The sequence below is a fragment of the Corallococcus exiguus genome, from assembly GCF_009909105.1.
Taxonomy (GTDB): domain Bacteria; phylum Myxococcota; class Myxococcia; order Myxococcales; family Myxococcaceae; genus Corallococcus; species Corallococcus exiguus.
Map to the genome: position 1 here is coordinate 286395 of NZ_JAAAPK010000005.1, position 114584 is coordinate 400978.

96 protein-coding genes and 1 tRNA gene (1 of these 97 only partly in view) are annotated in these 114584 nt (G+C 69.5%); 52 read left to right on the forward strand and 45 right to left on the reverse strand.

Features of this window, described 5'->3' with window-relative positions:
• Positions 1-31: 31 nt before the first annotated feature.
• Entirely contained in the window at positions 32-1021 is a 990-nt protein-coding gene (locus GTZ93_RS21320; protein WP_139919422.1) for a HEAT repeat domain-containing protein, read from the reverse strand.
• Positions 1022-1032: 11 nt separating this feature from the next.
• Complete coding sequence (locus GTZ93_RS21325; protein WP_139919421.1) at positions 1033-2247, reverse strand: hypothetical protein; 1215 nt, start codon at positions 2245-2247, stop codon at positions 1033-1035.
• Between the two features lie 436 nt (positions 2248-2683).
• On the opposite strand from GTZ93_RS21325, the gene GTZ93_RS21330 reads away from it, so the two are divergent.
• From GTZ93_RS21330 to GTZ93_RS21360, 7 genes are all read left to right on the forward strand, one after another.
• Positions 2684-5713 carry an nSTAND1 domain-containing NTPase gene (locus tag GTZ93_RS21330; RefSeq protein ID WP_257979262.1) on the forward strand — a complete coding sequence of 1010 codons (3030 nt, stop codon included), beginning with the start codon at positions 2684-2686 and terminating at the stop codon, positions 5711-5713.
• Between the two features lie 20 nt (positions 5714-5733).
• Positions 5734-7020 carry a peptidase associated/transthyretin-like domain-containing protein gene (locus tag GTZ93_RS21335; protein WP_161662955.1) on the forward strand — a complete coding sequence of 429 codons (1287 nt, stop codon included), beginning with the start codon at positions 5734-5736 and terminating at the stop codon, positions 7018-7020.
• Positions 7021-7030: 10 nt separating this feature from the next.
• Entirely contained in the window at positions 7031-9964 is a 2934-nt protein-coding gene (locus GTZ93_RS21340) for a DUF4215 domain-containing protein (RefSeq protein WP_139923805.1), read from the forward strand.
• Between the two features lie 229 nt (positions 9965-10193).
• Complete coding sequence (locus tag GTZ93_RS21345) at positions 10194-12632, forward strand: isoamylase (RefSeq protein ID WP_139923000.1); 2439 nt, start codon at positions 10194-10196, stop codon at positions 12630-12632.
• A 133-nt stretch (positions 12633-12765) separates the two neighbouring features.
• Complete coding sequence (locus tag GTZ93_RS21350) at positions 12766-13974, forward strand: alpha/beta hydrolase family protein (RefSeq protein ID WP_139923002.1); 1209 nt, start codon at positions 12766-12768, stop codon at positions 13972-13974.
• Positions 13975-13997: 23 nt separating this feature from the next.
• Complete coding sequence (locus tag GTZ93_RS21355) at positions 13998-14660, forward strand: pentapeptide repeat-containing protein (protein WP_121752859.1); 663 nt, start codon at positions 13998-14000, stop codon at positions 14658-14660.
• Complete coding sequence (locus tag GTZ93_RS21360) at positions 14657-15175, forward strand: hypothetical protein (RefSeq protein ID WP_139923004.1); 519 nt, start codon at positions 14657-14659, stop codon at positions 15173-15175. The genes GTZ93_RS21355 and GTZ93_RS21360 overlap by 4 nt, the downstream gene beginning before the upstream one ends.
• Here GTZ93_RS21360 and modC read toward each other — a convergent pair.
• The 3 genes from modC to modA all read right to left on the reverse strand — a co-directional run bounded on the left by modC (position 15172) and on the right by modA (position 17850).
• Positions 15172-16242 (reverse strand): molybdenum ABC transporter ATP-binding protein, encoded by a 1071-nt coding sequence (gene modC / locus GTZ93_RS21365; protein WP_139923006.1) that lies wholly within the window; start codon positions 16240-16242, stop codon positions 15172-15174. The two genes, GTZ93_RS21360 and modC, sit on opposite strands and share 4 nt — an antisense overlap.
• Positions 16243-16333: 91 nt before the next feature.
• A complete protein-coding gene (gene modB / locus GTZ93_RS21370) occupies positions 16334-17011 on the reverse strand; it encodes a molybdate ABC transporter permease subunit (RefSeq protein ID WP_139923008.1) in 678 nt (225 codons plus the stop codon).
• Positions 17011-17850, reverse strand: coding sequence for a molybdate ABC transporter substrate-binding protein (modA, locus tag GTZ93_RS21375; RefSeq protein WP_261778713.1), 840 nt, complete (start codon positions 17848-17850; stop codon positions 17011-17013). Before modA ends, modB begins: the two co-directional genes overlap by 1 nt.
• A gap of 145 nt (positions 17851-17995) precedes the next feature.
• Here modA and GTZ93_RS21380 point away from each other — a divergent pair, with 145 nt between their 5' ends.
• Positions 17996-18439: a MarR family winged helix-turn-helix transcriptional regulator gene (locus GTZ93_RS21380; RefSeq protein WP_167548304.1), complete on the forward strand. Its 444-nt coding sequence runs from the start codon at positions 17996-17998 to the stop codon at positions 18437-18439.
• Positions 18440-18444: 5 nt separating this feature from the next.
• Here GTZ93_RS21380 and GTZ93_RS21385 read toward each other — a convergent pair whose 3' ends face one another.
• Complete coding sequence (locus tag GTZ93_RS21385) at positions 18445-19029, reverse strand: YdcF family protein (protein ID WP_257979575.1); 585 nt, start codon at positions 19027-19029, stop codon at positions 18445-18447.
• A 268-nt stretch (positions 19030-19297) separates the two neighbouring features.
• Between GTZ93_RS21385 and GTZ93_RS21390 the strand changes: the two genes are divergently transcribed.
• Positions 19298-19861 (forward strand): hypothetical protein, encoded by a 564-nt coding sequence (locus GTZ93_RS21390; protein ID WP_120581650.1) that lies wholly within the window; start codon positions 19298-19300, stop codon positions 19859-19861.
• Positions 19862-19864: 3 nt separating this feature from the next.
• Here the strand turns inward: GTZ93_RS21390 and GTZ93_RS21395 are convergent, their stop codons facing one another.
• From GTZ93_RS21395 to GTZ93_RS21405, 3 genes are all read right to left on the reverse strand, one after another.
• Complete coding sequence (locus GTZ93_RS21395) at positions 19865-20764, reverse strand: endonuclease/exonuclease/phosphatase family protein (RefSeq protein WP_161662956.1); 900 nt, start codon at positions 20762-20764, stop codon at positions 19865-19867.
• An 89-nt stretch (positions 20765-20853) separates the two neighbouring features.
• Entirely contained in the window at positions 20854-21486 is a 633-nt protein-coding gene (locus GTZ93_RS21400) for an MXAN_6652 family MXYO-CTERM-anchored protein (protein ID WP_120579530.1), read from the reverse strand.
• Positions 21487-21603: 117 nt separating this feature from the next.
• Positions 21604-22299 (reverse strand): DUF4336 domain-containing protein, encoded by a 696-nt coding sequence (locus GTZ93_RS21405; RefSeq protein ID WP_139919750.1) that lies wholly within the window; start codon positions 22297-22299, stop codon positions 21604-21606.
• A gap of 127 nt (positions 22300-22426) precedes the next feature.
• Between GTZ93_RS21405 and proS the strand changes: the two genes are divergently transcribed.
• Positions 22427-23860 (forward strand): proline--tRNA ligase, encoded by a 1434-nt coding sequence (proS, locus tag GTZ93_RS21410; protein WP_126936293.1) that lies wholly within the window; start codon positions 22427-22429, stop codon positions 23858-23860.
• Between the two features lie 70 nt (positions 23861-23930).
• Here proS and GTZ93_RS21415 read toward each other — a convergent pair whose 3' ends face one another.
• A complete protein-coding gene (locus GTZ93_RS21415; RefSeq protein ID WP_139919749.1) occupies positions 23931-25172 on the reverse strand; it encodes an adenylate/guanylate cyclase domain-containing protein in 1242 nt (413 codons plus the stop codon).
• 69 nt (positions 25173-25241) lie between these two features.
• Between GTZ93_RS21415 and GTZ93_RS21420 the strand changes: the two genes are divergently transcribed.
• Both GTZ93_RS21420 and thpR read left to right on the forward strand, forming a co-directional pair.
• On the forward strand, positions 25242-25787 hold the full coding sequence (locus GTZ93_RS21420) for a metal-dependent hydrolase (protein ID WP_139919748.1): 546 nt from the start codon (positions 25242-25244) through the stop codon (positions 25785-25787).
• A 15-nt stretch (positions 25788-25802) separates the two neighbouring features.
• Positions 25803-26354 carry an RNA 2',3'-cyclic phosphodiesterase gene (thpR, locus tag GTZ93_RS21425; RefSeq protein ID WP_139919747.1) on the forward strand — a complete coding sequence of 184 codons (552 nt, stop codon included), beginning with the start codon at positions 25803-25805 and terminating at the stop codon, positions 26352-26354.
• On the opposite strand, the gene GTZ93_RS21430 is transcribed toward thpR, so the two are convergent.
• Entirely contained in the window at positions 26351-28546 is a 2196-nt protein-coding gene (locus GTZ93_RS21430; RefSeq protein WP_139919746.1) for a PhnD/SsuA/transferrin family substrate-binding protein, read from the reverse strand. The two genes, thpR and GTZ93_RS21430, sit on opposite strands and share 4 nt — an antisense overlap.
• A gap of 262 nt (positions 28547-28808) precedes the next feature.
• Between GTZ93_RS21430 and GTZ93_RS21435 the strand changes: the two genes are divergently transcribed.
• Positions 28809-29462: a YiiX/YebB-like N1pC/P60 family cysteine hydrolase gene (locus tag GTZ93_RS21435; protein WP_257979295.1), complete on the forward strand. Its 654-nt coding sequence runs from the start codon at positions 28809-28811 to the stop codon at positions 29460-29462.
• On the opposite strand, the gene GTZ93_RS21440 is transcribed toward GTZ93_RS21435, so the two are convergent.
• The 8 genes from GTZ93_RS21440 to GTZ93_RS21475 all read right to left on the reverse strand — a co-directional run bounded on the left by GTZ93_RS21440 (position 29459) and on the right by GTZ93_RS21475 (position 38307).
• Positions 29459-31855 carry a WD40/YVTN/BNR-like repeat-containing protein gene (locus GTZ93_RS21440; protein WP_139919745.1) on the reverse strand — a complete coding sequence of 799 codons (2397 nt, stop codon included), beginning with the start codon at positions 31853-31855 and terminating at the stop codon, positions 29459-29461. The two genes, GTZ93_RS21435 and GTZ93_RS21440, sit on opposite strands and share 4 nt — an antisense overlap.
• Before the next feature lie 173 nt (positions 31856-32028).
• Entirely contained in the window at positions 32029-32796 is a 768-nt protein-coding gene (locus GTZ93_RS21445) for a hypothetical protein (RefSeq protein WP_167548263.1), read from the reverse strand.
• A 179-nt stretch (positions 32797-32975) separates the two neighbouring features.
• Complete coding sequence (locus tag GTZ93_RS21450) at positions 32976-33728, reverse strand: ABC transporter ATP-binding protein (RefSeq protein ID WP_139919743.1); 753 nt, start codon at positions 33726-33728, stop codon at positions 32976-32978.
• Positions 33725-34612 carry an ABC transporter ATP-binding protein gene (locus GTZ93_RS21455; protein WP_139919742.1) on the reverse strand — a complete coding sequence of 296 codons (888 nt, stop codon included), beginning with the start codon at positions 34610-34612 and terminating at the stop codon, positions 33725-33727. Before GTZ93_RS21455 ends, GTZ93_RS21450 begins: the two co-directional genes overlap by 4 nt.
• Positions 34609-35676 carry a branched-chain amino acid ABC transporter permease gene (locus GTZ93_RS21460; protein WP_139919741.1) on the reverse strand — a complete coding sequence of 356 codons (1068 nt, stop codon included), beginning with the start codon at positions 35674-35676 and terminating at the stop codon, positions 34609-34611. The genes GTZ93_RS21455 and GTZ93_RS21460 overlap by 4 nt, the downstream gene beginning before the upstream one ends.
• Entirely contained in the window at positions 35676-36596 is a 921-nt protein-coding gene (locus GTZ93_RS21465; protein WP_120579542.1) for a branched-chain amino acid ABC transporter permease, read from the reverse strand. The genes GTZ93_RS21460 and GTZ93_RS21465 overlap by 1 nt, the downstream gene beginning before the upstream one ends.
• Before the next feature lie 20 nt (positions 36597-36616).
• Positions 36617-37825 (reverse strand): ABC transporter substrate-binding protein, encoded by a 1209-nt coding sequence (locus GTZ93_RS21470; RefSeq protein ID WP_139919740.1) that lies wholly within the window; start codon positions 37823-37825, stop codon positions 36617-36619.
• 161 nt (positions 37826-37986) lie between these two features.
• Complete coding sequence (locus tag GTZ93_RS21475; RefSeq protein WP_126933376.1) at positions 37987-38307, reverse strand: hypothetical protein; 321 nt, start codon at positions 38305-38307, stop codon at positions 37987-37989.
• 359 nt (positions 38308-38666) lie between these two features.
• On the opposite strand from GTZ93_RS21475, the gene GTZ93_RS21480 reads away from it, so the two are divergent.
• Complete coding sequence (locus GTZ93_RS21480) at positions 38667-39524, forward strand: YsnF/AvaK domain-containing protein (RefSeq protein WP_139919739.1); 858 nt, start codon at positions 38667-38669, stop codon at positions 39522-39524.
• A 98-nt stretch (positions 39525-39622) separates the two neighbouring features.
• Here GTZ93_RS21480 and GTZ93_RS21485 read toward each other — a convergent pair whose 3' ends face one another.
• The 5 genes from GTZ93_RS21485 to GTZ93_RS21505 all read right to left on the reverse strand — a co-directional run bounded on the left by GTZ93_RS21485 (position 39623) and on the right by GTZ93_RS21505 (position 44888).
• Entirely contained in the window at positions 39623-41056 is a 1434-nt protein-coding gene (locus GTZ93_RS21485; RefSeq protein WP_167548309.1) for a serine/threonine-protein kinase, read from the reverse strand.
• A gap of 103 nt (positions 41057-41159) precedes the next feature.
• On the reverse strand, positions 41160-41462 hold the full coding sequence (locus GTZ93_RS21490) for a hypothetical protein (protein ID WP_121778421.1): 303 nt from the start codon (positions 41460-41462) through the stop codon (positions 41160-41162).
• Between the two features lie 95 nt (positions 41463-41557).
• On the reverse strand, positions 41558-43387 hold the full coding sequence (gene dnaK, locus GTZ93_RS21495) for a molecular chaperone DnaK (RefSeq protein WP_139919752.1): 1830 nt from the start codon (positions 43385-43387) through the stop codon (positions 41558-41560).
• 2 nt (positions 43388-43389) lie between these two features.
• Complete coding sequence (gene grpE / locus GTZ93_RS21500) at positions 43390-44280, reverse strand: nucleotide exchange factor GrpE (RefSeq protein WP_390624886.1); 891 nt, start codon at positions 44278-44280, stop codon at positions 43390-43392.
• Between the two features lie 92 nt (positions 44281-44372).
• Entirely contained in the window at positions 44373-44888 is a 516-nt protein-coding gene (locus tag GTZ93_RS21505) for a transcriptional regulator (RefSeq protein ID WP_139919754.1), read from the reverse strand.
• A gap of 245 nt (positions 44889-45133) precedes the next feature.
• Here GTZ93_RS21505 and GTZ93_RS42335 point away from each other — a divergent pair, with 245 nt between their 5' ends.
• From GTZ93_RS42335 to GTZ93_RS21520, 3 genes are all read left to right on the forward strand, one after another.
• Entirely contained in the window at positions 45134-47473 is a 2340-nt protein-coding gene (locus GTZ93_RS42335; RefSeq protein ID WP_180946103.1) for a lamin tail domain-containing protein, read from the forward strand.
• 256 nt (positions 47474-47729) lie between these two features.
• Positions 47730-48155 (forward strand): hypothetical protein, encoded by a 426-nt coding sequence (locus GTZ93_RS42880; RefSeq protein ID WP_257979296.1) that lies wholly within the window; start codon positions 47730-47732, stop codon positions 48153-48155.
• The gene (locus tag GTZ93_RS21520; protein ID WP_139919755.1) at positions 48152-48718 is read left to right on the forward strand and encodes a head protein; all 567 of its coding nucleotides are present in this window, start codon (positions 48152-48154) and stop codon (positions 48716-48718) included. The genes GTZ93_RS42880 and GTZ93_RS21520 overlap by 4 nt, the downstream gene beginning before the upstream one ends.
• 17 nt (positions 48719-48735) lie before the next feature.
• Here GTZ93_RS21520 and GTZ93_RS21525 read toward each other — a convergent pair whose 3' ends face one another.
• Positions 48736-48924: a hypothetical protein gene (locus tag GTZ93_RS21525; protein WP_139919756.1), complete on the reverse strand. Its 189-nt coding sequence runs from the start codon at positions 48922-48924 to the stop codon at positions 48736-48738.
• A gap of 187 nt (positions 48925-49111) precedes the next feature.
• Between GTZ93_RS21525 and GTZ93_RS42885 the strand changes: the two genes are divergently transcribed.
• Both GTZ93_RS42885 and GTZ93_RS21535 read left to right on the forward strand, forming a co-directional pair.
• Entirely contained in the window at positions 49112-49615 is a 504-nt protein-coding gene (locus GTZ93_RS42885) for a hypothetical protein (protein ID WP_257979297.1), read from the forward strand.
• On the forward strand, positions 49612-50181 hold the full coding sequence (locus GTZ93_RS21535) for a head protein (RefSeq protein ID WP_139919757.1): 570 nt from the start codon (positions 49612-49614) through the stop codon (positions 50179-50181). Before GTZ93_RS42885 ends, GTZ93_RS21535 begins: the two co-directional genes overlap by 4 nt.
• A 17-nt stretch (positions 50182-50198) precedes the next feature.
• Here GTZ93_RS21535 and GTZ93_RS21540 read toward each other — a convergent pair whose 3' ends face one another.
• On the reverse strand, positions 50199-50855 hold the full coding sequence (locus tag GTZ93_RS21540) for an outer membrane beta-barrel protein (RefSeq protein ID WP_161662957.1): 657 nt from the start codon (positions 50853-50855) through the stop codon (positions 50199-50201).
• 213 nt (positions 50856-51068) lie between these two features.
• Here GTZ93_RS21540 and GTZ93_RS21545 point away from each other — a divergent pair, with 213 nt between their 5' ends.
• From GTZ93_RS21545 to GTZ93_RS21565, 5 genes are all read left to right on the forward strand, one after another.
• The gene (locus tag GTZ93_RS21545; protein ID WP_139919759.1) at positions 51069-51758 is read left to right on the forward strand and encodes a hypothetical protein; all 690 of its coding nucleotides are present in this window, start codon (positions 51069-51071) and stop codon (positions 51756-51758) included.
• Positions 51759-51868: 110 nt separating this feature from the next.
• Positions 51869-52399, forward strand: coding sequence for a hypothetical protein (locus GTZ93_RS21550; RefSeq protein WP_257979298.1), 531 nt, complete (start codon positions 51869-51871; stop codon positions 52397-52399).
• Positions 52400-52534: 135 nt separating this feature from the next.
• Positions 52535-53458: a DUF2381 family protein gene (locus GTZ93_RS21555; RefSeq protein ID WP_139919760.1), complete on the forward strand. Its 924-nt coding sequence runs from the start codon at positions 52535-52537 to the stop codon at positions 53456-53458.
• Between the two features lie 161 nt (positions 53459-53619).
• Entirely contained in the window at positions 53620-55380 is a 1761-nt protein-coding gene (locus tag GTZ93_RS21560) for a serine/threonine protein kinase (protein WP_161662958.1), read from the forward strand.
• Positions 55381-55419: 39 nt separating this feature from the next.
• Complete coding sequence (locus tag GTZ93_RS21565; RefSeq protein ID WP_139919762.1) at positions 55420-55686, forward strand: hypothetical protein; 267 nt, start codon at positions 55420-55422, stop codon at positions 55684-55686.
• A 9-nt stretch (positions 55687-55695) separates the two neighbouring features.
• On the opposite strand, the gene GTZ93_RS21570 is transcribed toward GTZ93_RS21565, so the two are convergent.
• Positions 55696-57264 (reverse strand): hypothetical protein, encoded by a 1569-nt coding sequence (locus GTZ93_RS21570; protein WP_139919763.1) that lies wholly within the window; start codon positions 57262-57264, stop codon positions 55696-55698.
• Positions 57265-57424: 160 nt separating this feature from the next.
• A tRNA-Arg gene (locus tag GTZ93_RS21575) sits at positions 57425-57495 on the reverse strand.
• 116 nt (positions 57496-57611) lie between these two features.
• Between GTZ93_RS21575 and GTZ93_RS21580 the strand changes: the two genes are divergently transcribed.
• The 6 genes from GTZ93_RS21580 to GTZ93_RS21605 all read left to right on the forward strand — a co-directional run bounded on the left by GTZ93_RS21580 (position 57612) and on the right by GTZ93_RS21605 (position 64837).
• Positions 57612-58310, forward strand: coding sequence for an RNA polymerase sigma factor (locus GTZ93_RS21580; protein ID WP_139919764.1), 699 nt, complete (start codon positions 57612-57614; stop codon positions 58308-58310).
• Entirely contained in the window at positions 58307-59107 is an 801-nt protein-coding gene (locus tag GTZ93_RS21585) for a hypothetical protein (RefSeq protein WP_120578204.1), read from the forward strand. The genes GTZ93_RS21580 and GTZ93_RS21585 overlap by 4 nt, the downstream gene beginning before the upstream one ends.
• On the forward strand, positions 59104-60834 hold the full coding sequence (locus GTZ93_RS21590) for a caspase family protein (protein WP_161662959.1): 1731 nt from the start codon (positions 59104-59106) through the stop codon (positions 60832-60834). The genes GTZ93_RS21585 and GTZ93_RS21590 overlap by 4 nt, the downstream gene beginning before the upstream one ends.
• Before the next feature lie 91 nt (positions 60835-60925).
• Positions 60926-62200 carry a hypothetical protein gene (locus GTZ93_RS21595; protein ID WP_139924214.1) on the forward strand — a complete coding sequence of 425 codons (1275 nt, stop codon included), beginning with the start codon at positions 60926-60928 and terminating at the stop codon, positions 62198-62200.
• A 61-nt stretch (positions 62201-62261) separates the two neighbouring features.
• On the forward strand, positions 62262-63962 hold the full coding sequence (locus tag GTZ93_RS21600) for a DUF6311 domain-containing protein (protein WP_261778718.1): 1701 nt from the start codon (positions 62262-62264) through the stop codon (positions 63960-63962).
• Between the two features lie 107 nt (positions 63963-64069).
• A complete protein-coding gene (locus GTZ93_RS21605) occupies positions 64070-64837 on the forward strand; it encodes a VOC family protein (protein ID WP_257979509.1) in 768 nt (255 codons plus the stop codon).
• Between the two features lie 15 nt (positions 64838-64852).
• Here GTZ93_RS21605 and larC read toward each other — a convergent pair whose 3' ends face one another.
• The 8 genes from larC to thiL form a co-directional block, all read right to left on the reverse strand.
• Entirely contained in the window at positions 64853-66019 is a 1167-nt protein-coding gene (gene larC / locus GTZ93_RS21610) for a nickel pincer cofactor biosynthesis protein LarC (protein ID WP_139923210.1), read from the reverse strand.
• A 6-nt stretch (positions 66020-66025) separates the two neighbouring features.
• The gene (gene larB, locus GTZ93_RS21615; protein ID WP_139923213.1) at positions 66026-66778 is read right to left on the reverse strand and encodes a nickel pincer cofactor biosynthesis protein LarB; all 753 of its coding nucleotides are present in this window, start codon (positions 66776-66778) and stop codon (positions 66026-66028) included.
• 44 nt (positions 66779-66822) lie between these two features.
• Entirely contained in the window at positions 66823-67413 is a 591-nt protein-coding gene (locus GTZ93_RS21620) for a chemotaxis protein CheC (protein WP_120599424.1), read from the reverse strand.
• On the reverse strand, positions 67410-69812 hold the full coding sequence (locus GTZ93_RS42170; protein WP_167548265.1) for a chemotaxis protein CheA: 2403 nt from the start codon (positions 69810-69812) through the stop codon (positions 67410-67412). Before GTZ93_RS42170 ends, GTZ93_RS21620 begins: the two co-directional genes overlap by 4 nt.
• 68 nt (positions 69813-69880) lie before the next feature.
• Complete coding sequence (locus GTZ93_RS21635; RefSeq protein ID WP_014400067.1) at positions 69881-70249, reverse strand: response regulator; 369 nt, start codon at positions 70247-70249, stop codon at positions 69881-69883.
• A gap of 71 nt (positions 70250-70320) precedes the next feature.
• Positions 70321-70743 (reverse strand): chemotaxis protein CheW, encoded by a 423-nt coding sequence (locus tag GTZ93_RS21640; protein WP_120578197.1) that lies wholly within the window; start codon positions 70741-70743, stop codon positions 70321-70323.
• A 49-nt stretch (positions 70744-70792) separates the two neighbouring features.
• Entirely contained in the window at positions 70793-72166 is a 1374-nt protein-coding gene (locus GTZ93_RS21645; RefSeq protein ID WP_161662960.1) for a methyl-accepting chemotaxis protein, read from the reverse strand.
• 64 nt (positions 72167-72230) lie between these two features.
• Positions 72231-73193, reverse strand: a complete 963-nt coding sequence (gene thiL, locus GTZ93_RS21650; RefSeq protein WP_139922446.1) for a thiamine-phosphate kinase — start codon at positions 73191-73193, stop codon at positions 72231-72233.
• 116 nt (positions 73194-73309) lie between these two features.
• Between thiL and GTZ93_RS21655 the strand changes: the two genes are divergently transcribed.
• Positions 73310-74446, forward strand: coding sequence for an aquaporin (locus GTZ93_RS21655; protein ID WP_306464230.1), 1137 nt, complete (start codon positions 73310-73312; stop codon positions 74444-74446).
• An 81-nt stretch (positions 74447-74527) separates the two neighbouring features.
• Positions 74528-75871, forward strand: a complete 1344-nt coding sequence (locus GTZ93_RS21660) for an MgtC/SapB family protein (protein WP_120579083.1) — start codon at positions 74528-74530, stop codon at positions 75869-75871.
• A gap of 10 nt (positions 75872-75881) precedes the next feature.
• On the opposite strand, the gene GTZ93_RS21665 is transcribed toward GTZ93_RS21660, so the two are convergent.
• The 3 genes from GTZ93_RS21665 to GTZ93_RS21675 all read right to left on the reverse strand — a co-directional run bounded on the left by GTZ93_RS21665 (position 75882) and on the right by GTZ93_RS21675 (position 78614).
• Positions 75882-76235: an SH3 domain-containing protein gene (locus GTZ93_RS21665; protein WP_120579084.1), complete on the reverse strand. Its 354-nt coding sequence runs from the start codon at positions 76233-76235 to the stop codon at positions 75882-75884.
• Positions 76236-76395: 160 nt separating this feature from the next.
• On the reverse strand, positions 76396-77892 hold the full coding sequence (locus GTZ93_RS21670) for a sensor histidine kinase (protein WP_139922443.1): 1497 nt from the start codon (positions 77890-77892) through the stop codon (positions 76396-76398).
• Positions 77889-78614, reverse strand: a complete 726-nt coding sequence (locus GTZ93_RS21675) for a GTP-binding protein (protein WP_120561098.1) — start codon at positions 78612-78614, stop codon at positions 77889-77891. Before GTZ93_RS21675 ends, GTZ93_RS21670 begins: the two co-directional genes overlap by 4 nt.
• A gap of 271 nt (positions 78615-78885) precedes the next feature.
• Here GTZ93_RS21675 and GTZ93_RS21680 point away from each other — a divergent pair, with 271 nt between their 5' ends.
• The 5 genes from GTZ93_RS21680 to GTZ93_RS21700 all read left to right on the forward strand — a co-directional run bounded on the left by GTZ93_RS21680 (position 78886) and on the right by GTZ93_RS21700 (position 85447).
• Complete coding sequence (locus tag GTZ93_RS21680) at positions 78886-79425, forward strand: GNAT family N-acetyltransferase (protein WP_139922442.1); 540 nt, start codon at positions 78886-78888, stop codon at positions 79423-79425.
• A 175-nt stretch (positions 79426-79600) separates the two neighbouring features.
• Positions 79601-81484, forward strand: coding sequence for a type IV pilus twitching motility protein PilT (locus tag GTZ93_RS21685; RefSeq protein ID WP_261778722.1), 1884 nt, complete (start codon positions 79601-79603; stop codon positions 81482-81484).
• Position 81485: 1 nt separating this feature from the next.
• Complete coding sequence (locus GTZ93_RS21690; RefSeq protein WP_120579089.1) at positions 81486-82592, forward strand: type IV pilus twitching motility protein PilT; 1107 nt, start codon at positions 81486-81488, stop codon at positions 82590-82592.
• Between the two features lie 116 nt (positions 82593-82708).
• Positions 82709-83128, forward strand: coding sequence for a DUF5684 domain-containing protein (locus GTZ93_RS21695; protein WP_139923448.1), 420 nt, complete (start codon positions 82709-82711; stop codon positions 83126-83128).
• A gap of 126 nt (positions 83129-83254) precedes the next feature.
• On the forward strand, positions 83255-85447 hold the full coding sequence (locus GTZ93_RS21700) for a TonB-dependent receptor (RefSeq protein ID WP_139923450.1): 2193 nt from the start codon (positions 83255-83257) through the stop codon (positions 85445-85447).
• On the opposite strand, the gene GTZ93_RS21705 is transcribed toward GTZ93_RS21700, so the two are convergent.
• From GTZ93_RS21705 to GTZ93_RS21715, 3 genes are all read right to left on the reverse strand, one after another.
• Complete coding sequence (locus GTZ93_RS21705) at positions 85401-87398, reverse strand: ATP-dependent DNA helicase (RefSeq protein ID WP_120597378.1); 1998 nt, start codon at positions 87396-87398, stop codon at positions 85401-85403. The genes GTZ93_RS21700 and GTZ93_RS21705 overlap by 47 nt on opposite strands.
• 148 nt (positions 87399-87546) lie before the next feature.
• Positions 87547-88305 carry a hypothetical protein gene (locus GTZ93_RS21710; protein WP_139923141.1) on the reverse strand — a complete coding sequence of 253 codons (759 nt, stop codon included), beginning with the start codon at positions 88303-88305 and terminating at the stop codon, positions 87547-87549.
• The gene (locus GTZ93_RS21715; RefSeq protein ID WP_139923144.1) at positions 88302-89303 is read right to left on the reverse strand and encodes a site-2 protease family protein; all 1002 of its coding nucleotides are present in this window, start codon (positions 89301-89303) and stop codon (positions 88302-88304) included. Before GTZ93_RS21715 ends, GTZ93_RS21710 begins: the two co-directional genes overlap by 4 nt.
• 215 nt (positions 89304-89518) lie before the next feature.
• Here GTZ93_RS21715 and GTZ93_RS21720 point away from each other — a divergent pair, with 215 nt between their 5' ends.
• The 3 genes from GTZ93_RS21720 (at position 89519) to GTZ93_RS21730 (ending at position 91533) form a co-directional block, all read left to right on the forward strand.
• Complete coding sequence (locus GTZ93_RS21720) at positions 89519-89866, forward strand: hypothetical protein (protein ID WP_120579094.1); 348 nt, start codon at positions 89519-89521, stop codon at positions 89864-89866.
• A gap of 85 nt (positions 89867-89951) precedes the next feature.
• The gene (locus GTZ93_RS21725; protein WP_126933395.1) at positions 89952-90773 is read left to right on the forward strand and encodes a LolA family protein; all 822 of its coding nucleotides are present in this window, start codon (positions 89952-89954) and stop codon (positions 90771-90773) included.
• Between the two features lie 46 nt (positions 90774-90819).
• Positions 90820-91533: an HAD family hydrolase gene (locus tag GTZ93_RS21730; RefSeq protein WP_139923146.1), complete on the forward strand. Its 714-nt coding sequence runs from the start codon at positions 90820-90822 to the stop codon at positions 91531-91533.
• A 71-nt stretch (positions 91534-91604) separates the two neighbouring features.
• On the opposite strand, the gene GTZ93_RS21735 is transcribed toward GTZ93_RS21730, so the two are convergent.
• Positions 91605-92060 carry a transcriptional regulator gene (locus GTZ93_RS21735; protein WP_120579097.1) on the reverse strand — a complete coding sequence of 152 codons (456 nt, stop codon included), beginning with the start codon at positions 92058-92060 and terminating at the stop codon, positions 91605-91607.
• Between the two features lie 202 nt (positions 92061-92262).
• Between GTZ93_RS21735 and GTZ93_RS21740 the strand changes: the two genes are divergently transcribed.
• Positions 92263-93276: a lipid kinase gene (locus tag GTZ93_RS21740; protein ID WP_257979506.1), complete on the forward strand. Its 1014-nt coding sequence runs from the start codon at positions 92263-92265 to the stop codon at positions 93274-93276.
• Positions 93277-93286: 10 nt separating this feature from the next.
• Here the strand turns inward: GTZ93_RS21740 and hrcA are convergent, their stop codons facing one another.
• Complete coding sequence (hrcA, locus tag GTZ93_RS21745; protein ID WP_120579098.1) at positions 93287-94318, reverse strand: heat-inducible transcriptional repressor HrcA; 1032 nt, start codon at positions 94316-94318, stop codon at positions 93287-93289.
• A gap of 202 nt (positions 94319-94520) precedes the next feature.
• On the opposite strand from hrcA, the gene yedA reads away from it, so the two are divergent.
• The gene (gene yedA / locus GTZ93_RS21750; protein ID WP_161662961.1) at positions 94521-95420 is read left to right on the forward strand and encodes a drug/metabolite exporter YedA; all 900 of its coding nucleotides are present in this window, start codon (positions 94521-94523) and stop codon (positions 95418-95420) included.
• A 6-nt stretch (positions 95421-95426) separates the two neighbouring features.
• Here yedA and GTZ93_RS21755 read toward each other — a convergent pair whose 3' ends face one another.
• The gene (locus GTZ93_RS21755; protein WP_161662962.1) at positions 95427-97136 is read right to left on the reverse strand and encodes an eCIS core domain-containing protein; all 1710 of its coding nucleotides are present in this window, start codon (positions 97134-97136) and stop codon (positions 95427-95429) included.
• Between the two features lie 193 nt (positions 97137-97329).
• On the opposite strand from GTZ93_RS21755, the gene GTZ93_RS21760 reads away from it, so the two are divergent.
• The 10 genes from GTZ93_RS21760 to GTZ93_RS21805 all read left to right on the forward strand — a co-directional run.
• On the forward strand, positions 97330-98136 hold the full coding sequence (locus GTZ93_RS21760) for a hypothetical protein (protein ID WP_180946084.1): 807 nt from the start codon (positions 97330-97332) through the stop codon (positions 98134-98136).
• Positions 98133-99050, forward strand: a complete 918-nt coding sequence (locus GTZ93_RS21765; RefSeq protein WP_139919239.1) for a DUF3396 domain-containing protein — start codon at positions 98133-98135, stop codon at positions 99048-99050. The genes GTZ93_RS21760 and GTZ93_RS21765 overlap by 4 nt, the downstream gene beginning before the upstream one ends.
• Before the next feature lie 122 nt (positions 99051-99172).
• Positions 99173-99889 (forward strand): hypothetical protein, encoded by a 717-nt coding sequence (locus GTZ93_RS21770; protein ID WP_139919240.1) that lies wholly within the window; start codon positions 99173-99175, stop codon positions 99887-99889.
• A gap of 68 nt (positions 99890-99957) precedes the next feature.
• Positions 99958-100797 carry a DUF3396 domain-containing protein gene (locus tag GTZ93_RS21775; protein ID WP_257979247.1) on the forward strand — a complete coding sequence of 280 codons (840 nt, stop codon included), beginning with the start codon at positions 99958-99960 and terminating at the stop codon, positions 100795-100797.
• Positions 100798-100915: 118 nt separating this feature from the next.
• On the forward strand, positions 100916-104095 hold the full coding sequence (drmD, locus tag GTZ93_RS21780; protein ID WP_257979251.1) for a DISARM system SNF2-like helicase DrmD: 3180 nt from the start codon (positions 100916-100918) through the stop codon (positions 104093-104095).
• Positions 104095-108012, forward strand: a complete 3918-nt coding sequence (locus tag GTZ93_RS21785) for a type IIL restriction-modification enzyme MmeI (protein ID WP_167548266.1) — start codon at positions 104095-104097, stop codon at positions 108010-108012. Before drmD ends, GTZ93_RS21785 begins: the two co-directional genes overlap by 1 nt.
• Positions 108013-108020: 8 nt before the next feature.
• A complete protein-coding gene (drmA, locus tag GTZ93_RS21790; protein WP_139919243.1) occupies positions 108021-111359 on the forward strand; it encodes a DISARM system helicase DrmA in 3339 nt (1112 codons plus the stop codon).
• Positions 111346-113193, forward strand: coding sequence for a DUF1998 domain-containing protein (drmB, locus tag GTZ93_RS21795; RefSeq protein ID WP_139919244.1), 1848 nt, complete (start codon positions 111346-111348; stop codon positions 113191-113193). The genes drmA and drmB overlap by 14 nt, the downstream gene beginning before the upstream one ends.
• Positions 113194-113569: 376 nt before the next feature.
• Positions 113570-113869 (forward strand): phospholipase D-like domain-containing protein, encoded by a 300-nt coding sequence (locus GTZ93_RS43285; RefSeq protein ID WP_139919245.1) that lies wholly within the window; start codon positions 113570-113572, stop codon positions 113867-113869.
• Positions 113870-113899: 30 nt separating this feature from the next.
• On the forward strand, positions 113900-114584 hold the 5' portion of the coding sequence (locus GTZ93_RS21805) for a hypothetical protein (protein WP_257979249.1). The gene runs 116 nt beyond the window's last position; the window shows 685 of its 801 coding nt (coding positions 1-685); its start codon is at positions 113900-113902; its stop codon lies off the right edge, out of view.

Below are 114584 nucleotides of genomic sequence, written 5' to 3' on the forward strand. Positions count from 1 at the left end.
GGCCGGCGGGTCCGGCCCCATGAGGTGCCGCTCAACGGACCTGTTGCTGCCACTGCTTCTCTCTCAGGAGCAGGCCCCACTCCTGAACGCCTGATTCCAGGGCGCGGATCCACGCGTCGATCTCCGGCGCCATGCTGGGGTCCACGCTCCGCAGCTTGCGCAGCTCCGGCACGGCGTCCGCGAAGCCCAGCTCCGCGATGCCCTGCACCAGCGCCTTGCGCACTCCCGCGTCCCGCTCGCCCCGGTACATACCCACCAGCGCCTCGCGCGCGGGCGCCATCTGCGCCGCCGGCACGCTGCCCAGCGCGAGCGCCGCCGAGCGCCGCACGTCCGCGCTCTCGTGGCCCAGCATCCCGAGCAGCTTCTGCCCCGCCTCCGGCCCCATCTTGCGCGTGTCCAGGGACTCCAAAATCTTCGCCGTCACCTTCGGATCCGTGGACGCCGTCGCCGCGTTCACCGCCATGTCCGTGGCCGGGCCGTGATGGGCGGAATAGACGTGCTCGTTGTCCTCGATGAGGTTCTTCGCCGCCTCCATGCGGACCTCTGGCGAGCCGTCGCGCATGAGCCGCTCGTACATGTCCCCCGTCTTCTCCAGCGCGCCGGTGCGACGCATGGCGCGGACGGTGGCGGCGCGGACGGACGGGTCACGGTCCTCCAGCGCGCGGCGGGCCACGGTCTGGATGGCGTCCTTCTCCGCCTCGCGCTCACTGCGCGCCACCAACGCCGCGGCCAGCTGCTCCACCATCACGGGGTCGGTCTCCCGGTCGAACGCCGCGTGCAGTTCGCCTGAAGGCAACGACACGGCGGCCTCGCGCAGCACGGCCTGGAGGTAGTCGCGGTAGGCCTTGGAGCTGGAGCCCATCCCCTGGCGGAGCTGATCCATCAACCCACGGACCGAACAGCTCTCTCCCTGCAACGCCGGCTTCGCGGCGGAGGGCGTGGACTGAGCGGTGACGACCGGGGACGCGAGCATCAGCGTCAGGCCCCCGAGCGCGCGAAGACCTTGGAGGTAGCGGGGCATGCCGGGGGCTCCTAGTTGTGGCGGTCCATGCAGCCGAAGGGGTTCTGGTCCGGCAGCTCGTTCCAGACGCGGATGAAGTCGACGTTGCCCTGGGCGTAGAGCGTCTCGAAGATGCCGTAGAGCGGCTGGAAGCGCGGATCCACGGTCGCCATGTTCGCCATCACCGGCAGGGCGTCCCGGCCCGCGACGCGCGCGGAGAAGCGGAACAGCGCCCAGCGCACGCACACGGATTGCTCGCGCTGGAAGGCGTCCGTGAACGTCTTCAGCACGTTCTCCTTGTCGGAGGACATGGCCAGCACCTGCGCCGCCGCGTCCCGGCCGTCCTCGTTGCCCTCGCTGCGCAGGATGCGCTCGAAGCGGGCCGTGGCCTTCGCGTCCAGCACGGGCGAGTTGTGCAGCGGCGCCGTCTGCGCCAGGTGGCGAATCTGCTCGTCCGGCGCGTCCGTGGCGATGGTGATGAGCCGGTCGAGGTACGGCGACGCGTCGCCCAGGTTCTCCGACTCGCGCGCCATCACGCGGCCCAGCGTGCGCGTGGCGGCCCAGCCCGCCTCGGTGGACGCCGGGTCGCGCGCGAAGTCCGCCATCCGGTCCATCGCGTCCGGCGTCAGGTGCTTCTGCGTGTCGAGCGCGGAGAGCATGCCCGCGCGCCGCTCGATGGGCAGCCCCTTGTCCAACCCCGCCTCCAGCAGCCGCGCGGCGACCTGCGGCTTCTGCACCGCGTCCGACTCACGCAGCCCGGACAGCAGCACCTGGAACGCCGCGCCCTGCGCGTCCCGGGCCCAGTCCACCACCTGCCCCGCCTTCTTCGCGTCGTCGCCAATCAGCTCCGCGAGCTTCGACTTCAGGTAGTCGCGGACGAGCGGATCCTTCGACGCGAGCAGCGGCGCGGCCCAGTCGCGGAACGTCTCCAGCGTCACGCCGTCGTTGAAGCGCGCCAGCTCCGGGAAGCACGTCTGGTCCGAGAAGCGGCGCTCCGCGGCCTCCGCCTCCTCCACGCCAGCCGCCGCCGCTCCCCCGCCCGCACTCCCGCCGTGCGAGCCTCGGGACTGTGTGGCTTTGACGGGGGCCGCCACCGCCGCCGGCGCTCGTGCGTCGTCACCGCCACGCCACATCAACCCCACGGCCGCCAACACGGCCACCAGGCCCGCACCCGCCCATCCCCAGGGGACACCCCGTGCTCGCGAAGGACCGGATGCGGGCGTCTGGGTCGGAGTGGAAGGGACCATGGGAATCCAAATAACCATGGATTCCTTGTTTCAATCAAGGAAAACAGATTTATTGGATTTTTACTGAAACTCGCTTCCTTCACTCTCACGAATCCATCCGATGACCGCTCGCGTCACGAGAACAGTGCCTGCGTTATGGAACTGCTCACGCGGCTGACGCACTTCGTGTCGCGGCGACGCAATGACTCTCCGCGCGCGTGTGCGAGTGGATGTCACATGGCGTTGAAACCTGCGCCCGTCTGCCTTCCTGCCCCCCAAGGTCAAAACAGACACGCCTCTGACGGAGGGGCGTGAAGTGTCCGCGATTCAGTGTCCGTGTATGATTTCGGCCCGTGGTGGCAGGGCCGGGGGGCTGTAGCCAGCGCATGGATGCACCGGGCGGAGGTGTCCGGGTCGCGCCATGGCTGTGAATGCGTCGCGGGAAAAGTGGCCGGACATGATGAAGAACGAAGCAGGTGCCGTGCGGCGGGAGCCTCCCGCGGTGGGCGTAACGGGTGTGTCCTCGGACCTCGCGGACCGGACACAGGCCGCGGACGTGGAGTCGCTCTTTGGAGCCGCTCCGGCGCCCGTGGAGCCGCCGTCACGTTCCAACACCGGGTCCTCGTCCACCTGGGACGGGCCGTCGCGTCCGGGCACCGGTGACACCGGTGACACCGGCAACAACACCAGTCCGTCCATCCAGGGACACGCGCTGCGCCCGGGCATGCGCCTGCAGCACTACGAGCTCATCCGCGAGCTGGGCTCCGGCGGCATGGGCACGGTGTTCCTCGCGCGCGACGTGCGGCTGGGACGCCGGGTGGCCATCAAGTTCCTGCACAGCGAGGACGCCGACATCACCCGGCGCTTCATCCTGGAGGCGCGGGCCACGGCGCGGTGCAGCCACGAGAACATCGTCATCATCTACGAGGTCGGCGAGTTCCCCGGCGGCCCGTTCATGGTGCTGGAGTACCTGCAGGGCAAGCCGCTGACGAAGGTGCTGGGCAACCAGCGCCTGCCGCCTGCGCGCGCGGTGGAGCTTATGGTGCCGGTGGTGCGGGCGCTGGAGTGCGCCCACGAGCAGGGCATCGTCCACCGCGACCTCAAGCCGGAGAACATCGTGGTGACGGACTCGGGCGCCATCAAGGTGCTCGACTTCGGCATCGCCAAGGTGCTCCAGGGCGACGAGCCCGTGGAGGCGCCCGCGGGCGGCCCCCAGGCCCAGCCGCGGCTGCACTCGGTGGAGGGCATGGGCGAGGACGTGTCCAACCTCACCCGCAAGGGCGCCATCATGGGCACCATGGCCTTCATGTCCCCGGAGCAGTGGGGCATCGGAGTCGCCGTGGACAACCGCACGGACATCTGGGCCGTGGGGTTGATGCTGTTCCGCATGCTCGCCGGCAAGCACCCGTTGGATCCGCTGCGCGGTCCGCAGCTGATGGTCACGGGCATGCTGGATGAGCCCATGCCCCTGCTCAGGACCATGGCGCCGGATGTGCCGCAGGAGCTGGCGGCCGTCGTGGACCGCTGCCTGCTCAAGCGCAAGGAGGACCGCTACCCGGACGCGTCCTCGCTGCTGCGCGCGCTGGAGCCCTTCCTCCCCGGCCGCATGAGCCGCGAGCTGCGCGTGGACGAGAGCCCGTACGCGGGCCTCAGCTCCTTCCAGGAGGCGGACGCGGACCGCTTCTTCGGCCGCACCCGTGAAATCGCCGCGCTGGTGAACCGCATCAACGACCGGCCGCTCCTCGCCGTGGTGGGCCCGTCCGGCACGGGCAAGTCGTCGTTCGTGCGCGCGGGTCTGGTGCCCGTGCTCAAGCGGTCCGGAACGCCGTGGGAGGCGTTGGTCATCCGCCCCGGCCGCAGTCCGCTGTCGGCGCTGGCCAGCATCGTCGCGCCACTGATGAGTTCGTCCACCACCATCGAGGACGACCTCCAGGAGCAGCAGCGCGTGGTGGAGCGGCTGCGCGCGGAGCCCGGCTACGTGGGCAACGTGCTGCGCAGCCGCGCTCGCCGGGAGAAGCGGCGCATCCTGCTCTTCATCGACCAGTTCGAGGAGCTCTACACGTTGGTGCCAGACGTCCAGGACCGGATGGCCTTCACCGCGTGCCTGTCCGGCATCGCGGACGACGCGACCACGCCCATCCGCGTCATCCTCTCCATCCGTTCAGATTTCCTGGACCGCGTGCCGGAGGACGAGCGCTTCATGGCGGAGCTCAGCCAGGGGCTCTTCTTCCTCACCGCGCCCGCCCGCGAAGGCCTGAAGGACGCGTTGGTGCAGCCCGCGGAGCGCGCGGGCTACCAGTTCGAAAGCCCCGCCATGGTGTCCAGCATGCTGGAGCACCTGGACGCATCCCAGGGCGCGCTGCCCCTGTTGCAGTTCGCGGCCACCCAATTGTGGGAGGCGCGCGACGTCACCAACCGCCTGCTCACGGAGAGCGCCTATCAGGCCATGGGTGGCATCGCCGGCGCGCTGGCCAGCCACGCGGACAGCGTGCTGGAGAGCCTGTCCACGCAGGAGCGCACGCTGGTGCGCGCGCTCTTCCTGCGGCTCGTTACTCCGGAGCGCACGCGCGCCATCGTGTCCCTGGACGAGCTGCGCGAGCTGACGAAGGACACGGGGGAGATGCAGCGCCTCATCGACCACCTGGTGCAGGCGCGCCTGCTGGTGGTGCAGACCGGTGGCGGCGCCACGGGCGCCACGGTCGAAATCGTCCACGAGTCGCTCCTGCACAGCTGGCCCACCCTGCGGCGCTGGCTGGACGAGGGCCAGGAGGACTCCGCGTTCCTGGAGCAGCTGCGCAACGCGGCCCGGCAGTGGCAGGGCAAGAACTTCGACGCGCACCTGCTGTGGCGCGGCGAGCTGGTGGAGGAGGCCCAGCGCTTCCAGCGGCGCTACCGGGGAGAGCTTCCCCAGTTGCAGCAGGACTTCCTCACGGCGGTGTTCGCGCAGGCCAAGAAGGGGCGCCGGCTGAAGCAGGTGCTGCTCATCGGCAGCGTGACGTTCCTGGGGCTCCTGGTCATCGCCGCGGTGGTGGCGCTCGTCGTCATCCGCAACGCGCAGCAGGAGGCCGAGAAGCAGGCCCAGGGGGCCCAGGCGGCGGAGATCATCGCGCGCGCCGCCGAGTCCACGGCCCGCAGCGCGGAAGTCGAGGCCAAGCAGCGGCTGGCCGAAGTGCAGGCCAAGGAACTGGAGCGCCAGAAGGCGCAGCAGGCTGCGGAGTCGGCCAACGAGCAGGTGGCGCTGGCCAACCAGGAGCTGCTCAGCAAGAACGACGAACTGGTGTCCGCGCTGAAGCGGGCCCAGGAAGCGCAGCTGCGCGCCCGGTTCGCCAAGAAGCGCGCCGAGGAGAGCGCCGACTCCGCGCGCGACGCCCGCGAGGACGCCCTCCGCGCGGCGGAAGAACTCTCCACGTTGCTCAAGCGGGAGAAGGAGCGCGTCTCCCGTCTGCAATCCCAGCTCGGCAGTCCGGTCATCGAGGTCCTGAAGTGAGAAGCATCTTGAACAGGGTGATGAGCAGGTCCGCGTTCGTGTTGTCGGTGCTGCTGGCGCTGGAGTCGGTGCCCGCGCTGGCGCAGGAGCCGGCGCCACGGACAGGCACCACGAAGACGTCCCGGGGCACGAAGAAGGCGGGCGCGCCGAAGACGGCGGGCACCCAGAAGAAGGCCACCGCTTCGAAGGCCACGGGCAAGTCCTCCGGCACGACGAAGGTGTCCGGCACGGGTTCCTCGAAGCGGCGGCGCAAGCCCACCGCCTCCGAGGCCACGCCGGCCCCCTCGGACGCGCCCCTCTCCGAGTCCCTTCCCATGCCCCCGCCGCCCACGCCAAAGGCCGTGGAGTCCCAGCAGGAGCAGGCCAGCAGCACGCTGGAGGGCTCACAGCCCGGCGCGGACGAGCGCCCCTGGGCGAAGGGCATCTCCAAGACGGATCAGGACGCGTCGCTCGCGCTGTTCGGCGAAGGCAACGCGCTCTTGAAGGAATCCATCTTCGTGCAGGCGGTGGAGAAGTACCGCCAGGCGCTGGCGCGCTGGGACCATCCGGCCATCCACTACAACCTCGCGCTGGCGCTGATGAACCTGGACCAGCCGGTGGAGGTGCACGAACACCTGGTGGCGGCGCTGCGCTTCGGACCGGCGCCGCTGGAGAAGGAGAAGTACGAGTACGCCCGCAACTACAAGACGCTGGTGGAGAAGCAGCTCGCGCGGGTGGACATCACCTGCGCCACGCCCGGCGCCACGGTGACGATGGACGGCCAGACGCTGTTCGTGGCCCCCGGCCGCTACGAGGGACTGGTGCGCCCCGGCGCGCACAGCATCTCCGCGACGATGGCGGGCTTCGTGCCCAGCGACCAGAGCCGCACGCTGCTGCCCGGTGAGACGACGGCGCTGGATTTGAAGCTCTTCACGTCCGACGACCTCATCCGCTACAAGCGCCGCTGGTCCGCCGCGATGCCCTGGCTGGTGATGGGCGCGGGCGTGGCCGTGGCGGGAGGCAGCACCTTCCTGCACCTCCAGTCCCGCGACCACTTCCGAGCCTTCGAGTCCGGCATCACCGAATGCGGAGGCTGCGTACCGCCCGCCGCCGTCGCCGACGAGCGCTCGCAGGGCAACCTGATGCAGACCGGCGCCATCGCCGGGTACGCCGTGGGCGGAGCCGTCATCGTCACCGGCGCGGTGCTCGCCGTCCTCAACCAACCCAAGCCGTACCGCATCGAACCGGGCCAGGAGGCGGTGACCGTGCAGGTCACTCCGCTCCTCGGCGCGGGTTCGGGCGGTGCCGTGGCCACGTTCCGTTTCTAGAGGTCCTCGCATGACACGCGTCTCCCCCTCTTCCATGGCGCGCGCCCTGCTGCTCCTGGCCGCGCCGCTCCTGCTGCTCTCCTCCTGCTTCCAGGCCACCACGGTGGACTGCCCCGCCGGGCTGGTGTGTCCGGACGGCCTGAAGTGCGCCGCGAACCAGGCCACCTGCATCTCCACGGAATGTGGCGACGGCGTCGTCCAGGACCACGAGCAGTGTGACGACGGCAACATCGTGGATGGCGACGGCTGTAGCCGCGACTGCAAATCCACCGAGACCTGCGGCAACGGCGTCGTGGACCAGGTCACGAAGGAGAAGTGCGACGACGGCAACACCCGGGACGGCGACGGCTGCAGCGCGGACTGCAAGTCCAACGAACTGTGCGGCAACGGCGTCACGGACACGGCCGTGGGCGAGAAGTGCGACGACGGCAACAACGCCAGCGGCGACGGCTGCAGCGCGGACTGCCTGTCCAACGAGACGTGCGGCAACGGCTACACCGACCCCACGAAGGGTGAGAAGTGCGACGACGGCAACACCGTCAGCGGCGACGGGTGCAGCGAGGACTGCCGTTCCCAGGAGAGCTGCGGCAACGGCTACGTGGACGTCGCCAAGGGTGAGAAGTGCGACGACGGCAACAACATCAACGGCGACGGGTGCAGCTCCGACTGCAAGTCCAACGAGACGTGCGGCAACGGCGTCCTCGACGTCATCAAGGGTGAAATCTGCGACGACGGCAACAACGTCAGCGAAGACGGCTGCAGCGCGGACTGCCGGTCCGCGGAAGGCTGCGGCAACGGCGTCCGCGACGGCGAGGAGCAGTGCGACGACAAGGGCGAATCCGCCACCTGCAACCTCAACTGCACCGTGCGCGTCTGCGGTGATGGCATCGTCAACCGGACCGCGGGCGAGGCGTGCGACGACAAGGGCGAGTCCGCCTACTGCAACGCCAACTGCACGCTGCGCGCCTGCGGCGACGGCGTGGTGAACACGTCCTCCGGCGAGCAGTGCGACAACCCCGGCCCCGTCAACAGCCCCGCCTGTGACGCGGACTGCACCATCGCCTTCTGCGGCGACGGCTTCACCAACATCACGCGCGGCGAACTGTGCGACACGGCGGGCAACTCCCGCACGTGCAACGCGGACTGCACGCCCGCGGCCTGCGGCGACCGGTACCTCAACACCGCCGCGGGTGAGCAGTGCGACGACGGGCCCAACTCCGCCATCTGCGACGTGGACTGCACCCCCGTGGCCTGCGGCGACGGCGTCACCAACACGGCGGCGAAGGAGCAGTGCGACGACGGCAACACGCGCGACGACGACGACTGCCTGGGCACCTGCAAGCCGAACATCTGCGGCGACAGCGTGATCAACGTCAACGGGCCGGACCGCCCGGAGTCCTGCGACGACGGCAACACCCGCACGGAGACCGCGTGCGACTACGGCACCGCCACCTGCCAGGCGTGCAGCGGCGACTGCAAGACGGCGCTCAATCTCCAGGGCAACGTCTGCGGCGACAACGTGAAGGACGCCACGAACGAGGCCTGTGACGACGGCAACACCGAGACCGAGGACGCCTGCCCCTACGGCACCGCCAACTGCAAGGTGTGCCGCTTCGACTGCAAGGAGAGCCTGTCGCGCACGGGCAACATCTGCGGCGACAACGCGAAGGACCCGGACCACGAGGCCTGCGACGACGGCAACACCAAGACGGAAGTCGCGTGCGACTATGGCCAGGCGAGCTGCCAGAAGTGCAGCGGCGACTGCCAGACGGCGCTCAATCTCCAGGGCAACGTCTGCGGCGACAACCAGCGGGACATGACCCACGAGGCCTGCGACGACGGCAACACCACCACGGAGACCTCCTGTCCCTATGGCGTGGCCAACTGCCAGACGTGCAGCGGCGACTGCAAGCAACTGCTGGCGGTGAAGGGCAACGTCTGCGGCGACGGCGTGGCGGACCTGGCCCACGAGACGTGCGATGACGGCAACACCACCACGGAGACCGCCTGCCCCTACGGCGTGGCCAGCTGCCAGCGGTGCAGCAGCGACTGCCAGACGCTCCTGACGCTCCAGGGCAACATCTGCGGCGACGGCAAGCAGGACCCCAGCTCCACGAACGAGGTGTGCGACGACGGCAACACGCAGACGGAGTCCTCCTGCCCCTACGGTCAGGCGAGCTGCAAGGTGTGCCGCGGCGACTGCAAGGAGCTGGTCTCCGTCACGGGCAACGTCTGCGGCGACGGCGTGCTGGACTCGGCGAACGAGGCCTGCGACGACGGCAACACCACCACGGAGACCGCCTGCGCCTACGGCACGGCGAGCTGCAAGCGGTGCAGCAACGACTGCCAGACGGTCCTCTCGCTCGAGGGCAACGTCTGCGGCGACGGGGTGGTGGACGCCAACGCCTCGAATGAACTCTGCGACGACGGCAACACCCTCGCCTGCGGCTCATGCAGCGCCAACTGCAAGGTGCAGACGCTCCAGGCTGCGACGGGCACCATCACGGCCACGGCGAGCTCGAACCTGGTCGACGAGGAGACGTTCACCATCAGCGATGGCATCAACACGCCGGTCACCTTCGAGCTGGACCGCGACAACAAGCTCAAGAACGCCGCCAACCAGCGGGTGGTCGTGGCGAACGGCACGCCCGCGACGCAGATCGCCCTCGTCATCCGGGACGCCATCAACGCGGTGGAGGAGCCGTTCGAAATCGGAGCGACGGTCGTCACCGGCTCCATCACCGTGAACGTCGCCCACAAGCTGAAGGGCTCCATCGGCAACCAGGCGATGACGGAGAAGGTCGGCAACAACAACTTCAAGGTGAGCGGGATGAACGGCGGCAGCGGCTACGACTGCCCCCAGGGCACGAAGTGCGTGGGCAACGAGGACTGCGCACTCGACCTGGTGTGTGGGGCCAGCAAGACCTGCGTCGCCGCCCCCTGAGCGGCTTCCCAGACGTGTGACGTCCCTCTTGAAACAGGGATGTCACACGCCTTGACGCGCCGGGCCATGTCTTGCGTCACACGCGGGCGGGCCCGGGGGCGCGAGTGGGGGAACGTGCGGTTGACTTCACCGTCGTGGGGGTGGTGAACCGGGCGGGCCCCGGGTAGTCGCGGGCCCGGTGGCCTTGCAGCGGTCGTGACCCTCGCTTGCCGCGTCTGGAGCCACATCCATGATGACCCCTCCCCGTCGTCACCGCCGGAGCCCCTGGCTCACGCGGTGGCATCCCCTTGTCGCCGTGGGCTTCGCCTCGGCGCTGGTCTCCTGCGCCTCCCCGGAAACACCCGCCGAAGTCCCCGCTCCCGCCGCGCCCGCAGTGGAGGACACCGCGCAGCGTGAGCAGGAGCTGCTCTCCTGGACGCTGGGCGCGAAGTACGACGCCACGCAGGCCAACATCAACTTCAACGTGTACTCGTCGCGCGCCACGCGCATCGAGGTGTGGATCTACAAGACGGCCCAGGGCGCGGGGCCCGCCGTGACGTACGAGATGACGAAGAACGGAACGACCAACGTCTGGTCGAAGAGCGTCTCCGTCGCCACGCTGAAGGCCTCTCCCCACCTCATCACCGGCACCGTCTATTACGGCTACCGCGCCTGGGGTCCCAACTGGACGTACGTCTCCACCTGGAACACGACGACCAACAGCGCGCATGGCTTCGGCGCGGACGTGGACTCCGCGGGCAACCGCTTCAACCCGAACAAGCTCCTGTGGGACCCGTACGCGCTGGAGCTGTCGCACGACCCCGTGAACCCCAGCAACGCGGACGGCACGGTGTTCGCGTCCGGTCCGTTGCACCGCTACAAGGACAGCGGCCCGTTCGCGCCCAAGGGCATCGTGCTCGCGCCGAACACCACGTCCACCGGCACCAAGCCCACGCGCGCCTTCAAGGACGACATCGTCTATGAGGTGCACCTGCGCGGCCTGACGAAGCAGGACACCGGCTCCGGGCTGGATGCCGCCTGCCTGGGCACCTACAAGACCGCGGGCCAGAAGGCCGCGCAGCTGGCGTCGCTGGGCGTGACGGCGGTGGAGTTCCTGCCGCTGCATGAGACGGACAACGGCAACAACGACACGGTCGCGAGCACCGCGGGCGACAACTACTGGGGTTACATGAACCTCAGCTACTTCGCGCCGGACCGCCGCTACGCGTGCGACCAGACGCCGGGTGGCCCCACCCGCGAGTTCAAGACCATGGTGAAGGCGTTCCACGACGCCGGCATCAAGGTGCTGGTGGACGTGGTCTACAACCACACCGGCGAGGGCGGCGGTTGGATCAACGGCGACCCCAGCACGTACAACGTCATGTCGTACCGGGGCCTGGACAACCCCACGTACTACAGCCTGACGAAGAACATGCAGTTCAACTGGGACAACACGGGCGTGGGCGGCAACTTCAACACGTTCAATCCCACGGCCCGCAACGTCATCCTGCATTCGCTGTCGTACTGGAAGGACACGCTGGGCGTGGACGGCTTCCGGTTCGACCTGGCGTCGGTGCTGGGCAACATCTACGAGCACGAGACGGACACGCACAGCGGCTACGAATACAACCGCGACAACGCGAACACGGCGCTCAATCAAATCACCACGCAGCTGGATCCGCGTCCGGAGGCGGGCGGCGCGGGCACGGACTTCATCGCGGAGCCGTGGGCCATTGGCGGCAATTCCTACCAGGTGGGCAACTTCCCGGCGAAGTGGCGGGAGTGGAACGGCGCGTTCCGCGACACCTTCCGCAAGGACCAGAACCAGCTGGGCGTGGAGAGCATCAAGCCGTCGGACCTGGCCACGCGCTTCGCGGGCTCGTCGGACCTGTACTCGGATGACGGCCGCAAGCCGGCGGCGTCCGTGAACTTCATGGCGGCCCACGACGGCCTCACCTTGAAGGACATCTACTCGTGCAACAGCAAGAACAACAGCCAGGCGTGGCCCTACGGCCCGTCCGACGGCGGCGAGGACAACAACCACAGCTGGGACCACGGCGGCAACGCGGCGCTCCAGCGCCAGGCGGCGCGCAACGGCATGGCGTTCATGATGCTGAGCGCGGGCGTGCCCATGCTGACGGGCGGCGACGAGTTCCTGCGCACGCAGTACTGCAACAACAACGTGTACAACCTGGACTCGGACAAGAACTGGCTGAACTACGCGTGGACCACGGACCAGTCCAACTTCCGCACGTTCACCCAGAACCTCATCGCGTTCCGCAAGGCGCACCCCGCGCTGCGCCCGGCGGAGTTCTACAAGACGAACGACAACAACGGGAACGTGATGGAGCAGCACCGCTGGTTCAAGCCGGACGGCTTCGTTCCGGACGCGGCCTACTTCAATGACCCGAGCCAGCATGCGCTGGCCTACCGCATCGACGCGACGGAGTTCGGTGAGACGGCGGTGAACGCCATCTACGTCGCGTACAACGGCTGGTCCGCCAACGTGAACTTCCTGCTGCCGTGGCCGGGCACCGGCAAGCAGTGGTACCGCGTGACGGACACCTGCTCGTGGGCCGAGGGCGCGAATCAGGTGGTGCTCAACCCGGGCAGCACGAACCTGATTGGCGGCGAGGCCACGAGCTACGGCCTGTGCGGCCGCGGCGTGCTGGTGCTGGTGGCCAAGTAGCGTGAAGGCCGTGGAGGACCCGGCGCTCCCTTGAGGCCGGGCCCTTCGCGTTGGAGTGGGCGAGGAGGCGGACGCTGGCGGGCCTTGATGCCCGTGGCGGGCCCCGCCAGGGACGGAGCGCCATCCTCCCGGCATGGAACGCCACTTCAAGGATGGACGGTTCGAGTTCGCCCGCCTGGGATTGCTGGGCGCCGCGTACCGGGGGCTCTCCGACGCGGGAGAGGTCCTCGTCACGCTGGATGGGATTCCGGACGGGGACAGTGTGGCGTGGGTGCGGGAGTTCATCGCCCTGGCTGAGCGGCTGGAGCGCCAGGCCCACGCCAGCGCCGCCAGCGGACATCGCGCCAGTGCACGCTCGGCGTTCCTGCGCGCGAGCACCTACTTCCATGAAGCTTCCGCCTGCGCGCCCGGCACCTCGCGGCCGGAGCGGTTCCGCGCGCTGTGGCCGCGGCACCGGGACTGCTGGGACCACGCGGCCGCGCTGTTCGAGCCGCCTGTCGAACGGGTCTCCATTCCCTACGAAGGCACGTCGCTGGAGGGGTACTTCTTCCGGCCGGTGGGGGGCAATGGCGCGCGAAGGCCCACCGTCATCCTGAACAACGGCAGCGACGGGCCGGTGACGTCGATGTGGAAGGGCGGCGGCGCGGCGGCGGTGGAGCGCGGCTGGAACGCGCTGACCTTCGACGGGCCGGGCCAGGGCGCGGCGCTGCACCGGCAGGGGCTGCCCTTCCGCGCGGACTGGGAGCGCGTGGTGACGCCGGTGATGGACTGGCTGCTCACTCGCGCGGAGGTGGATCCCCAGCGAATCGCGCTGCTCGGCGTCAGTCAGGCGGGCTACCAGGTGCCTCGCGCGGTGGCGTTCGAGCACCGCGTAGCGGCGGCGGTCGCGGATCCCGGCGTGATGCGGGTGGGGGATTCGTGGCGCGAGCACCTGCCTCCGGAGATGACCCGATTGCTGGACGCGGGAGAGAAGGAGACCTTCGATGCGTTCATGGCCGAGGGACTGAAGGACCTCCCCGCCGAGCGGGCGGAGCTCCAGTGGCGCATGGCGCCCTATGGAACGCGCTCGCCCTTCGACGCGTACAAGGCAGCGGAGGCGATGCACCTGGACGCGGAGATACTCGCGCGCGTTGGCTGTCCAATGCTCATTACTTCGCCGGACCATGAGCAGTTCTGGCCGGGCCAGTCCGAGGAACTGCACGCCGCGCTGAAGGGCTCCACGCTGCTGCGCTTCACGGAGTCAGAGGGCGCCAGCTGGCACTGCGAGCCCGCGGCGCCAGCACTGCGGGACGAGCGCGTCTTCGACTGGCTGGAGCGGACGCTGCACACCGCGCACGCGTGACGGCGGGCCGGTATAAGGCCGCCATGGCCCAGGACGACAGCGCGGTGGTGAAGCGGCTCCAGCAGGAGGACTCGTTCGAGAAGGAGACGTTCGAGGGGTTGGACCTCCAGCACGTCGACTTGGGTGACAAGGAGTTCTACCGGTGCACCTTCGTGAACTGCGAGCTGCAGGAGAGCCGGTGGAAGGAAGCGCTGCTGGAGGCGTGCATGTTCCAGGGCTGCAACCTGACGCGCGCGAACTTCAACGCCATCCGGCTGAGGGACGTGCGCTTCGAGGGCTCGAAGCTGATGGGCATCGACTGGACGGGCGTGGCGGCGAACCCGGAGGCGAACTTCGAGGAGTGCGCCATGCCCTACAGCTCGTTCGTGGGGCTGAGCCTGCGCCAGACGTCCTTCGTGCGCTGCGTGGCGCGGGAAGCGAACTTCTTCGACATGGACCTGACGGACGCGGACTTCACCGGCGCGGACCTCACCGGCAGCAACTTCCGAGGCTGCACGCTGACCCGGACGGACTTCTCCGGGGCCACGGGCCTGGTGCTGGACCCCGCGCGCAACAAGCTGAAGGACACGCGCATCCCGCAGGACACGGCGATGTCCGTGGTCCATGAGCTGGGCATGCGCGTGGAGGGCTACCACGCGAAGCCAGCGGGACGCGGCGGGGCGAAGAAGACGGGAGCGAAGCGGTGAGGGATGGCACCCCGTTCGACCCGGTCGCCGTCGCGCGGATCGCGGTGATGGTGAGGACGGGGCGCATCGGGCTCCAGCGGCTCATCGCCTGGGCGGATGCGTGGGTAATGAAGCTGGACGCCCCACCGCTCTGGTTGCTGGAGCTGTGCACGGTGCCCGGGATCGACAGGGCGCACGGGTTGCTCCTCGACATGCCGGGCCTTGCGCAGCTGGCCACTGTCGAGGAGCGGGACGTGGAGGACGCGGACCACCTGGCGAGCCTGTTCCTTCGCCACCGTGACGGTTCCATCTCCTGGGGTGACTTCCTCCTGCGGGCAGGCGAGTACCTGGATGGCAAGAGCGGCCACCGGCAGTGCGAGGAGTTCTACATGCAGCTGAACCTGCTGGAGCGCATGGGGTTTCCGGAAGCCCTGGTGCAGGCCCAGCGCGAGGACATCGAGCGCAGCCTCGTGGATGCGCTGGAGCGGATGGAGGCCTCCCACCGGCGGTTCGAAGCGGAAGCGCGCGGGGACTAGGAAGCCCGTCCCGCCAGGCGGCGGCAGGCGGAGGACTTCACCGCGAGGTACACGCGCAGGCCCGGTGCGATGTGCAGCTCGCGCACGGCGGCATGCGTGAGACGGACCACCCAGCGCACGCCCGTGACGTCCACGTGGGTCGCGCACTCCCCTGCCCCCGCGTCCTCCAGCTTCGTCACCGTGCCTTCGAGCACGTTGCGCGCGGAGACGCCGGTCAGCGGTCCGGTGGACAGGAGGATGTCCTCGGCGGGAATGGCATAGGCGGCGCGGGCGCCCAGGGGCAGCTCCGGCGCATCCGGCACCCAGAGGGACAGGCCGTCCGTGACTCGCAGCCGCGTGCCTCCGGATTCGGGATGCTCCAGCGCGCCTTCGAGAATGTTCTCCTCGGGCTCACCGGTGAGCAGTCCTCGCGCCACCGTGCCCAGCACCGTGTCCGCGTGGCCTACGGCCTTCACCGCGCCGCCGTCCAACAGGAGGGCCTCGCGGGCCAGGGCCCGTGCTTCACCGAGCTGATGGGTGACGTAGAGCAGGGGCACCCGGGCTTCGTCGCGCACTCGCAAGAGATACGGCAGCACGCGCTCTTTCAACGCGACGTCCAGCGCGGCCAGGGGTTCATCGAGCAGCAACAGTGCTGGGTCGGTGGCGAGCGCCCGCGCCAGGGCGACCCGCTGCTTCTCGCCACCGGACAGCGTCACCGGGTAGCGGTGCAGCAGCGGCTCCAGCTCCAGCAGGTGCACGGCTTCGTCCACGCGTGACGTCCGTCCGGCACGCACTCCGAAGCGCACGTTCTGTCCGGCGGTGAGGTGCGGGAAGAGCAACGCATCCTGCGGCACGTAGCCCATGCGGCGCGCTTCGGGCGGCACGTCGATGCCCGCAGCCGTGTCGAGCAGCACGCGGTCATCCACCACGACGCGCCCCGTGGCGCCTCGCCGCAGGCCCGCGAGCACCTCCAGCAGTGACGTCTTCCCGGAGCCCGAGCGCCCCAACACCGCCACCGACGCGGATGTGAAGCGCGCTTCGACCTCCAGCGTGAAGCGCGCCAGGGGCAGCCTGAGTGACAGCTCCATCACGGACGTGCGCCTCCTGTTCGCGTGGCGCCTCGTACGTCCTCCGCGGACATGTGGCGTCTCGAAGCCGCCGGCCCGGATTGCCTGGGCTTCACGCGAGCCCCCGCGCTCCGCGCCGCCGCGTCACCACTTCCGTCACGTACATGGCCCCGAACGCGAGCACCACCGAGACGCCCGCGAGCTTCAGCGCCTCCGCGTCCTGCCCCACCTGCGTGCGCTGGAAGATGGCCAGGGACAACGTCTGAGTGCTGCCTGGGATGTTGCCCGCCACCAGCACCGTCGCGCCGAATTCACCCAACGCCCGCGAGAACGCGAGCAGCGCGCCCGTGAGCACCCCGCGCCACGCCAGCGGCAACGTCACCCGGAAGAAGGCCCGCGTGCGCGTGTCCCCCAGCGTGCGCGCCACCGCCACCAGCCGGGGATCCACTTCCTCGAAGCCCGCGCGCGCGGAGCGCACCAGCAGCGGGAACGCCATCACCGCGCTGGCCAGCACCACCGCCTTTGGCGTGAACACCACCTCCACGCCCAGCGAATCCAGCATCCGTCCCAGCACAGAGTCCCGCGCGAGCAACTCCAGCAGCACCAGGCCCACCGCCGTCGGAGGCAGCACCAGCGGCAGCGCCAACAGCGTCTCCACCACGCCGCGCCCCGGGCCCTTCCAGCGCGCAAGCGCGTACGCCGCCGCCACGCCCGGCACCAGGATGAGCGCCGTGGACAGGGCCGCCACCGCCACCGTGAACAGCACCAGCCCTGTCAGTCCTTCGCCCATCACGGCGCGGGATGCCCCTTGCCCGCGTCGGGCATCCCGCCGCGAGTCCCGGGCGGGACGTTCTGGAGCACACCTGCATCCGGCGCCGCCTTCGCCGCGCTCGCGTCCAGGAAACCCAACCGGCGGAACTCCTTCCGCGCTCCTTCCGTCTGGAGGAAGCGCACGAACGCGAGACCGCCTTCCGGCGCCTTGCCCTGCGTCAGCGCCGCCGCCGGATACACGATGCGCGGCGCATCCCCCTCCGGCACCGTGAACACCACCCGGACCTTCTTCGATTGCGCCGCGTCCGTCGCGTACACCACGCCCGCGTCCGCCCTCCCCGCCTCCACCGCCGCCAGCGCGGCCCGCACATCCACCGCCGGAACCACGCGCGGCGCCACGTCCGCCCACACGCCCGCCTTCGTCAGCCATGCCTTCGCGTACACACCCGCCGGCACCGCCGCCGGCTCCGCCAGCACCACCCGCTTGAGCCCCTTCAGGCCCGCCGCTCCGGCGACCTTCACCGACGACTTCACCGGCACCACCACCACCAGCCGGTTGGACAGCAGGTCCACCCGCGAGCCCGCCTGCACGAGCCCTGCCCGGTCGATCCCGTCCATCTTCGCCTCGTCGGCGGAGAGGAACGCATCCGCCGGGGCCCCCGCGACCACCTGACGTGCCAGGTCGCTGGACGCCCCGAAGGCGAACCGCACCCGGTGCCCCGATGCCTGCTGGAACGCGGGCGCCAGCGCCTCGAGCGCGTCCGTCGTGCTCGCCGCCGCGAACACCAGCACCTCCTCCGCCCGCGCCGACGACACCGTCACCCACACCAGCAGCAACCCCCACCACGCACGCCGCATCGTCCGCTCCTCCCCGCCCCCGACCCCGCGCCGGACGCAGTCTTGAGCCTACAAGTTGACCCGCAGGCACCCCGCCGCTAATGAATACTCTGTGTCACGGAATATCCATAAAGAGGATGAAGCGCTCTCGAAGGACGTCGACCGGATGCAGGAGTTGATGTTCTCGCTGGGCCGTCGCCGTTCACTCCGTGATCCCATCGCCAGCACCTGCGAGCAGCTCCAGTTCACGCCGCCCCAGGTGCATGCCCTGCTGTGGCTGGGTCTGGACGACTCGCTCACCATGGGCGAGCTGGCCAAGCGACTGGGCGTCACCGAAAAGACCGTCACGGGCGTCGTGGACCGCCTGGAGCGCGAAGGCCACCTCGTCCGCGAACGCGGGGACACCGACCGGCGCATCGTGCGCTGCCGCCTCACCGACAAGGGCAAGCAGACCTTCGCCAAGCTCGACCGCTCCATGCACCGCGCGATGGGCGTGGTGATGGGCATGCTCGACCCTGACGACCGCCAGGCCCTCTTCCGCGTCCTGGAGAAGGTGCTCAGCAAGATGGACGCGCCCGCGCCCACGCCGGACACCGCGACAGGGACCTGAGGCCCTCAGCGCCCGCCCGGCGCCCGCGCCCACAAGAGGCGCGGGTGCAGGAGCAGCGCGAACGCCTCCCGCACCGTCCAGTACGCCCGGTCCCACCCGCGCATCCGCCCGGCGATGGGGGCGGGACTCGTGGCCACCTCCAGGCCCTCGCGCCGGAAGCACTGCCTCGCGCGCAGCAGGTGATACGGGTCGGAGACCACCACCACCCGGCGCGCCCCCCGCTCGCACAGCACGCGCGCGCTGAACCGCGCGTTGGCTTCCGTGGAGTGGCTGTCCTCCTCCAGCACGCACGCGGACGCGGGCACGCCCGCCGCCACCGCCAGCTCGCGCATCACCCGCGCCTCGGACGGCGGATGGGCGCCCACGCCTCCAGACAACAGCAGCCACGGCGCCACGCCCCGGCGATACAGCGCCACCGCGTGCTCCATGCGCGCCACCAGCGCGCCGGACGGCACACCTCCCGGCAACACCCGCGCGCCCAGCACCACCAGCACGTCCGCGTCCGTCACACGTTCGTGACGTCCAAACCGGTCCACCCACCAGGCCAGCCCGAACACGCCGCCCGTGAGGACTCCCGCGAACAGGAGCACCGCCCGGCGCGCACGTCCGGGTCTGGGAAGAAGGGCAAGAGGACGCACCGCCGGGAACCTAGTCCTGCACCGGACATCCCGCGGCCCCGCGAACACCTTCAGCGAGGCAGTGTGTCCGCGATAACAGGTTTCACGGTGTGGGTTGGACGAACGACCGGGTGAATTGTCGCGATGCGTATCGCCCGAGAGTGGGTCTCAAGACACAATGCGCAAGATGACCCGGCCGGGGTCCGAGACGAACCCGGAGCGGCCGGTGGGAGGCATACGGATGGATGTCAAAGGCGTCGCATTCCTGGCACGGCAGACCATGGCGGTGCAGGCCTTCGGCGAACCGGCATGGAAGGCCTTCCTCGCGGAGCAGGCGAAGCGAGACCCCATCTTCGGGCAGCTCATCATGCCCGTGTCGCGCATCCCGGCGGACGCCTTCCTGCGCTTCAACGAGGCCATGACCCAGCGCTTCTACGGCGGCGACACCAAGGCCTACTGGCAATACGGCATCAAGTCCGCCGAGTACGCGCTGGGCCAGGGCCAGCTCAAGACGATGTTCGGCAAGGACGACTTCCGCCGCTTCGCCCTGTTCACCCCTGGCATCTGGAAGGGCTACTTCACCGAAGGCGAGCTGACCGCGCAGTTGCAGGGCGACACCGTGGAGCTGCGCATCACCGGCGTGCCCCGGCCGCACATCTACTTCGAGCTCGCGGTGATGGGCTTCGCCGCCGGAGGCCTCGCGTACCTGAGCGGCCGCAAGGAGATCCACCACGAGGTGATGAAGGGCTTCAGCAAGGGGGACATGGAGGTCCTCTACCGCTTCACCCTGCCCACCCCGGCTTGAGCCTCAGGGCGCCGCGGCGGCCGAGGCCGTGCCCGCGGGCGCGGCCGGAGCCACCACGACCGGAGCCTCGGCGGGAGCAAGCCGCAGGTCCGCCACCACGGGGTAGTGGTCGGACACGCCCACGTGCAGCACGCGCGTGGACACCGGCGTGAACGCGCCGCACGCCATCACGTAGTCGATGCGCAGGGACTTCAGGAACAGCGGCATCGGGTAGGTGCCCGTCCCGTCGGAGCGGGTGACGCGCGCCACGTCCTGGAGCTGGCGGCGCAACAGCCGCACCGGGCGCGAGTCCGGGTCGTCGTTCAAATCCCCCATCAGGAGCCGGGGCCGGGTGTCCTTCGCCAGCAGTTGGGAGATGAAGACGCTCTGGCGCACACGCGCCGCGCCGTTGAAGGGCCGGCGGATGAGGTGCGTGGCGTAGACGCTCACCTCGCGCCCGTCCACGTCCAGCACGGCGTGCGCCAGCGTGCGCGGCTCCGCGCCACCCGGCGTGGGCAGCGGGTACTGCGCCAGGGACTGAAGCGGATAGCGCGACAGGAGCGCGATGCCGTACGCGCCGCCGTACAGCCGCGTGGTGCCGAAGTGCGCGCGGTACTTCAGGCCGGTGAGCGCGGACAGCCGCTCCACCTGGTCCTGGCCGTGCGCGCGCGTGGAGCCCACGTCCACCTCCTGCAGCGCGACGACGTCCGGGCCCTCCTGGCGGATGACCTCCGCCACCTGCTCCAGCCCCTTGAGGCCGGACTGGATGTTGAAGGTCATCACCCGCAGGGCGCCCGGGTCGCGCTTGGGGGCGGCGGCGACGGGGGTGGTGCCCGAGGACAGGGTGGGACGCACGGCGGGACCGGAGGCACAGGCCAGCGATCCCGCGACGAACAGGGCGGTGAGGAGGGGGCTCGTTCGCATCAAGGGGGGCGATGGTAGGCCGCCCGCCCTCGCGCTGTCGTCCCACCCCCGGGGCCAGGCCGGAGGGCAGGCGGGCGTGAAGCCCGGGCTCAGCCCTGGCGGGACTGACGGCGGCGGCGCGCGGCCAGCGCCACGAACACGGCGATGAGCGCAGCGGGGGCGCCGCTGGTGGCCACCGAGCAGCCGCCCTCGTCCTTCGTGTCATCCGGCGTGACGGGGTCGCTGCCGCCGGTGACGACGACGTCCAGCGTGGCGTTGGCGTGCGCGTCCCCGCCCTGGTTGTTGTCGCCGTTCACGGAGTTGCCGGCGGCGAACACCTTGTAGGTGCCGTTGGTGGCCGGGGCCACCAGGGAGAAGTCGAAGCGCGCCGAGCCATTGGCGAAGGCCTTGGGCAGCGAGTGCGTGAGCTCACCGCTCATCAGCTTCGTGCCCGTGCCCGCGGTCAGCGTCGCGCCGTCCACGGCCACGTTCATGCCCGCCTTCACGCCGGGGCCGCCGGTGATGGTCAGCGAATACTGGCCCGTCTGGCCCGCCGTCAGCGCCGTGGGCCCTTCCAGCGTCACAGTGGGGGTGCCCGAACCGCCGCTGTGGCAGCCGGACGCGGTGCAGGACAGGCCGCTCTGCTTGCCGCTGCGCCCGTTGATGCCGGTGGAGTTGGCGAACGCGGAGCCCGCGACAAGGCACACCGCGACCGCGCCCACGGACCGAAGAAAGGACCGCATGGAATGAACCTCCTGGGGGGAACTCAGGAAAAAGAGGAGGTTCCCTTGTAGCGCAGCGCGGCGTGGAGTGCAGCAGGCGACACCCCCCTGTGACCCGGAGGCAGGGCGTACCGCGACCTACAGTCGGGAGAAGGCGTCGTGGAGGGCCTTCTGGCCGCCGCGCTCCAGCACCTGGCCGTGGCAGACGACGACGCGCTCCACGTCCCACTCCAGCGCACGCTGGAGTGAAGCGCGCACGGCCTCCGGGTCCTTGGTGAACAGGCGCAGGAAGCGCGGGGCGGCGAACCGGCCCAGGACGCCGTCCAGCCACAGGTACGCGCGCAGCTTGAAGCCCTCCGAGTGCGCGTAGTGGAAGGCCAGGTCGGTGACGAGCGCGGTGCGGGACGGGCGGTGGAAGAAGAGGAACTCGTTGAGCTGGGGCATGCCGCGCACGTTCATCTGGTCCAGCACCGGGGCCCAGGCGGGGTCCGGGAGGTCCTCCAGCTCCAGGTCGATTCGCAGCGCCGGCTGCTTCGCGCGCAGCCCCTTGGGCGCCACCACGCGGGCGTCCGGGAAGGCCGCGGCCCAGTCCGGCAGGTGCAGGTGGTGGAAGAGGTTGGGGGCGACGAGGAAGCGCACGGGCCCCAGGGCCGCCACGGCGGCTCTCCGCTCCGGCGTGAAGGCGACGGGCGAGTGCACCCACAGTCCGCCGTCCGGCAGGCGGAGGACCGTCATGCGGCCTCCCACGGGGACGCCGAAGAGGGAGAAGGGGGCGTCGAAGACGTGGACGTCCTCGGTGAGCTGGCGGGGCGCGGCGTCAGGGAGCGTGGGCATGGCGGGTCGTTTTCCAAGCACGGACGGCGTTCAGGGGACGAGTCCGGCCTGTGTCCGGCGTTGATTTCCGGAACATCCCATCGTACGCAGCCTCCCACTTTCCATCCCCTAGCAAGGTGCCCAGCACATGGCCGAGAAGCTCACGCCCCGCGAGAAGGGCTTTTCCGAGTGGTACGTCGACCTGGTCCAGAAGGCGAAGCTCGCCGACTACTCGGACGTGAAGGGCTGCATGGTCATCCGCCCCAACGGCTACGCGCTGTGGGAGAACATCCAGCGGGTGATGGACAAGATGTTCAAGGACACGGGCGTGAAGAACGCCTACTTCCCGCTGCTCATCCCGGAGAGCTACCTCAAGAAGGAAGCCGAGCACGTGGAGGGCTTCAACCCGCAGCTGGCGGTCGTCACGCACGCGGGCGGCCAGAAGCTGGAGGAGCCGCTGGTCATCCGGCCCACGTCCGAGACCATCATCAACCGCAGCTTCTCCAAGTGGATCCAGAGCTACCGCGACCTGCCCCTCTTGGTGAACCAGTGGGCCAACGTGATGCGCTGGGAGATGCGCACGCGCCTGTTCCTGCGCACCACGGAGTTCCTCTGGCAGGAGGGCCACACCTGCCATGAGACGGAGGCGGACGCGGAGGAGCGCACGCTGCAGATGCTGGAGGTCTACCGCACGTTCGCGGAGGACTACATGGCCATGCCCGTGCTGCCGGGGCGCAAGTCGGAGTCGGAGAAGTTCGCCGGCGCGCTGCGCACGTACAGCATCGAAGCCATGATGCAGGACAAGAAGGCGCTCCAGGCGGGCACCAGCCACAACCTGGGCCAGAACTTCGCCAAGGCCTTCGACACCACATTCCAGGGCCGCGACGGCCGCGTGCACCACGTGTGGCAGACGTCGTGGGGTTCCTCCACGCGCCTCATCGGCGGGCTCATCCTCACGCACTCGGATGACTCGGGCCTCATCGTGCCGCCGAAGATCGCCGCCACGCACGTGGTCATCATCCCCATCGTGGGCAAGGCGACGGACGTGGAGAAGACGCAGGTGATGGAGAAGTCGCACGCGCTGGCCGCGGACCTGCGCAAGGCGGGCCTGGGCGTGGTGGTGGACGACGACGAGAGCAAGGGCCCGGGCTTCAAGTACAACGAGCACGAGCTCATCGGCACGTGTCTGCGCATCGAGCTGGGGCCCAAGGACCTGGCCAAGGGCTCGTGCGTGATGGTGCGCCGCGACCTGCGTCAGAAGGAGTTCGTGCCGCTGGACGAGGCCGCCGCCAAGGCCCAGGTGATGCTGGACCAGATGCAGAAGGACCTGTTCCAGAAGGCGAAGGACTTCCGCGACTCGCACACCTTCGAGGTCAACTCCTACGAGGAGCTGAAGGCGAAGGCGGAGGACGGCTTCCTGCTGGCGCACTGGGACGGCGACCCGAAGACGGAGGCGCGCATCAAGGAGGAGACGGGCCTCACCACCCGCTGCCGCCCGTTCAGCCTCAAGCAGGAGCCGGGCAAGTGCGTGATGACCGGCAACCCGTCGCAGGGCCGCATCGTGTTCTCCAAGGCGTACTGAGCACGCGCTGACGTGTGCATCACCCGCGGGGCTGGGAGGCGACTCCCGGCCCCGTTGTCATTCCAGCGCGTCAGCTGGCGGCGAGCAGGCCGCGCTTCTTCGGCAGGAAGGTGGCCACCGGCTCCGGCTTGCCCGCGACGGGCAGCGGGGCGGCGGCCTCGAAGTCGAAGCTGTCCAGACAGCGCTCGCGCGTGGCGTGGGAGACGAGCACCGCGGCGCCGACCTTCTTCGTCAGGCCTTCGATGCGGCTGGCCAGGTTCACCGCGTCGCCGATGACGGTGTACTCGCGGCGCTGTTCGCTGCCCACGGCGCCCACCACCACGCGGCCGGTGTGCACGCCCACGCCGATGTTGAGCGGGAACTCGCCCCGCGCGGCGCGCTCCTGGTTGAGCGTGTCCAGCGCCTCCAGCATGGCCAGCGCGCACGACACGGCGGCGGCCGGGTGGCCGGGCTGGTCCAGGGGCGCGCCGAAGTACGCGAGGATGCCGTCGCCCATGAACTTGTCGAGCGTGCCGCCGTGGCGGAACACCACCTCCACCATGCGCGACAGGTACTCGTTGAGCAGCGCCACCACCTGGGGGCTGTCCATCCGGTCCGACAGCGTGGTGAAGCCGCGGATGTCGGAGACGAGCAGCGTCACCTCGCGGTGCTCGCCGGCCTCTCCGTCCGTGCCCTTCTCCGAGATGCGCCGCGCGACCTCCGGGGAGAAGAAGCGGCCCAGCCGTTCGCGCTGCATCTCTTCCCGCACGACGTCCGTGACGAGCCCCATCACCGTGCGGCTGATGAAGAAGGCCACCGACGACGCGAGCACCATCACCAGCACCAGTCCGGGCAGGAACTGGGACGCGGGCAGCCCCGCGCCCAGCGTCAGCATGGCCACCGCGACGATGCCCAGCCCCGTGGCCGCCGCGACGATGAGCCGCGACAGCGTCACCATGGACACGATGACCACCAGCACCAGGTACACGCCCATGGTGAGCAGCGCGATGGCCACGCCGTTGGCGGAGCCCCGGATGGACCACTCCTGCAGGAAGTAGATGAGCGGCATGTCCAGCAGCGCCACGCCCAGCGCCGGCCGCCGCAGCAGGTCCGGCACCCGGCGCGCGCACGCCCACAGCAGGACGGCCAGCGCGATGTAGCCCGCGAGCACGCCGCGCGACACGTTCCACTCATCCAGCACGGCCAGCGCCAGCCACGCCGCCGTCGCGCCCACGCGCGTCACATTGAGCCAGGAGCCGACGTCCGCGCGCCATTCGTCCAGGCGCCTTTGAAGGGTGGACTCGACACGAAAGCGAGAAAGCAGGAACCGCATGTATCAACGGAGGCTACCCCACGAACGGGACCCTCTCCAGGCGGGGTCCCGTGCGTTAGGGTCCGGCGAATGGCGAGCATCGGGCACGTAGCGGTGGGCATGGCGCTGGGGCGTTACGAGACGGGGTCGGGCGCACCCTGGCGGCGGCGGGTGGCGGTGATGGCGTTCCTGTCCCTGCTCGCCCTGCTGCCGGACGCGGACGTGGTGGCGTTCGCGCTGCGCATCCCCTACGCGGCGACGTGGGGACACCGCGGTGCGTCGCACTCGTTCGTCTTCGCGGCGGGGGTGGCGCTCGCGGTGGCGGCGCTGGCCCGGTGGAAGGGGGAGTCCGCCACGCGCTGGGGCCTGCTGACGCTCGCGGCGGTGGCCAGCCACGGCATCCTGGACACGCTCACGGACGGTGGGCTGGGCGCGGCCCTCTTCTGGCCCTTCTCCAACGCGCGCGTCTTCGCCCCGGTGCGTCCGCTGCCGGTGGCGCCCATTGGCGCGGGCATGCTGTCCGCGCGAGGCCTGTACGTGAGCGGCGTGGAGTTCCTCGTGTTCCTGCCCGCATGGATCTACGCGCTGTGGCCCCGGAAGAAGGCACGCGCGGAGGGGAGCGTCCAGGTTCCCTGAAGGAGGTCTTTCACGATGCGCCTGTTCACCGCCGTGACGCTGGGAGAGGCCCTCACCGCCGAGACCGAGCGGGGCATCGAGCGGCTGCGCACCCTTGCTCCCGACGCGAAGTGGGTGCGGCCGGAGGGCGTGCACCTGACGCTGCTCTTCCTGGGGGACGTGGATGACAGCCGCCTGCCGGAGCTGCGCGACGCGCTGGAGCCGGTGGGGCTGTATCACTCGCCGTTCGTACTATCGGTGGCGGGCGGAGGGGCGTTCGGCCCGCCGTCCCACCCGCGTGTGCTCTGGGCGGACGTGCGCGGAGACACCGCCGCGCTGAAGGCGCTCCAGGCGGACGTGGCGCGCGCGCTGGAGCCGCTGGGCTTCACGTCCGAGCACGGCGAGTACATCGCGCACCTGACGCTGGCCCGGGCCCGGCCACCGCGCGGAGACCCGGCGCTGGCGGCGTGCGCGCGCGAGCTGCAGAGCGCGTCATGGGGCGAGGGGCGCGTGGACCGGCTGGTGCTCTTCGAGAGCACGCGCGGCCACTACGTGCCCCGGTTGGAAGTGATGCTGGAGCGCGACTAGCAGGCGCGCAGGCCCTCGGCCACGGGCACCGCCGCCGGCAGCGTGACGGTGAGCAGCGTGCCGCGGCCCTCGCGGCTCTCCGCGCGCAGCGTGCCGCCCAGGCCGGTGACGATGGTGTGGCTCACGGACAGGCCCAGGCCGGTGCTGTTGGGGCGCGCGGTGGCGAAGGGCTCGAAGATGTGCGCGAGCGCGTCCTGGGACAGGCCCTTGCCGGAGTCCTGCACCTCCACCACCACCTCGCCGTCCTCGCTGGTGTAGGCCGCCACGCGCAGCACGTTGTTCGCGGCGTCCTGGGTGTCCATCTGCTGCAGGCCGTTGAGCAGCAGGTTGAGGAAGAGCTGGGTGAGGCGCGCCTCGTCCGCGTCCACCGTGGGCATGTCGTGGAAGTCCCGCTCCAGCCGCGCGCGGTGCTGCAGTTCGCCGCGCAGCAGCTTGAGCGCGTTCTCCAGCACCGGCTGCACGGCCACGCGGGCGCGGTGCTCCGGCGGCTTGCGCGACAGCGTGCGCAGGTCCTGCACGATGTGCTTGAGCCGGGTGGCGCCCTCCACCGTCTCGCTCAGCGCATCCAGCATGTCCTCCAGGTCCTCGCGCGGCACGGCCTTGCCGTCCAGCAGCGGCTGCTTCAGGCGGTCCATCTCCTCGCGGATGAACGACAGGTTCGCCAGCACGAAGGCCAGCGGGTTGTTCATCTCATGGCCCACCGCCGCCGCGAGCGAGCCCAGCGCGGACAGCCGGTCCGCCTGGAACAGCCGCGCCTCCATCTGCTTGCGCAGCGTCACGTCGCGCGCGAACACGCGCAGGCCCGGCGGGTCCCACAGCTGCGCGACCGTGAGCTCCCAGTAGCGCCCGTCCAGGTGCACCGTGGGCGCGGGCTCTCCCGGGGGCGCGCCCCGCCACGCCCAGATGACCGCCGCCTTCACCAGCGGGTGCTCGGCGCCCATCTCCACCAGGTCCTGGAACGCCGCGTGGGTGGCGGGGTTCGCGTACCGCAGCTCCCCGTCCATGCCCAGCTCCAGCAACGGCTCAGGGTGCAGCAGCGGGAACGACGCCAGCCGGTACAGCGGATCCTCCAGCGCGCGCAGGCCGCTGACGTCGCGCACCAGCAGGCCCAGCCGCACGCCCGTGTCCCCGGGCGAGGGCTCGCAGGGCGTGATTTCCGCCGCGTAGACGCGCTCGTCGCCGTTCACGGTGAGCCGGTACTCCAGCCGGCCGTCGGAGCCGCCCTGGAGGACGGCCTGGAGCAGGGACATGAGGGGCTTGCTCGCGGCGGTGCCCAGGACCTCCTCCAACATGCGCCCCTCCCCGCCGCGCATGTCGCGGCCGAAGGCACGGCCGGACGGGGACCACAGCCGCAGGCACCGGCCTTCCGCGTCCAGCTCTCCGGCCACGTACTCGGCGACCCCCGTGGGACGCGGGCCGGACGCGGGCGCATCCAGGCCGGGAGACCGAACGAAGGTCTCCACCCGGAAGGGGCCCATGAGCATCTCCAGGCCCGCGCCGTCGGTGTTCATCCGGGTGAGGACGGAGATGAGCGCCTGCGCGTCCGCCTCCGGCATCCTCTTCGTGAGGATGAGGCCGTCGGCGAGCGTGGGGATGGTGAACAGGAACGGCGTGAGCCGCGGTGCGTCCGCGCCCAGGTACGTCGTCAGCGTGGCGCGCATCGCGTGCGCGTCCTTGTGGTTGCAGAAGAGCGCGCACAGGTCCGACTCGCCGCGCAGCACCGCGTCCAGCGCCTTGCGGTAGGTGCCCAGGAAGCGCTGCTCGGAGAAGAGCGTGTCCGGGCGCAGGCCCAGCGACTCCAGGTGGCGCACCGGCAACAGGTGCCCGCCGGTGGAGCGCGGCGCCACCCACGCCACGCGCTTGCCCGCCAGCGTCTCCAGCGTCAGCGGCTCGTCCGCGCGGCAGATGAAGGCCGCGTGGTAGTAGCAGCTGCCGGAGCGCACCGCGCGCAGCACCGCGCGCGCCTGCGGCTCGAAGGCGTTGCACTGCTCGGCGGTGCCCCAGGCCATCTCCACCCGGCCTGAAGCGAGCTCCGCCTCCAGGTGCTCGTAGGTGGGCGACATGGACATCACCACCGGGCGGCCCATCCGCTCCGACAGCGCCCGCGCGAACAGCTCCACGCGCACGTGCTCCCGTACCTCGCCGAGGGACGGATAGAGCAGGCAACGGATGGGCGCGTTCGATGCGGTCACGACGAATTCCTCCGATGAGCCCCCTCTTCCGCGCGCCCGGATTGCCGGCTCGCGAGTGCTCGCTAGTTACCTGAAAATTTCCGGCAATGCCACACTATTCTTGAATCGCTGTAATAAGTAGATTCCCCAGGTTTACCATGTTCCGACCCAGGGTCGGAAGCGACTTCCACATACCAAGGGTGAACTTTCGCTCTGAAACGGCTGGCACCGGGGCTGCACTGGGGGTGGGTGGACGGGTGCAACCCATGGAAGGGACGGGCGGATGCGCTGGATCGTCAGGGGGATGTGGCTGCTGGCCCTCGTGCTGGTGGGGGCGACGTGGCTGGTGGGCCGCGGGACGCAGGCGGCGCCGCGCGAGGCGGAGGGCGTGGCGGCGAAGGTGCGGACCGGGGACGTGGTGTTCCAGACGTCGGAATCACGCCAGTCGAAGGCCATCCAGGTGGCCACGCACAGCCCGCTGTCGCACGTGGGGCTGGTGGAGGTGACGCCGGACGGGACGTTCGTGGTGGAGGCCGTGCAGCCGGTGAAGCGCACACCGTTCGCGAAGTGGAAGGCGCGCGGGGTGAAGGGGCGGCTCCTGGTGATGCGGCCGCAGGGGGTGGATGACGCGGCGAAGGCGCGAGCGGTGGAGGAGGCGAAGCGGCACCTGGGCAAGCCGTACGACGCGCTCTTCGGTTGGGGAGACGAGGCGATGTACTGCTCGGAGCTGGTGCGCAAGGCGTACGCGACGGGCGCGGGCGTGGAGTACGGGAAGATGGAGCGACTGGGCGACCTGGACGTCGCGGGGCTGCAGCGTGAAATCGCGGAGCGCTACCGCGGTCCGGTGCCGGTGGACCTGGAGCTGGTGACGCCCGCGAGCCTGGCGGCGGATGCCCGGCTCGCGGTCGTGTATTCGAACTTCCCGCGGGCGCCTTAGCGCTTCACGCGCAGGACCTGGAACCCCTTCCCTCCGGTTCCGAAGCCCCTCAGGTTCTCCGCCCGCACCACCAGGTCGCCGCCGGGCAGCACGCCCCAGACCTCCGCGCGGGCCAGGACGCCGCTGGTGGCCCGCTCGTATCTCCGGGCCTCCGTCCACGTCACGCCGTCCGTGCTGGTGAAGAGCCGCGCGTAGAGGTCCGACGCGGGCTGCACGTCGCCCACGTCCGCCCTCGCCGTTCCCAGCACGAAGCCGCCTCCCGTCAGCGCATCCACCGAGTACGCCGGCCCCGGCAGCGTCATCAGCGCGTCCACTCTTCCGCTCGCGTACACGCGCAAGAGCTTCGGGTGCTCCGGCTCATAGAGCGTGGACTGCCCCAGCAGCAGCTCACCTCCCGGCAGCACCGTCCCCGTCACCGCGTTGGCAGCGTAGCCACCCATCACCTTCGTCCAGGTGCGCCCGCCGTCCGTCGAGCGCACCACCGCCGCCTGCGCGCTGCTGCTCCCGAACGTGGCCCACAGCACGGTGCGCGTCGCGTCCGCGTACAGCGCCGTGCCGTGCCGGTGGTCCTGGAACGTCGCTCGCGTGGCCCACGTCGCTCCGCCGTCCGTGCTCGCCCACAGCCGCAGCGGCGTGTTCCCGGAGGTGAACGTCTGGTACTCCAGGAAGAACACCGTGCTGCCCAGCTCCGCGAAGCTCGCGGGCGACATCGCGCGGTAGCTCCCCAGCGAGGCCACGTCCGCCCACGTGCGCCCGCCATCCGTGGAGCGCTCCAGGTGGTAGCTGCCACCGCGGCTCATCTGCGCCAGCAGCGTCCCGTCCTTGAGCGCCGCCATCACCCAGAACGACGCACCGCCCACGCCCTGCCCTCTCGCGCTGAAGGTGCGCCCGCCGTCCGTGCTCGCCCACAACTTCGAACGGCTTCCGTCCAGCGCCAGCGCGTACACCGTGCCCGCGCCGTCCATGGCCAGCACCTCGTGCGTCGTGTTCGTGAACACCGGCTCCAGCGTCACCGGTCCCTGGACGCCGCCATCCACCGGCGGCGTCCCCGCATCGACACCGGCATCCGTGCCCGAGCCGGCATCCGGCGTCCCCGCATCCACGCCGCCATCCGTGGTGCCCGAGCCTCCGTCGCTCGAACCACCGCCATCCGGTGTCCCCGCGCCGCCATCCGGCGTCCCGCCGTCCTGACCGGAACCGCCGCCTCCTTCCGGCTGACGTGCCAGCGCCACGCGCATCACCCGGCCGCTGGAGTTCGCGTCCACCGCGTCGCCGTAGAAGCACGGCACCTCCGTGACGCTGTCCGGCAGCACGTCCAGGGTGCTCAGGTAGCCCTTGAAGCTCGTGCGCGAATCCAGCGTCACCGGGTCGCTGAACACGCCGTTGCGCAGCACCCGCACGCGGATCTCGTAATCCGTCGCCGTCTGGAAGTGATTGTAGAAGACATACAGCGCGTCCCCGATGCGCGTCACCGCGGGCTGCAACGCCCAGTCCGGCGTCCCCTCCACCAGGATGCGCGAACCGAACGACGTCCCGTCGAAGCGCCGGTAGTACAGCCGCTCCGTCTCGTCCTTGTAGACCAGGTGGATGCCGCCCTCGCCGTCCTCCACCGCGCTCAACGCCGCGCCGTGGTAGATGCCGTCGGAGAACGCGTCCCGCTGCGGCCCCCACGTGTCCAGCGGATCCGCCGCGTCACGCACCCGCAGCCGCGTGGGCTCGAAGCCGTCGTGCATGGCCCAGAAGAAGACGAGCTTGGACCCCACGCTGAGCAGCCGTCCCCCGCCCCGCTTCCGCGTGCGCCCCAGGTCCGGCTGCTTCTGGAAGCTTGTGCCCCCGTCCGTGGACACCGCCACCACCGCCGTGGAGCCGCCGTCCGACTCCAGCCGGAACGCCTGCACCCACAGCCGCCCCTTGGAGTCCCGCGCCAGCAGCGCCCGCGAATACGCCGTCGCACTGTCCGCGTTGAACACCCGCACCGCCGGCTCCGGCGTCCAGGTGTCCTGCGCCGCGTCGTAGCGCCACCACTGGAAGTACACGTCGTGCCGCGACGACGCCGCCAGTGAGGGGCCTTCGTACGCGTAGACCATCGCCACGTCGCGCCCCACCGCGACCAGCTCCGCCCGGTCGTGGTGCGACGCATCCGGCTGGATTTCCGCCAGCTTGGAGAAGCCCTGGAACCCGTCCTCGGAACGGAACAGGTTCAGCCCCTCGCCCTCCGCCCCCTGCTGCTGGATGGCCAGGAGCCACGTGGGCGCATGCCCATTGCCTGTTTCAATCCGCACCGCGTGCCGATGCGCCGGCAGCGTCAGGGCATTGCCCCCGCCGGCCGGCACCATGGGCACTCCTCCCGCCGCCACCACCGTGGTCAGCAGGGCCCCCACCCAGGACATCATGTGCTTTAGCGCCCCCTGTCGTATCCCCTCCCGAAAGGTAGGGATGACAGACCCGGGGGCAATCCGGCGGAGGCGGACCTGAAGGGCCCGGCATTCTCCGCGCGGACAGGTGAACACACCGCACACCGCGCGACGCCCCCGGACCCTGGGAGCGTCGCGTCAGCGTCCTGCGACTACTTCTTGCGGCGGCGCGGAGCGGCGGTGCCCGCGTCGGTGGCCGTGCCCGCGTCCGCACCCTCAATCGTGCCCGCGTCCGCGCCCGTGCCGGCGTCCGGCGTGACCGTGGTGATGGCCGGGGGCGGGTTCACCAGCTTCAGCGAGTTGAGGAACGGCTCCGCCGTGGTGTTGGGGTGGTTGGGGTTGTAGATGACCAGCAGCGTGTACAGGCGCGGGCCCACCAGGAAGTTGCGCGCCTTCACCTCGCCGTGGACGGGCGAGCTGACCGAGTAGGCCTTGCCGGGGTAGCCATCCAGGGTGATGTCCGACTCTTCCTTGAGGGTGCCCTGGACCTCCTTCACGAGGCCGTCCTTGCCCTCGTTCAGCAGGGCCTCCGGGGGACGGCTCGCCACCAGCCGCTCCGGGTAGTCCGCGGTGCTGACGGAGTAGACGGTGTTGTCCTCGGTGCGCACGGTGAAGGCCGCGGTGTTCACCGTGTTGGCGCCCAGTGGGATCTGCCTGCGCGCGACCTGGGGCTCCATCGGCATGCCGATGGTGAAGCCTTCCGCTGCCTCGTAGGGCTTGAATTCCGGGGCCGGAGTGGCCGCGGTGCCATCCGCGCCCGGAGTGGGCTCGTTGGGCACGTCCTCGATGGTGGAGGTGGCCGAGGGACCACCGGTGCCGCCCGAGGAGGAGCCGTCGGTCTTCTGCTGATTGGCGCACGCACCGGCGATGAGCGCGAGCGTGGTAAGCGAGGCAAGGAGGAGGCGGGACAACGGGCGCATGGGCACGCTTCCTGAGCGGGAAGTGGAAGAAAACAGCTTGTCTTGTCGGACGCTAGACGAAGTCCTCCGCCGCTGACTACCCGAGTTTCGACGCGGCGCGAGCAACTTGCCCTGGCCCCGCCCCCGGAAGCGTCCGGGGGCGGACACCGAGCCGGGGCCGGAAAGTCGGCGCGGGAGGGCTATTCCCCCAGGTACGCGCGCCGAATCTCGGCGCTCTCCAGCAGCGCCTTGCCGGGGCCGGCCATCACCACCTCGCCCGTCTCCAGCACGTAGCCGTAGTGGGCGGCGTTGAGGGCCAGGTGCGCGTTCTGCTCCACCAGCAGCACGCTGACGCCGGTGGCGTTCACCTCGCGCAGGGTGCGGAAGATGGTCTCCGTCACCTGCGGCGCCAGGCCCAGGGACGGCTCGTCCAGCAGCAGCAGCTGCGGCTTGCTGAGCAGCGCCCGGGCGATGGCCAGCATCTGCTGCTCGCCACCGGACAGCGTGCCCGCCAGCTGCTTCTGACGCTCGCGCAGCACCGGGAACAGGCTGAAGCCCTTGTCCATGTCCAGGCGCACCTGGGCGGTGTCCTTGCGCAGGTACGCGCCCAGCTCCAGGTTCTCGAACACGGTGAGGTTGGGGAAGATGCCCCGGCCCTCCGGCGCGTGCGCCATGCCGCGCGGCACCAGCTGGTGCGCCTTCAAGCCCGTGATGTCCTGCCCCGCGAGCGTGATGCGGCCCGCGGTCGGCTTGAGCATGCCGCTCACCGCGCGCAGGGTGCTCGTCTTGCCCGCGCCGTTGGCGCCGATGAGGGCCACCATCTCGCCCCTGCCCACCGTCAGGGACACGCCCCGGAGCGCCTGGATGGCGCCGTAGCGGACCTGGATGCCCTCCACCGACAGGAGCGGCTCGAACGCGCGCCGCTCGCCCAGCACCTTCACCGGCTCGCTCACGCCGCGCCTCCGTGGGACTCCAGGTAGCTGTCGCCCAGGTACGCCTCGATGACCTTGCGGTCGCTGCGCACTTCCGCCGGAGCGCCGCGGGCGATGGTCTCGCCGTGGTCCAGCACGGTGATGCGCTCGCAGATGCCCATCACCAGCTTCATGTCGTGCTCGATGACCAGCACCCCCAGCGAGAACTCGTCGCGCAGCCGGCGGATGAGCACCATCAGGTCCGCCTTCTCACGCGTGTTCATGCCCGCCGCGGGCTCGTCCAGCAGCAGCACCTTGGGGCGGGTGCCCAGCGCGCGGGCGATCTCCAGCCGGCGCTGCTCGCCGTACGGGAGGTTCTTCGCCTCTTCATCGCGGCGGTGCGACAGGCCCATCACTTCCAGCAGGTGCTCCGCCTGGCGCGTCAGCTCGCGCTCCTCCGCCTGGAAGCCGGGGGTGAGCAGCAGCGCGCGCCACCAGTCGCGGTAGTTGCGCATCGCCGTGCCCGCCTTGGCCAGCGGGCCCATGACCACCGGGTGCAGCGCGCCTTGCGCGCGGCAGGCCACCTTCACGTTGTCCAACGCCGTCAGCGCGCGGAACAGGCGGATGTTCTGGAACGTGCGCGCCAGGCCCAGGTGGTTGATTTGATGCGGCACCCAGCCGTTCACCCGCTGCCCGGCCACGCGCACCTCGCCCTCGGTGGGCTGGTACACGCCGGTGAGCACGTTGAACGCGGTGGACTTGCCCGCGCCGTTGGGACCAATGAGGCCCAGCAGGTCGCCCTGGCGCACGGTGAGGTTGAAGTCCGTGAGGGCCTTGAGGCCCCCGAAGCGGATGCTCACGCCGGACGCCTGGAGCAGCGCGTCTCCAGTGCCCGAGGCGGAGACAGGAGTCACGGAGGCGCTCATGTCAGCCCCTTCTTCTTCCGGGGAAGCCACCGGGGCAGCACGTCCCAGAGCTCCTTCGTGCCGAACAGGCCCTGCGGCCGCGCCAGCATCAGCACGACCAGCAGGATGCCGTACACGGGCATGCGGATCTGATCCACCTTCTGCGCCAGGCTGCCCCCCGCGCCCAGCGCGCCGAACAGCGAGCGAAGCCCTTCGGGCAAGAGCGTGAGGAAGATGGCCGCGACGATGGCGCCCGTGCTGGAGCCCAGCCCGCCCAGCACCACCATGACGACGATCTCCATGGACTTCACGAAGGTGAACGAGCCCGGGTTGATGATGGGCACGAAGTGCGCGAACAGTCCGCCGGCGATGCCCGCGAAGAACGACGAGATGACGAACGCGCGGACCTTGTAGCCGGTGGTGTCCACGCCCATGGCCTCGGCGGCCACCTCGTCCTCGCGGATGGCCCACAGGCTGCGGCCGTGGCTGGAGCCCGCGATGCGCCGGGACACCAGCACCACCAGGAAGACCCAGAAGTACACCATGGCCACGCTGGAGTACTGCGGGATGCCGGAGAGGCCCAGCGCGCGGCCGAAGGCCTCCGTGTTCTGCACCACCACGCGGATGATTTCGCCAAAGCCCAGCGTCACGATGGCCAGGTAGTCCCCGCGAAGCCGCAGGGACGGCAGGCCCACCAGGAAGCCGCACAGCGCCGCGCAGGTGCCGCCCGCGAGCAGCGCCACGGTGAAGAGCACCTGGTCACTGGCGGCCACCGGCAGGAAGGACAGCGCCACCTCCTTCAACTCCAGGGACGTGACGCCCGCGATGTACGCGCCCACGGCCATGAAGCCCGCGTGGCCAATGGAGAACTGGCCCGTCATGCCGTTCACGATGTTGAGGCTCACCGCGAGGATGATGTTCACCCCCACCACGGACAGCAGGTACGTGGCGAAGGGCGAGGTGTTCAGCAGGACATCCGCCAGGATCACCAACGGCACCGCGATGAGCACGGGCAGGATGCCGCGCAGGGCTGGGGGCACGCGGCCCACGGACTCGTCGGCCAACGTCGTCGCGCTTCCAGCCATCAGACCTTCTCCGCCGCGACGCGGCCGAACAGACCGCCCGGCTTCACCAGCAGCACCAGGATGAGGAAGCCGAAGGCCACCGCGTCACGCCAGGTGCTGGCCGCGTAGCCCACCACGAACTCCTCCACCAGACCCAGCAGGAGCGCGCCCACCACGGCGCCCGGCACGTTGCCGATGCCGCCGATGACCGCCGCCACGAAGGCCTTGAGGCCCACGTACAGCCCCATGAGCGGGCTCACGGACGTGTCCTTGATGGCGTAGAGCAGGCCCGCGCCCGCCGCCAGCGCGCTGGAGAGCATGAACGTCAGCGCGATGATGCGGTCGGTGGGGATGCCCATCAGCGCCGCGGTGCGGTGGTCGTAGGACACCGCGCGCATCGCCTTGCCGAAGCGCGTCCGGTACACGAGGAACTGGAGCCCGGCCATCAGCGCCACGGCGATGATGAAGCTGATGACCTGCCAGTTCCACACCACCACGTCGCGGTCGCCAATGATGAACCACTCACTGGGGACGATGACCTCCGGGAAGGCCCGGGGGGACGCGCCCGGCAGGAAGCCGATGTCCAGCTGGAAGCCGTACGACAGCGCGAACGAGATGCCGATGGCGGTGATGAGCGCGGTGAGGCGCGGCTTCTCGCGCAGCGGCCGGTAGGCGAAGCGCTCGATGAGGAAGCCAAGCAGCGCGCACCCCACCATGGCCACCGCGAAGATGAGGACCACGCCCCACATGGAGCGCTGCGCCTGCCGCCCGAGGGCGAAGGCCGTGGCGTAGCCCATGTAGACGCCGACCATCATCACGTCGCCGTGGGCGAAGTTGATGAGCTTGAGGACGCCGTACACCATCGTGTAGCCCAGCGCGACCAGGGCGTAGATGGTGCCGGCGGCCAGACCGTTGATGAGGTGCTGGATGAGCTGCGACATATGCCGGGGTGGGCCCTGGGTTACGGCGAGATGGTGGTGACGTAGGTGGACTTGCCGTCCGCGACCTTCAGCACCACGGCGGACTTCACCGCGTTGCGCTTCGCATCCAGCGTGATGTTGCCCGCCACGCCGGGGAAGTCCTTCGTCTTCGCGATGGCCGCGCGCAGGGCCGGGCCGCTGGTGTCCGGGGCGTTCTTGAGCGCCTCGATGGCGACGCGCGCGGCGTCGTAGCCCAGCGCCGCGAGCGCGTCCGGCACCGCGCCGTTGTTGTCCGCCTTGTAGTCCGCGATGAACTTCTTCACGCGCTCGTCCGGGTTGTCCGGCGAGTAGTGATTGGAGAAGTAGCTGCCGTCGATGGCGCTGCCGCCCAGCTCGAAGAGCTTCTCGGAGTCCCAGCCGTCGCCGCCCATCAGCGGCACCTTCAGGCCCAGCTCGCGCGCCTGGCGGGCGATGATGCCCACCTCGCTGTAGTAGCCCGGCACGTAGATGCCCTCCGGCTGCGTCTTCTTGATGGCCGTCAGCTGCGCGCGATAGTCCGTGTCGCCCTGGCTGTAGCTCTCCGTGGCGGTGATTTTCCCGCCCATCTCCGCGAACTTCTGGCGGAACACCTCCGTGAGGCCAATGGAGTAGGCGCTCTTGTTGTCCTGGAGCACCGCGACCTTGTTCAGCTTGAGGTTCTCCCGCGCGAACTTCGCCATCACGAAGCCCTGGAACGGGTCGATGAAGCAGACGCGGAAGATGTTGTCGCCCTTCTCCGTCACGGAGGGGTTGGTGGACGACGGGGTGATCATGGGCACGCCGGCCGCCTGCGCCTTCTCCGCCATGGCCAGGGAGCTGGACGAAGCCACCTCGCCCAGGATGAGCGCCACCTTGTCCTGCGTGATGAGGCGGGTGACGGCCTGCGCGGCCTCCTCCGGCTTGCTCTGGTCGTCGTACACGCGCACGACCAGCTTCTTGCCCTTCACGCCGCCGGCCGCGTTGGCTTCCTTCACCGCCAGCGCGATGCCGTTGCGGGTGGAGATGCCGAACGTCGCCTGACCGCCCGTCAGCGCGCCCACTTCACCCAGCACGATGACGTCATCACCCGCCGGGGGCGTGCCGCCCTGCGCGGTGACCGGGGCCTGCGCCGAGGGGGCGCCTCCCGCCTCTCCCGTGGGCTGCGTCTTCTTCTCGCAGGCGGCCGCCAGGACGGCGAGCGCGGCGAGGAGCATCGGGGCAAGTCGTCGCATGTGGGGGCTTCCTCCGGGGGAGATGACGGGCAAAGCCCCGGTTTTCTAGGGGAGCCCTCCCCATGGGTCAAGCGCACAGCTTGGCTCCGGAGTCCCGCCAACACCCCGAAACATCGCTGTCGCGCCCCCCTGCCCCAACCCCAAGTGCGCGCCAGGTCCGCTCAGGGCTCCAGCCAGTAGTGCTCCCGGCCCGACGGTCCCCGGCGGATCCTCGGGAGGCCCTGGGGTCCGGCCTCTGGTGCTTCGCGGTCCTCCCAGGGCGCCATGTCCTCGTGCGTCAGCGACCACCCGGCGGAGGGAGGGTCCTCCGGGTCCGGCAGCGCGGTGGGCGTCCAGGTGACGGGCTCCAGGACTGGCACCGCTTCCGGAATGGACTCCGGAAGCACCGCTCCCGCGCGACGGCGCCGGAGTCGGCCCGCCACCAGCAGTCCCACCGCGCCGGCCATCCACCCGAGTCCCCGGCCAGGCCTCGTGGCTCGCATCACAGGCTCCTCTCGCACGGGCCGGTCCATCCGGACTCGCGCCCTCACAGTGAGGTGTGGGGACGCGCGCCGCCAGCGTGAAGCCCGGGGGTTCCGCTCCCGCATGCCTGCCCTCCGGACAGGAAGCGGGGAGGCGTCCGGCGCGGCGTTGCCAGCGGCGGACGGCGTACCGAGCCCCTGGAGCATCCAGCACCAGGGGTTTTCTTGGGCGTCATTGAACCCACTTTTCGGGTGATGGCCGTGGCGGACACTTCAGCGTCCACTTCCCCCCAGGAAACCCTCTCCAGCGCGCTGGACGGCCCTGGCGTTCCGCTCGCGACCACATCCGACCCGACGTGAAGGCACAAGGAGCCAAGTCCATGATGATCAAGCGCAACGACATCAAGGAAGGGATGACGGTCCGCAGCAGCGACGGCGAGAAGCTGGGCAAGGTGTTCGCCGTGAGCGAGGGCGAGTTCCACATCGAGAAGGGGATGTTCTTCCCGAAGGACTACCTGGTCCGCTACCTGGAGGTGAGCGACATCCGCAACGGGGAGATCTACCTCAACCACGGCCGCGAGGCGCTGCGAGGGCTGTCCGACGCCGGCGCCGTGGGCGCGACGGCGGCGACGGCCACCGGCGGCACCATGGGTGGCATTGGCGCGGGGCTGAAGACGGGCACCACGAAGGTCGGAGACGTGCCCCGGACCGGCGCGGAGAAGGTCGGCATCAAGGACCGGGAGCTGAAGGAGCGCGAGCTGCGCACCGACATCCAAGCCGCCGAGCGCATCGCGAACGAGGACGTCACGCTGCGCACGCACCATGAGGAGCTGGGCGTCACCAAACGCCAGCGCTCCGCGGGCGAGGCGCAGGTGCGCAAGATTGTCGTCGAGGAGCGGAAGACGGTGGAGGTCCCGCTGCGCCACGAGGAGGTGGAGGTGGTGCGCCGGGCGGTGAAGGGCGACAACATTCCCGGCGACGTGGCGGACTTCCGGGAGGAGACCATCCGCATCCCCCTGAGCGCGGAGGAGGCGGAGCTGACCAAGCGCGCGTACACGGACGAGGAAATCACCATCCACAAGCGCCCCATCGAGGAGCGCCGCAGCATGGAGGGCCGCGTCCGCCACGAGGAGCTGGAGGAGGTGAAGGTGGTGCGCACCGAGCCCAACGTGGACGAGGAGAAGCGCCGCGCCGGCTACCGCGCGGACGCGGACATCGACCCGCTCAAGCGCTCGTAGCGCGGACGGGAAGGAAGCCTCGAACGGTCCTTGTGCTCCGCCCCCGCATGCCGCGCCTTCACGCGCGCGGTGTGCGGGGGAGGTGGCACTTCGTCGTGTCAGCGCGGCGAGCGGGTGGGCGGCGTCGCGCGGGTGGGGGACTCCCGCTGGTGGTTCACGGCGGTCTCCAGCCGCTGCGAGTCGCGCAGCCGCTCCGGGAAGAGCCGCCCCGCCAGCGCCGCCAGCGCCGTATCACGCGCGGGAGAAGACACGGCCACCAGCCGGTCCGCCATGGCGTGCGCGGTGGGGAAGCGGGCCGAGGGGTCCTTGGACAGCGCCACCGACAGCACGTTCCACAAAGGCGCGGGCACCTCCGGAGGCTTCGTCAGCTTCTCCTGGCAGATGGCCTTCATGGTGTCCAACTCGTCCTCGCGCTCGAAGGCGCGCCGGCCCGTGAGGGCCTGGTAGAGGACGAGCCCCATGGCGAACAGGTCGCTTCGCGCGTCCAGCTTCTGGCCCAGCGCCTGCTCCGGGGACATGTAGAGCGGCTTGCCCTTCACGATGCCCGGCAGCGTCACCGTGCGCTGCGCGCGCACCTTGGCCACGCCGAAGTCCAGCACCTTCACCTGGCCGTCGAAGCCCACCATCACGTTGTGCGGTGACAGGTCGCGGTGCACCAGCTCCATGGGCGCGCCGTCCTCGCCCTTGAGCGAGTGCGCGGCGTGCAGCCCCAGCAGCGCCTGCGACACGATGGCGGACACCACCGCCGGCTCCAGCGGCCCCTTGTTGGCGCGCAAGAGCCGGTCCAGGTCGATGCCGTTCACCAGCTCCATGGCCATGTAGTACGCGCCCTGCGCCTCGCCGAAGTCGTAGACGTGCACCAGGTTGGGGTGCGACAGCCGCAGGCCGATGCGCGCCTCGTCCAGGAACTGCTGCACCATCTCTGGCTGAGCCGTCAGGTGGGGCAGGATGCGCTTGAGCGCCACCAGCCGCCCCAGCCCCTCCGGCCCGCGCGTGCGAGCGATGAGCACCTGCGCCATGCCGCCCGTGCCCAGGGGCTTCACGACCTCATAGCGGCCAATGCGTCCGCGGTTGACGGGCGTGCCCTCCACGTCCAGCTCGTCCAGCCGCTCCAGCGGTCCCCGGCCGTCCGTCAGCGCCAGGAAGGACAGCACCGCCGAGTCCAGCTGCTCGCCAATCGCCTCCACCAGCCCCATCACCCGCTGGCCGCCGTCCTCGAAGTTCCCATCCACCACCAGGCCCAGTCCACCCAGGTTCAGCCGCCCCAGGGTGAGCTGCTGGCAGAAGAGCATCCGGCCTTCGCGCAGCTTCCGGGGGCCGCTCCAGTGGGCCGCCTCGAAGACGTCCACGCCCAGCTCGCCCAGCACGCGCGTCAGCACCGGGCCTCGCGTGCCCCGGAGCGAAACGAAGCCCGCCTTCGCGTGCACCATGCGGGCGCACTGCGTGAGGAACACGTCCAGGCCGGTGTCGAGGTCCAGACCCCGCTCCAGGCAGTCCTCGAGGATGTCGTCGGCCATCCGGTTCACGGCCATCAGGCCGCGCAGGAAGGCCAGCTCTTCTTCCGGGGATTGGAATGCCACGCATTCATCAATACCCGAAAACCCGGCGGGGATGCAGCGCCCACCGGGTGGGACGTCAGACGCGCTCGCGGTCCACGCGCACCATCGGAGACAGGCGCTCCGGCAGTTCACCCAGCTCCGGCGTCGCGCGGGTCACGGGGTGCTCCAGCAGCCCGTGGCGGTCCAGCATGTACTCCAGGTGCGCCACGCGCGCGCGCAGCGCCTCCAGCTCCCCGGCGGGCCGGGCCTGGACCTCGCGCACGCGCAGCCACGTCTCAATCACGGGCTTGAGGGCGAAGCGCAGCGTGAGGCCGAGCAGCGGCACACCGACGGTCATGCCGGTGACCATGATGATCATGACGGCTTCGGTCAGCTCCATGAGGGAGGCTCCAGGGGAAAAGAGAGGCGGACCCCCGGCCTACGAACGAGGGGACCGGGCGATTGCACCGCCCGGCCCACGCCCGGGGTGAGGCATCAGCCGGACTTGGCCTGGTCCGTGTAAATGGCGTCCGCGATGCGGTACGCGCTGCCCTCCAGCCGCTGGAAGGCCTCCTTCAAGGCACCGGCGTCGGAGGTGTTGAGCACGGAGCGCAGGCGCTCCAGGTCCGTCTGGATTTCGCCGCGGTCCTTCTCCGACAGGAGGTTGGCGTACTCCTCCAGGCTCTTCTCCGTGGTGTAGATGAGCCCGTCCGCGTTGTTGCGCAGCTCCGCCAGCTCTTTCTTCTTCTTGTCGTCCGCGGAGTGCGACTGGGCGTCGTTGATCATCCCCTGGATTTCGGCTTCGGACAGGCCGGAGTTGCCCACCACGCGCACCTGCTGCTGCTTGCCGGTGCCCAGGTCGCGCGCGCTCACGTGCACGATGCCGTTCGCGTCGATGTCGAAGGACACTTCAATCTGCGGCACGCCGCGCGGCGCGGGCGGGATGCCGACCAGCTCGAAGCGCGCCAGCGTCTTGTTGTCCGCCGCCATCTCGCGCTCGCCCTGGAGGACGTGCACGGACACGAGCGGCTGGTTGTCCACCGCGGTGGAGAACACCTGGCCCTTCTTGCAGGGGATGGTGGTGTTCTTGTCGATGATCTTCGTGAAGACGCCGCCCGCGGTCTCCACGCCCAGGGACAGCGGCGTGACGTCCAGCAGGAGGACGTCCTTCACCTCGCCCTTGAGCACGCCGCCCTGGATGGCGGCGCCCACGGCGACGACTTCATCCGGGTTGATGCCCTTGTGGGGCTCCTTGCCGAAGAACTCCTTCACCTTCTGCTGCACGCGCGGCATGCGCGTCATGCCGCCCACCAGGAGGACCTGGTTGATGGCCTGCGCGGTGAGGCCCGCGTCCTTGAGCGCGATGCGGCACGGCTCGATGGAGCGGTCGATGAGGTCCGCGACCAGGGCCTCGAAGGTGGACCGGTCCACGGTCTCCGTGAGGTGCTTGGGGCCAGACGCGTCCGCGGTGATGAACGGGAGGTTGACCTCCGTCTCCGGGGCGCTGGACAGCTCGTGCTTGGCGCGCTCCGCCGCTTCCTTCAGGCGCTGGAGCGCCATGCGGTCCTTGCGCAGGTCCAGGCCGTTGTTCTGCTCCGCGAAGCGCTTGGCCAGGTAGTCGATGAGGCGCTGGTCGAAGTCCTCGCCACCCAGGAACGTGTCGCCGTTGGTGCTCTTGACCTCGAACACGCCGGCGGTGAGCTCCAGGATGGAGATATCGAACGTGCCGCCGCCCAGGTCGTAGACGGCGACGCGCTCCGTGGTGGCGTCCTTCACCTTGTCCAGGCCGTACGCGAGCGCCGCGGCCGTGGGCTCGTTGATGATGCGCAGCACGCTCAAGCCCGCGATGCGGCCCGCGTCCTTCGTCGCCTGGCGCTGGCTGTCGTTGAAGTAGGCGGGGACGGTGATGACGGCCTCGGTGACGGGCTCGCCGAGGTAGTCCTCCGCCGTCTGCTTCATCTTCATCAGCACGATGGCGCTGACTTCCGGCGGGCTGTAGCCCTTGCCCCGGATTTCAACCCACGCGTCGCCGTTGGGGCTGGACGCCACCTTGAAGGAGGAGACGCCAATGGCCTTCTTCGCCTCCGGCGAGTCGAACTTGCGGCCGATGAGGCGCTTGGCCGCGAAGACCGTGTTCTCCGGGTTGGTGATGGCCTGCCGCTTGGCAATCTGGCCCACCAGGCGTTCACCGGAGTCGGTGAAGCCCACCATGGAGGGCGTGGTGCGGCTGCCTTCGCTGTTGGGGATGACCACCGGCTCGCCGCCTTCCATCACGGCGACGCAGGAGTTGGTGGTGCCCAGGTCGATTCCAATCACCTTCGCCATGACTACTGACTCCCCCCGGAGGAACTGTCGGACGGCGCGGAAGTCTGGGGCTCCGCGCTCTTGCCTTCTTCAGACGCCTTCGGTGCTTCCGTGCCGGCCGCGGGCGCGGCGGCTTCCGGCGCCGCGGCAACGGGCTCCGGCGCCGCGACGACTTCTGGCGCGCGGGCGACGACGACCATGGCGGGACGCACCAGGCGGTCGTTGAGATGGAAGCCACGCGTCACTTCAAAGAGCACGTGGCCCGCCGGGACGTCCGCGGACTCCACCTGCTGGATGGCTTCGTGCAGGCGCGGGTCGAAGGGCTGGCCCTTGGCGGAGAAGCCCTTCACACCGTGGCGGCCGAGCGAGTCCTCGAAGGACTTGCGCGTCATGGCCACGCCCTTCTGGAAGCTGTCGAAGTCGGGGGACTTGCTGGCGGCGTCGAGCGCGCGGTCCATGTTGTCCACCACGGGGAGCAGGTCCTTGAGGAGCTTCTCCACGCCGAACTTCTGGACGTCCTCCTTCTCCTTCTGCGCGCGCTTGCGGTAGTTCTCCAGGTCCGCGGCGGAGCGGATGGCCCGGTCCTGGAAGTCCTTGGCGCGCTCGTGCGCCTCCTTCAGGCGCTCCAGCGTCTCGCGGGCCTTCGTCTGGCTGAACTCCAGCTGCGCGCGCAGCGACTCCACCTCCTGGCGGAGCGCGGCCGCGTCCTCGGTGGGGGGAGCGACTTCGGGGGTGGAGACGTCCGCCTCGGCGGCCGGGGCGGAGACGTCCAGCTCCACCTCCGTCTCCGAGCCCGCACTGTCCGCGTCTCCGTCCATCCGACGCTCGACGCTGCGAACCGCCTCGTCGATCACGTCCTGCCCGATGTCCGTCTGGATGCTGTCCTTGTCTTTGGTACCCGACACGGCGCGCACTATCTCACGCGACGCTGAGCGATCCAACAGGACCCGGGGCGGTCGCGCATGCCCAGCGTGCGGGCAGGCGCGACTTCATGGGCAGCGGAACTTCACGCCCCGGGCGCGGGTTTCTTGCGGCCCAACGTTTTCTTGGAAGCTGGTTTCTTCGGGGCCCGGGCGCCCTTGGCGGCGGCGGGAGCGCTCGCGGTCTTCTTGCGCCCGATGGATTTGCTGCCGCCCTTGGACGCGCCGGAGCCCTTGGCGCGGGCCGGGCGGCTGGGGGCGGCCTCCTCCTCCGGGGCGGCCTTGGCCGTCTTGGCGGCCTTGGCTTCGGCGTCGGGCGCGGAGGCGGTGCCGGTGGTGGAGCCGGGCTTGAAGGCCTCCTCGACGGAGGTCTCCACGCGGCGCACGGCGGTCTCGATCTTCTCCGCGGCGGTCTTGGTGGTGGCGGCGGCCCAGGTGCGCAGCTGCACGAGGCCTTCCTTCACCTTGGCCTGCTTCTCCGGGTCCTTCACTTCCTTGAGGAGGCGCTCGGCCTCGCCGCGGAGGTCGTCCGTGGTGCGCTTGAGGTCTTCACCGGTGCGCTTGAGGAAGTCCATCAACTGCCTGTCCCACTTCTCGGCCATGACGCGTCTCCTCCGTCGTCTGCTCGAACCCATCCAACTGCACGTGTGGACCGCGCGCAAAGCCTTCCGCGCTGTCCGTGTAGGACGGCGGAGCGCGCCACTGATTGCCGTGTGGCAGTGCGTCAGGGGCTCCGCCGGGGTGCAAGCGGGGGCGCGCGCGACAGTCGGATGGCAGACACGTTAAGGTGCGTGCCCTCTTCCGGGAAGGCCGCGTTGGGGCGGGCCCGGTGCTGGAGTGTTCCCATATGCCGTCCCGGTCCTTCCGAGCGCTGTCCTCGCTCGTCGTTCTCACGTCCCTGCTCGCGCTGGTCGCCTGTGGCTCCAACGAACCGGAGTCCACGGGGCCCGTGCTGCCCCAGGTGACGCTGACGGCGGCCACGGTGGGGGTGGCCTACGAGAAGGTGCTGACGGCGACGGGCGGCACGGCGCCGCTCACGTATTCGGTGGACCAGGTGCCGCCGGGCTTCTCCTTCTATGGAGACAGCGGGCGGCTGGTGGGCCCAGCGACGACGGCCGGCGAGTGGTCGATGACGGTGGTGGTGCGCGACGCGAAGGGCGCCCAGCACACGCGAGGCTATGCGTTGCGAGTGTGGCCGGCGCCGGTCATCACCACGGCGTCGCCGCTGCCCTCCACGAAGGAGGGAAGCCTCTACACCTTCACCTTCAGCTCCACGGGCGGGGCGCCGCCGCTGACCTGGTCGCAGGCGGGCGGAGCGATTCCGGACGGCCTGACGCTGACGGAGGACGGGGTGCTGACCGGCACGCCGCAGGGCCCGGCGCTGTATGAGTTCACGGTGCGGGTGGAGGACGCCAACGGCGCCCACGCGGAGGCGGTCATCCAGCTGCCCCTGACCACGTCGACCGGCGAGCTGCCCGACGGCGGCCCGGTGACGGATGGCGGCACGAAGACGGATGGCGGCACGGACGGCGGGACGAAGACGGATGGCGGGACGCAGCCGACGGCGGTGCCGTTGAAGGTGGGCAACTGGAACATCGAGTGGTTCGGCTCCACGGCCGAGGGCCCCTCGGACGAGGCGCTGCAGCTGGCCAACGCGACCGCGGTCATCGCGGACGCGGGGCCGGACGTGCTGGGCGTGGCGGAGATCGTCGGCGTGGACGCGTTCAACTCGCTGACGGCGAACCTCAGCGGCTACAGCGGCCTGCTCGCGGGTGATGGCTGGTACGGCCCCACGGCCCAGAAGGTGGGCCTGCTCTACAAGACGAGCACGGTGCAGCTGGTGAGCTCGAACGTCGTGCTGACGGACTGCGCGCAGGACTTCGCGTACCGGCCGCCGCTGCGCGTGGACCTGAAGGTGCTCCGGGGCTCCTCGCCGGTGGACCTCACGGTGATGGTGCTGCACATGAAGGCGTACGCGGACTCGGATTCATACCTGCGGCGCAAGGGCGCGGCGATGTGCCTCAAGGACTATCTCGACACGAACCTGCCGACGCAGAACGTGATGGTGCTGGGCGACTGGAACGACGACGTGGACGCGTCCATCTACACGCCCTACGAGTCGCCGTACCTGAACCTGGTGAATGATGCCGCGCGCTACAAGTTCCTCACCCAGCCGCTGTCGGAGTCCGGCGAGCGCTCGACGGTGAGCAACAGCCAGTTCATCGACCATCAGCTGGCGACGAACGAGCTGGCGGCGTACCACGTGGCGAACTCCACGAAGGTGCTCAAGCCAAGCATCGTCAGCTACAAGAGCACCACGTCGGACCACTACCCCATCTTCAGCAATTTCAACTTCGGCTCGGCGGCGCAGTCGGGGAGCGTGAAGGTCACCGCGCCCAACGGCGGTGAGACGCTGAATGCGGGCCAGACGTTCAACATCACCTGGACGTCCAGCAACGTGTCGCAGGTGAACATCACGTACACGCTGGACGGGACGGTGTGGCGTTCCGTGGCGTCAGGCCTGACGGCGTCCACGGGCCGCTACGCGTGGACGGTGCCGAGCGAGTCCTCCACGCTCGTGCGGGTGCGGGTGGCGGACGCGGCGCGCGCGGACGTGGCGGACGTGAGCGACGGCGCGTTCACGCTGACGCGGCCGGTGCCGCAGGTGTTCATCAACGAGTACCTGGCGCAGCCATTCAATGGTTCGTCGGGGACGCCGGATTACGACCAGCAGTTCGTGGAGATCTACAACTCCGGGACGACGTCGGTGGACCTGAGCGGCTGGATGATCCACGACGCGAAGTCGTACTCGGGCCTGGAGGCGGCGCGGCACACGTTCGTGTCTGGCACAGTGCTGCCGGCGCGCAAGGCCTACGTGGTGTATTCGGGGTTCTCCGCGGTGCCGGTGGGGGCGCAGTACGCGACGTACGCGAACAACAACGGCTACGGATTGCGGTTCGACCGGGGCGTGAACCAGGGCGGCGCGGGCGACATCGTGTACCTGGTGCGCCCGGACGGGACGGTGCAGGACAGCCACTCGTACCAGAGCGCCAGCGTGCCGGTGGACTCTGGCTATTCGTTCAACCGGAGCCCGGACCTGAGCCCCACGGGGACCTGGGTCCAGGGCTACAGCCTTTTCTATTACTCCTCGACCCCGGGCAAAAAGGCGAACAACACCGCGTTCTGAAGCGCTTCGCGGTGAGCTGACTTCCACCTGGGGTTCTGCTTGGGTGGGAGGATGCACGTCTGGATTCACGTGGGGAGGAGCGTCACGGCCGTGGCGCTCTGCCTGTGGCTCGCGGCCTGCGGTGGGACGCGTGGGGCCGTGGCTCCGCCTTCGCGGGAGGAGCTTCCCTGGCGGGTGCTGCTCCTGAGGGAGGCCCCGGATGGGAGCTTCGCCCAGGAGTGGCGGCCGGCGAGGGACTTCGACCTCGCCCCCCTACGTGAATGCCCCCGAAGGCCGGCGCATCGTGCGGACCGCGCGCTCCGTGCGGGATTGTGATGCGGAGAACCGCGAGTGCATCCTGGAATGCATGAGCCGGCCATTGTCGAGCGACTTCAGTCACATCACGAAACGGCCCGGGCTTGGAGGCAAGGAAGCGTACTGCGTCGGCCGGTGCAAACAGCCCTACCAGGACTGCATCGATCTCGAGAAGCTCCGGCCCCAGGAGCTTTCCTCACTGGATGCTGTCTCCGAATGGGCCCGGCGCAACCAACGCGCCATCCTGGTGGGCAGCGTGGTGGTCATCGCAGGGGTCGTGTTTGTCGTCGTCTCAGCGGGCGTGGGGCTCATCGTGCTCGCGCCCGCACTGCTTCTCACAACGTCATCCGTGGCCCCAGCACAACACCTGGTGGAGTGCGCACCATGATGCACTTCTTCGACAAGTTGGAGGTGCTGGGACGGCACTACTCGGAGAGCACCTCCGCGGAGGAGAAGCAGGCCTTCCTCTTCGCGATGGACGCCATCTACTTCATCCTGGGCACCGGGCAGGGCACCGAGTTTGAAGCATATGTCCAAAGCCAGGAGGCCTCCGCGCCTCCGTTGGTCATCGCCCGGTTCAAGACCCGAGAGGAGGCGGAAGCCGCGATGAACGCGCGGAAGCCCCCAATCGACTCGGCACGCGTGCTGATTGGAGACGACTACTACTCCGCCATGTTCGTTCCAGCCACGGGGCGAACCCATCTGATCTTCATGCCCCCCTTCATGGAGCATTACCTCCAGGAGATGGCGGATGAGCGGCGCCGGCCTTCGGGCCTGTCCTTCGCCACGAAGGAGGAGGCGGAGGCGTGGATGAACCAACAACACACGCCGCCCCAACAGGTGGTCATCGACATCGCGGGGGCGCCGTATCTGGCCGCCTACCACCACCGCATCGACTACCGCGTCCTCTATCCCCTGCCCGCCCCCACGCCTCCATCCCAGGAGCCGTGAGGGCGGCACGGTGAGGACTACAGCCGGAACTGCACGCGCACGCCCGGCTGGATCCAGACGTGGATCTGCTTTTCATCATCGGAAAGGTCGTCGCTGATTTCCGCGGCATTGCCCAAGCGGATCGCCCCCTTGTTGTACTGCCCCACCGACGCGGAGATGTAGGGCCCCACCGCGAACGACGCGCCCCCAGGCCGGAAGGCGATCAACCCCGCGTTCTGAAGCGCTTCGCGCTGACATGACTTCCACCTGGGGTTCTGCTTGGGTGGGAGGATGCACGTCTGGATTCACGTGGGGAGGAGCGTCACGGCCGTGGCGCTCTGCCTGTGGCTCGCGGCCTGCGGTGGGGCGCGTGGGGCCGTGGCTCCGCCTTCGCGGAAGGAGCTTCCCGGCCAGGTGCTGCTCCTGCATGAGACCCCGGATGGGAGCTTCACCCAGGAGTGGCGCGCGGCGGGGGACTTCGACCTCGCCAGTTACGTGAGGGCTCCCGAGGGTCGGCGCATCGTGCGGACCGCGCGCTCCGTGCGGGACTGTGACGCGGAGCACCTGGAGTGCATGCGGCAGTGCAAAGGCCGCCCACTCCCCAAGTGGTTCGGCCATTTCCGCGTGCCACGCGGCGACGGTGGCAAGGAAGCCTATTGCAACGACCAGTGCCTGCCGCCCTACCAGGACTGCATCAAGCTGGAACAACTCCAGCCCCAGAAAGTATCCTCAACCGAAGAACTGTTGGACTGGGCAAGCCGGAACCGGAAGTCTCTTCTGGTTGGCGCTGTCGTCGTCATCGCGGGTGTTGCCTTCGTTGTTGTCTCCGCGGGTGCGGGACTCGTTGTACTGGCACCCGCACTTCTCATGGCAACCGAAGGAGCAGTCGGACTTCCACTGGCGGAGACCGTGCCGTGACCAAACTATTTGACCAGTTGGAGGTGCTCGGGCTGATCTTGCTCGATGACGCACCCCAGACGCCCGGCAGCGAGGAGGCGATTCGCATCGCCGCGAATGCCATCCAGTTCATCTGTTCGACAGGCCAGGACAACGCACTCGAGGAATACGTCCAGAGCCTCCATGCCGGTGCCCCGCCCCTTGTCATCGGCCGGTTCGCCACGAAGGCGGAGGCGGAGGCGGCCATGGCCGCTCGGAGGTGGCCGGTCCATGTTGCAGCCGTGCTGATTGGGGACGATTACTACACCGCCATGTTCGTTCCAGCCACGGGAAGAACCCACCTGGTCCGGGCAGAAACGTTGGACTTCTACCTCCAGGCCATGGCGGATGAACGGCTCAAGCCTTCGGGCCTGTCCTTCGCCACGAAGGAGGAGGCGGAGGCGTGGATGAACCAACAACCCACGCCGCCCCAACAGGTGGTCATCGACGTCGCGGGGGCGCCGTATCTGGCCGCCTACCACCACCGCATCGACTACCGCGTCCTCTATCCCCTGCCCGCCCCCACGCCTCCATCCCAGGAGCCGTGAGGGCGGCACGGTGAGGGCTACAGCCGGAACTGGACGCGCACGCCCGGCTGGATCCAGACGTGGATCTGCTTCTCGTCATCGGAGAGGTCGTTGCTGATCTCCGCGGCATCGCCCAGGCGGATCGCGCCCTTGTTGTACTGCCCCACCGACGCGGAGATGTACGGCCCCACCGCGATGGAGCGGGTGAGCTGGAGGTCCACGCCGAAGTGGGCGTGGCCCAGGTCATAGCCCTCGAGCTTGAACCAGGCGCTGTTGGAGCCTTCGCCCACTTCCAGCGAGCCGATCTCATAGCCCACGCCCACGCCCACCCACGGCGAGACGAAGCCGGCCGGCCGGAAGTGGTAGTCCAGGTCGATGCCGAAGCGCAGGACCTTGCTCTTGCAGTCCGCGCCGTCCGCGCACTCGTCACCGGGACCGGAGCCGATGCCGTACTGGAAATAGGCGCCCAGCGAGAGCTGCCGGTTGAAGAAATAGGAGACGTCCACCTGCGGCGCCACGGTGCTGCCGAACGTGTCCTTCAGCGAGAGGTCGGTGCCGGCGTCGCCCACGGGGATGCCAAAGGCGCCGCGCACGCCCAGCGCGAGCCCGGAGTTCGAGGGTTCCTGCGCCGCCGCCGGCAACGCGCCCAGGCAGGAGGTCAGCGCCAGCGATGCGATGAAGTGTCGAGCAGTCATGTCGTCCAGGGTGAAGGGGCCGCCTTCCGACGGCGTGGGTTGGGTGTTGGCGGCGCAACGCATTGCAAGCCCACGGCCAGGGTTCACAGGATGCGGGCCCCCGGGCTTCGCACGTCGCGGGGTGTTGGAACAGCACTGAAGCGCGACAGGAATGTCAGTCTTTCGTTTCAGCTCATGGCAGGTCCACGCCGTGCCAGAGTCCTGGAGCAAGCCATGTCATTCCCCCCGACCGAAGACTCCGACATCGTCCGCTGGCTGCGCGCCGAGCGCGAAGCCCGTGGGCTGGCCCGCATCGAGCTGTCCGCTTCGTTGAAGCATCAAGGGGAGATCATGGATGAGACGTTGATCTTCACGGCGCCGGACGGAGCGCTGACGTTCGGTTCGCTGCCGGAGGCGCCGCGCGCCCAGGTGCAGGGGCTGATGCGGTGGCATCACGCGTCCGCGCCTGGACTGGGGGACATCGCGCTGGCCATCGTCTGCGACGCGCACGCGGCGCCGCGCATCCAGATGATGGACGCGGTAACGCGGGAGCATGACGCGAAGGTGCAGGCCCGCGCGGAAGCCCACTTCGATTCGCGGCACTACGGTCGCGCACTGGCGCAGCGGGTGGCGGAGCTGTTGGACGCGGGGGCGGACCTGTCCATCACCGTCGACCCGCGCGAGGGTGTGTCCCGCGCGCTGTGGCGGTCCGGGGATGGCACGTACGCTCAGGGGCTGCGGTACATCCAGGGAGACGCCAGGCCGGAGCGGACCTTCGCGTCGCGGGACGAGTTCATCCGCTGGCTGGCGGAACAGAGCGACGAGTCCCTGGCGAAGGAGGGCTTCCCGGACGACCCTCGCATGTGGGGCGTGGCGACGTTCAACCGCGAGTTCTTCGCGCGGAAGACGGGCCGGCGGTCTTAGCTGCATCCACACGAACCTGTCCGACAGTCGGACAGGTTTGGACGGCCTCGACTGGCCCCCTTCAGCAGTGCGCCCCAGTGCCGCCCCGGACCCCTGCGGCTCCTGAACGAGTGAACGTCACCCTGCGCAAGGCACTCCTGCTCTCAGGGCTCATCGCATTGATTGGCGGATGCGTTCGGCACGAGCCCTCATGGACGGGAGAGGTGCAGTGGCCGGATGAACGTTCCTCGACCTCCGTCCTCCCCTTCACCGAAGCAGGTGCCGCGGTGGCTGCGGCAGGCGCGCTGCGGGAAGTGGTCCGGACCAATCCCCATCCACAGCTCTTCCATGGCTGCGCGAGCCCGGAGCAGGGTCTTGATGTCGCGGTCTTCACCGGACCAACCATCGGCCTGTACTACGTCGCCGTGGAACAGCGCTTTAGCCGGTGTGGTGGTCCCAATGGCCGGGTCCTCGACTGGTGGCAGGTCTACGCTGTCACCCCCCAAGGCGAAGTGGTAGCGAAGGCCCCGCGCACCCCCGACGTCCCCATGGAAGTGCAGCCCGACGCAGCAGAGGTCCTCGCTGACAGCCCTGCTCCGCCCACCGAGGAGCAGGCTCCGCTTCGCGAAGCACCTCCAGCCGAAAATTCGAAGGCCGAGTAGGCCTTCCCCCACGCAATCCTTGAGGTAGGCTGGGTTCTCCTTGTCCAGCCGCCGCAGCCAAAGGCCTCTCAGGCCCGTGGACTCTCATGCGTGTCACCCCTATCTGTTAGGTTTGAAGGATGGAGGTGACCTGTGATGTCGCTGTCCACTTCGCTCATTCCCCTGGTGCTGACGGTCCTGATGGGCACCACGGCGGTGGCGCAGTCCCGCACTCCCGTGGTCATGGAACGCAAGGCCCGGCAGCTCACGTTGCGCTCGGAGGATCCTCCGGTGCTTCATCCGCTGCATGTCGCGGCCCATGAGGTGACCACCGTCACCTTCGATGCGCCCATCGTTCCGGAGTCCGTGGACCGGAGCGTGCTCGCGCCCTTCTTCTCCCGTGTGACGGTGCATGAGGACGTCCTCGTCCTCAAGGCGTCCATGGACATCCCCGCTGGCAAGGAGCCCGTGTTCACCGTGCGCTTCGCGGGACCCGGTGCTCCAGCACAGGTGGGCTTCGTGCTCACGACCGTGGCGGCGGAGGTGGATTCACAGGTGGAGGTGTTCCGGCAGGGGCGCACCGCGCAGGATTTGGGGAAGGAACTCGCGGACCTGCGGGCCAGGTGCGCGGTCACCGAGGCGGGGCTCGCGACGCTGCGTGCGCAGTGCGCACTGCGTGGACTGGGCGGCACGGTGTTGATGGGGGATGTCACTCGTGAAGGTGTCGCGGTGACCTACCTCCTGAAGCCTTCCTCGAGCCCAGGAATGACCGCTGAGAGCCCTCATGTGCTCTACCGCACGGAGAACACCCGTGCCCTGTCGACCTCGCTGATCAACGCCGTAGGGAGCGCTCCTTGGATACCGGGCTTCGCCCGGATGACACCGCGCGGGCCCAACGCACTACCGGCCCGTGAGTTCCCTCTGCTCATGCACGTGAAGCAGCTGGCGCCTGGGGAGCAAGCCACCGTGGTGGTGGAGTGGCCCGCGCTTCCGGACCTGCCCGCTGGCACGTCCTTCACACTGGAGTTGCTGGACGCAAAGGGCGAACGCGGCGTCCGCTGGGAACAGGTGACGCCATGAGCCCGCATGAGGCAACGCCCGGCGAACAGGCCGGGCCTGAGCATCACGCATCCACACAGCCCGCTCAGATAGCCCATGGCCTTGCCCGACCTTCGTTGCTGCTGATGGTGGATGCGCTTCCTCCAGGCACACTCATCGGGCCCTGGCGCGTCCTCCAACGCGTGGCTTCAGGCGGGTACGGCACGGTCTACGTCGTTCAGGCGAAGCACCGTCCTCGCGGCAGGCGGTACGCCCTGAAGCTGGCGCGGCAGCCCGACAGCCCCTGGTTCTCACGCGAAGCGGAGGTGCTGTCCCGACTGCGTCATCCGGGAGTGCCTCGCTTCGTGGAGGCCGGGGCATGGAGACCGGGCTCCGGGAACCATCCGTTCCTGGTGATGGAGCACGTGGACGGCGAGTCGCTCTATGAGTGGGCCCGCGCGCGCAACCCCACGGCCCGCGAGGTGAGCGCATTGCTCATCCAGGCCGTGGAGATCCTGGCCTTCGCGCACCAGCACGGTGTCCTGCATCGCGACGTCAAAGGCGACAACCTCCGCGTCCGGCCCGCTGGACGGCTCACCCTGTTGGATTGGGGTGCGGGCTGGCATCCCGAAGCAAAGCCCCTGACCGGAACAGGCCAGCTTCCTCCTGGCACGGCTCACTACTTGAGCCCCCAGCTCCACCGCTGGCGGATGGCGGTGCCGTCGCAGGAGTGCCCTCGCTACGGCGTGACAGATGAACTGTACGCCTTGGGCGTCACCTTCCATCGATTGCTGACCGACAGCTATCCGGCGCTCCCGCTGGAGGGAGAAGAAGCCGAACGCGCATGGCCCAACCCGCTGGTGCCGGAGGCGCTGGCTTCACTCGTCACCCGCCTGCTCGCATTCGCGCCCGAAACGCGGCCTCCCAGCGCCTCCGCCCTGGCCTCCGAACTGCATCAGGTCCTGGCCCATGCGGATGCAACGTGGGACCAACCCCTGTTCGACTGGGCCACACCTCCCTCTGATTCCTCACGCACGACGCAGGCGTCGCCCGGGATGGCGGGGCCGGTGGCACCGGGTCAGGAGGTGCCGCTCCAGCATGCACGCCTCCAGCGCCTGGACCGGATTCAACGCCTTCGCGAAGAACGCGAGCTGCGTCGCCGGTTTCCGCGCCATGTCGCCCGGATGGAGGCCCAGGACATCCTCGGCGCGAGCACAGTGCGCCGCCGACAGACGCTGCGGGCCCTGGGGCGGCAGGGGGCCGTGGGATTCGTATGCGTGCTGGCCATGGTCTGGCTGGGCTGGAGCCTGGGACTCTTTGCAAGGTCCGGCGCCGATACGCCAGTTCCCCCTTCCCTGCCTCCCGTGGCGCGGACGCCTGGGCCCGACCAAGCTGCCGCGTCCGGAGCGGCCCCTCCTTCCCCTGCGCCGCTCCAGCCGGAGAAGGACACCATGAGCATTCCCTTGAAGCAGGACCCACCTGTCCGCGGACGTTCGCTGTCACGCGGATGCACGTTGGCTGTCGGTGCGGCGACAACCCTCATTGCCTGCTCGGGTGCGCAGGTGGTGCCCAAGCCCCAGCGCTGTCCCACGGAAGCGCTGGAGGCGATGAAGGCGTTGAAGCTGCGACGGGATGCAAAGGCAGCCATCACGGTCGACATCCGCTATCCCTTCCGTCCGGATGCCGAAATGCTCGCCGTGCACGACGGAGACATCGTCAGCGTCCAGAAGGAAAAACGCGGCGATCTCCCGGAGGGGACCCTGCTCTACGGACGGCTGTGGACAGGGGGCGAACGCGTCATGGGCCGCTACACACGAGCGGAGACGCCTGACGGCCGCACCTACCCGGTCTGCTTCGTCCTCGGGAATGACGATGGCTTCTGGCCGCTGGAGACGGGCTCCAAGCCCGGTGCCGCGCTCCTTCCCCGGACCGCGGGCTACACCGTGGTGGACGCGTTCCCGTAGCGGCCCTTACGGTCATGCGCCTGAAGTAAGACCCGAGGGATGAGCCACATCCTGGCGAACGAAGCGCTCCGCTCCGTCGTGCTCTACCATCCCAAGCCCACCGAGGGCTGGCGCTACGCCGTCTACACCCAGGAAGGCGTCACGGATGGGAGGCTGCTCGGCAGCACTCCCTCCACTTCGTTCGAGGAGGCCCGAGCCCGGATGGAGCAGACGCTGGTGGAACTCTTCGGCCGCCCCTCCACGCTCCGTTGGAAGGAGACCTCTCCGGGATGGTGGACAGGTGAAGCGCTGGATGGCCCCGCGTGAGCGCCCGCGCTACTCCAGCAGGTCCAGGACCGCCAGGGGCTCCTTGGATTCCAGCAACTCCAGCCTGTGACGAGCCTTCACCGCCAGTTCGAGCGGCTGAACGCCATGGCGGAACCAGGCATGCGCGATGCGGTCGATGCCCGCGCCAATCAATGGCGCCGCCGTCCGCAAGCTGGCGCGGAGGGCCACTGCGTTCGTCTGCCCACCGTGCAGCACCAGGTTGCGCTGGCGATAGAGCCGACGGAATGCCCGCACCGCATAGCCCTCTACGTCCTTCAGCTTCTTGCGAGGGTCCTTGAGCACTCCCTCCATGCGTGCGACCGCCGCCCGGTGACTCCAGACTGGCTCTGCCCAGGTGAGCGGATGGGCCTGCAGGATGGCCTCGCCCATCACGGATGCGCGTTCGTGATTGCTCGCGCACCGCAGGAGTTGCTCTCGCGGAGGACTGACGCTGCCTCTGATTTGAAGGGAGGCCAGCAACGTCAGCTCCGCCCTGGGAAACGAGCACGCCACCAGGGAAGCCAACCGGTCACCCGCAGGTGATTTCTGACCGTCCTCGGGCGCGACCAGCAACGCTTCGATGGAGGCCCAGCCAGCGGCCACCGCGACCACGGCGGGCGCATCCAGCTGACCCAGCAACTCGAACGCCGCGTCGACACGGCTGGGCGGCCCGGACGCGAAGAGCTGGTCCTGACGCTCCAGGCTGCGCACCTCGACCCGTCGATGCCGACGGAGCGGTAGCGGCTGCTGGATGCCTTCGACGTACGCGTGCTCCCCGTGCCGCATCGGATGGCCTGTTCCAATGAGAAGCCGGGCGAACAGCTTCTCCACCGTCTCCGCGGCCCGCTCCGCCGCGGCGAAGGCATCGCGGGCGTGAACCGTCAGCAACCATCCTCCGCTCTGCCGTACATGGGCAGCGTCGAATCCATTCGCGAGGAACCATTTCGAAACCGTGGGCGCGTCACACCATTCGCGCGGTGGAGGCCCCTGGAGGCCCAGCGCGTTGTGCACGGTCAGGAGGACCTGGAAGCACGAAGGTGGCGTGCGAGCCAGGGCATGGGCGTCCTCCAGCAACTCCGAAAGGCGGTAGGTCTGCGTGGAATGGATGAGCCGGTAGGTCAGCCAGCGATGGAGGAAGTCGGGGCTGAACCCTGCATCCAGGAGATGAGACGCCACGGCACGGGCCACCCGCTCCGGTTTCACCGGAATGCCCCGCGCGAGCTGTCCGGCCCAGCGCGTCAGGTACGACGCATCAATCTCTTCCGTGAGACGGTGCACCGCGGGCAGCTCGCCGGAGCGAGGTCTCAACGGCGAGCCCAGCAGACGCTGCAACAGGCTCCGAGACTGGGGGGCGATGCCTTCATCCGGCCCCAGGGTCCGAGACAATTCATTCGCCAGCCACTCGACCGCTTTGTCGGAGAGGACGCCCTCCGGGACGGCCTCCACCGCCTCCAACAGCTCGCGGAGGCTGAGCACCGTTCCCACCTCCCAGAGTCCACGGAACCAGGCGGTGCGAGCCGAGAAGAACTCCAAGAGACGTGCCGCCACCCGCTGTGAGCTGTCCTTGATTTCGAGCACCGAGCGCCTTACTTTTCGAGCAGGTCGCTAGACCGCTCTCTATTCGGAGGCCGTCACCCAGCGGGAGTCGTTCATCCCCGTGGGTCGCGGCCTCCATTTTTTTGTCCGCGGACAGGGTGACGGCTTCCGCCTCCCCTGCTTCCGCGAACCTCCCCCGCGCTCAATGCAGGATTCGAACCCGCGACCTTTGGCTCCGGAGGCCAACGCCGGTTTCGCAACGACTTCCGGGCCCGGGCTCAATAAAACGCGCGCCGTGCGTGTGGGGACGACCCGAATTTCGGGGTCATTTCGTATCTCATTTCCAGAAGGGGCCCGGCCGGGCGCCTCCATGAGACGGAGCATTCCGCGTGCTGCCAGGAACCGAGCGGTCAGTCTTGGAGGCCTTCCGCCGGGGTGACACCGCCGTGCTCACCCAGGTCTACCGCACCTATTCACCCGAAGTGCTGCGCTACCTGTCCCGGCGCTTCTCCGTCCACTCGGAGACCGGCACCCGCTCCATCGCGCTCACGCCGCTGGACCTGGACGCCGCCCATCAAGAGACCTTCGTTCGGGCCTTCCGCCCCCACATGCGCCAGGCCTACGACGGCGTGCGCCCCTACCTGGGCTTCCTCCTCACCGTCGCGCGCTCCACCGCCATCGACTTGATGCGCGCCTCCGGCCGCGTGGCCCGGGAGGCCATCCCCCTGGATGACGCTCCGGAGCTCACCCATGCGCCCACCGAGAGCAAGAGCCCGGAAGAAGAGGCCCTGGGCGCAGAGGTCCGCTCCATCGTGCGCCACTTCCTGGAGGCCCTGCCCGCCGAAGGGCGCGCCCTGGCCCAGCTGCGCTTCATGGACGGCCTGTCCCAGGAGTCCGCCGCCGACCAGCTGAAGCTCACCCGCGGCGAGGTGCGGGTGCGCGAACGCCGCTTGCGGTTGCAGTTCACCGAACACCTGAAGGACTCGGGCTGGCTGGACAGCGACACCGTCCCGGGGGGCCTGCAATTGGGCGCCCTGCTCGCCACCCTGGCCCTGCTGTGCGCCATCCCATTCGGGAGCCTCCCATGAAGTGGTACGAGCGACATGTGGACGCGGGACTGACGCGCTGGTCCCTGGGGGAGCTGTCCGCCCCCGAATCCTCGCGGCTCCTACGTCACGCCCACGCCTGCGCCCGCTGCGGCGCCCGCTACGACAAGTGGGCCCGCGCCCACCGCGTCCTCGAGTCCGGCCAGACGGACGCCCCCACCTCCACGGAGCTGGAGACCCTCACCGCCGCGGGACTCGAAGCCGCCCTCAACGCCGCCTCGCCCCCGGACGCCGCCCCCGCGCGGTGGCCCACCCTCGCGGTGCTCGGCGCCACGCTGGCGGCCCTGTTCCTCGCGGTGATGGTGACCCCCTCGTCCTTCGGCCCCACCGCCTCCATCGAGCCCACCGAACCCGAGTTCAGCGTCCGGGGGGCCGTGCATGACCCGGCTCCACCCTCTGCGCCAGTGGCCCAGGCCGTCCTGCGCGTCTTCTGCGCGAAGCCCGGCCAGTCGCTGCACGAGCTGCGCGCTGGGGCCGCGTGCACCCCGGGCGCCACGCTGGCCTTCGCGGCGGGGGCCCGTCCGCCCTACACCCACGTCGCGGTGCGCGTGCGCGCCGGCGGCCACGAAGAGGTCAACGGCCCCTTCCCGCTCAGCGGCAAGGCCGGCGAGGAGCGCCCCCTGGAGCTGACGGTCGCGCTGCCCGCGGGCTCCGATATGGCGGAGGTCACCGCCACGTTCTCAGAGCACCCGGACGCAACCCTGTCAGCCCTGCGCAGCGGGACGACAGCGGGGGTGGTGGTGCTCAGGCAGGAGGTCCGGGTAAAGGATTCTCCATGAAAAAGCTGGAAGTCCTCCTGGGGGCAACGCTGCTGATGGCGGCGCCGGAGGCATTCGCGGACACCGTGCGGCGCGCGCTCGTCATCGCCCACAACGGCAGTGACGACCCGGCGCTCGCGCCACTGCGCTACGCGGATGACGACGGCGTGCTGTGGGCGGAGACGCTCAAGCGGCTGGGCGTGGAGACCACGCTGCTCGTCGACCCGGACGAGCCCACGCGCAAGGGCGGCAGCCTGGTGCTGAAGTCCGCGCAGGCCCCCACGCGCGCCGCGGTGGAGCAGGCCGTGAAGCGGCTGCAGGCGGCGACGCTCGCGGACCGCGCGGCGGGACGCCAGACGGACGTGATCATCGTCTACGTGGGCCACGGCAACACGGACGACGCGGGCCGCGCCTACTTCACGCTCGCCGATGCGCGCCTGGACCGGAGCAGCCTCTATTCGGAGGTCGTGGATCCGCTGGGCGCGGACTACGTGCACGTCATCGCGGATGCGTGCCGCGCCTCCGGCGTGGTGGGCAGCCGAGGCGGGACGCCGGACGCGGCGGTGCTGGCGGAGCTGCGCGGAGTGCTCGCGCGCGAGCAACTGGCGTCGCGTCCCCACGTGGGCGCCCTCTTCGCGGAGAGCGAGGACGGCGAGACGCACGAGTGGTCCCGCATCCGCGCGGGCGTCTTCAGCCACGTGGCCCGCTCCGGCCTCCTGGGCGGCGCGGACATCAACGGCGACGGACAGGTGGAGTACAGCGAGCTGGCCGCGTTCGTGGCCGCCTCGCTGCATGGCGTGAAGGGCATGCCCGCGCGCCTGTCCGTCAACGCCTTCGCGCCCACCGCGGAGCCCCGCCGCCCGCTGGTGGGCCCCGCTCCCGAAGGGCCCCGCGTCACCTTCCCCGCCGGCTTCGAGTACGCGCGCCTCTCCGTGGAGGACGCGGACGGCCAGCGGCTGGTGGACGTGCGGCGCTCGCCGCAGCAGTGGACGCAAATCCTGCTGCCGCCGCGCGACGTGTACTGGGTGCGCGCGCCGAACGCGGAGGCGCGCGTCACGCTGGCGCAGCTGTCCTCGGGCACGCCCGAATTGCGCCCGCGCGAGCTTCAGGAAAGAGGTCCCGCGGAGGAGGCGCTCCGCCGGGGCCTGTTCGCCGTTCCGCTGGACCGGTCGTTCTACGACGAGTACGTCGCCGCCGTGGGGCTGGTGCCGGTGGACTTCAGCAACCCCTTCCAGCCATCCGTCATCGGCGGGGCGCGCTCCCCGCTGGCCGTGGCGTCTCCGTCCGACTGGACATCGCGGTTGGAGCTGGGCCTGGGCGCGGGTCGCTCGCCGTTGGGGCTGGCGAAGTTCTCCGCCGGGCCCAGCCTGTCGTGGCGCACGCCGTCCTCCATGGACCTGCTCTACTACGGCGTGCGCGGGGCGTATGGCGTGACGCCGCTCGCGGCCCAGGACGGCATCCGGCTGCACCGCTTCACGGTGGAGGGGCTGGTGGGGTTGGAGCGTCCCGCGAACACGCCGCTGTTCGCGGAGGTGGGGCTGGGCTGGGGGCTGCTGGGCCTCACGGCGCCGGGCTTCCGCCAGGCGGACCCCGCGATGCTCACCGGCCACGTGGCCGCGGGCGTGACGGGGCGGTTCGCGGGAATGCCGCTGCGACTTTCAGCCCAGGTGGGCGTGGATCGCGTCACCGCCAATGGCAAGACCGTCATGGACGGGCAGTACGGCCTGGAAATCTCACTGAGGCGCTAGCGGACGCGGGCCGTCGGGCCCGGCCGTGTCCGTGCGTGGGTGCGCAGCCGTCGCGCCCACCGCGCCAACCTCGAGCCCTGACGGTCCTTCCGTGTCCCGTTCATTCTTCGTGCACACCGCGCTGTCGAGCGCCGCCGTGGCCACCGTGCTGCTGGCTGGCTGCGACCCCATCTGCACGAATGGGGTTTCCAAACCCGGGCAGGGCCAGGTGACCCGGAGCGCCTCCGGCACCTGCGTGCAGCTCGTGGTGACCCGCCCCGACGCCGGCGAGGATGGCGGCGGGCTCCCCGACGCGGGCACGGATGGTGGGGTGTGCGGCGCCGGGCCGGGCTGGACGACGCAGGTGGTGGACGAGGGTATCGACGCGCTCACCGCCACGTTCGTCTTCGACGCGCGGGGCGTGGGCCACTACGCCTATTCGAAGAACTCCAATCTCCATGTCGGCACCACCCGGCCGGGCGACGCGCCGACGCGGGTGTGGGACGTGTGGACCGCCTATGACGTGACCATGGACGTGGCCGCGGATGGCACGCACCACGTGCTGTTCCAGCAGGGCAACAATGTCGTCTACGCAAGCGATGCGAACGGCACCTGGAAGAGCCGGGTGCTGGCCGAGGGCTGGACGGGCGCCATCGCGCTGGATGCCCAGGGTGTGCCGCACGTGCTCTTCCGCCGCCCCGCCCCTCAAGTGGGCTACCTGTACGGCACCCGCTCCGCCAAGGGAGAATGGAGCCTGTCGCCCATCGAGGCGCTCGGAAACTCCGACGGAATCGAGCGGATGGCCGTGGATGCGAACGGCCATGTCCACCTCGTGTTCGTGCGTTGGTACGGAACCCAGAGCCAGGTCGTGTACGCGAGCAACGTGTCGGGGACGTGGACCGCCGAGCCGCTGGAGTGGAGGCTTCTCCTCAACTCGCCGCGCTTCCGCATCGCGCTGGAGGTGGACCCGACGGGGCAGCCCTCCCTGTTGGCCTCCGACAGTCTGGGGGCCTCGCTGTGGGTGAAGGAGGCCACCGGCTGGAAGTCGTATGGGCTGGGAGCCTTCCAGAGCCGGGGCCCCGCATTGACCCGGAGCGCCTTCCTCCCGGACATCCGCTACGCGCTGCTGGACGACGCGGACATGAAAGCGAGCACCAGCCAGCTGGTCGTGCAGACGCTGAACGGCACGTCCACCGTCGACACGACACCGCCGCTCGGCCTGGAGTCACTGGACGGCGGGACTGCGTTTCCCGGCCCCTCCTCGGTCCACGTGGACGACCAGGACCAGGTGCAGGTGGGATTCTCCTACGTGCACTACTACTACCCGCCGGACGGCGGCGCGGTGCAGACGACGCGCGGCCTGCGCTACGCGCGCTACTGCCCGTGAGCTCCGCGCGGGAAGCGCGCGGTTGCGGGGCACGGAAGCGGGCGCCTACAGTCGCCGCGCCTTGAGCGAGTCCGCCCCCTCCCTGAGTCCCCCGCCCGCCGCGTCCACCTCCCACCGGGCCCTCGTCGTGGCGCGAGCGCTGGCGGTGCTCGGCGGGCTGGGCTGGTTCCTGTGGCTGGGCGGCGGGCCGGTGCTGCCGCCCACGCGCATCGACTGGATGATGCGCGAGGACTGGGCCGCGCACATCTTCGGCTGGCTCTTCTTCCGCAACGCGGACTGGACGCTGCCCCTGGGCGCGGCGCCCAACCACTTCTACCCGTACGGCTCGTCGGTGGCGCTCACGGACGGCAACCCGTGGCTGGCGCTGCTCTTCAAGCCCCTGTCGCCGCTGTTGCCCGTGGACTTCCAATACACCGGGCCGTGGCTGGCCCTGTGCTACGCGCTGATGGGGTACTTCGGCGCGCGGCTGGTGGAGACGGTGTCTCCGCGTCCGGTGCCCATGGTGCTGGGCGGCACGCTGCTGGCGCTGTCACCGGTGATGGCGGCGCGCTTCGGCCACCCCACGCTGTGCGCGCACTGGCTGCTGCTGGCCCTGCTGTGGCTCAACCTGCGGGACATCCCGGACGCGCGCACCGCGACGCGGAGCCTGGGCCTCGCGGCCCTCTTCAACGCCATCGCGTCAGGCACCCACCCGTACTGGGTGGGCATGCTGATGCCGCTGACGCTGTCGCTCGGGGTGCGGCTCGCCTGGAGCCGGAAACTCGGCCCCGCGCGCGTCGCGGCCCTGTGCGCGGGCATCGCGGCGCTGGACGTGGGGCTGTTCGCCCTCTTCGGCTACTTCGGCGGCGGCGGGCTGGGCGCGGAGGGCTTCGGGGAGTTCTCCGCGGACCTGGCCACGCTGGTGAACCCCATGGGTTGGGGCCGCTTGCTGCCGGACCTGCCCGCCGCGCCCCGGCAGGGCGAGGGCTTCGGCTACCTGGGCGCGGGGGCGCTGCTGCTCGGCGTCGTGGCTTTCGTGAGCCTGTTCGCGCGCAGGCGGGAGGCGCGCACGCTGGACTGGCGCCGGGTGCTGCCCGCGGCGGTGGTGGTGCTGCTCATGGCCGTCTACGCGCTGTCGTCGCGCGTGACGTGGCTGGGCCAGCCGGTGGCGGACCTGGGCTCGCTGTACGCGCCGCTGGTGAAGGCGACGAACGCGTTCCGCGCCTCCGGTCGCTTTGTCTGGCCGCTGCACTACCTGCTCGTCGTCGGCGCGGTGCTGCTGGTGGCGCGCCTGTGGCGTGGCGTGCCCGCCGTGGCCGTGGGCGCGCTGGCGGTGGCGCTGGCGCTCCAGGCGTACGACGTGCGCGAGGACAAGAGCGCCCTCTTCAAGCCCGTGCGCTTCCATCGCCTGAAGTCCGCGGAGTGGGACGCGCTGAAGGGCCCCTACCAACACCTGGCCCTCTTCCCGCCGCAGGTGCAGTGGGTGTGCCGCTATGACGAACCGCTGGTGAACGCGCTGGCGTATCAGGCGTACCGGCTGAAGCTGACGTTCAACAGCGGCTACGCGTCGCGCACGCCGGAGGCACTGGCGGCGGAGTGCCGCGCGCAGCTGCCTACGGGTGGCCTGGACGCGAGCACCGCGTACGTCGTCCTGCCGCCGCACGTGCAGCCCTTCCTCGACGCGGGCGCCAACTGTGGCCTCGTGGAGGACCTGCCGGTGTGCGTGGTGGGGAGCAACACGGATGCGTTCGCGCAGGGGCTCGCGCGTCAGCCCCGCCGTTGACGCAAGGTGACACTGAAAATCCTTTCAGTCCTCTTCTGATCCGCTGTTACCTTGTAGGTAGCCCGGGTTCTTCCGGGCGAACTGCGAGGGGAGCGACGATGCCTGCGATGACGAAGCACGCTGCGGGGACGGTGTCCTGGGTGGACCTGGCGGCCTGGGACCTGGAGAAGGCCCAAGACTTCTATGGAGCGCTGTTCGGCTGGACGTTCGACCCCACGTCCAAGGAGAACGGCTACTACACGATGGCCCGCAAGAACGGCCAGCACGTGGCGGCGATGATGCCGCGCCCCAGTGACGCGCCGTTCCCGCCGGCATGGAACACCTACTTCGCCGTGGAGAGCGTGGGCCGCTCCGTCGCCCGCCTGAAGGAGCTGGGCGGCAAGGTGATGATGGAGCCCATGGACGTCATGCAGGCGGGGCGCATGGCCTTCTGTGCGGACAACACCGGCGCGGCCTTCGGCTTCTGGCAGCCGAACCTGTTCAATGGCGCGGGCCTGGTGAACGAGCCCGGCGCCATGACCTGGCACGAGGCCAACACGCGCGATGGCGCGAAGGCCGTGGCCTTCTACAAGGACCTCTTCGGCATGACGGCGGACAAGATGCCAGAGGAGCGGATGCAGTACTGGGTCCTGAAGAAGGACGGCAGGGAGACGGCCGGCGTGATGCAGCTCGACGACAAGACGCCCGCCGAGGTGCCGCCCCACTGGAGGGTCACCTTCTCCGTGGCCAACACCGACGAGGCCGCGGCCACCGTCACCGCCAAGGGCGGCAAGGTCATCATGCCGCCGTTCGACTCACCCTACGGCCGCATCGCCGTCGTCACCGACCCCGGCGGCGCGGCCTTCGGCGTCATCACCCTGGCGCAGCCGGCTTAGTCAGCGTCCCGAGCCTCAGGGCGTGAGGGCCGCCATCGCGGCGGCCATCACCTGCTTCACCGGCACGCCCGCGGCCCGGGCCAGCCGGACGCAGTCGTCGAACTCCGGGTGCGCGTTGAGCACCCGGCCGTCCCGCAGGCCGCGCTTCACGCGGACCTTGCCCCAGGGCGTGTCCACCTCCACGAAGTCGCGCTCCAGCGCGTGGCGCTCCACCCGGTGGTAGCGCACGCCCAGCGACGTGGACTCACGCAACAGCACGTCCACCACCGCCTCGCGCAGGCCGCCCTCCACCAGCGCGCCCAACAGGTGCGCCGGCCGGCCCTTCTTCATCACCACCGGGGCCACCCACGCGTCCTTCGCGCCCACCTCCAGCAGCCGCTCCACCAGGTGCGCCAGGAGCTGCGGCGTGGCGTCATCCAGGTTCGCCTCCACCACCCACAGCCCTTCGGTGGCCTGCGTCTCCACGCGGCCCAGCGACGCGCGCAGCACGTTGGGCCGGTCGCGGAAGTCCTTCGTCCCCACGCCGTAGCCCACCTTCTCCACGATGAAGTCCGGCGGGTGGCCAATCTTCGTCAGCACCTTGAGCAGCGCGGCGCCCGTGGGCGTCGTCAGCTCGCCCACGCCCTCGAAGCGCACGGGTACGTCGCGCAGCAACTCCAGCGTCGCGGGCACGGGGATGGGCATCTGGCCGTGCGCCACCCGGATGGTGCCGCTGCCCAGCGGCGGCGGCGCGGCGTGCACCTCCGGGTCGCCCAGCAGCTCCAGCACCACGGCGGCGCCGCAGATGTCCACGATGGAGTCCACCGCGCCCACTTCATGGAAGTGGATTTCGTCGATGGACACGCCGTGCACCTTCGCCTCGGCCTCGCCGATGGCGCGGAACACCGCCAGGGCCCGCGCCTTCGCGCGCTCCGGCAGCGTGGGCGCGGCTTCAATCAGCTGGCGGATGTCCGCGTAGGCGCGGTGCGGGTGCGCCTCCTTCGCGTCCAGCACCACGTCCAGGTGCGTGCCGCTGATGGCGTGGCGAACCGCGCGCGACACCGCCAGCTTCCAGCCCGGCACGTTGAGGCCGGACAGCGCCTGCGCAATCGCGTCCGGCGACACGCCCAGGTCGATGCCCGCCGCCAGGAACATGTCCCCGGCGATGCCGCCCACGGGCTCCAGGTAGAGGATGCGCCGCATGGCCTGTCAGCTCCGTCCCTTGGTGCGGGAGATGAGCGCCGCGTAGAAGCCGCCGCCAAACCCGTTGTCGATGTTCATCGTGGCCACGTTGGAGGCGCACGAGTTCACCATCGAGAGCAGCGCGGAGATGCCCCCGAGGTTCGCGCCGTAGCCCACCGACGTGGGCACCGCCACCACCGGGATGCCCACGAGTCCACCCAGCGCGCTCGCCAGCGCCCCCTCCATGCCCGCCACCGCCACGGCGACGTGGCACTCTTGAATCTCCTCACGCCGGCGCAGGAGCCGGTGGATGCCCGCCACGCCCACGTCGTAGACGCGCCGCACGTCCGCGCCCATGGCCTCCGCCGTGAGCGCGGCCTCCTCCGCCACGGGGATGTCGCTGGTGCCGCCCGTCACGATGGCGACGCGGCCCGCCTTCACCTTGCGCTGGGGCAGGTGGAAGATGCGCGCCACCGGGTGGTACTGGCCCTTGGGGAAGCGGGCCACCAGGGCCTCCGCCTTGTCCGGCTGCAGCCGCGTCACCAGCACCGTCTGCTTGCGCTCCACCAGCGCGCCGACGATGCCCAGCAGCTGCTCCACCGTCTTGGGCTCGCCCAGCACCACCTCCGGGAAGCCGAACCGCAGGTTGCGGTGCGTGTCCACCGTCGCGTAGCCCAGCTCCGCGTATGGCAGGTCCTTCAGCTTGCCCACCGCGTCGTCCAGGGTGACCTTGCCCGTCTTCACCTGGCCCAGCAGGGCCCTGAGCGCCTTCTCGTCCATGGGCGAGCGGTCTACCCCAGCCGCCCCCGCGCCTCCAGGCGGACCTAGAGGCCCAGCCGGGACAGCAGCGCCTGGGCGCTCCCGCGCTCCAGCACCAGCAGCATCTGTCCGCCCAGCGGCGTGGGCCCCGAAGCCGAGAAGCGCGCCGCCAGCACCACGCCCGGCCCCGGCTCCACGTCGCCCAGCACGCCCGCCAGCACCGGCCGCACCGGCCCGCGCTGGAGCTGGGGCACGGAGGGCAGCAGCCGCCAGCCCGTCAACCGCCCGATGGCGGACAGGCACGCGCTAGCGAGGATGTTCGCCGCCTCGGCAAGGGCGCTCTCGCGCTCCTCGGGGGACGCGGGGTGGCCTCGCACCAGCGCGGTCTCCAACGCCTCCGCGTCCACGGACGGCAGCGCCAGCACCAGCGCGCCGCGCAGCTCTCCCGTCATGCCCAGGCGCACGGCGACGGCGGGGGCGTCGTCCGCGAAGAGCGCGGGGCCCTGGGTGGCGTCCGTGACGCGCACCTCGGGGATGGACAGGTCCACGCGGCCACCCACCAGCCGGGCCAGGGCGTTGGCGCCGTGTCCACAGCCGATGTTGGCCACCTCGCGCAGGGCGTCGAGCTGCGCGTCACTGGGCAGGGGGGGGCTCACGCGGTCAGTAACCTCGGGACGTCCAGGATGAACACGGGACGACCGCTGCCCAGGATGGTCACGCCGGACAGTCCCGGCAGCAAGTCCAGGGGACGGGACAAGGGTTTGAGCACGACTTCCTCCTGCCCCAGGAGGCGATCCACCGCCAGCGCCACCTTGCCGGTGCCAGCGTCGCCCTCCATCACCACGAAGGGCCGGTAGCCGGGCATGGGGGACGCAGGCACGCCCAGGAGCGACTCCAGCGCGTGCACCGGCAGCAGACCATTGCCGTGCGGCAGGAGCGCCGTCTCTCGGCTCTTGCTCAGGGACTGGGGATCCGCCTCCGTGGCGCCCACCACCTTGGCGATGGGCAGGCCGAACACCTCCTCGCCCACTTCGACGAGGAGCAGGTGCACCACGGCGACGGTGAGCGGCAGGCGCAGCGTGAAGGTCGTGCCCCGGCCGCGCTCGCTGTCGATTTCGAGCGTGCCGCCCACGCTCTCCACCACGCGCTTCACCGCGTCCATGCCCACGCCGCGGCCGGAGATGTCGGTGATGTCCTTGGCGGTGGAGACACCCGGCAGGCACGACAGGAGGAACGCGTCGCGGTCCGCCATGCGATGGGCGGCGTCCTCGGTGATGAGCCCGCGCTTGAGCGCGGAGGCCTTGAGCTTCGCGGGGTCCATGCCCCGGCCGTCGTCCTCGATGTCGATGATGACGCGGTCGCGCGCACGGCGCACGGTGACGGTGACGCGGCCCCGCGCGGACTTCTTCGCGGCCGCCCGCTCCTCCGGGGACTCCAGGCCGTGGTCGATGCAGTTGCGCAAGAGGTGCAGCAGCGGGTCGGCCAGCTCGTCGAGGATGGCGCGGTCGAGCTCGATTTCGGCGCCGGTGATGACCAGCTCCACCTCGCGCTCCTTGCGGCGGGCCAGGTCGCGCGCGGCGCGGGGCAGCCGGTCGGTGATGAGCGACAGCGGCGTCATGCGCGCGCTCATGACCTTGTCGTGCAGGTCCTTCACCAGCGTGTGCAGCCGGTAGACGCCCTCCTCCAGCGCGGGGCGCGTGTTCTCCGGCAGCACCTTGCCCACTTCGCGCAGGCGCGCGGTGGCGAGCATCAGCTCACCCACCGTGTCGAGGAAGTAGTCGAGCAGCTCCGTGCGCACGCGCACCGTGCGGGAGCCCGCGTCGGCGGTGGCGCGCGCCGGGTCCGACGCGGGCGCGGCCACGGGGAGCACGGGCGGCTCCGGGACGGCCGGGGCGACGGAGACGACCTCCACCTCCGCCACGTTGCGCAGGGCCGCCTGGATGCCGGCGTCGCCCACGCCGGTCTCCACGTCCACCTGGATGTAGCCGTCCGGGATGCGGCCGGCCTTGAGCTCCTCCAGAGGGGGGCGCAGGTCCACCAGCGTGCCCAGGGAGGACAGCCGCTTGTGCACGAGGAACGCGCGCACGCCGGGCACCTGACAGGTGGGGGAGATGCGCAGGCGCACCGACCAGCGGGGCGCGCCGGCCTTGCCGTCCACGCCGCTGGCGGCGGCCTTGAGCCCCGAGGCCAGCGCCACCACGGAGGTGGAAAGGTCGTTCTCCGGCAACACCGCCAGGGACCGCGCGGCCGGGACACCGTAGAGGGCCTCCGGACCGCTCAGGTCGCGAGGCGGCATGAGCGTGGCCGGCGGCATCACCGCCAGGGCGGAGGGCGGCGCCGCGCTGGAAACGCCCGGACTGGCTGTCCCAGAGGCCGCGTCACCGCCGGACGTTCCCGAACCGGAGGTTCCCGGAGTCGAAGGCCCGGCCCCGCTCGACGCGGAGGTTCCCGAGCCCGAAGCCTCGGCGCCAGAGGCTCCCGAGGCACCGGCCGCGCTGCCCGGCGTCCCCGAACCCGACGCGGGCCCGGCGGAGCCACCCGGCGTCCCCGAACCCGAGGCACCCGAAGGGCCCTCGCCCCCTCCCGAGCCCTCCCCGTCATCTCCTCCGGACGGGGTCGCGGGCTTGAGGGCGGTGACCTGGGCCACGCGGGTCGCGGCGGGGGCGTGGCCGGTGAGCGACTGCACGCGGGTGCTCAACTGATTGAGCAAGCCCTCGGCCTGCTCCGGTTCGCGGTTGGACGAGACGGCGCGCACCTGGGCCGTCAGCGTGTCCGTGGCGCTCAGCAGCAGGTCCACCAGGTCCCGGTCCAGGAGCTTGCGGTCCTGCCGCACCGCGTCCACCAGGTCCTCCACCCGGTGCGCCAGCATCGCGATGGGCTCGAAGCCCATGGACGACGCCATGCCCTTCACCGAGTGGGCGTGCCGGAACATCGAGTCCACGGTGCTGGCGGTGGCCTCGCGTTCCAGCTCCACGAGGTCCCGTCCGAGCGCCTCCAGGTGCTCGGTGGCCTCCGAGATGAAGAGGCCCAGATACCGGGACATGTCCATCGTCATGACCCGGCACCTCCTTCACAGGCGGAAGGGGCCGCGACCCGGGCGGGAGCGGTCCCTTGCGCGCCGATTCAGGCCTCGCCCAGCACCTTCTTCACGACCGCCAGCACGTCCTCCGCCCGGAACGGCTTGACGATGAAGTCCGAGGCACCCGCCTCGATGGCCTCCATCACCAGGCTCTCCTGTCCGAGCGCCGAGCACATGATGACGACCGCGCTGCTGTCGGCCTTGATGATTTCCCGCGTGGCTTCAATGCCGCTCTTGAAGGGCATCACGATGTCCATCGTCGTGAGGTCCGGCTTCAACTCCTTGAACTTCTCCACGGCCTCCAGGCCGTTGGCCGCCTCACCGACGACCTCGAACCCTCCAGACGCAAAGATGTCCTTGATCATGTTGCGCATGAAGATGGCGTCGTCGACGACCAGCACCCGCTTAGCCATGTGAAGAACTCCGCCTCCGTTTCAGGCCTAGAGGGAGCGCACCCTATCACCGGCCGTTTCCGGGGGGCTACTCACTTGGAGGGAGTGAACAAGGCAACGACCGCCGCATCAAGTCCTTCCGGATCCAGCACGGTCACTCCCAGACCGCCCAGGCGGGCAACGCCGCGAACCGCGGGCATGGCCTTGCCCGGCGCGGCGCTGACGCGCTCCACCGCTTCGATGCCGTCCACATCCGTCACAAGGAGGCCCAAATCCCTGCGACCCCGGTCCAGTAGCACGACACGGCACAGGGGCGTGGGACCTTCTGGCAGGTGGAGCAGCTGGCGGAGCTCCACCACCGTCACCACCCGGCCGCGCAGGTTCATCACCCCGGTGATGGCGGCCGGGGCCCGCGGTACACGGGTGTAGCGCTCCGGGGGGACCACGACCTCCCGGACGGCCGACAAGGGCAACCCGTAGCGTTCCTTCTCGACCCGGAAGATGACGTGCCGCACGGTGAAGGCCCTTGTGCCGCAAGGCGGCGACAGGCGGGGGACGGGGCGCTCAGGGCCCCAGGCGGAAGCTGCGCACCACGCTCTGCAGCTCCACGGAGAGGTTGGTCAGCTCGCTCGCCAGCGACGTCATCCGCGACACCGCGGCCGTCTGCTCCTGGATGACGGCCTGGATGGCCTCCGTGGAGCTGGCGTTGTTCTTCGCCACGAGCTTGATCTCCTCGATGGCCTTCACCATCTCCTCGCTGCCCTTCATCTGGTCGCGGGTGCTGTCGGAGATGAGCGTCACCTTCTCCGCGCCCTTGCGGGCGGTGTCGGTGATGGCCCCCATGGAGCGCATGATGTCGGTGAGGTCCTCACGGCCCTCGGCCAGCTCCGCGATGCCTTCCTTCATGGCGCTGACGACGGAGGTGGACTGGCCGGAGATGTCGCGCGCCAGGCGGGAAATCTGCTCCGCGGAGCGGCCGGCGCTCTCCGCCAGCTTGCGCACTTCATCCGCCACCACCGCGAAGCCGCGGCCGTACTCGCCCGCGCGCGCCGCTTCGATGGTGGCGTTGAGGGCCAGGAGGTTCGTCTGCTGCGCCACCTGGGTGATGGCGTCGACGATCTTCGAAATCTCCTGCGTCTTCTCGCCGAAGGCGAACACCTGCTGGCTGGCGGACTCGATGCGGTTGAAGACCTTCTTCACCTTGTCGCCCGCGAGCCGCGCCGCCTTGGAGCCGTCCTCCGCGCTGCTGCTGGTCTCCGCGGACGTGCGGGCCGCGTCCAGGGCGCTGGCCGCCGTGCGCTGGATGCTGCCGGCCATCTCCGTGATGACCTTGGAGGCCTGCGACACCAGCTGCGACTGGGTCTCCGCGCCGCTGGCGATCTTCTCCATCGACGAGCCCACTTCCTCCGTGGACCCGTTGACGTTCTCCGCGCTGCGCTGAAGGTCGATGGCGGTGTCCGCCACGCTCTTGGCGGTGTCTTGAATCTTGCCCACCAGCTCGCGCAGGTTCTCCTGCATGCGGGAGATGGCGCCCGTCAGCTCGTCGATTTCGTCGCGGGTGCTGTGCACCTCCGCGGCCACGGGCTTGGACAAATCACCCTGGGAAATCTCGAAGGCGGAGCGGCTGAGCACCTTCACGCGGGTGACGCGCGCCAGCAGCGACGGCAGGAAGGTGGCGCCGCCAAAGGTGATGAGCACGCCCACGCCCACCCGGATGATGAAGCTCCAGCGGCCCCAGGACGCGTCGAAGAGGCTCTCCGTGCAGAGCAGCCACGTGCCCAGCAGCAGGCCCAGCAGGATGTAGCCGGTGGTGATCTTCCGGTGCAGGGACTGCTCGCGAACCGCCTTGGGGCCATCGACGGCGCGCAGCAGTCGCTGCACCGGCTCGCGTCGGGGGGTGAGGCCAGAGGAGGGGTCGTCGCGAAGGGGGCGGCGCACGGGGTGCTTTCAGCGGGAGGGGCGGAAAACAGCCCAGGGGTTTAGCCTTGCTGTCTGGTACGGGTCAATCATCCGGCCGGATCTGCCTGCTTGACCGGGCGAAGTGATCGAATCCCGTCGGAGGGGTCAGAAGATGCCCCCCCGCGTCTCGAATTCGCAACGTCTGCTCCTGGGTGAGCACTCCCATGCGCGTCACCTTTTGCCCGGCGCGGGCGCACGCACGCTCGAACGCCTGCATGCGCGAAGGTGGGACGGCGAGTAGCAGTTCGTAGTCCTCCCCTCCCCGCAAGGCACCCTCCGGCCCCAGCGCCGCGCGCACGGCGGGCGACAGGGGCAGCCGGTCCAGCTCCAGTTCCACGCCCACCCGGGACGCGGCGCACAGGTGGCCCAGGTCCTGCGCCAGTCCATCCGACACGTCCATCCCGGCGGAGGCGAAGCGCGCGGCCAGCTTCCCCAGGGCGATGCGGGGCTCGGGGCGGCGCTGGCGCCTCACGGCCGCGCCCCGCCGGACGCCGGCCTGGAGGTGCTGGAGTCCCAGGCGCGCGTCGCCCAGCGTGCCGGAGACATAGAGGAGGTCGCCGGGCCGGGCGCCCGAGCGGGTGATGGGCGCGTGGGACAGCTCCCCGGTGACGGTGAGGGTGACGGACACCTCGCGCGCGGAGGTGAAGTTGCCGCCCACGAGCATGATGCGGTGGGCCTTCGCGAGCGCGGCCATGCCCCGGCCCATGGCGGACAGCTCACGGGCGGGGAAGTCCCGGGGCAGCGCGAGCGCGCAGACGAACCAGCGCGGCGTGGCGCCCATGGCGGCTAGGTCCGACAGGTTCACCGCGAGCGCCTTGTGGCCGATGTCCGCGGCGGAGAACGTCGCGCGGGTGAAGTGCACGTCCTCCACCACGGCGTCGGTGGTGACGCACAGCGCACCCTTGGACGGGGCGAGCACGGCGCAGTCGTCCCCCGGGCCCACCGGCACCCGCGCGCGCGGGAAGCAGGCGAGGAAGCGTTGGATGAGGTCGAACTCGCCGGGCATGGCGGCACTGAAGACCACGCTCGCGCCGGGGGACGCAATGACGACCCGCGAACGGGCGAGCGGGATGGAGGCACGTGGCGTTGACGGTGTCGGACCTCCCAGGCATAGGACAGGGAGTGCCCTCTTCCGCCACACCCATGGATTTGCGCCGCCGGCTGGTGACGGAAGCGCTGGGCTGCGGGCTGGTGGTGGTGGCGCTGGAGGGGTCGCACCACGTCGCGGAGCACCTGGGCGCGAGCGCCACGGAGGGACGCCTCTTCATGTCCCTGTCCTGCGGCGCGGTGCTGGCGTGCCTGTTGTGGGTGCTGCGTCCGCTGTCGGGCGCGCATTTGAATCCGGCGCTCACCTTCGCGGACGCGCTGGGGGACCGCACGCCCTGGCGCGAGGTGCCGCTGTACGCGCTGGCGCAGCTGTCCGGCAGCCTGGTGGGCAGGCTCGTGGCGCACCGCATGTGCAATGAGCCGCTGCTGCTCACCGCGAGGGTGCCCGCGGCGGACGGGGCGCGGTTCCTCACGGAGATGGTGGCCACGTTCGGGCTGCTGGTGGTGGTGCGAGGCTGCGTGCGTACGCGTCCGTCCGCGACGCCGCTGGCCATCGCGGGGTACGTGGCGGCGACAGTGTGGTTCACGGACTCGCGCTCGCTGGCGAACCCGGCGCTGGTGCTGGCGCGCGCGGCCAGCGCTCACGTGGGCGTGATGAGTCCGTGGGAGGTGGAGTCCTTCGTCGCGGCGCAGCTGTTGGGCGCGGCGCTGGCGGTGTTCCTCTTCCGGTGGCTCTTGGGCAGCACGCCGAAACCCGCCCCCACGGCGGCAGTGGAGACCGTCGTCTTCGAGTGCGCGGAAGCAGGGCCGGCGCACCTGGCCGCCGCCCTCTTCAACTCGCTGGCGCACCCGGACCGGGCGCGAGCGGTGGTGTCGCCGCCGCCGGGCTCGGGCCTGGATGACGGGCCGCCTCCCGCGGTGGAGACGCTGATTCGGGAGGCGAACCTGCGCGCCGCGCCCCTGCGAGACCGGAACGTGCCCGCGTCGCACTACGTCCTCATCGACGTCGCGGACCATGCCCCGGGCATGGACGCCCGCGTGCGCGAGCGCTGGTCACTTCCCGCGCTGTCGTTGAAGGAGGAGGCCGGAGCAAAGGCGCTCCAGGCGGCGCTGCGGCCGAGGCTGCACCAGCTCCTGGCGCGACAAGGTTGGGAGCGGCTGCACGTCGTCAGTGGCGGACCCGCCCCCGAAGGCCCTCGCGCCCTCACCTGACGCGGGGCCCTTTCGCGTGACGGGGTGCGGCGTTGACGTCGGCCCGACACGCGAGCATGACGGTCCGAGAGAGGTTTTCGCATGATGGAAGGTCTTCCCCCCGTCGTCTCCTGGCCACCGCTGCAGACGTTGATGCGGCTGACGCTCGCGCTCGCGGTGGGCCTGTTCGTCGGGCTGGAGCGTGAGTGGCGTGGCAAGGAGGCCGGCCTGCGCACGTTCGGCTTCGCGGCGCTGCTGGGCGGCATGGGCGGCCTCCTGGGCCCGAACTTCGCGCTGCTCAGCCTCGCGCTGTTGGGCGTGCTGCTGTGCTTCCTCAACTGGCAGTCCCTGCGCGCCAACGGCGGCGCGGAGCTGACCACGTCCGCCGCGCTGCTCGTCACGGGCTTCGCCGGCGTGCTGTGCGGCCTGGGTCATACGGTGACGCCCGCGGCGGTGGGAGTGACGACGGCGGGCCTGCTCGCGTGGAAGGAGCGGATGGCCACCTTCAGCCACAAGATCACCGCCGAGGAGCTGCGCAGCGCCATCCTGCTGGCCATCCTCGCCTTCGCCATCTACCCGGTGCTGCCCTCGCAGCCGGTGGACCCGTGGGGCCTCATCGAGCCGCGCGCCGCGTGGGTGACCGTCATCCTCATCGCGGCCATCGGCTTCGTGAACTACATGCTGTGGAAGGTGTTCGGCACGCACGGCGTGGAGGTCACGGGGTTCCTGGGCGGGCTCGTCAACAGCACCGTCACCGTGGCGGAGCTGGCCAACCGCGTGCGCGAGACCTCCGGACGCCTGCTCGACGTGGCCTACCGGGGCGTGATGCTGGCCACCGCCGCCATGGCGCTGCGCAACGCCGTGCTGCTGGGGCTGCTCTCGTTCCGCGCGCTGGTGGACTCCGCCATCCCGCTGGTCCTCATCCTCCTGTCCAGCACGGGTCTGGCGCTGATGCGCTCGCGCGTGGAGGCCACGCCCAGCGCCGAGCCTCCCGCCCTGCCCCTGAAGTCGCCCTTCTCGCTGCCGTCCGCGCTGAAGTTCGGCCTCATCTTCCTGGCGCTCCAGGTGGTGGGCACCGTGGGCCAGACGCTGCTGGGCCGCTGGGGCTTCTACGCGGTGAGCGCCGTGGGCGGACTGGTGTCCAGCGCGTCCGCGGTGGCGTCCGCCGCGTCGCTGTGCGCCAACGGCACCATCTCCCCCACGACGGCAGGAGTGGGCGCCATCATCGCGTCGCTCGCCAGCGCCGCCATCAACTTCATCCTCGTGGCGCGCGTGTCGGAGCAGCGGTCGCTCACGCTGCGGCTGGGCCGCGCGCTGGGCGTGGTGATGCTGCTGGGGCTCGTGGGCGCGTTCGTGCAGACGCGGCTGCCCACGTTCCTTCCGGCGGACGCCGGAGGCGCGGAGCTGTTCAAGCCCCACGCCTCCGAACAGCCCCACGCGGACTAGCGAAGGAGGCTCAGACGCAGAAGTAGGTCGCGTCCGTCCAGCCCCACTGGCCGGTGGACAGGCGCTGCACGTACATCCAGTTGCCGTCGCGGCTGTACACCTCCACGCCCTCGCCGTAGTTGATCTGCGCGTACACGGCGCCGCCCGGCGAGGTGCGCAGGCCCACGGTGTTCGCGTTGCACACCCAGCGGAAGTACTTCGCGTGCACCGGGCGGTCGTTGTTCTCCTCCTGGGCAGGCGCGTTCACCTGCGTACCATCCTGCGGCTGCGCCTCCATGTCCTCCGGCGCGCCACCACAGCCCACCGTCAGACCGGCAATAGCGAACGCAGCCACGCCGAACGCGCGGATCGAGAACGTCTTCATGGGCAACTCCAATGTCAGGGGGGCTGGGAACTACAGAAAACAGACTATACAGCTTTAATTAGGAATCAAGCTTAAGACGTATAAACTACAAATTCCGGACATAAATCCAGCCATCCGCCTGCACCGTAGCTGGCGCGCCGCGGCATGCTGCTGTCTGCCTTTAGAAGCGGTCCGGCTCCGTCATGGGAGGCGCGGCCGTCAATCCGCGCTCCTGCATGGGCGGGTGCAGCGGCAGCTGGACGATGAAGCGCGAGCCGTGGCCGAACTCGCTCTCCACGCGCACCCGGCCGCCATGGCCCTCCACCAGGCTCTTCACGATGGCCAGGCCCAGTCCCGCGCCGCCGAACTCGCGCGTGGAGCTGCCGTCCACCTGGTAGAAGCTCTGGAAGATGCGCTCGAACTCCTCGGCGCGGATGCCCACGCCGGTGTCCTCCACGCTGATGCGGTAGCCGGGCACGCCCAGCTCCTGCTGCATCGCCGCGTCCGACAGCGTCACCTTCACCCGGCCGCCCGCGGGCGTGAACTTCACCGCGTTGGCCAGCAGGTTCACCACCACCTGGCGCAGCTTGTCCAAGTCACCCGCCAGCCGGGGCTGCGGCGTGTGCGGCAGCCGCACCTCCAGCTCCAGGCCCTTGCGCTGCGCCTGCGGCAGCACGCTGGAGACCGCCGTCTGGATGACGTAGCCAGGGTCCACCGGCGCCATGGACAGGCGCAGACGCCCGGCTTCAATCTGGCTCAGGTCCAGCAGCGAGGAGATCATCGAGAGGAGCGTCTCGCCCTTCTCCACGATGGTGCGCACGTACTGGAGCTGCTCCGGGTTGAGCGGCCCCGCCAGCCCCTCCGCCATCATCTCCGAGTAGCCCAGGATGGACGCGAGCGGCGTGCGCAGCTCGTGGCTCACCGTGCCCAGGAAGGTGGACTTCAGCCGGTCCAATTCCTTCAGCCGCGCGTTCGCCTGGAGCAGCCGCGCGTTCTGCGCCTCCAGTTCGCGGTGCACCTCCAGCGTGGACTCCAGATGCAGGTGCGTGGCCAGGTACGCCTTCTGCCCGCTGGCCACGAGCGCGCCCAGCACCTGACCAAAGTGGCCCAGCACCTGCGCGGCGGTGCGCTCCGGTACGCGACGCACGCGGCCCAGCAGCTCCTGCGCGCGCTCCAGGTCCAGGCCGTGGATGCTGGTGAGCGTCTCCGGGAAGTCCGTCAGCTCCTCTGGCGTGAAGGGCCCCAGGATGACCCGGCCCAGCAGGTCGCCGTCCCAGCGCACCGGCATCACCACGTAGCGCAGGCCGGTGAAGCAGGTGAGCGCGATGAGGCCCGCAGCCTCGGAGACGTCTCCGTCCGCCACGCGCCCGCCGGACTCCGGCAGCACGGGGCCGTCCTTCACCCGGCCCACCATGGCGGTGCACGCGTGGCGTCCATCCGGGAAGGAGAAGACGTAGGCGCAGAAGTCGCCGTGGCCCACCTTCACGTCCGCCAGCTTGTTGCCGCGCGTGTCCAACACCTTGATGCCCACGCGGTACAGGTCGCTGAAGCCCTTCACCACCTCCGTGAAGGACGGCAGGTCCAGCAGGTCCCCCAGCGACAGCCGGCGCTGGAGCGCGGACTCACGCCGGGGCGCGCTCGCGGTGTTCCGGGATCCTCCGCCTGCCGCGCCGTTCATGGCGCCCTCCCGCTCTCCCTGCCGCCAGGCATGGCGCCAGGGCCGTACCGCCCCTCCAGCGCCGTGCCGCTCAGGTCGATGTGACGGAAGATCTGCCCCAGGAACTCTTCCTCGCTCAAGCCCACGTTGCGCGACAGCTGCGCCCGGCCCTCCAGCGCGCGCCAGGCCGTCTGCACCACGGCGTGGAAGGTCTCCACCACGCCCTCGCCTCGCACGGCCACGGAGCCCACCACCGGCTGGCTGCCCCGGCGCTGCACCTCCGCCAGCTCCTCGTCCGTGAGGCTGTCGGGCAGGTCGCGCTTGTTGAACTGGATGACCACCGGCACCTGCGTGGGATCCAGCTCCATCTCCCGCAGGTTCTCCTGCAGGTTGCGCCAGTAGGCGTTGTTCTCCTGCGCCGCCCCGCGCCGGCTGTCCGCGATGAAGACCACCGCGTCCGCGCCCTGCAGCACCACCCGCCGCGTGGCGTTGTGGATGACCTGACCGGGCACGGTGAAGAGCTTCACCTTCACCTTGAAGCCCGTGGAGGTGGAGAAGAAGACAGGCAGCAGGTCGAAGAAGAGCGTCCGGTCGTCGTGGGTATCCACCGACAGGAGGCGCCCTCGCACGTCCGGCCGCGCCCGCGCGTGCAGCTTGCGCAAGTTCGTCGTCTTCCCGCTCAACCCGGGGCCGTAATAGACGATCTTGAGCGTCAGCTCGCGCTGGGCGTGGTTGAGTTGCAAGGGGCTTAAACTCGGACCGAGGGGGACCCGGACAGGGGTTTTATAATGGCCTCACGCTCCGCGCGGAAGGCCGCTCGCAGTCCAGACGGCGGAGCAGGACGCGTCTTCCCGGAATGACGCGCCCGTAGGCGGCGTTTCGACAAGTTCCGGCTCCCCGCCTGGGAGGAGGACGTCTCCCCACACGGAAAACAGAACAATGCGCGCGGAATGATCGCGTGCATGGGTACGGGGGGACCGGTTAGGATCGCGGACGCGACGGAGGAGCAAGGCGATGACGATGAAGCAGGTGGACCCTGGCATCGAGGTGGCGGCCCCCACGCCGGTGCTGGACGGAGCGACGCTCCCCAACGAAATGGTGACCGGGGTCAAATTCGGTCCGCCCACCGACGAGGACCTGACGACGGTGTCGGCCCTGCGCGCCAACTCCGAGCCCTGGAAGGGGCGGGGTGAGTCGCAGGAGGAGAGCCTCAAGGCCCTCACCCAGCTGAAGCCCTTCATCCACGTGGCGCGGCTCCAGAGCCAGGTGGTGGGCTACGTGACGGTGGAGCGCGACGGTCCGGTGCCGGGCGCGGCCTACCTGCGCAACATCGTGGTGAAGCCGGAGCTGCGGCGCCACGGCCTGGGCGCCATGCTGCTCGACAAGGCGCTGGACGCGGCGCGCGACATGTACCGCAAGACCATCGCCCTGCGCGTGGATCCTGCGAACGCGCCCGCGGTGGGCTTCTACCGCAAGGCGGGCTTCACCACGGTGGCCACGGTGGTCTCCAAGAAGTCCGGCAAGCTGCGGCTCCTGATGTCGCGCGAGCTGTAGTCCGCGGTACCCCAGCAATCGGTTGGACCCGACGGGAGGGGCCCTCGCACGGCCGCTCCCGTCGTGCGTTTGGGGCATGCCCCCAGGGTGACCTGGAGCGCGGCGGTCGACTATCCTTTCGGGAGTTTCCACCCCGCCGGGCCTGACGCACGGCAGCGGTGGGGCTTCCCCCTGAATGAAACCGCTCGCGGAACTGCTGCGTCATCTCTCGCGTCCTGGAATCACCGAGCTGGCCCTGGCCAGTGGCCGTCCTCCGATGGTGCGCGGCGCCAACGGTTACGAGCCCGTCGATCCAGGCGCCCTCTCCACCGATGAGCTCGTGAAGGCCCTCCAGGCGATGGTGGGCATGGCGCGCGCGTCCTCTGTGTCGGAGACGCCGGTGCAATGGACGGTGAACGCCACCGGCCTGGGTTCCCTCAACATCGCCGCGGTGCGCCGGGGCGAGCTGATGAACGTGCGCCTCACGCGAAGCGCGGAAGGCGCGGCGGCCGCCGCGGCTCCAGCGACCGCGGCGGCTCCGGCGGCGCCTGCCGCGCCCACGCGGACGCCCTACGCGGGAATGCCGGCCGTGTCCGCCCAGGCGGCGCCCACGCGCACGCCCTACGCGGGAGTGCCCGCGGTCTCCGCGCCCGTGGACGCGCGGGCCACGCAGCCAGGTGGAATGGGTGCGGGAGCCGCCGCGCGCGGAGTTCCTGTCAGCGCGGCCCCTCACGCGGGCGCTCCTTCACACGCAGGCGCGGGCGGATACGCGAGTGCGCCTGCCCACGCGGGTGCTGCGGCCCATGCAGGTGCGGCGGCCCATGCAGGCGCTGCTGCTCATGCAGGCGCTGCGTCCCACTCCACTGCCAGCGCGAATCCCCCCGCGCGGATCATCCCCATCTCGCGCGCGACATCCGCTCCGGGCCGCGACCTGACCGTGCTGCTGGAGCAGGCGCGCAGCATGGGCGCCAGCGACCTGCACCTGGTGGCCGGACGGCCTCCGCTGCTGCGCCTGGCCGGGGAGCTGCTGCCGCAGGACACGCCGCTGTCCCCGGAGACGGTGGAGCGGCTGCTGCTACCCATCATCCCGGAGCGGCTGCGCCACGTGCTGGAGAAGGACGGCAGCGTGGACTTCGCGCTGGACTCCGAGGAGACCGGCCGCTTCCGCGTCAACGTGTGCCGCCAGCGCACGGGCCTCAAGGGCACCTTCCGCGTCATCCCCCGCGAAATCCCCACCCTGGAGTCGCTGGGCCTGCCCGCGGACATCGCCAAGGCCACGCACCACCACCAGGGCCTCATCGTGCTCACCGGTCCATCCGGCCACGGCAAGACGAGCACGCTCGCGGCGCTGGTGGACATCATCAACCGTGAAACGACGCACCACGTGCTCACCGTGGAGGACCCGGTGGAGTACGTGCACCCGCGCAAGCGCGCCCTCATCAGCCAGCGCGAGGTGGGCACCAGCACCCGCACCTTCGCCAGCGCCCTCAAGGGCAGCCTCCGCGAGGACCCGGACGTCATCGTCGTGGGCGAGCTGCGCGACACGGAGACCGTGCGCATGGCGCTCGCCGCCAGCGAAACGGGCCACCTGCTCATCAGCACCATGAACACGCCCAGCGCGGCGAAGACCATCGACCGGCTCATCGACCTCTTCCCGCCGGCGGACCAGCAGCAGGTGCGGCTGTCACTCTCCAGCGGCCTGCGCCTCATCGTCAGCCAGCGACTGATGCCCAGCACGGACGGCAAGTCCCTGGTCGCCGCCGCCGAGGTGCTCACCGGCTCCGTGGCCCTGGGCAACCTCATCCGCGACAACAAGACGTACCAGATCCCCTCCCTCCAGCAGCGCGGCAAGTCGCTGGGCATCATCCGCTTCGAGGACTCGCTCGCGGACCTGGCCCGCTCCGGCAAGGCGACGCTGGAGACGGTGAAGGGCTTCGCGGAGAACCCGGACGAAATCGAAGCCATGGTGACGGGCAAGCGGCCCGGCGCCGCTCCCACCGTGCCCCCGCCCGCCACCGCCCAGGAGGGCGCGCGGATGCTGTCCAAGGTGGGCTCACTGCTTGGCAAGAAGGGCGCCTGACATGACGGACACCCCTCGCATCGCCGCCTGGTTTGACGTCCTGCTCGACAAGAAGGGCAGCGACCTGCACCTGGGCGTGGGCTACCCGCCCCTGGGCCGCATCCGCGGCGAGCTCATGCCCCTGCGCGAAGAAGCCCTCACCACCGAAGAGCTGGAGTCGTTGCTCTTCGAGATCTGCTCGCCCGAACAGAAGCGGCAGATAACGGAGGAGCTGGACCTGGACTTCGCCTACGGCTACGGCACCAAGGCCCGCTTCCGCGCCAACTACTTCTACCGGATGACTGGCATTGGCGCCGTGTTCCGCACCATCCCCAGCAAGGTGCTGTCGCTGGAGGACCTGAAGACGCCGGAGGTGGTGCGCAAGATGGCGGACCGCCGCAGCGGGCTGGTGCTGGTGACGGGCCCCACGGGCTCGGGCAAGTCCACGACGCTCGCCGGGATGATCAACCACATCAACAAGACGCGCCCGGCGCACGTGCTCACCGTCGAGGACCCGGTGGAGTTCGTGCACGAATCGCTCAAGTCCCAGGTCACCCACCGCGAGGTGGGCCCGCACGCCTCCAGCTTCGCCACCGCCATCCGCTCCGCCGGCCGTGAAGACCCCAACGTCATCCTCATCGGCGAGCTCCGCACCAACGAGACGATGAAGCTGGCGCTCCAGCTGGCCAGCTTCGGCGTGCTCGTCTTCGCCACGGTGCACACCAACAGCGCCCCCGCCACCATCGACCGCATCATCAACTCCTTCCCCGCGGACGAGCAGGGTCAGGTGCGCGGCATGCTCGCGGAGTCGCTGGCCGGCATCGTCGCCCAGCAGCTCATCAAGACCGCGGACGGCAAGGGCCGCGTCGCCGCGCTCGAAATCCTGGTGGGCAGCGCCGCCATCGCCGCCATGATTCGCGAGGGCAAGGTGTTCCAGATCGCCTCCAAGATGCAGGCCGGCCAGAACCAGGGCATGCAGACCCTGGACATGCACCTGGAGCGGCTGGTGAAGGACGACGTCATCCTCCCCGAGGCCGCCCTGGAGAAAGCCCAGGACAAGGAGAATTTCGTGAAGGTCATCCAGCGGCTGAAGCCGGACTGGCAGGTGCCGGAGACGCTGAAGGCCTGAGCGGCCTCCCTCGGGCGGGGGAAGGAATTTGCTTTCTCCCCCCGACTTCGCCTTTGTTCGGGAGTGAACTTGGATCCGCCCACGGAGGTGGGTCCTACACTTCCGAGGGGGAAGTCATGGATCAGCAGCAGATTGAGATGATGCAGCAGATGCAGGACCAGCAGGCGGCGGGCCCGGGTCCGCTGTTCTGGATCATCTACCTGGCGTTCATCGGCCTGACGATTGCCGGCCTGTGGAAGACGTTCGCCAAGGCGGGCCAGCCCGGCTGGGCGGCCATCGTGCCGTTCTACAACATCTATGTGATGACCCAGATCGTCGGCCGTCCGGCGTGGTGGGTGGTGCTGGCGCTCCTGCCGTGTGTGAACATCATCGCGCTGTTCATCATCGGCATCGACATGGCGAAGTCGTTCGGCAAGGGCACGGGCTTCGGCATCGGCCTGGCGCTGCTCGGCCCGGTCTTCTACGCCATCCTCGGCTTCGGCGACGCGCAGTACCAGGGCCCGGCCGCCTCCGGCGGTGGCATGGCCGCGGCGTAGTTCCCCACGGCCTCCCGGCCGTGAACGGCGGCGGTGGAGTGGCCCTCCGGGCGCTTCACCGCCGTTCGTGTTTCTGGAGCCCGCCATTGCTCGCCCGGGAGCACGACATCCAGTAGAGCGGGCCCGATGCCTGGACCTCGCGCCGTCGCTCGCCCGTCGCTCTCCCGTCGCCTCGCATGGGCGTTGCTGCTGCCCGGCGTGGCCACCGCGCAGACGGTGGACGCGGACAGGGTCCCCGAGCCGGAGGCCGCCGCGCTCGTGGCCCCCGCCGAGCCCGAGCCTCAGCCCGAGCCTCCTCGCGACACCCGCACCGTCGTCACCGCCACGCGCCTGCCGCGGCCGCTGCGCGACGTGCCCGCCACCACGGTGGTGATTCCCCGCGAGGAGATGGAACGCAGCCCCACGCTCACGCAGGACGCGCTCATCCGCACGCTGCCGTCCGCGGCCACGTTCCGCCGCACGCCGTCGCTCGTCGCGGACCCCACCGCGCAGGGGCTCAACCTGCGAGGGCTCGCGCCCTCCGGCGTGGCGCGTGGGCTGGTGCTGCTGGACGGGCTTCCCTTCAACGACCCCTACGGAGGCTGGGTCTTCTGGCGCGCCCTGCCCCGCCTGGGCCTGGACCGCGTCGAGGTCGTCCCCACCGGCGGCTCCGCGCTCTATGGCAGCGCCGCGCTGGGCGGCGTGGTGCAGCTGTTCTCCCGGCCCATTACCGGCCCGGTGCTCGACGTCGACCTGTCCGCCGGCAACCTGGGCACCGGCTTCGCCGCCGCGCGCATCGCGGACCGTTGGGGCCGCGTGGGCGCCTCGTTGGAGGTCGAGGGCCTCACCAGCAACGGCTACCGCATCGTCCCCGAAGGCCAGCGCGGCCGCATCGACGGAGACACGCCCTCCAACCACGTCAGCGCCCAGGCGCGCGTCGAAGCGGCGGCCACCGACCACCTGTCCCTCTCCGCCCGCGCGGGCGTGTTCCGCGAGACGCAGAACGGTGGCACCCAGTACACCGTCGCCAGCGTGGACCTCATGTGGTTCGCCGCGAACGCCCGCCTCCGCACGGACGCCGTCGGCACCTTCGAGCTGGGCCTCCATGGCCGCACCCAGCACTTCGCCCAGGACCGCGCGCGCGTCGCACCGGACCGCAACTTCGAGATCCGCTCCGCCCTCCAGGACGTGCCCGCGGACGACCAGGGCGGCTCGCTCGTCTGGACCGGTCCGGAGCTGACGCTGGGCGGAACCCACGTGTTCGCAGCGGGCGTGGACGTGCGCCGCTCCCACGGCAGGGCCGACGAGGTGCTCTTCCCCGCCAGCTACACCGCCACGACGCTCTATGCGCGCAACACGCGGGGCACGCAGCTGTCCGGCGGCGTCTTCGTGCAGGACCTCTACACCGTGTCCCCCGCGCTGGAGTTCGCCGGCACGCTGCGCTGGGACACGTGGCGCAACTTCGACGGCAACCGGTTGGAGAGCTTCGCGAACGGCACCACCACCGCCACCGACTTCGAGCCCCGCACCGCGCGCCAGCTCAGTCCGCGCATCGCCGCGCGCGTGCGCCCGTTGGAGTGGCTCACGCTGCGCGCCTCCGCGTACCGCGCCTTCCGCGCCCCCACCCTCAACGAGCTCTATCGCCCCTTCCAGGTGGGCACCGTCCTCACCGCCGCGAACCCGGACCTGGGCGCGGAGCGCCTCTGGGGCACCGAGGCAGGCGTGGAGGCCACCGGCCCGCGCGGACTCACCGGCCGCGTCACCGGCTTCTGGAACGTGCTGGACGCGCCCGTCACCAACGTCACCCTCGCCACGCCCCTGCCGGACGGAGCCACGCGCCAGCGACAGAACCTGGGCCGGGCCCGCGTGCGAGGCGTGGAGCTGGGCGCGGACTGGCGCATGTCCCGGCAGTGGACCGCGCTCGCCGCCTACACCTTCGTGGACCCCGTCGTCACGCGCGCCCCCGGTCAGCCCGACCTCGCGGGTCGCCAGCTTCCGCAGGACCCCCGGCATCGCGGCTCGCTCGCGGTCACCTTCGATGACCCGCGCATCGTCTCCGTCACCGCGCAGCTGCGCGTGTTCGGCCCGCAGTACGAGGACGACCTCAACACGCGCGGCATGGGCGGCGCGGCGGTGGTGGACCTGTTCGTGAGCCGCCACCTGTTCTGGAAGGTGGACGCCTTCGGCGCGGTGGAGAACCTCTTCGACCGCCAGTACCTCGCGGGCCGCGCGGGCGTGGACACGCTGGCCCCGCCCTTCCAGGCACGCGTGGGCCTGCGCCTGCGCGACGTGTTCAGCGAATCGAGCGCACGGGCGGCACCGGGCGCACCGGACCGTTGAACCAGCGGCTCAATTCCGTCGTGTCCTCCATCCGCTTCGCGGGCGGCAGGCTGGAGAGGAACACGCGGCCGTAGCCCTTGGTCACGATGCGGCGGTCCAGCATCGCGACAATGCCCCGGTCCGCCTGCGTGCGGATGAGCCGCCCGAAGCCCTGCCGCAGCGCCAGCGCCGCCTGCGGCAGCTGGTACTGGTCGAACGGCTCTTCACCGCGCGCCTGAATCTGACGGATGCGCGCGGCCACCAGCGGGTCGCCGGGAGACGCGAACGGGAGCCGGTCGATGATGACCAGGCTCAGCGCGTCCCCAGGCACGTCCACGCCCTCCCAGAAGCTGTGCGCGGCGAAGAGCACGCTGGGCGTCTGGCGGAACGCATCCAGCAGCTGCTGCTTGGGCCGCTCCCCCTGGAGCAATGCCTGATAGGGCAGCCGCGTCGCCGTCAGCTCGTACGCGCGCACCATGTTGCGCAGCGACGTGAAGAGCACGAACGCGCGCCCGCCCGTCACTTCGCACAGCTGGATGATTTCTTCCGCCGCCGCCTCGATGAAGCCCGGGGCGCTGGGGTCCGGCAGGTGCGTGGGCAGGTACAGCGCGGACTGGCGCGGGAAGTCGAACGGGCTGGGCACCGCCAGCGTGCGCACGCGCGTCACGGGCTGGCCCTCGTCGTCGTACATGCCCATGCGCTTGGCGAAGAAGTCGAAGCGGCTGTCCGCCGCGAGCGTCGCGGAGGTGAACACCACCGTGTCCAGCGCGCCGTAGAGCCGGTCGCGCAGCTCCTTCGCCACGTCGATGGGGCTCGCGCGCAGGAACAGTCCCTTGCCGCGCGCCTCCGCCCAGTACACGTGGTCCGCGGACTCGGACTTCTCCAGGAAGCTGAGCTGCTCCGCCATCTCCTCCGCGCGGCGGTGGATGGCGGCCAGCTCCGGCTCGCGCTCGCTGCCCGCGAAGGACGCCAGCGCGGCCAGGCCTTCCCGCACCTGCTCCAGCGCGCCGGACAGCTTGCCCATCGTCTCCGGGCGCAAGGCCACGGTGGACTCCTGGCTGGACATCCCCAGCGCGCGCGGCGCCTGGAGGAACAGCGCGTCCGCGTGCGAGCGCACCCGCTGGGCCAGCGCGGAGAGCGTCGCGTGCCGCTCATCCTTCGCCTGCAGGGCCGCCACCGCGTCGCGCGACAGCTCCTCCAGCCGGTAGTTGGACACGCTGCACCCGAAGTGGCCGCTGGCCGCGTCCTCCAGCGCGTGCGCCTCGTCGAAGACGACCGCGTCGTAGAAGGGCAGCACCCCTTCCGTGCGCTTGCCGGAGCTGCGCAGCGCCAGGTCCGCGAAGAACAGGTGGTGGTTCACCACCAGCAGGTCCGCGGCCTCCGCGCGCTTGCGCATCCGCGTGACGAAGCACGTGTCGTACTGCGAGCAGCGCGAGCCCAGGCACGTCTCCGACGTGGTGGACAGCCGGGACCACGCGGCGAAGGACTCCGGCAAATCCAGCTCCGCCCGGTCCCCCGTCTCCGTCTGCGTCACCCACTTCTTGAGCAGCGGCCACTGCTTCGCCTCTTCGCGCGAGACGAACTGCGGGTCCTTTTCGAAGGACTCGTAGCGGTGCAGGCACAGGTAGTTGCCGCGCCCCTTGAGGTACGCCGCCTCGAAGCGCAGGCCCAGCTTCTCACTGAGCAGCGGCAGGTCCTTGAAGAACACCTGGTCCTGCAATGTCTTCGTGGCCGTGGACACCACCACCTTGCGCCCCGCCAGGAGCGCGGGCACCAGGTACGCCAGCGTCTTGCCCGTGCCGGTGCCGGCCTCCGCCAGCAGGTAGCTGCCCTCGGAGAAGGCCCGCTCCACCGCGCGCGCCATCTGGAGCTGCTCCGGGCGGTGCTCGTACGCGGGCAGCGCCTCTTCCAGCGCGCCACCAGGCCCCAGCAGGCTGTCGACAGAGAGAGGACGGGTCGCGGGCGCGGACATGCGGCGGTTCGGGGGCAGGAGGGCGGAAAGGCGGCCCCGCAGGATAACAGCGCCCGGCGCCCCCCGCGCGTTCCCTGACGCGGCCGTGAAGCCCCTTCTCCCGCCCGCCCGGGAAGCGGGCCGGCCAGCGCTCCGCCGGACCCGCCGCCTAGAAGGACGCGCGCATCATCTGGAAGAGCACCAGCAGCAGCACCAGGGACACCACCAGCACGGTGCTCAGCACCGCGGTCTTCATCTTGCGCCCCAGCGCCGGTGAGGGTCCGTCGGAGATGAGCTGCGTCGTGGTCGTCACCCGGCGGACCACTTCATCCCGTCCGCGCAGCGCCTGGGCGTCGTTCGGCGCGCGGGCGAGCCGCACGCGGTACAGCCGGCCCACCATGGCCATCTCGCCCCGCATCATCACCTGGGACAGCAGGCGGTCGTGCGCGTCCCAGTCGTGCCAGGTCTCCAGCAGCTCGCGCCACTCCTGGGCCAGGGCTTCGGAGGGCTGGTGCTCGTCCGGGATGAAGTTGGCGTAGACCAGTCCGCACGCCGAGCAGGCCCCGGCGTCGTCGCGCATGGGCGCCACGCACTTGGGGCAGTGGCCCGGAGGCGCCTGGAAGGGGTCTCCGTCCAGCGCGAGCAGGGCCGCGGCGGGAGCATCCGGACGCACCACCCGCAGCGCGGTGACGCTGGGCCGAGCGAGAGGTGACGGCGGAGGGGCCGCGTAGGGCGCCGCCACCGCGAGGTCCTCCACGCCGTCATGCGCAGGAGTGGGCGCGGGCCGAGGGGATGCCGGCTTGGAGAGGGAAGGCGCCGCCCGAGTCCACGCACCACACGCCGGGCACGCCACGGCCAGCGCGTGCTCCTCGAGGACGTAGGTCTCCACCTTGACCAGTCGGTCGCAGCTCTCGCACTGGTACTTCATGACCACACCTCTCGCAGCGGGATGGGCATCGCGCACCCTACCAGCGCCAACAGGCACAGCGCGCAGATGACCTTGCGTGAAGCGCTCAGGGGCTCCTCCGGCCGCAACACCTCCGGGTGGCCGAAGCCCACGACCTTGCTCGCCACCACCAGCCACAGGCCCCATGACGCGGTGACGAACACGGTGAGGAAGAGCAGCACCACCGCCACGCCCTGGCCCACCAGACGGGCCCGGGGCCCCAGCGCCGCGAACGTCAGGTGCCCGCCGTCCAGCTGCCCCACCGGCAGCAGGTTGAGCAGCGTCACCAGCAGGCCGAACCACGCCGCCATCACCACCGGGTGCACCACCACGTCCTTGCCCTCCGGCAGCGGGCCCAGCGCCAGCCACGTCAGCGCCTTCATGAGGAGGTTGTCGCCAAAGTGCGTCTGGTGGCTCGTGTAGACGGGCTCCATCGCGGGCGGCGCCTGCGTCAGCTTCTCCATCACCCAACGCAGCAGGTCCTGCCCCAGCACCCACAGCGACGACTCGCCGGGGAACGAGGACGGCACCGGCGGCGAGTCCACCACCGTGGAGTGCAACAGCCCCCAGTAGAGCAGCGGCAGCGCCACCACCAGGCCCGCCAGCGGCCCCGCGGCGCCAATGTCCACCAGCGCGTTGCGAGTGGGGATGCGCCCGCGCAGCCGGATGACCGCGCCCAGCGTGCCCAGGCTCCCCGGCACCGGCAGCGGGATGAAGTACGGCAACGACGTGTCCACCCGGTGCCACCGCGCGAGCACGTAGTGCCCCATCTCGTGCGAGCCCAGGATGGCCAGCAGCGACCCGCTGAAGAACAGCGCCTGGGTCCGGTCCTCCGCGAGCAGCCCGTCCCCACTGAACGGGAACGAGCGGCCAAAGAGCAGCAGGTACGCGAGGAACGTCGTCCCCAGCGTCACCACGAAGAGCAGCAGGTGCAGCCAGACGCGGGCCGGGGCGGGACGTGGAACGGAAACCGGGTGCATGCGCGAAGATGCCTCACGTCCGCGAGAGGGGCGACCACTCCCGCGCCGCCCGGCGGATGAAGTGTCCAACAGAACTCGGAATAGCCCGCCCCGGGTCCTTGACTTGAGAAAGCCTTCTGCTACGACCCCGGCCGCTTGAGGTCTTACTGAACGGCGGAGTGCCTGTCCGGGCCGCTCCGTCACCATCCAAGCCACCATCAGTTGGGGAGATAACCATGAAGAAGTTCATCCTGTCCGCCGTCGCCGCCGCTTCCCTCGTGGGCTGCACGAGCGTCGAGTCCGCCATCGTCTCCGGCTCCGAGATCGCCGCCAACGGCGAGGCCGTGGCCGTCATCCAGGGCAGCTCGCTGGGCCTGACCGCGATCTTCCACATCATCGACATCGTTCAGAGCGACCTGGACACCGTGGTGAACAAGCTCCTCATCACCGAGGCGAAGGCCATGGGCGCCTCCAAGGTGGACCTGAAGTCGGCGAGCACCACGCCCCGTCACGGCATCTTCGCCCTGTTCGGCACCATCATCGGCATCACCAGCTCCTCCGCGACCGGCGTGGCGGTGAAGTAGTCCCAAGCTGCCTCCTCACCGAGGCAGTCCGAAGGCCCCCTGGGAACAGCGGGGCCTTTTCCATTTCCAGCCCCCGAGCATCCCCATGCGCGCCCTCCTCCTCGTGCCCCTCGTGGGCCTCCTCGCGTGCCGTTCGTCCTCGTCCGGAGGCGCGAACGACGCGGAGCTGATGGCCCAGGTGCGAGAGAAGCTGGCCGCGCGCGACGCGAAGCTGACGGCCTACCAGCTGGAGGGCACCCAGACGGAAGGGGACACCGCCTCCGCGGGCTTCACCTTCGCGTACCGCGCGCCCCAGAAGATGCGCGGCACCGTGTCCGCGCCCCAGGCCCGGCAGGTGTGGTGGGACGGCAAGCACCTGTACGAGCAGGTGGAGGCGACGAAGCAGTTCACCACCTTCACGTCCCAGGTCTCCGCGGAGAAGCTGTCCGCGTTCCTCACCGAAATCTTCACCCCCTTCGTGCCGGACGGCTTCCGCGCGCCGCTGCTGCTGCGCAGCGCGAAGGCGAGGCGCACCGCGAGCCTGCCCCAGGCGAAGGAGGCCGTGGAGCTGACCATGGCGCTGGAGGGCGAGGCGGGCGGCGGCGTGGAGGTGACGTACGTGCTGCGCTGGCCCTCGCTGGACTTCCTGGCCAAGAAGACGCGCGCGCCGGACGGCACCCGGGCGGAGGTGCGGATGGAGGAGGAGCACTGCGACACGGACCTGGGCCTGTGCGTGCCCAGGAAGCTGACGCGCTGGCTGGGGGACGCGAAGCAGGGCGAGACGGTGCTGTCGAAGGTGGACCTGAAGACGCCGCTGCCCAACGACGCGTTCACCCCCGCCGCTCCGGAGGGATACAGCGTGCAGACCCGGACACTCGTGGACAGCGAAGCGCAGGAGAGTGGACCGAAGTCACCCACGGGCGGTTGACCAGCACGCCGGCCATCGCCACCTTGGCGGCGGAGGTTCGCCGCGCATGGTCGAGAACGTCATCTTCGACGTGGATGGAACGCTGATCGATTCGGTGGACGAGCACGCCGAGGCCTGGCGCCGGTCGTTCATCGAGTTCGGGCGAGACATCCCGTTCGCTCACGTGCGCAGCCAGATTGGCAAGGGCGCGGACCAGCTGTTGCCCGTCTTCTTCAACGACGAGGAGCTGGAGCGCTTCGGCAAGGACCTGGAGGAGGACCGTTCCGCGCGCTTCAAGCGCGAGTTCCTCCCCAAGGTGCGCCCCTTCCCGCGTGTGAAGGATCTGTTCCAGCTGCTGCGCAAGCGCGGCCGCAAGATTGCCCTGGCCTCCAGCGCCAAGGACGACGAGCTCAAGCGCTACGTGGAGCTGTGCGGCATCGACGGCCTGTTCGAGGCGAAGACGAACAAGGACGAGGTCGACAAGAGCAAGCCGCACCCGGACATCTTCGAGGCGGCGCTCGTGAAGCTGGGCAAGCCGGACCCCGCCACGGTGGTGGTGGTGGGTGACACGCCCTACGACGCGCTGGCCGCGGGCAAGCTGCACCTGGCGTCCGTGGGTGTGCTGTGCGGCGGCTTCCGCGCGGAGGACCTGCGCACGGCCGGCTGCCGCACGCTGGTGAAGGACCCCGCGGAGCTGCTGCGCCGCCTGGAAGAAGACCCCGAAATCTGGCCCTGGGACGCGGCGTCGCGGGACACCTCCAAGGACGAGGAGTCGCGCTGAAGCCCGTGACAGGGTGAAGGCGTCCCCGGCGGCCACGGAAAAAGCGTGGCCACCGGTGGAGCCCCTCGGGACTATTTGCGCGAACCGCCCCGCTTCGCGCGTGAACGGGACGCCGTGCTCTTGCGAGCCGTCCCCCGGCGCGCGGTGCTCTTGCGGGCCGTGGAGCGCTTGCCGGCGGTGCCGGTGCGCGAGGTGGCCTTGCGGCCGGTGCTGGTGCGCCGGGCCCGGGTGGGCGCGGCCTTCTTGCGGCTGGAGGTGGCGCTCTTCTTCGCGGTGGCGGCGCGGCGCTTGCCTCCCACGCGTCCTGCCTTGCGCGCGTTCTTGCGGGCCGCGGGGCGCCGACGGGCCGCCTTCGCCTTGCTGCCGGAGCCGCCCTTCATCCCGCCACCGGTGAGCTTGTTCACGGTGGCGTACGCGCGGGCCTCCGCGGTCTTCTCACCGACGCCCTTGTCCTCGTAGCCCTTCTCGATGTGCGCGGCCATGCGCTTCTGCTTCGCCGAGTACTTGTCCTTGCTTCCTCGTGCCATTCAAACCCTCCTGGAGAACGTCCCGGCGCGGGTCCGAGGCACGGAGTCCGCGTCGCCTGGAAGGTGAACACGTCTACCCAGGGAGGGAACCCGCCAGCCCCCTACCCATGTCCACCCGCGGAAGCTCTCCAAGAGTCGCGGTGGGGAATGGACAGAGCCCCTGCCCTTTCCGCATGGGTCCCGCTGGTGCCGGAAGACGGTCGTGCGCAGCTTGGAGGCGCTGCATTCAAAGCCGAGGTTTCCCCTGGAACCCGCACTCAACGCGCCTCCGCGCCTTCGTCACCTGGACGAGGGGCCCGCGGTCCTGGTGGTGAATACGCGCTCGCGCTCGGGGCGTGACGCCTTCGAGACCGCCCGCGCGCTGCTGGCCGAACACGGCATCCCGCTCATGGCCGCGCACGCACTGACGCGGCCCAAGCGCCTGCGCAAGGTGGTGGAGGAGGCCATCGCCCAGGGGGCCCGCCGAATCCTCGTGGGAGGAGGCGACGGCACCATCAGCTGCGCGGCGCAGGCCCTGATGGGGCGCGACGTGACGCTGGGCGTGGTGCCGCTGGGCACCGGCAACGACTTCGCCCGCTCGCTGGGCATCCCGGACACGCTGGAGGCCGCGTGTGACGTCATCGCCGGTGGCTACACGGCGCGCGTGGACGTGGGGCTCATCAACGGGCGGCCCTTCCTCAACGCCGCCAGCCTGGGGCTCACCACCGCCATCGCGAAGCGGCTCACGCAGGAGTTGAAGCAGCGCGCCGGCAAGCTGGCCTATCCCATGGCCGCCGCCGCGGAGATGCGCACGCTGCAGCCCTTCCACGTCCGGCTCCAGGCGGATGGCCGGACGCTGGAGGTGGACGCGCTCCAACTGGTGGTGGGCAACGGCCGCTACCACGGCGCGGGCAACATGGTGGCGCCGGACGCGACGCTGGACGACCGCCGCTTCCACGTCTACGCCATCGCCGCGCCCTCCATGGCGGACGGCGGGGAGCGCACGGGGCTGGGCCACCTGCAGGACGTGGCCACGCTGGCGCGCGTGGCGCTGGGCATGAGGAGCGGCGGGCACCTGGAGCACGAGTCCGTCGTGCACCTGCACACCTCGCGGCTCGTCGTGGAGACGGAGCCGCCCATGGAGGTGAACGCGGACGGAGAGAACGTGGGCATGACGCCCATGCGCTTCGAGGTCGCCCCCGCGGCGCTGCGCGTCTACGCGCCCGCGCCGCAGTAGGGGCTTCGCACTACACCTTCTCCAGCACGCTGGAGAGCACCTGGGCGGTGAAGTTCACCAGGGGAATCACGCGCCGGTAGTCCATGCGCGTGGGCCCGATGACGCCGACAGTGCCCAGCACCGCCTCCGCCGTGCCGTAGGGGCTGGCGATGACGGTGACGTCGCCAGCGGCGGAGAACTCGCTCTCCGCGCCGATGAAGACGTGCATCTCTTTCGTGCGCTGCACGCGGTCCAAGAGGTGCAGCAGCTTGTGCTTCTCATCCAGGGCGCGGAACAGCGCGCGGATGCGCTCCACGTCCGCGAACTCCGGCTGCTCCAGGAAGGAGCCGGTGCCTTCGATGAGCACGCGCTCCGGCGTCTGCAGGTCGGTGGCGGCGGCGCCCAGCTTGAGGGCCTTGGCGGTGAGCGCGTTATAGAGGGCCTGCTCCTGGTCCATCTCCGCGCGGATGCGCTCGCGCGCCTCTTCCAGGGGCACCTGGTGCAGCAGCTCGGAGAGGTAGTTGCTGGCCTTGATGAGCTCGTCGGACGTCACCGGAAAGTCCACGGTGAGGGCCTTGTTGTGCACCTGGCCGTTCTGGCCCACGAGCACGGCGAGCACGCGGTTCTCACGCAGGCGCAGGAACTCGATGCGTTGGAACACGGCGGCGTCGACGCGGGGAGTGAGCACGACGCCCGCGTGGCGCGTGAGCGAGTGCAGCACGCGGCTGGCCTCCGACAGCACCTCGTCCAGGCTGGACTCGTGGACGAGGCCGGCGTGGATGAGCTCGCGGTCGCGGGGGGCGGGGTCGCGCAGCTTCACCAGGGTGTCCACATAGAAGCGGTAGCCCCGGTCGGTGGGCACGCGGCCGGCGGACGTGTGGGGCTTCTCCAGGAAGCCCAGGGCCTCCAGGTCGGCGAGCACGTTGCGCATGGTCGCGGAAGACACTTCGAACTCGCCTCTGCGAGTCAGCTGCTGGCTGCCGACCGGGCCGCCGGTGGTGATGTACTCCTGCACCACGGCTCGGAGGACTTCCTTCTCGCGCTCACCCAATTCGTCGGGCATTCCCGCTCACGCTCCGGGGGCTGTCGACCCGACCTCCGGGTCTTCATGCCTCCTGTAGAATTCTAAAAGGGACGCCCGAGGCATTCAATTGGGAGGGCCTCTCTGGCAGGCAGGCGGGGCGCTGGTCCGACTGCCTGCGTGGCACGGGTACGGCAAAGCGCACATCGCACGGGAGGGAGGTGGGGGTTAGAAGGCCGCCGCCGTGACGACCGCGACCGTGACCCCCGACGTAGCCGAGCCCGCGCCCCACCGGGGTCGCCTGCTGTTCAGCCTTTTCGCGCTCTACGTCATCTGGGGGTCCACCTACCTGGCGATGCGGTTCGCGCTGACGGGTTTTCCGCCGTTCCGGATGGCGGGGATGCGCTTCCTCCTGGCGGGTGGGGTGTTGTTCGCGGGGTTGCGGCTGAGGGGGCAGCCGGGGCCGGGCCTGCGGCAGTGGGGGGCGGGCGTGGTGACGGGCTTCCTGCTGCTGGTGATGGGCAACGGGGGCATCGCGGTGGCGCAGAACCTGGGGGTGCCGTCCGGGGTGGCGGCGTTGGTGGTGGGGAGCATGCCGTTGTGGGCGGCCATCTTCGGGGCGGCGTTCGGGCAGAGGCCGGGCCGCGCGGAGCTGGCGGGGCTGGTGCTGGGGTTCGCGGGGGTGGCGCTGCTCAACCTGGGCGGTGACATGAGCGGCGGAGGCGTGGCGGCGCTGGCGGTGGTGGTGGCGCCGGCGGCGTGGGCCTTCGGGTCGGTGTGGAGCCGGCGGTTGCCGATGCCCGCGGGGTTGATGACGCCAGCGACACAGATGTTGAGCGCGGGCGTGATGATGATGGCGCTGAGCCTCGCGTTGGGGGAGCGGATGGCGGACGCGGTGCCCCCGCGAGCGATGGTGTCGTTCGTGTATCTGGTGGTGTTCGGTTCGCTGGTGGCGTTCAGCGCGTATGGCTATCTGCTGAAGCACGCGAGGCCGGCGCTCGCGACGAGCTATGCGTACGTGAACCCGGCGGTGGCGGTGTTGCTGGGCGTGGTGTTCGCGGGAGAGACGCTGGGCCCCATGACCTGGGGCGCGATGAGCGCCATCCTGGTCGCGGTGATGCTGCTGGCCCGCGGGAAGCGGTGAGCCGGGTCAGCGTCCACAGCGGCTGATCTTGGAGATGCACATCGTCAGGGCATTGGCGAAGCCGTGGGCGTAACAGCTCTCGTGCCACGACTGGGCGATGAGCGGATCATTGACCTGGGTGGGCACGCGGGTCATCTGGAAGAACGAGCGAAGCTCGCCGCCATGGAGCTGGGGACCGTTGCGATCCTCGTAGTTGCGGGCGTAGTTCTCGAAGGTGATGCGGTCCGCTCCGCTCTCCGCGACCACACCGCCCCAGTGATACTCCCACACCGGTTCGCAATAGACAGGCGGAGGAACGAGCGCCACCGGGCGGGGAGCCACCTCGTCCCGCATCCGCATCCAGTTGCGATTCTGGGCGTCCTGATAGCGCTCCATCGCGCCCACGGAGTACGTCTGGAACGCATCGCCCACCCGCGGGTCCGCATAGGCATTGAGGCCCAGCCGGAAGAGGACCTGCTCGTAACGTGTGCGGAGCGTGAGCCCGTTGAGGGTGACGCCGTTGAGCGTCATCGCGGCATTGGCGCGGACCCGGTTCACCAGCCGGCCATAGTTGCGGCCAATGGGGCCGTTGAAGCCCGCGAGCGCCGCCATCTGGGCAACAGGGGTATTGGCGCCCGCCAGCGCGTTCTGCAATCCGACCTGGTAATCGTTGACCGCGCGTTGCCGGGCCGCGGCGGCGTTGGGGCCCTCTGCCTGTCCATGGAAGAGGAACGTGGTGAGGAGCTCCGCCAGCCGGAAGGGGATGTCGCCATGGGCCGGAAAGGCAGGGGCCCATCCTCCGAGCTGCCAGCGCGGTAGATTGAGGAAGAGCTGATTGCCGGACTGCGTGAGCCTCACGGTGCGCTGCGAGTCCTGCTGCTCCCCCATGACCTTGCCGGAGATTTCGTTGCAGTTCTGCGACACGGCGGGCTCGAGGTGCCCGTTCTCGGACATCGCCACCTGGAACAGACGCTTGGGTCCGGGGCCGCTCAGGAAGGGCAGACAGCCCGGCTGCGCGGGGGGCCCGATTTCAAGGTAGCGAGGCCCGGGGACCTTGGCGATGCGATAGCTGGAGCCCACGGACTTCAACGCGCGGTTGCACCGGGTGATGGCGCGCTCCGTGGCGAAGAAGTGCTTGGCCTGCTCGTGGTGGGGGTCGGTGTCCTCGATGGCGAGTTCGTTGTCATCCGAAACCCGGAGCGCGATCTGGTTGTGCGCCCGCACCATGACGTTCACCGTCCCCGAGTTGATGAGGAAGCTGTCCCCGTGCGTCTTCGGGTGGGGGTGGGGCCGCACGCCATCCCGCTGGGTCTCGAAGGTGGCGTTGTGGAGGTTGACGTCCTGGGCGACGAACTGGGCATTCTGGATGACGTGGTACGCCTGAAGCGCGGGAGTGGGACAAGTCCCCGCCCAGGAACCCGCGAGGTGCGCACGCCCACCCGAAAGGGCCTGTGCGGCCAGGGCCTCGGCCTCTGCTTCGAGGGCCTCATCCACGAGCAGCCCGGTCCCGCCGTTCCCATGAGGGACGCGTCCCGAGCGCTGTTGCAGCACATGCACCAACTCATGCGCGAGGATCCGGGTCCCGCGAGACAGGTCGAGCTCCAGCGCGCCCGGAGCGAAGAGAATCTGCTCTCCCCAGCAGAGGGCCTTGGCCCCCAGCCTCGCGACCAGGGGATGCTCGTGCAGGCGCACAGCGCTCAGGTCGGCCCCGAAGGCGCGCTCGAAACGGACACGCAACCGCCATGGGAGTGCCTGGCCCCGAGCGCAGGCCTGCGCCAGGAGCGAGGGGGTGATCCAACGGTGCCGAGCATCCAATGTCCGTGCTCCCAATGTATCGGGGCGTGTCCCGTGAAGGGTCTATTAGACCAGGGCTCCCCCGCACACGCGAGCCGCTGACGACATCGCCAGAGGAGGCAATAGAGTCCGGCACGTGCGTCCCGTGACGAATCTCTGGATTGTCTGCGTCCTGCTGACGGCATGTGCCGGCGGTTCCCGGCATTCCCGGCACGGAGAGCTGGGGTTCGTGGATCCGGAGACCGCTGGGAAGGCACGGCACGCGGCCTACGTGGCGGAGCAGGCCACAGCATCCGCAACCCGGGCCGCTGCGTCTCCCCTGCTCCGAGCCATTCCGGCAGCCGTGCTTGCGGCGATGCAGCAGGACCATGACGCGGATGAACTGGAGAAGCAGCTCGCCGAATGCGCGGTCCAGGCGGAGCAGTTGGGGAACGCGCGCTACTTCCACGGCCGACCTCCGACGCGCCAGGAGTGCGCCGAGGTGGTGGAGCAGGACCGCTGCGGCAAGCCTGTGACGCGGGCCATGTTCCTGGGCAGGCAGAAGCACGTCCTCGCCCTTCAGTGCGCTGAAGAGGTTTTGAAGGAGCTGTGGCCCGCGCCCTTCAGCGTCGAGCAACGCTACCGCTTCTACCCGAACGCCCGCTTCCTGGAGACCATCAGCCGGGAGAAGGAAGCGCGACTCATCGCCGAAGGTTGCACCGAGGACCTTCGAGGCACCATCAAGCCCGACCTCGTCCTGCACGGAGACCGCAACCTGCTTGAGGCCGTACTCACCCTGGACTTCAAGTTCCCCTGTCCTGACACCAATCCACCTCGCTGGACCGAATACGGAAGCAACAGCCCCTACGCCTACGAGTCCCAAGGGGCTATCTACGAGAAAGCACTGGGTGGACGAGCCGTGCTCGTGTCGCCCAAAACTGGCGTGGAGCCATTCAAGCGATGAAGCCTGTCTTCCCGAGCATCCGACTTAGCGGCAGGGGCGAGTGGCTCGCCGGAAGAGATGGCGTCGTGCTTGCCTTCTTCATCCATCGCGACCACTCGGAGGTAGGGCCTGCGATCTGGCGATCAATCCAAACCTATCTTCGCGCCATCCCGCCCGGTTCACTCAACTGGTACACGTCGGCGGACGGAGACATGGTCCCGCTGGATGACGAAGGCTGGGAACACAATCGCCATGTGGTGATCGAGCGTATCGGGGGAGGGAGCCGGACCGTGGAGCTGCGGGAGAGCCCCAGCGAAACCGGAAGCTACCAGGTCGAATACTACGGCCGACGGCTCGACAGCCCCATCCATGATGCTCCCGCCACCACGCTCTCGTTCACGTTCCCCACGGAGTACCTGCTGGAGCATGGCGCGGTCCAACTGCGCGCGCTGGCCTTGGAACTGGCTCGTGAGCTGCCCTTCAACTTCGGATACGCCAGCTTCGCCCTTGTCTCGACACAGGGCTCCTGGGCCGCGGGGGATTGGGACACCACCGAAGCACTCCTCGCTCGCTACCCCGGCCTGGATGCCCCTCATGCCACGAGATTCAGTTCAATCCTCGGAACCAGAGCCCTAGGTCCCTACTGGCTCACCTTCCTGGGACAGCCACTGCTGGGACAACTGGGCGGCATCGACGCGCTCCGGAACGCGCGCCCCTTCCCGGAGGTCTCCCTGCTCCCCATGGACGGCGACCGCGTCCTGGTCACCCTGGACGAGTGGCCAGACCCCATCGACACACAGACGAAGGCCATTCCGCCCCAGTACCGCACGCTGGCCCGCCTGATGGAGCCCTTCCTCTTCCAGTACGAAGGAGAAGGGCTCCCTCTCTACAAACAGGACACGAATCAGTGGGTCCGTCGGTTCCTCCAACCCTGATGCCAGCACAACAACCGCCCCAGCAGCGCATACGTCCCGCGACAAGCCTCTGGATAGCCTGTGTCCTGCTACCGGCATGTGCTGGCGGTTCACGGCACTCCCGGCACGGAGAGCTGGGGTTCGTGGATTCGGAGACCGCTGGGAAGACACGGCACGCGGCGTATGTGGCTGAGCAGGCCTCTGCGCGGGCCGCGACCCAGGCCATGGCGTCACCCCTGGTCCGAGCCATTCCGGCAGCCGTGCTTGCGGCGATGCAGCAGGACCATGACGCGGATGAACTGGAGAAGCAGCTCGCCGCATGTGCGGCCCAAGCGGAGCAACTGGGCAATGCGCGCTACTTCGAAAACCGACCTCCGACGCGCCAGGAGTGCGCCGAGGTGGTTGAGCAGGACCGCTGCGGCAAGCCCGTGACGCGGGCCATGCAACTCGGCAAGCAGAAGCACGTGCTCGCCCTCCAGTGCGCGGAAGCAGTGTTGAAGGAGCTGTGGCCCGCGCCCTTCAGCATCGAGCAGCGCTACCGCTACTACCCGAACGCCCGTTTCCTGGAGACCATCAGCAAGGCGAAGGAAGCGCAGCTCATCGCCGATGGATGCACCGAGGAACTCCGAGGCACCATCAAGCCGGACCTCGTCCTGCACGGCGACCGCAACCTGCTTGAGGCCGCGCTCACTCTGGACTTCAAGTTCCCGTGCCCGGACAGCAATGAGCCACAATGGACTCGCTATGGAGGGAACAGCCCGTACGCCAGCCAGACCCAGCAAGAAATCTATGAGCAAGCGCTGGGTGGACGAGCGCTTCTCGTCTCTCCACGGAAAGGCGTAAGGGCATCAGGGCCATGAAAGAAGCTTTTCCCCTCATCCGGCTTCGTGGCCGAGGCGGCTGGCTCGAGGGACGCGATGGCGTGGTCGTGTCCTTCTTCATCCATCGTGACCACACAGAGGTTGCGCCCGCCATCTGGCGAGCCATCGAGACCTACCGCCGAGCAATCCCCGCCGGCTCACTGAATTGGTACACATCCGCTGACGGCGACATGGTGCCGCTCGACGGTGCGGGCTGGGAGCACAACCGACGGGAAGTGATTGATTGTATTGGAGGCGGCGGAAGGACCGCGGAGTTGAGAGAGAGCCCCAGCGAAACAGGTGGCTACCAGGTCGAGTATTACGGACGGCTGCTCAACAGCCCGTTCCATGATGCTCCCGCTACAGCCTTGGCGTTCACGTTCCCCACGGAATACCTCCTGAGACACGGTGCGGAGCACCTACGTGCCCTCGCATTCGAGCTGGCTCGCGAACTTCCCTTCAACTTCGGGTACGCAAGCTTCGCCATTGTGTCGACACAGGGCTCCTGGGCATCAGGAGATTGGACGCAACTGGAGGCGCTCCTCTCGCGCTACCTGGGCCTGGATGTCTACAGCGTCGGCAGGGCCAGCAGCGTCATCGGAACCCACGGCCTGGGCCCCCACTGGCTCACCTTCCTGGGACAGCCCCTCTTGGGCAGGATTGGAGGCACTGAAGCGCTGCGGAGCGCGCTTCCCTTCCCCGAAACCTCTCTCATCCCGATGGATGGTGACCGGCTGTTGATCACCCTCGGCGAAGAGCCCAGTGCCCTCGATACGAAGGATGGCGCCATTCCGCCTCAGTACCTGGCACTGGGGAGAATGTTGAAACCATTCATGTTCGAGTACACGGGTGACATCGATGGTATCCAGCACGACGTGAATCGCTGGCGCCGGCGGTTGTGTCCTTGAACAAATAGGCATCCGCGTCTGGATTTTACGGGCTTACGACAGCGGTTCGAATACCTCCCACGGGGGATTGAGCGCTACAGACATGTAGCGGACCGTTGTATTCATGCCCACCGCTCCCATGCCGTGCGCGGGTGATATCGCGCAGGTCCGACACCGCCAATATCTGGTCAACGAGGTCGTGGCTCCTTCGGATGTCCGGGAGCAACACACCCTCGTCCGTCTCACCTGTCTGGATGATGACGCACAAGGCCGTCCCCTGTCTGTCCTATGGGAGCGCGAGCTCGCCGCAAGAGTGATCCGGCCTGAACAGGGTGGATTGGGAACACCTGAGCGTTTCGACGAGCCCCGTCACTTCGCGGCCTACCTGCACGCGCTCAAGTGGAGCTCCGTCACCGCCACCGACGCCCGGCTCTTCCAGGCGCCGTTCCGAGCGGGCATCCACCTGATGAATCACCAGCTCACGCCTCTCAAGAAGGCGCTCGAGCTGCCTCGGGTGAACCTCTTCATCGCCGATGACGTAGGTCTCGGAAAGACCATCGAAGCCGGGCTGGTGTTGCAGGAGCTCATCCTCCGCCAGCGCGTGGACCGCGTCTTCATCGTCTGCCCGGCGTCCGTGACGCTCCAGTGGCGCGATGAGATGGAGAAGCGCTTCGGCCTGCGCTTCGAGATCTTCAACAGCGAGTTCGTCTCCCGCCGTCGTCAGGAGCGCGGCTTCCAGGTCCCTGTCTGGGCGACACACTCGCGCTTCATCGTGTCGTATCAGACGCTGCGGCGCAGCGAGTACTTCGAGCCGCTCAAGACCCTGCTGGAGGAGAAGGGCCACCACAAGTCCCTGCTGGTGCTCGACGAGGCCCACGTCGTCGCTCCCGCATCGGCCAGCCGGTACGCCATCGACACGGAGACGACCCGCAGCATCCGGTCCCTCGCGGAGCGCTTCGAGCACCGGCTGTTCCTCTCCGCCACGCCCCACAACGGCCACTCGAACAGTTTCTCCGCGCTGCTGGAGATGCTGGACCCCCAGCGCTTCACGCGAGGCACCCGCGTCCGCGAGTCCCAACTGGCACCCGTCATGGTGCGCCGGCTCAAGGGAGACCTGCGCGCCCTGGGCAGCGCGCAACGCTACCCCGAGCGGCACGTGGTGGGCGTGCGCCTGACGCATGAGACGGGGCGCTGGCACGCCGAATGGCTCGCACCGGACGGGAAGACCGTCGAGCAGCGCGTCGACCTTGGCGAAGGGTCAGCCGCTGAGCTGGAGCTGTCCCAGAAGCTCGCGCGCTACACTGAGCTGATGGCGCCTGCGACGAAGCAGGGGCGCCTGGTCTTCATCAACCTCCAGAAGCGCCTCCTCTCCAGCATCGAGGCCTTCCACCGCACCCTCTCCGTCCATGCGGCGGCCTTCGGAGCGGGAAGCCTGGCGCCTGACGGCGGAGCACTCACCGGCGACCTCGCCCCTGAGTCCGAGGAGCACGGCGAGACGGACGAATCCCTCGAGCTGGCGTTCGCGGAGACCATCAGCGAACAGAGTCAGGAGCTGTCCGCCAGCATCCAGGCGCGCCAGCTCCTGGATGACATGCTCAAGGTGAGCGCCCGGCACCGCACCGCCCGGGACGCGAAGCTGCGGGCCCTGCTCCACTGGATTCGCGAGCATCAATGTCCGCTCACCCGGGGCGCTGCATGGAAGCCCCGCCGGGTCATCGTCTTCACGGAGTACGGCGACACGCTCCGCTTCCTCAAGGAGCAGCTCACCGCCGCATTCGAGGGAACCCACCGGGGCGATGAGCGAATCCTCACGCTGACGGGCGGCATCGATGACGTGAAGCGCGCACAGGTCCAGGCCGCCTTCAACGGCCCGATGGACGAGTACCCCGTGCGGGTCCTCCTCGCGACCGACGCGGCACGCGAAGGAATCAACCTGCAGGGCCGCTGCGCGGACCTCTTCCACTACGACGTCCCGTGGAATCCCTCGCGCATGGAGCAGCGCAACGGTCGCATTGACCGGGCCCTGCAACCCGCGCCTGCCGTGCGCTGCGGCTACTTCGTCTACAGCCAGCGCGCCGAGGACGCGGTGCTCGACACCCTGGCCCGCAAGGTGGAGACCATCACCCGCGAGCTGGGCAGCCTGGGTAGCGTGCTGATGGACCAGATGCACGATGCCCTCGCCGCGGGCATCACCCAGGGCACGCTGGAGAGCCTCTCCCGCGCCGCGACCTCCTCTCGCACCGACGTCACGAAGCGGGAACTGGAGTCCCAACGCACGCTGCAATCCCTGCGCAAGGAGCTGGATGCGATTGGGGAACTCCGCGAGCGCAGCGGCAAGGTCATGGACTTCAATCCCGTCCTGCTGCGTGACGCACTGGACGTGGGATTCGAGCTGGCCGGCGCGGATCGGCTGGAGCGGGAGACCGTCACGGAGGAGGGCCAGACGCTGGAGGCCTGGAAGGTTCCCGCCCTTCCCGCTTCGTGGAACGCGACGCTGGATGCCATCCGCCCCAGGCGGGAGCAGGACGAGGCCCCCTGGGAGTGGCGCAAGCGCCCCCTGTCCCCCGTGGTCTTCGAGGCGCCTCCGGGGGTCTCCAGCAAACTCGCCCACCTGCACTTGTCCCATCCGCTCGTGCAGCGGGTGCTCCAACGGTTCCTGGCGCAGGGATTCTCCGCGAACGACCTGAGCCGGGTCTCGGTGGTCCAGACGAAGCGCGATTCCGTGGCGCGCGTCATCGTCTTCGGTCGGCTGTCGCTCTTTGGCGAAGGCGCCGCGCGGCTCCATGACGAGGTGGTCTCCGTTTCAGCGAGGTGGCTGGACGGCGGCGGCCGCGGGCACCTGAAGCCCTTCGCGGACGAGGCGGACCGCAAGGCGATCGATCAACTGGAGACCACACTGGCGGAGGCCCCTGCTCTCTCCGCGACCCCAAAGGCCGTCCAGACGCGGCTGCTGGCCAGCGCCGCGTCTGACTTCGCGAAGCTCTGGCCCGCCATCGAGGAGCAGTCCTCCCTTCGGGAAAAGGATGCTCGCAAGAAGCTGGCGGCGCGGGGAGCGTCCGAAGCCAAGGCGCTGACTCAGATTCTCCTGACGCAGCAGGAGGCCATCCAGGAGGCGCTGGGCGCGCAGCTCGAGCTCAAGCTCGACGCACGGGCGGAGCAGGACCAATGGAAGCGCGACAAGGCTCACCTTGAGCAACGTTTGAGAGCGCTCGGAAAGGAGCTCACAGAGCAACCCGAATCCTTGAAAGCCACCTACGCCGTGCGGGTCGCCCGTCTGGTGCCCGTGGGCATGGTCTACCTGTGGCCGGGGGCGCGCTGATGAACGGCCAGGGCTTTGGCGGTGACGTCGAGCGTCGCTATCACCAGATCTGGATGGGGATGGCGCAGCCCATCGAAGGGCTGGTGGTCTCCATCCCGGTCCTCGAGGACGCGCAGTGCATGCAGCGCCTGCCGGTGTCCGCGCAGTCGCGGTTCATCCTGCTGACGGGCCGTGACTCACCTCGCGTGACGGATGTCCCGCGCTTCCTCCGGGAGGTGCTGGGCTTCTCTGACGATGACTTCGCGACGGAGTTCCCAGAGGACCTCCGGCTCGACATCGCGGAGGGCCAACAGACGATCCAGCCCACACGGGGCCTGCGGCGGCGCGGCCCTCCACCCGCGAAGCCGGAAGGGTTGCCGGACGACTCCACGCCCATCAGCCGGGCCGCGGAAGGCTTCGCGCTCCTGACCTGGGAACTGCATCCCGGGTTGGACCTGGACAAGAAGGAGGACACCACAGGCGCGTGGTTCTACGAACCCACCGCCAAGTTCGACCGCTTGCTGCGCGCAGCCCGCGTCCCCATCGGCTTGCTGTTCAACGGGGACTCCGTGCGCCTGGTCTACGCACCGCATGGAGAGACGACTGGCCATCTCACCTTCCGGTTCAAGGACCTCGTCACCTCCAGTGGCCGTCCCCTGTTCGATGCGATGGTGATGCTCCTGCACGCGCGCCGCTTCTTCGGCGTGCTGCCCGAGCACCAGCTCCCCGCACTGCTGGAGCAGTCCCGCCGCCGTCAGGCCGATGTCACCGAGGAGTTGGCGGACCAGGTGCTGGAAGCGCTCGGCATCCTCCTCACGGGTTTCGAGACGGCCGCCGAGCGGGATGGTTCCCGTACCCTGGACGAGGCGTTCTCACGCGGTGAGGACCATGTCTACGGCGGGCTCCTCTCCACGCTCTTGCGGCTCGTCTTCATCCTCTACGCGGAGGACCAGGGCCTGCTTCCCGTGGACCAGGAGCCCTACCGCGATGACCTGTCGGTGAAGGCGCTTCACGAGCAACTGGTCGAGGATGCCAGCCTGTACCCCGACGCGATGAACCGGCGATTCGGGGCATGGCCACGGCTGCTGGCACTCTTCCGGTGCATCTATCTGGGCGCCTCACACGACAAGCTGCGCATGCCGGCGCGCCGAGGGCAGCTCTTCGACCCTGACAGGTTTCCCTTCCTGGGTGGCGGAAGCTCCGACGATGCGGGCACGACTGCGCCGACACCATCCATCGACGATGAGACCATCCATCAGGTCCTGCAGCGGCTCATCTTCCTCAAGGGACAGCGACTGAGCTTCAAGTCGCTCGACGTGGAGCAGATCGGCTCCGTGTACGAGGGACTGATGGGCTTCCACGTGAAGCGCCTGACGGGTGCTGGGCTCTGCCTCAAACCCTCGAAGGTATGGGTCGCAGCGAATGAGGTGCTGGCACAGCCAGCGAAACGACGTGCCGCATGGCTGGAGGAAGAAGCAGGTCTTGATACGAAGGCGGTGAAAGCCCTGTCGAAGGCGCTGGAGCAGGCCGTCACGCAGCAGATGGTCCTGGCCGCGCTTGAGCCCTACCGTGTGAAGGGGACTGAGACACGACGGGCATCCCAGTTGGTGCTCCAGCCCGGCAACGAGCGGCGGCGGACCAGCACTCACTACACGCCCCGAAGTCTCTCCTCACGCATCGTCCGGCGTGCCCTGGAGCCACTGCTCAAGACGATGGGGCCCCAGCCTTCATCGGAGCGACTCCTCAACCTGAAGATCTGCGATCCGGCCATGGGGTCGGGCGCGTTCCTGGTGGAGTCCTGCCGCTTCCTCGCGGACCAGGTCATCGCCGCCTGGACGCGTGAGGGCGTGCTGAAGCGCGACAAGCACGAGGATGAGGTGATGCGGGCACGCCGGTTGGTGGCGCAGCGGTGCCTGTACGGCGTGGACAAGAACCCCTGGGCGGTGAGCCTCGCGAAGCTGTCACTGTGGCTCGTGACGCTGGCGAAGACAGAGCCGTTCACCTTCCTGGACCATGCACTCAAGTGCGGCGACTCGCTGGTCGGGCTCGACCTGGATCAGCTTCAAGCGTTCCATTGGGACCCAGCCAGCAAGAAGCAGTCAGAACTGCCCTGGGCACTCCTCAAGAAGCAGCTGACGCGTTCTCTTGAGAAGCGTGAGGAGATCCTCCAGCTCGCGCTCGACCTGGAAGGGCCGGAGCGCAAACCCTTGCAGCTGGACCTGGACCCCGGCCGGGTGAAGGAAGGGCTGCTTCGTGATGCGGATGCCGCGCTGGCGGACGTCAAACGGATCGCCAACGCATGCGTCGGTGCGTTCTTCGCTCACGGCTCGGACAAGGAGCGGGAGAAGGAGCGCATCCGTCGGCTCGACCTGATTGGAGCGTGGCTGTCCCAGGAGAAGAAGGGCGTTCTGCCGCCCATGCCGACGGACATCGCCGCGTTCTCCGCGCCGCCATGGACGTTCCACTGGCCGCTGGAGTTCCCTGAGGTGTTCCATGGGAGCCGACCCGATCCGCTCGACGATGAGCAGCCCAACAAGGCGGCATGGATCGATGGGTTCGTGGGGAACCCGCCCTTCGCGGGGAAGAACGCCATCATCGATACAGGGGGAGATAACTACCTGCCCTGGCTCCAGGCGGTCCACGAGGACGCACACGGCAATGCGGATCTCTCCGCGCATTTCTTCCGTCGTGCGTTCCATCTATTGGGTGAGCACGGCAGCTTCGGGTTCATCGCCACGAATACCATCGCACAGGGTGATACGAGGACCACGGGGCTGAAGTACCTGGTGGATCACGGTGGCCACCTGTACGACGCCGTGCGATCCATGAAGTGGCCCGTGGACGGAGCCAACGTCTCTGTGTCCGTGGTGCATCTGGCGAAGGGCCACGTTTCCGGACTGGCGCTGGAGACACGTCTGGATGGACAAGGCGTGAAGCACCTCAACTCTCGCCTGAGAGGAAAGCCGGAACGAGCGGATCCCATGGTTCTCGCTGCCAATTCAAGCAAGAGCTTTGTCGGAACGTACGTCCTGGGAATGGGATTCGTGCTCAATCCCGAGCAGCGATCAACTCTCATAGCGAAGTCACCCAAAAACGCGGAACGGATTTTTCGGTACGTAGGGGGCGAGGAGATCAATTCGGATCCATCGCCGCAGCTTGAACGATACGTCATCAACTTCGGAAAAATGGAGTTGAAAGAAGCCGAGCAATGGCCCGATCTCTTGCGAATCGTCCGGGAACTGGTGAAGCCGGAACGCGACCAGAACAAACGGGAGGTTCGCCGAAAGTATTGGTGGCGCTTCGCCGAGACGACGCCCGCGCTCTACGAGGCACTCCGAACGGTCGACCGATGTCTCGTAACCAGCATTGTTTCAAAGCACTTGATGTTCAGCTGGATGCCGAGTTCCCGCCTCTTTTCACATAAGGCACAAGTCTTCCCGGTCAGCCACGACCGACACCTCGCTTTGTTGCAATCACGCGTCCACGAGGCATGGACACGACTCCTCTCGTCAACGATGAGGATCGACCTCAATTACTCAGCGTCTGATTGCTTCGAAACCTTCCCCTTCCCCGAAAACGCCCACGGCTCCGCGCTTGAAGCCATAGGCAAGCAGCTCCACTTCGAGCGCAGCCAGTACATGCAGGCCAACAACATCGGCCTGACGACGACGTACAACCGGCTCAAGGACAAGTCTGTCACGGACGCCGCGACACAGCGCCTGCGTGACCTGCATGTCGCCGTGGACCAGGCCGTCCTGGATGCCTACGGCTGGAATGACATCCACGCCCCTCCGTACTGCGGCGCCACTCCAAAACAGCTCGAAGCCTTCGAGGACGAGGTCCTCGACCGCCTCTTCGACCTGAATGAGCAGCGCGCCCGTGAGGAAGCCCATCCCACGTCCCGCCGCGCCTCGAAGTCCCGCACCCAGACCGCCTGAGTCCTCCCATGAATGCCAATGATGCTGGAGCGGTCCGCTCCCACCTCATCGATGCGCTCGAAGCGGACCTCGTCGGTCCGTTCCACAAGCCCCCAGGCGCTCCCGTGTCGGACGCCCCGGAAGTGCTCCGCAATCCGCCGTCCCGTTGGTACCTGACGGGCTTCCTCGTCCCGCTCGACCAGGGCGTCATCGAGGACGACCCTGACGACGAGGAAGACGACCTCGCCGCGGGCAACGACGAGGACGCCGAGGAGACCTCCCGTCCCGACCCCACCGCCAAGAAGGTGCGCCGCCTTCCCGCGTCCATGGGACTGTCCGTCTTCGTCCCCTCGGGCACGTCCCAGCTCACCGCGCATGTCTGCTGGGCGGACTACGAGCGCACCGAGGCGGACGGACGCAGGCCGTGGACTCGCACCTTCCACCAACGAACCGTCACCCTGTCCCTGAACGACTCGGTGCTGCGCGAAGGCGTGAACCTCCAGGACAGCCGGGGCCTGCGCCTGGAAGGCCATGTGGAGAAGACTCGCGAAGGGGAGCTCGCCGTCGCCATCTTCCTCGTCAACGCGCGTCCCCCCACCAGCACCGCCGCGGACCGTGACGAGGCCTATGCCTTCCAGACGCACCTCGCTCTGGAGTGCGCGCAGGGCTTCGTCAGCCGGCAGGATTCCAGTGACGCCCGGAGCGAGGACGACGACGACCGCGTCAACGACCTCCAGTTCCGCCACCGTCAGCAGTGGGCCGTGGGCCACGGCATCTCCGTGCGCGTCCCCTCCACTTCCCTGCCCGTCACCCGCGTGGAGACGGACTGGCTGCCTCGCGTCGAGGTGCTGCCCGTCGAGGCTCGCCAGATTCGCGAAGTCACGGTGGGGATGGAACAGCTCGCCGCGTTCACGACGCCTTCGGAGGCCGTTGCGGCCCTGAGCCCCCTGGTGCGCGCCTACCGCGACTGGGTGACCGACCAGGCCGCTCTCGACGTGGGCAGCGAGCGCCGCGAGGAGACTCGGGATGAGCTGGTCCGCCGCGCCCACCGCGCCGCCTCACGCATCGAGGAGGGTATCCAGCTCCTGGAACGGGAGCCCCTCGCCTTCGACGCCTTCCGCTGGATGAACAGCGTCATGGCCCAGGCCGAGCGCAAGGCCCGCCCCGACCGTGCTCCCGAATGGCGCCTCTTCCAGCTCGCCTTCATCCTGCTCAACCTCCCGTCCGTCGAGGACGAAGCCCACGCGGACCGCGAGCTCGTGGAGCTCATCTTCTTCCCCACGGGCGGCGGCAAGACGCAGGCGTACCTGGGCCTCATCGCCTTCACGCTGCTCCTGCGCCGTCTCCGCGGCCAGGCGCATGTCCATGGAGGCCTGGGGGTGGCCGTGCTGCTGCGATACACGCTGCGGCTGCTCACGCTCGACCAGCTCGGCCGGGCGGCGACGCTCATCTGCGCGCTCGATGTGCTCCGCCAACAGGAGCCCAAACGCTTGGGAGCAGTCCGCTTCTCCATCGGCCTGTGGGTCGGCCGCTCCGCCACCGCCAACACGCTGGAGCAGGTCTCCACGCAGATCACCGAGTACAAGAACGACAACAGCGCCCGCGCCCAGTCACCCTTCCCGCTCGCCACCTGCCCCTGGTGCGCAACGCCTTTCGAGCGCGAGTGCTTCATCCTCCGGCCCTCCAAGTCCAAGCCGGAGGAGGTGCTCGTCGGCTGCGCGAACATCGCGTGTGCCTTCAACCTGGGCCGCAACCCGGAAGGGCTCCCCGTCCTCTTCGTCGACGAGCAGATCTACCGCGAGCTGCCGTGCTTCCTCGTCGCCACCGTGGACAAGTTCGCCATGCTTCCCTGGCGCGGGGAGACCGGGCTGCTCTTCGGCCGGGCCCTGGGCCGCACCGGAAAGCGCTTCGTCGGCCCGTGCGACGACGCCGCGGCCATGAAGGCGGCGCTCGTGACGCTCCCGCAGGGCCTGCGTCCCCCGGAGCTCATCGTGCAGGACGAACTGCATCTCATCTCCGGCCCCCTGGGCTCCATGGTGGGCCTCTATGAAGGGGCCGTCCTGACGCTCGCGCCCCGGGCGAAGCTGGTGGCCTCCACGGCCACGGTCCGCCGTTCGCGGCAGCAGGTGAGCCGCCTCTACGGACGGGACGTGGCGCTCTTCCCGCCCCCCGGCGTGGATGCCTCCGAGACGTTCTTCGCCTCCGTGGGAAAGAAGGGCGCGCGCCAGTACGTGGGCGTGGCGGCACCCGGACGGCCCATGAAGGCCATCCTGCTGCGCGTCTATGTCAGCGTGCTCGCCGCCGCCTCGCGCGGTGAACAACTCCACGGTGCGTCCAGCGCGGACCCGTACCTGACCCTCGTCGGCTACTTCAACAGCCTGCGTGAACTGGGCGGCATGCGCCGGCTCGTCGAGGACGAGGTGCGCCGGCTCGCGATGGACCGCGCCCGCCGCCGGCCGGAGGACTTCGACAAGGAGGCCGAGCACCCCTGGTACCGCAGCAGGACCATCCGCGGCGAGCCCATCGAGCTGACCAGCCGCGAGAAGACCGCCGACATCAAGGCCTCGAAGAACCGCCTGGAGCTCACGCACGGTCAGCCCCAGAGCATCGACGTCGTGCTCGCCAGCAACATGATCTCCGTGGGCGTGGACATCGACCGGCTGGGCCTCATGGTCGTGGCGGGTCAACCCAAGACGACCAGTGAGTACATCCAGGCGTCCAGCCGCGTGGGCCGCAACACGAACAAGCCGGGCCTCGTGGTGACGTGCCTCAACGCCGCCAAGCCTCGCGACCGCAGCCACTACGAACGCTTCGGGCCGTACCACGAGTCGTTCTACCGCTTCGTCGAAGCCACCTCCGTGACGCCCTTCTCCGCTCCGGCGCTCGACCGGGGCCTCGCGGGCGTGGTGGTGGCGCTGGGCCGGCTGATGGACACCGCCATGACCGCGCCCCTGGAGTGGAAGTCCTTGCAAGCGCACCGGGACGCGCTGGAGCAGACGCTCGAAACGCTGGCGAAGCGCGCCGGTCGTGGCCTGCCCAAGGAGGAGTCGGAGCGCGCCAGCGGCATCGTGATGCAGCGTGCGCGGAGCCTGCTCGACTCGTGGCGCAACATCATCGAGCAGGCGAAGAAGGACGCCGCCCAGCGCGCGTACTCGCCCTACGACCCGGAGGGAAAGGGTCTCAAGCCCCTGCTGCGCGGCTTCCTGGACACCACCGAAAACCTCACACAGGACGAGCTCAAGTTCGAAGCGCCCACGTCCATGCGCGACGTGGAGTCCTCGGTGCACCTGTGGATTTCACGTCAACCCCTGGGCGGCTACCGCGCCCCGAAGGCCGCGACGGAGGAGGTGGCACATGACGAACCGTAGGAAGTGGAACAAGGCCCGTTCGACGCGGCCGCCGGATGGGCGCGTGCGCCAGAGCCAGGTGGTCTCCACCTTCGGCCCGGGCAGCATGCTGGACCTGCTCAACGATGCCGTCCTCGTGGGAGGCCTGGACTTCTGGCGCCTCAAGGGCCAGGGCGAGGTGGTCAACGAACCCCGGCTCCTGGAGATCGTCGAACCGCTCTACCACCGCAACAAGTGGCCCCTCAGCAAGGAGGCTCCGTTCCGCAAGCCACCCGCCGGGGATGAACGCGAGCCGACGGAGTCCTGCGGCATCCAGGTGTATGAGTTTCCGCGCTGGTTCGTCTGCCAGAATCCCCGCTGCCGCGCGCTGGTGCGGGCCAACAGCCTGGAGCGGGTGAATCAGGAGTACCGCCACCGCTGCTCGGGCGTGGACGCGAAGCCGGAGCGCTGCGTGCCGGTGCGCTTCGTCGCGGCCTGTCCGCGCGGCCACCTGTCGGACATTGACTGGGCCTGGTGGATGCACGAACGCAAGCCCTGCGACGCTCCACAGCTCAAGCTGGAGGAGGGCGTGAGCGGTGACTTCAGCGACATCGAGGTCGCGTGCTCGACGTGCGGCAAGCGCAGGCGCCTCATCGACATGACGCACAAGGAGCAGCAGGACCGCTGCGACGGAGAGCGACCCTGGCTGGGATTGGAGGCACGGGAGCGCTGCGACGAAAGGCAGCGTCTGCTCGTCCGTACCGCCAGCAACGGCTACTTCGCGCAGACCACCAGCGCCATCACCATCCCCGAACCCGAGTCGCTCCGGCGCAAGGTGCAGTCCGCGTGGAACATCCTCCAGGCGGCCACCGCGGAGAGCCTGCCCGCCTTCCGGACCATTCCCCAGGTCCAGGCGGCGCTGGGCTCCGCATCCAACGCGGAAGTGCTGGCGGCCATCCAGGCGGAGCGCGAGCACACACCCGAAGCCGTCCCGGAGATCCGCACCGCGGAGTGGCTCCAGTTCCTCGCGCAACCGCAGGAGAAGCCGGGCGAGATGCCCCGGGACCGCACCGAGGTCTTCTGGGCCCGGCGCATCGCGCGACCGCAAGGGCTGCCATCGTGGGTGGAGCGCGTGGTGCTGGCGCGGCGGCTGCGGGAGGTCCAGGCCCAGGTCGGCTTCACCCGGCTGGAGCCTCTGACGAAGGACCTCCAGGGCCGCTACGACCTGGACGTAGCGCTCGCACCGATGTCGCTGCACAGGGATTGGGTGCCCGTCACGGAGATGCAGGGCGAGGGCATGCTGTTGGTGCTCGATGAGCAGCAGGTGCATGCGTGGGAGACCTCCGCGCCGGTGCGACGGCGCGAGGAGGTGCTCAAGGCCGGATGGGAGCGCTGGAAGGAGGGCTCCGGTTCGAAGCTCACCTTCCCGGGCGTACGGCTCTACCTGCTGCACTCGCTGGCGCACCTGCTGATGACGGAGGTGGCGTTGGAGTGCGGCTATCCCGCGAGCTCCATCCGCGAGCGGCTGTACTGCGCGCCGCACAGCGATGCCGTCCCCATGGCGGGCATCCTGCTGATGACAGGCACCACGGGCGCGGAGGGAACGCTGGGCGGCTTGGTGGAGGAGGGCCGGAGGCTGGGGCAACACCTGTCCCGGGCACTGGAGGACGCGCGCCTCTGCTCCAACGACCCTGTGTGCGCGCACCACGAGCCGACCGGCCGTGACGACCGCGACCTGGAAGGCGCCGCGTGCCACGGCTGCCTCTTCCTCCCTGAGTGCTCTTGCGAGCGCTTCAACCAATACCTCGACCGCGCGCTCGTCGTGCCCACGCTGGGCCACGAAGACGTCGCCTTCCTGAAGACGTCGTGGACCTGAGCGGCGTGGCTACGCCAGACCTGGAGCGGCTGAGGGCCGTGGTGGCCTCGCGGAGACTCGGGTTTCCGCTGTCGCGGCTGGCGCTCCAGGGCGAGGGGCTGGAGCCGCTGGCGGGCGAGGCCGCGGCGTTGAATGCGCTGGGACGGGAGGGCGCTCTCGTGCTCCTGGACACGCTGCTCGTGGAGCGGCGCGGAAGAGCCCGGCGTCCGGAGCTGGTGTGGACGGGGCCGGAGACCCGCTGGAGCGGCGCACGCGACACGGCGGTGGTGCTGGCGGACCTGTTCCACAAGGCCACAAACACGGTGCTGGTTGCCGGGTTCGCGTTCGACCATGCGGCGGAGGTCCTGAGGCCGCTGCATGAAGCACTCAGCCGGGCGTGGGTTGCCGGCTCTATGCCAGTGCATCGGTGGCCTCGGCGTTCCTGCGGGAGCACTGGCCGTTCGGGCCACCGTTTCCGGAGTGCCACGGCTTCTCGCCGGAGAAGGGAGTCTTCGCCAGCCTGCATGCGAAGTGCGTCGTGGTGGACGCGCGGTGGGTCTTCGTGACGTCCGCGAACTTCACCGACCGGGGACAGACACGGAACATCGAGGTGGGCGTGCTGCTGGAGGATGCGCACCTGGCGGCGGTGCTGGAGTCCCAGTTCTCCACGGGGGAGTGGTTCTCAAGGGTCGCCTGACACGCCGTCGCGCCGGATAGAGTCCGGCACATGCGTCCCGTGACGAGCCTCTGGGTGGCCTGTGTCCTGCTGACAGCGTGTGCTGGAGGTTCACGGCATTCCCGGCATGGGGACCTGGGGTTCGTGGATTCGGAGACCGCCGGCAAGGCACGGCACGCGGCGTATGTGGCGGAACAGGCCTCCGCGCGGGCCGCGACCCAGGCCATGGCCTCCCCATTGGTCAAGGCCATTCCTCCGGCCGTGCTCGCGCTGATGCAGCAGGACCATGGCGCGGATGAACTGGAGAAGCAGCTCGCCGCATGTGCAGTCCAGGCGGAGAAGTTGGGGAACGCGCGCTACTTCCGGGACCGGCCTCCGACGCGCCAGGAGTGCGCCGAGGTGGTGGAGCAGGACCGCTGCGGCAAGCCCGTCACCCGGGCGATGCAGTTAGGGAAACAGAAGCACGTGCTCGCCCTCCAGTGCGCGGAAGCGGTGCTGAAGGAGCTGTGGCCCGCGCCCTTCAGCATTGAGCAGCGCTACCGCTACTACCCGAACGCCCGTTTCCTGGAGACCATCAGCAAGGCGAAGGAAGCGCAGCTCATCGCCGACGGCTGCACCGAGGAACTCCGAGGCACCATCAAGCCGGACATCGTCCTGCACGGAGACCGCAACCTGCTGAAGTCCGCGCTCACCCTGGACTTCAAGTTCCCGTGTCCTGACTCCAATCTCCCGAATT

What these genes read in the sequence shown, in the direction of transcription:
- GTZ93_RS21320 (WP_139919422.1), bottom strand. Translation starts at nt 1,021, where the DNA reads ATGCCCCGCTACCTCCAAGGTCTTCGCGCGCTCGGGGGCCTGACGCTG.
- GTZ93_RS21325 (WP_139919421.1), bottom strand. Translation starts at nt 2,247, where the DNA reads ATGGTCCCTTCCACTCCGACCCAGACGCCCGCATCCGGTCCTTCGCGA.
- GTZ93_RS21330 (WP_257979262.1), top strand. Translation starts at nt 2,684, where the DNA reads ATGATGAAGAACGAAGCAGGTGCCGTGCGGCGGGAGCCTCCCGCGGTG.
- GTZ93_RS21335 (WP_161662955.1), top strand. Translation starts at nt 5,734, where the DNA reads ATGAGCAGGTCCGCGTTCGTGTTGTCGGTGCTGCTGGCGCTGGAGTCG.
- GTZ93_RS21340 (WP_139923805.1), top strand. Translation starts at nt 7,031, where the DNA reads ATGACACGCGTCTCCCCCTCTTCCATGGCGCGCGCCCTGCTGCTCCTG.
- GTZ93_RS21345 (WP_139923000.1), top strand. Translation starts at nt 10,194, where the DNA reads ATGATGACCCCTCCCCGTCGTCACCGCCGGAGCCCCTGGCTCACGCGG.
- GTZ93_RS21350 (WP_139923002.1), top strand. Translation starts at nt 12,766, where the DNA reads ATGGAACGCCACTTCAAGGATGGACGGTTCGAGTTCGCCCGCCTGGGA.
- GTZ93_RS21355 (WP_121752859.1), top strand. Translation starts at nt 13,998, where the DNA reads ATGGCCCAGGACGACAGCGCGGTGGTGAAGCGGCTCCAGCAGGAGGAC.
- modC (WP_139923006.1), bottom strand. Translation starts at nt 16,242, where the DNA reads ATGGAGCTGTCACTCAGGCTGCCCCTGGCGCGCTTCACGCTGGAGGTC.
- modB (WP_139923008.1), bottom strand. Translation starts at nt 17,011, where the DNA reads ATGGGCGAAGGACTGACAGGGCTGGTGCTGTTCACGGTGGCGGTGGCG.
- modA (WP_261778713.1), bottom strand. Translation starts at nt 17,850, where the DNA reads ATGCGGCGTGCGTGGTGGGGGTTGCTGCTGGTGTGGGTGACGGTGTCG.
- GTZ93_RS21380 (WP_167548304.1), top strand. Translation starts at nt 17,996, where the DNA reads ATGCAGGAGTTGATGTTCTCGCTGGGCCGTCGCCGTTCACTCCGTGAT.
- GTZ93_RS21390 (WP_120581650.1), top strand. Translation starts at nt 19,298, where the DNA reads ATGGATGTCAAAGGCGTCGCATTCCTGGCACGGCAGACCATGGCGGTG.
- GTZ93_RS21395 (WP_161662956.1), bottom strand. Translation starts at nt 20,764, where the DNA reads ATGCGAACGAGCCCCCTCCTCACCGCCCTGTTCGTCGCGGGATCGCTG.
- GTZ93_RS21400 (WP_120579530.1), bottom strand. Translation starts at nt 21,486, where the DNA reads ATGCGGTCCTTTCTTCGGTCCGTGGGCGCGGTCGCGGTGTGCCTTGTC.
- GTZ93_RS21405 (WP_139919750.1), bottom strand. Translation starts at nt 22,299, where the DNA reads ATGCCCACGCTCCCTGACGCCGCGCCCCGCCAGCTCACCGAGGACGTC.
- proS (WP_126936293.1), top strand. Translation starts at nt 22,427, where the DNA reads ATGGCCGAGAAGCTCACGCCCCGCGAGAAGGGCTTTTCCGAGTGGTAC.
- GTZ93_RS21415 (WP_139919749.1), bottom strand. Translation starts at nt 25,172, where the DNA reads ATGCGGTTCCTGCTTTCTCGCTTTCGTGTCGAGTCCACCCTTCAAAGG.
- GTZ93_RS21420 (WP_139919748.1), top strand. Translation starts at nt 25,242, where the DNA reads ATGGCGAGCATCGGGCACGTAGCGGTGGGCATGGCGCTGGGGCGTTAC.
- thpR (WP_139919747.1), top strand. Translation starts at nt 25,803, where the DNA reads ATGCGCCTGTTCACCGCCGTGACGCTGGGAGAGGCCCTCACCGCCGAG.
- GTZ93_RS21435 (WP_257979295.1), top strand. Translation starts at nt 28,809, where the DNA reads ATGCGCTGGATCGTCAGGGGGATGTGGCTGCTGGCCCTCGTGCTGGTG.
- GTZ93_RS21440 (WP_139919745.1), bottom strand. Translation starts at nt 31,855, where the DNA reads ATGATGTCCTGGGTGGGGGCCCTGCTGACCACGGTGGTGGCGGCGGGA.
- GTZ93_RS21445 (WP_167548263.1), bottom strand. Translation starts at nt 32,796, where the DNA reads ATGCGCCCGTTGTCCCGCCTCCTCCTTGCCTCGCTTACCACGCTCGCG.
- GTZ93_RS21455 (WP_139919742.1), bottom strand. Translation starts at nt 34,612, where the DNA reads ATGAGCGCCTCCGTGACTCCTGTCTCCGCCTCGGGCACTGGAGACGCG.
- GTZ93_RS21460 (WP_139919741.1), bottom strand. Translation starts at nt 35,676, where the DNA reads ATGGCTGGAAGCGCGACGACGTTGGCCGACGAGTCCGTGGGCCGCGTG.
- GTZ93_RS21465 (WP_120579542.1), bottom strand. Translation starts at nt 36,596, where the DNA reads ATGTCGCAGCTCATCCAGCACCTCATCAACGGTCTGGCCGCCGGCACC.
- GTZ93_RS21470 (WP_139919740.1), bottom strand. Translation starts at nt 37,825, where the DNA reads ATGCGACGACTTGCCCCGATGCTCCTCGCCGCGCTCGCCGTCCTGGCG.
- GTZ93_RS21475 (WP_126933376.1), bottom strand. Translation starts at nt 38,307, where the DNA reads ATGCGAGCCACGAGGCCTGGCCGGGGACTCGGGTGGATGGCCGGCGCG.
- GTZ93_RS21480 (WP_139919739.1), top strand. Translation starts at nt 38,667, where the DNA reads ATGATGATCAAGCGCAACGACATCAAGGAAGGGATGACGGTCCGCAGC.
- GTZ93_RS21485 (WP_167548309.1), bottom strand. Translation starts at nt 41,056, where the DNA reads ATGGCCGTGAACCGGATGGCCGACGACATCCTCGAGGACTGCCTGGAG.
- GTZ93_RS21490 (WP_121778421.1), bottom strand. Translation starts at nt 41,462, where the DNA reads ATGGAGCTGACCGAAGCCGTCATGATCATCATGGTCACCGGCATGACC.
- dnaK (WP_139919752.1), bottom strand. Translation starts at nt 43,387, where the DNA reads ATGGCGAAGGTGATTGGAATCGACCTGGGCACCACCAACTCCTGCGTC.
- GTZ93_RS21505 (WP_139919754.1), bottom strand. Translation starts at nt 44,888, where the DNA reads ATGGCCGAGAAGTGGGACAGGCAGTTGATGGACTTCCTCAAGCGCACC.
- GTZ93_RS42335 (WP_180946103.1), top strand. Translation starts at nt 45,134, where the DNA reads ATGCCGTCCCGGTCCTTCCGAGCGCTGTCCTCGCTCGTCGTTCTCACG.
- GTZ93_RS21520 (WP_139919755.1), top strand. Translation starts at nt 48,152, where the DNA reads ATGATGCACTTCTTCGACAAGTTGGAGGTGCTGGGACGGCACTACTCG.
- GTZ93_RS21540 (WP_161662957.1), bottom strand. Translation starts at nt 50,855, where the DNA reads ATGACTGCTCGACACTTCATCGCATCGCTGGCGCTGACCTCCTGCCTG.
- GTZ93_RS21545 (WP_139919759.1), top strand. Translation starts at nt 51,069, where the DNA reads ATGTCATTCCCCCCGACCGAAGACTCCGACATCGTCCGCTGGCTGCGC.
- GTZ93_RS21555 (WP_139919760.1), top strand. Translation starts at nt 52,535, where the DNA reads ATGTCGCTGTCCACTTCGCTCATTCCCCTGGTGCTGACGGTCCTGATG.
- GTZ93_RS21565 (WP_139919762.1), top strand. Translation starts at nt 55,420, where the DNA reads ATGAGCCACATCCTGGCGAACGAAGCGCTCCGCTCCGTCGTGCTCTAC.
- GTZ93_RS21585 (WP_120578204.1), top strand. Translation starts at nt 58,307, where the DNA reads ATGAAGTGGTACGAGCGACATGTGGACGCGGGACTGACGCGCTGGTCC.
- GTZ93_RS21590 (WP_161662959.1), top strand. Translation starts at nt 59,104, where the DNA reads ATGAAAAAGCTGGAAGTCCTCCTGGGGGCAACGCTGCTGATGGCGGCG.
- GTZ93_RS21605 (WP_257979509.1), top strand. Translation starts at nt 64,070, where the DNA reads ATGACGAAGCACGCTGCGGGGACGGTGTCCTGGGTGGACCTGGCGGCC.
- larC (WP_139923210.1), bottom strand. Translation starts at nt 66,019, where the DNA reads ATGCGGCGCATCCTCTACCTGGAGCCCGTGGGCGGCATCGCCGGGGAC.
- larB (WP_139923213.1), bottom strand. Translation starts at nt 66,778, where the DNA reads ATGGACGAGAAGGCGCTCAGGGCCCTGCTGGGCCAGGTGAAGACGGGC.
- GTZ93_RS42170 (WP_167548265.1), bottom strand. Translation starts at nt 69,812, where the DNA reads ATGACGATGGACATGTCCCGGTATCTGGGCCTCTTCATCTCGGAGGCC.
- GTZ93_RS21635 (WP_014400067.1), bottom strand. Translation starts at nt 70,249, where the DNA reads ATGGCTAAGCGGGTGCTGGTCGTCGACGACGCCATCTTCATGCGCAAC.
- thiL (WP_139922446.1), bottom strand. Translation starts at nt 73,193, where the DNA reads ATGCCCGGCGAGTTCGACCTCATCCAACGCTTCCTCGCCTGCTTCCCG.
- GTZ93_RS21660 (WP_120579083.1), top strand. Translation starts at nt 74,528, where the DNA reads ATGATGGAAGGTCTTCCCCCCGTCGTCTCCTGGCCACCGCTGCAGACG.
- GTZ93_RS21665 (WP_120579084.1), bottom strand. Translation starts at nt 76,235, where the DNA reads ATGAAGACGTTCTCGATCCGCGCGTTCGGCGTGGCTGCGTTCGCTATT.
- GTZ93_RS21670 (WP_139922443.1), bottom strand. Translation starts at nt 77,892, where the DNA reads ATGAACGGCGCGGCAGGCGGAGGATCCCGGAACACCGCGAGCGCGCCC.
- GTZ93_RS21680 (WP_139922442.1), top strand. Translation starts at nt 78,886, where the DNA reads ATGACGATGAAGCAGGTGGACCCTGGCATCGAGGTGGCGGCCCCCACG.
- GTZ93_RS21685 (WP_261778722.1), top strand. Translation starts at nt 79,601, where the DNA reads ATGAAACCGCTCGCGGAACTGCTGCGTCATCTCTCGCGTCCTGGAATC.
- GTZ93_RS21690 (WP_120579089.1), top strand. Translation starts at nt 81,486, where the DNA reads ATGACGGACACCCCTCGCATCGCCGCCTGGTTTGACGTCCTGCTCGAC.
- GTZ93_RS21695 (WP_139923448.1), top strand. Translation starts at nt 82,709, where the DNA reads ATGGATCAGCAGCAGATTGAGATGATGCAGCAGATGCAGGACCAGCAG.
- GTZ93_RS21700 (WP_139923450.1), top strand. Translation starts at nt 83,255, where the DNA reads ATGCCTGGACCTCGCGCCGTCGCTCGCCCGTCGCTCTCCCGTCGCCTC.
- GTZ93_RS21705 (WP_120597378.1), bottom strand. Translation starts at nt 87,398, where the DNA reads ATGTCCGCGCCCGCGACCCGTCCTCTCTCTGTCGACAGCCTGCTGGGG.
- GTZ93_RS21710 (WP_139923141.1), bottom strand. Translation starts at nt 88,305, where the DNA reads ATGAAGTACCAGTGCGAGAGCTGCGACCGACTGGTCAAGGTGGAGACC.
- GTZ93_RS21715 (WP_139923144.1), bottom strand. Translation starts at nt 89,303, where the DNA reads ATGCACCCGGTTTCCGTTCCACGTCCCGCCCCGGCCCGCGTCTGGCTG.
- GTZ93_RS21720 (WP_120579094.1), top strand. Translation starts at nt 89,519, where the DNA reads ATGAAGAAGTTCATCCTGTCCGCCGTCGCCGCCGCTTCCCTCGTGGGC.
- GTZ93_RS21725 (WP_126933395.1), top strand. Translation starts at nt 89,952, where the DNA reads ATGCGCGCCCTCCTCCTCGTGCCCCTCGTGGGCCTCCTCGCGTGCCGT.
- GTZ93_RS21730 (WP_139923146.1), top strand. Translation starts at nt 90,820, where the DNA reads ATGGTCGAGAACGTCATCTTCGACGTGGATGGAACGCTGATCGATTCG.
- GTZ93_RS21735 (WP_120579097.1), bottom strand. Translation starts at nt 92,060, where the DNA reads ATGGCACGAGGAAGCAAGGACAAGTACTCGGCGAAGCAGAAGCGCATG.
- hrcA (WP_120579098.1), bottom strand. Translation starts at nt 94,318, where the DNA reads ATGCCCGACGAATTGGGTGAGCGCGAGAAGGAAGTCCTCCGAGCCGTG.
- GTZ93_RS21765 (WP_139919239.1), top strand. Translation starts at nt 98,133, where the DNA reads ATGAAGCCTGTCTTCCCGAGCATCCGACTTAGCGGCAGGGGCGAGTGG.
- drmD (WP_257979251.1), top strand. Translation starts at nt 100,916, where the DNA reads ATGCCGTGCGCGGGTGATATCGCGCAGGTCCGACACCGCCAATATCTG.
- GTZ93_RS21785 (WP_167548266.1), top strand. Translation starts at nt 104,095, where the DNA reads ATGAACGGCCAGGGCTTTGGCGGTGACGTCGAGCGTCGCTATCACCAG.
- drmA (WP_139919243.1), top strand. Translation starts at nt 108,021, where the DNA reads ATGAATGCCAATGATGCTGGAGCGGTCCGCTCCCACCTCATCGATGCG.
- drmB (WP_139919244.1), top strand. Translation starts at nt 111,346, where the DNA reads ATGACGAACCGTAGGAAGTGGAACAAGGCCCGTTCGACGCGGCCGCCG.